Here is a 109,091-nt window from a genome sequence, read left to right on the forward strand (position 1 = left end):
GACGACCGCCGAATAATGGACGGCCGCAGCGGCGACGACGAAGCCGTGCCAGATGGCATTCTGGAAGCGCAGCCGCTCCCAGACGTGGAAGACCACGCCCGCGGAATAGAGCACGCCGCCGACGACGATGAGCAGCACGGTGACGAAGGGCAGTGTCTGGGAGATCGGCTCGAAGGCGAGCGCGCCGCTCCAGCCCATGGCGAGATAGAGAAGGATCGCCAGCCGGTCGTAGCGCCCCGGAAAGAGGCATTTGAGCGTGATTCCGCCGGCCGCAAAGAGCCAGATGGCGGCGAGCAGCGCCAGCATCCGTCCGTCTTCCGCGCCTTGCACCAGGAACGGCGTGTAGGTGGCGGCGATCAGCACGAAGATCGCCGAATGATCGAAACGACGGAGAATCCACTTGGTGCGCGAATGCGGCCACATGTTGTAGGTGAAGGAGACGGCGAGCGCGCCGACGAGACCGAGACCGTAGACCCAGGCGGCGGCGAGCTCGGCATAGCTCGACCAGACGCTGGCATAGAAGATCAGCGCCGTCGCACCGACGAGCGCGAAGACAACGCCGATGCCGTGGACGATGCCGTCGGCCACCAGTTCGTGGAAATCGTATGGCCGCCCGAAGCGGAACGGTTCAGTCATCGGATAGGTCTGTCCCCTGAGGTCTTTGTCCGGCGGTCTTCATTCGTCCGGATAGACGTCATCATGGGCGAATTTGCGGCGTCCGGCAAGCGGTCGGCGGCGCTTGCGCGGCACGGCGCTTCGGCTTACAAAACCGCAGGCGCCGCGATCGCCTGCGTCGGCGCGGAAACCGGCGCGCTTTCCAAGGAGAGAAGCCATGCGGTTCACGGTTCTCGCCACCTTCACCGCGCTCGTCGCCTATGCCTGGTTCATGATCAAGGTCGCCCGCGCCCGCCGGGAGTTCGGCGTCGAGGCCCCCGCGTCACCGGCAGCGAGGCCTTCGAGCGCGTCTTCCGCGTCCAGCAAAACACGGTGGAACAACTCGTGCTCTTCGTGCCGGCGCTCTGGCTCTTCGGCGCCTACGTCTCCGATCCGGTCGCCGGCATTCTCGGCCTCTGCTGGACGGGCGCACGGGTGCTTTACGCCACCGAATATTACGCCGACGCCAAGCGCCGCGGGCCGGGTGCGGCGCTCACCATCCTGATCGCGCTGGTGCTGCTCGTCGGCGGCACGGTCGGCGCATTGCTCCGCTGAGGCCGGACACCCTTATCGCAAGAAAAAGCCGGCGGGATCGCGGGGACATGATCGTCGTCCCCGGATCCCGCCGGCCGGCCCGTCCGGGAGAGGTATTGGCAACGGCGTCAGCCGGGCACGCATTCCTTGCAGAAGGGCGTGTGCGGCACGGCGTCGAGCCGTTCCTCGGAAATCGGCTGGCCGCAGGTGACGCAGATGCCGAAGGTGCCCTGTTCGATGCGTTTCAGCGCCGCGTCGATCGCCTTCAGTTCGGTCTCGCCGACCTGGCCGAACTCCTCGAGCACCTCGTCATTCTCGGCCTGCGTCGCCTGATCCTCGAAATCCGGGCTCTTCTGCTCGCTCAAGTCGGCGTCGATCCTGTTGAGCCGCGCGAGGATTTCGAGATGGCGCTGGCGCAGGACGTTTTCGTACTTCTTCGTATCCATTCCGGGCGTTTCCTTGCCTTTTGTTTCCCTTCAGCGGTCGACGAGCACCGCGCACTTAGAATGGCGCACCACCCGGTCTGCCGTCGCGCCGATCAGGTAATTGGAAAAGTCCGGGACATGCGAGGCGACGATGATGAGGTCGGCCTTGTGCTCACTCGCCGCAGCGAGGATTTCGCGGGCGGCGGCACCGCTGCGGATCTCGACGCGGGCCGCGATCCCGGTCTTCTCCTTGAGCTCGACGAGCTTGGCCTTGCCGTCCTTGATGGCGTTTTCGATGACGTCCACCGGAAGATCGATCGCGAGATAACCCGGCATGTCCTCGACCACCGTCAGCAGCACGATTTCACCGCCGGTGTCGAGCAGGGAAGCCGCCTTGCGCAGGATCTTCTCACCCTTTTCGAGCGCGGCGCAGTCTACCGGTACGATGATCTTCTTGTACATCAGTTCTCTCCTTGTCGCGGCAGGACGACCCCTGCCTTTCCAGCCCTTTTGACGCTACAATCCTGCGGCCGGCCACTTCCCGCATTGATCAAGATCAAGTTTTGAAGCGACCGGCACCGATGGTTCATGATCGAACATGCTCCTTCGGCGTGCACGATAGGGCGAGCACACACCGGCGGCAAGGGACCCGGAGGTTGCGGGGCCTCCCGCCGGTTGCCACCACACCCGCGTTTAGTATAGTTCCTCGCAGAGGGAAGTCCCGGCGCGCCATGCGGTCCGGGTCTCGGCAGAACAGGACATTCTACGATGGCTGAACCGCAGGTCATGAGATCGGGCGCGCACTGGTCCGGGGCAGCACCGGCGAGCGACGACGAGGACATCATCCCGCGCGACATTCGCTTCGGCATCCTCGAAAACCCGACTCGCCAATGGCTGGACGGCGATTTTCACAAGACCGCCCTCATCGACGGGCTCTCGATCTTCCTGCCGGAAGGAGAGCGCTATTTCATCCGCGCGCTGAAATACTATGCGCCGAAGCTCGCCGATCGCCAGCTTGCCGCAGAGATCAACGGCTATGCGGTACAGGAGGCTTTCCACACCCGCGAGCACGAGGAATACAATCGGGCCCTCGGCAAGCTCGGCTACGACGTCGAGGCGATGGAAGAGCCGGTGCGCAAGACGTTGCGAAGCGACAAGATCCCGATCTTCCGGCTGGCGGTCACCTGCGCCATCGAGCACCTGACGGCGACGCTTTCCACCGTGACGCTGCGCCACCCGCAATTCCTCGAAAATGCCGCACCGGCCTATCGCCGGCTGTGGATGTGGCATGCGCTGGAGGAACTGGAGCACAAGGCCGTGGCGCTCGACGTCTTCAAGGCCGCGACGCCGAAATATTCCGGCTTCAAGCGCTACATGCTGCGCACCATGGCCTTCAATGCCGTCGCCTGGACCTTCCTTGTGATCACGCTGCGCAACCTCAGGCTCTTCGCCAAGGTCGACGGCGTCAAGACCGGCCCGCGTTTCTGGGCGCGCCTTTTCTGGGTTCTGTTCCTCGCGCCCGGTTACTGGCGCAAGTGCGCGCCCTTGGTGCTGAAATATTACCTGCCGGGCTTCAGCCCGCTGAACAAGGACGATCACGAGCTGATCCGCAAGGGCCGCGACTGGCTCTACCGCGAGTTCACAACACTCGAAGCCGCGTCCGCGCCGGCCGTCCCGGCCGCGGAGTGAAAGTGTAGCGATGAGCAGCCGTCTCTTTTCCAGCGTCCTCGACATCGCCACGCCCGGCCGTTTCCCGCGCACCCAGAAATGGATCTGGCGTCGCGTCTACAATCTGCTTTCGCTATTCTGGAAGGACGGCGACTGGCGTTTCATGAACTACGGCTACGTCGGCGACGGCGCGGTTTTCCCGCTGCGGCCCGAGGACGAGAAGGAGCGCGCCTTCATCGGGCTCTACCAGCAGGCCGTGGACGGCCTGCTGGTAGAGGGCGCGCGCGTGCTCGAGGTCGGCTCCGGAAGGGGCGGCGGCGCGCGCTACATCGCCCGCTATTTCGCCCCGGCCGCCGTCACCGGGCTCGACTATTCGCCGGAAACCGTTCGCCGCGCCCGCACGCTCAACGCCGATACCCCGACGCTCACCTTCGAGCAGGGTGACGCCGAGAAGATGCCCTTTGCCGACGCTTCGTTCGACATCGTCGTCAACATCGAATCCTCCCATTGCTACGGCGACGTGGAAGCCTTTGCCCGCGAGGTCGCCCGCGTGCTGAAGCCCGGCGGCTGGTTCACCTTCGCCGACATGCGCCCGAAGAGCCAGCTTTCCACCCTCGACTCACAGCTCGCAGCACCCGGCCTGGAATGCATTGCAAGCAGCAACATCTCGGCGAACGTCGTCGCGGCCCTCGACTCGGCTGAGGCCCGCAAGCGCGAACGTATCGGCCGGGCCTGGTTCCTGAAGCAGTTCATGGCCGAATTCTCCGGCGCGAAGGGCTCGATGCTCTACAAGGGTTTGAAGGGCGGCAGCGTGGTCTACGTGGCACGGCGGTATCGCAAGACGTCCTGAGGACGGAAACCGACGGGAGAGACCGATGCCGATCATCAGACAGGAAGACGCGCCGGTCGAGGAAGCCACCGGCAGCGGCATCAATGCCGAACTCGGCTCCTACCGGGCGCTGTTGCTTTCGGATGCCGGAGGGCTCACCCAGTTCGGTGCCTTCCTCGAGACGCTGCCGCCCGGTTCCTTCTCCTCCCACAAGCACTGGCACGAGAAAGAGGACGAGTTCATCTTCGTGATTGCCGGCACGGTGACGCTGAACGAGGGCGACAGCCTGACCGAGATGCATCCGGGCGATGCGGCGACCTTCAAGGCGGGCGTGGCGGTCGGCCACCGGCTGGAGAACCGCTCCGACGCGCCGGCAAGCTACCTCGTCGTCGGCACCCGCTCGCCGGACGACGTGGTGCACTATGCGGACAAGGACCTGCACCTCACCAAGGTGAACTTCGAAAAGCGCCTGACGACGAAGGCCGGAGAACCGGTTGTGCGGTAAGCCAGTGCCCCATGTTTATGTTGGGCTTTTCGAATATGGCATTTGTATTAAGTGCGTGTGGCGACCGGAGGGTCAAATGTCAAATTCATTCCACTAGAGGCGGTCGCCGTGCCGTTCGGCGATGAACTTCAGGCACTGTTCGAAGGCCGTGAGATCGGAATAGAGCGCCTCGGGCGCGGCGGCATGGACGGCGACGAGCCCGCTGCGGCGCACGACGCCACCATGTAGCATCAGGTTGTCGATCATCTCGACATCCTCGATGGAGATGCCGTCCGGCCCGCGCCAGCGGCCGTTTTCGTCCTTCGACACGGAACCCTCGTAATGGCGCATGGCGCGGTCGAAATGACTGTCGGCGACATTTGTATAGGCACAGGCGATCTTGCCCTGGGCGCACATGTAACCGAGTTCGAAGGCGGTGCCGACATCGGCGGCGATGCCGCGGAAGGGTGTCAGGTTGGCAATGATACCGTCTGCCGAATTCATCATGTGCTCGTCGACCGAGCTGATGCGCAGGCCGAATTCACGCGGCGTCGGCGCCGGCTCGATGAAGATGTCGCCGGGCTTCACCGGCTCGAAACCGTAGGCTCGCGTCAGTTGGGCCTTGGCATCGAGGACCGAACGGGCATCCTTGAGGAAGACTTCCGGACCGGCGAGATAGAGCTTGAGGGGCATTGGCAACGCTGCTTCGTAGAGGAGGGAAACCTGTTCTAGCAAGCAGGCGCGCGGACTGCCATAGCCGGAGCCGACCGGGAGACAAGAGCGTCATTGACAATCGATTGAAATCGGCGCATTTCTCGCGACATGATCAACGCACGCGCACTCATCACCTGCACGTATTTTTGGGCCTACCGGTAAAGGGCGGCCCGACAGATCATCATGTCAACAGGCCGCCGTCAGGCGGCCTTGTTGTTTTCGAAGACAGCTTCCCCTGACGGCACCGAGCGAAAGAGGGAAGCGACAATGACCGAAGACACAGACATCACCCTGCCCCGGCCGCCGGTCGTGGTGATCCGCCACGCACGGGCGACCGACCTGCCGGAACTCAACGAGATGATCGCCGCACTCGCGGCCCATCACGGAGACGCTTCGGCGATGACGCCCGACAAGCTCGAACGCGACCTCTTCGGCCCCGTGCCGTGGATCACCGCGCTCGTCGCCGACGGCGGCGAGAGCCTGATCGGTTACGCCATCCTCGTGCCGCTCTACAGGGCTGACGAGGGACAGCGCGGCATGGACCTCCACCATCTCTACGTGCGCGACGGCCAGCGCGGCAACGGCATCGGCCATCATCTGGTGAAGCGCGCCCGCGAGGTTGCCCGCAGCGCCGGTTGTGACTACCTTTCGGTGAGTGCCGCCACCGGCAACTTCGCCGCCCATCGCTTCTACGAGCATCTCGACTTCGTGCCGCGTCCCGTGACCGGCATGCGCTACCTGCAGGCCCTCGCCTGAAACGGAAACCAGACCTGAACGAAAACCAGGACGGAGACGGTTCATGACCCGCATTGCGATCGCCCTTGCCGAAGATTTCGCCGACTGGGAAGGCGCCCTGCTGATGGCGACGGCCCGCGCCTATCTGGGCGTCGAGGTGCTGACCGCCTCGCCCGACGGCCGGCCAGTCCGTTCCATGGGCGGGCTGAAGGTGACGCCCGACCTCTCTTTCGCCGATCTCGATCCGGCGCGCTTCGACGCGCTGGTGCTGCCGGGCGGCCTTTCCTGGGAAGAGGGCGTGGCGCCGGACTTCTCGCCCCTCGTCCGCGCCTTCCATGACGCCGGCAAGGTCGTCGGCGGCATCTGCGCGGCGGCAAGCGCCGTCGCCGCATCCGGCATCCTCGACGGCGTGGCTCACACCGGCAATTCGCTTGCCTCGCATCAGAAGTATCCCGGCTATCACGGCGCCGAACGCTATGTGGACCGGCCGCAAGCGGTCTCGGACGGCAAGGTGGTGACGGCACCCGGCAACTCGCCGATCAGCTTTACCGCCGAGGTCTTGAAGGCACTCGATCTTTGGAGCCCCGAGGCGGAGGCGGAAATCGGGATGTTTGCGGCCGAGCACCACTGACCGCGCCCGTCAACGCGTCCGCAGCATCCGCAACGCCCGGCGAATCTCGCGGCTGTTCAGGTTGAAGGCATTGCCGGGAACCGGACCGCATCCGGCCTTCTCGTCCGCCGCCGCCTCGAAGGCCGCGCGATGGGTGGCAAACCATCTCATGCAATCCTGCGCCGTCGGCGAGGCGTTCCGCGTCAGGGCGCGAAAGGCGAGCCGGTGGACGAAGCAGCGGCTGCCGGAGGCGGGATGGAAAAAGACCAGCGCATCGAGATCGATGCGCCAGTCGTAGCTGGAAGCACCGGCCATGGCGGCCTCAGGCTTCCATGCGCTGGCGGAAATAGCCCGAAAGGCTGCCGAGCAGGGCCCAGAAGACGAGGCTCGTCAGGGTGGCGATGACCACGAAGCGACGCGACAGCGCCTCCGGGGCGAGTGCCGCCTCGCCTTCCGGCGCGAGCGGAGCGCCGACGACGTGCGGGAGAGCGATCAGCACCAGTGCCACGGCCGCCGCCCAGGGCGTGCGCTTGAAGTAGAGGAGCGCGATACCGCCCGCGGTCGCCACCGACGTTCCGATCCACCAGACCTGCCGCTCGGCGAGCGGCGCCGCCGGCGTTCCCGGCAGCTCCGGATGGAGCCCGAGCGTCGGCGCGAGCATGACGGCCGCAAAACCGCAGAGCCCCCAGGCGAGCCCGGTCCGCCAGCCCGTCGGCTGGCGCGTCGCCTGCATCAGCCCGTTCAGCACCAGCGCGAAGCCGGTGGCGGTAAGCACGTTGGCGACGAGCGTCGCGAGGTGACGTTCGAAGCCGTCGGCCGGCGCCCAGGCGTCCGCCGCATGTTCGTGCTCGCCGGATGCCGGGGAAGCCGCGGTTTCCATGCCGGCCGCCGTGCCATGGTCATGGCCGGCAGGCGCCGGTGCGGCGGTCTCGTAGACCTCCGCGGCGAAGATCAGCGGCTCGGTGCCGACATATTGCACGATGCTGATGACCGCGCCGACAATCAGCCCGACCAGTGCCGAGACGAAGACCAGCGATCTGAAGAGATGCATTCCGGCCGCCCGTCAGTGGCAGGGGAAGGCGTTGGCGTGGCGCGTGTCGTGGGCGGCGTTGTGGACAACGTCGAGCTGCGAGAAGCCGACGAAACCGATCATGAAGAGGCCGAAAAGGACACTCATCATCGAGGGCAGCAGCGCGCCGGCCTTGAAGCCGGAAGTGGAAAGGGTGGAAGCGGCAGTATTTGCAGTCATGGTTGTCCCTCCGAGGAGCAATGAAAACTCGTCGCCCTGGACGGAGGCGAAGGACAGGACCAGTCTGACAACAATTCCCCAAGGAGGAAGCGCATCGACGGCTGCCCGGAACAACCCCGTCCGGCAGGCGGTTCAGTGCGATGGCAGGTCTCCTGGCTCGCGGGTCATCACGTCCGGACGGCCTTCCCGGATATCTCCAGTGGCCTTGGCGCCGGACGTTCTCCGCTCACAGTTGCGGGGCAGCCACGAATCGGGTCCCTCTGGGGTCTCCCCTATCGTATTCCCTATTATTCCCCGAGGCAGCGCGGCCTCGAAGGAACCATCATGACGAATATCAACTGTCCGGCCGCCGCCGTCAATGGCGCACCGGCGGTTTTTCCGACCAGTTCTGCAGCGTCGTCTTGATGAGGATGAGGGCGGCCCGCTGGGCCTGGTCGCGCTCGGCGGGATCGATGATCGTCTTCAGCCGCGCCTGGAGAGCGCCGACGGTTTCCATCACCCAGCGATGCAGCATGGGATCGGGATAGCGGTCGAGCAATCGGCCAAGCGCCTGCTCCATTCGTCGCCTCTGCAGGCTCATGTGCCGCTCCCCCTTCGCGTGTTCCGAGTCTCGGGAGAGTAACGGCAACCGGCTTGTGCGGCGCTGGAGCCTCGACACCGCCATGTTGCGCATCGGCAACAGAATTGTGGCAAAATCTGCAATTCGCGATTGCAGACTTGAAGAACGCCGAATCTCGTGTAGCTTACGCTCATCCGCAACTCGCAGCACAGGAGGCGTGACATGATACTCACCACCACATCCGCACGCCTCTTCGGCGGAACGGCTTTCGCAACGTTTGGCATCTATATGCCTGCGCGACGCCGAACCTCTGTATTCGGCTTCTAAAGCCCGGATTTCCGCCGCTCAGGCATTCCATAACCGACTTTAACATGACCGACTGATCCGGCTGTGCCTTGCGCGCATTCGTGTCCGTGCCGGTCCATCCATCGCAACTTCGAAAGGACCTGGCCGCATGCGCGCGCCGGGACGGAAGATCATGCACAAAGAACACGTAATGGTTGTTGAAACCCTGCCCGTGGTCGCGGACGAGCTCTGCCGGAAATTCGGTTTCTGGAAGAGCACGCTGGCGCTGGTCGCGGCAGCCCGCCGCCGCCGGCGGACCGAGGGGCAGGTCTCGCACTTCTCGAACCGCCTGCGCCGTGACGTCGGCCTGCCGGAAGTATACGACCCACGCGGCAAGGCGACGTTCACGCTCTGGGACATCCGGCTGTGACAGCGGCACCGGACGGTGCCGCACGGCCTTCATGCGGGCTGCGGAATGATCCGGCCACCGGTCATTCCGCGGCTGCACGCCTGGCCGGTGGTCAGCTCTTGCCGCCGACGGCCTCAGAGAAAACGTCCTCCGCCCACTGGTTCAGGCTCTTGCCGGAAAGCTCGGCGGCCCTTGCGGCGCGCGCATGCAGTTCGGGCGCGACGCGGAACATCATCTTGCCGGAATACGCCTTCATCGGCGCCCGTCCGAGCTTGCGGCAAGTTTCCAGATAGTCATCGACACTCTCGTGGAAGGCGGCCTTCAGCCCCTCCACCGTATCGGCGTGAAAGCCGACCACATCATCGATTCCGGCCAAGCGACCGACGAAAATATCGTCCTCGCCATCGAATTCGACGCGGGCCGAAAAACCGTTGTAAGTCATGGTGTTCATGGCACAATTCCCAGCATTTCCAGAAAGCGTCGCGCATCGCGGACCTGATAACGCTTGGCTTCCTTCTCCGGGTGCGGCCGATGGAAGATGGCCAGCAGCCCGTCCTTTTCGAAACGTACGCGCGAGCCGTTTCCTTCCACCACGGTGCAACCGATCGCGATCAGCAGACTTTCGACATCAGACCATACGATGGAGCCGGACACCGGCTCTCCAAAAATCGCCAGCAATGTCTTTCGATGCCGACCGTTCATGCCCTAATATGGGGTATGCTAGCATAATTTGCAAGCACTACCTGCTACCTCTCCTATTCCACCGCGGGGACGGCCTTCAGGTAGGCGGCGATCGCCGCGCGGTCTTCGGCCGGCAGTTCGGCCATGTTCTTCTGCACCTCGACCATCGCACCGCCGACCGTGTCGAAATCTGGGGTGAAGCCGGTTTCGAGATAGGTGGCGATATCGTCTTCGGTCCAGGAGCCCATGGTCTTCGAGCCGGGGGTGATGTTCGGGATGGTGCCCTTGCCTTCCGGGTTCGGCCCGCCGGCAAGCCACAGCCCGGACTTGAAGCCACCGAAGCCGTTGCGTGGCGTGTGGCATTCGCCACAATGACCCGGCCCCTCGACGAGGTACTGGCCGCGCTTCACCACATCGGAAGCACCGGCGAGTTCGACCCGTGGGCCGGTCGAGAAATAGAGGAACTTCCAGCCGCCGAGCAGCAGGCGCTGGTCGAAGGGGAAGGAGAGCGCGTGTTCCGGCGCCGTCTTGTCGCTCGCCGGCAAGGTCTTCAGGAAGCCGAAGAGGTCGTTGACGTCCTTCGGCGCCATCCGCACATAGGAGCCGTAGGGAAAGGCCGGATAGAGATGTTCGCCCTCGCGGCCGACGCCGCGGGTCATCGCATTGCCGAATTCGGCGAGCGTCCAGCCGCCGATACCGGCCCTGGCATCGCTCGAAATGTTCGGCGCGTAGAAGGTCCCGAAGGGACTTTGAAGCGGCGCCCCGCCGGCAAGAACGAGGCGATCGTCGCCGGTCGCGCCCTTTGCCGCATGACAGCTCGTGCAGCCGCCGGCAAAGAAGATGCGCCGGCCGTTTTCGAGGTCGGGCGCGCCGAGATCCGCCCAGACGGACGGGTCTTGCGGGGCCGGCGCGGTGACGTAGAGAAAGCCGGCGCCGCCGGCAACCGCGAGGACGACCAGGGCGCCGAGCGCCTTCAGGGTTTTCCGTGCCATGACACCTCCGAAAGCACGCAGGGAATGCGATATGCCGAAAGAGGCCCCGGCCGCCTTCGGCCGGAACCCGTTTCGTCGCGTTTCGCCCGGGCGATTACTTCTTCAGCCGGTACGTCTCGTGACAGGAGCTGCAGGCCTCGCCGAGCGCTTTCATGGTGGCGCCGGTGCTCGCCTGATCGGTCGGAAGGGCGGCGAGCTGCGCATCGGCGACCTTGATGAGATTGGCGGCCTTGGCCTTGAAGTCATCCGTGTTTTCCCAGATCTTCGGGCTTGCTTCGGACTTGAAGCCCGTCTCGGAGCCGGCGGGAAAATGTTCCGGGAAGGTTGAGGCGACTTCCTTCATGGTGGTCAGCGAGGACTTCACCACCGCCGCATCGAAGGGCTTCTTGCCCTTGACGATGGCGCCGATGGCGCCCATCGCGTCACCGACCTTTTCCATCATTTCCTGACGCACGACCTGAGGTTCTCCGGCGGCGAAAGCCGTGCCCATTCCCAGAGCGGCGGTAACGGCCGCAGCCACGACAAATCTCAGCTTCATAGAAAATTCTCCCGTTCAATGACCGGCCGCGCCGGCGTTGATACCAACGCCCGATGATTGCCGGATGTTCGCGGCGGAATGAAGTCACAATCCGGTGATGCCCGGTGCGGGCGGCAAATCCTTGATCGCAAAGGGAGTTAAGGTCACCGGCTCCTCTGGTGTCCGTTCACGATACAGTTGCCGAAGCTCCCGCCATCGGACGGGAAAACCCTCTTCTCCCCAGCGGGGAGAAGTGCCGAGCGCATGCGAGGCGATGAGGGGGAGCCGCTTGTCCCCGACGTTCACCCCCTCATCCGGCGCTACGCGCCACCTTCTCCCCGATGGGGAGAAGAGGAACGGACATCGCTCGCTCCAACAACCCCGGCCGGTCATCTCCGCCTCACCGGAGGCTCTCCCAGAGCGTGACGGCGGCGGCGGTGATGAGGAGCGCGCCGGCGCCGCGGCCGATCCAGACGGTGATTGCCGGGCTGTTCGTCAGCAAGCTGCGGGCGCGGTCACCGGCAAGCGCCACGGCGCCGTAGACGAGACCCTGGATCAGGAGGGTCATCACGCCGAAGACCAGACCCTGCAGCCAGATCGGCCCGTAGACGGGTTTCAGGAATTGCGGATAGACGGCGAGCACGAAGACGTAGGCCTTCGGGTTCAGGAGGCAGGTCGTTACCGCCTGGCGGAAGGTCGTCCAGCCGTTCCGTCGCCCGGCTCCCTCGACCGAGGAGACGGTGATCGAGCTGCGGACGAGCGAGAACCCGACCCAGATCATATAGGCCGCTCCGAGCACGAGCAGCGGCAGGAAGAAGCGCGGCGCGAAGGCGACGAGGAAACCCGTGCCGAGCGTGCCGTAGAGCGTGTGCACCGCACCGCCCGTCATCATGCCGCCGGTCGCCGTCAGCCCCTGCCGGCGGCCACCCGAGAGCGAACTGGCGAGCACATAGATCATGTCCATGCCCGGCACGATGATGATTCCGAGGATCAGGAGGAAGAAAAGCCAGAGATTTTCCGTGTAAGTCATGTCAGTATCCTTGCGAGAGGCGATCGGCTGCATCGTTGTTTCGGACGGAAAATCAGCCTGTTGACCGGCAATCTAGCGAGGAGCAACTGACAACGTTCTGTCAGGAGACCCTCAGGACAAGGATCAAAAAAATGCGCAAGGCCTCGCGGCTCTTCGAGATCATCCAGATCCTGCGCGCGGCGCGGAAGGCGGTGACGGCGCGCACCATCGCCGAGGCGCTCGAAGTGACGGAGCGATCGATCTACCGCGACATCGCCGCGCTTCAGGCGATGCGGGTGCCGATCGAGGGCGAACGCGGGCTCGGCTATATCCTCAGACCCGGCTTCGACCTCCCGCCGCTGATGTTCACCATCGAGGAGACCGAGGCAATCGTGCTGGCGCTCGCGCTGCTCGAACGCACCGGCGACGAGGGGCTGAAACAGGCGGCGAAACGGGTGAACCAGAAGATTGCCGGCGCGGTGCCGCCGCCGCTCCGCCGCACGCTGGAGACGAAAGCACTCTACGCCTGGGGGCGCCCGCCCCTCGCCTGCCGGCGTCGACCTGGCGGTCTTGCGCCGGGCGATCCGCGACGAGCGCAAGCTCGAGATCGACTATCGCGACGAGCTCGGACGGGCGAGCGAGCGCACCATCCGGCCGATCGCGCTCATCTACTATTCGCAGACGGCGACCATCGTCGCGTGGTGCGAGCTGCGGCAGGCGCTGCGCAATTTCCGCGCCGACCGGATCGAGCATTGTGCCGAGGCCGACGGCTTCTTCAAGGGCGAAGGGGACCGGCTGCGGGCGCTCTGGGTCAATGGCTGGCGGGCCGAGGATGCGGCCGTCAACGGTTAGGGCCAGCCGGGCCGGGCGGCGACGGGAAGCTTCAGGCTCCGGCTCGGCTCTCGGCCGAAACCGGTGATGTCGATGCGGTCGTCGAAGACCTCGACGAGGGCGAAGGCATTCTCCCGCTCGGTATCGACCATGCCACGGAAATTGACGAAATGGGTGCCGCCGAGTTCGCCGTAATTGCCGGCGTGATTGTGGCCGCAGAAATAGGCGGCGACGGCCGGCGAGCGGACGAGCAGGCCCGCCACCGCCTCGGCGTTCCAGAGATTGTGCTCGTTGTGCGGGAAGAGCGGATAGTGCCCCATGGCGATCACCGTCTCGCCGGCTTCTTCCGCGAGCGCCAGCCGCCCGGAAAGCCAGGCGAGCTGGGCTTCGCCGACGCCACCGTTCCAGGTCTGGGCATTTGCGGCTCCCGCACGGCGAAGCACTGCAAGCATCTCTTCGGCGGTGGCGCGGCGGGGATCGCCGGGCGGCGGCGCGAAGAGCGAGATGTCGCTCCCCTCGATGACGACGATACGGCAGCCGTTGCGCACGAGGTCGTAATAGGGCGCGGCCATGCCGAGCCTTCCATGTACCTCGCCGAGCCGCGCCGCCTCGACCTTGAAATCATGGTTGCCGGGCAGGAACAGGCATTGGTGGCGCAGCCCCGCATAGACGGAAAGCACGGCGTCGAAGTTCTCGAAGCCGCGGTCGATCACGTCACCGAGCGTCAGCACGAAGTCGAGCTCCTCGGCGTTGAACCGGCGGACCGCCTCGGCGAGCTTGTCCAGGCTTTTGGTGAAATAGCGGTCGAGCCGGAGGTCGGGCTCGGCGGCGGCATATTGCGGGTCGGCGATGATGCCGAAGCGAAGACGGGGAGCGGAAGAGGTCACGAGGCGCCTGTGATCGGGTTTGGCGGACGGGCGCTCTTAGGATGCGGATGTGACGGCGCGATGACAAGAGGCAGGGGCAAGGGGCGGGCACACGAAGACGGGCGGGCGAAAGATCGCCCTGCCCTCTGGTCTCCCCGGCGGTCTCTTCAGTACCAGCGATAGTGCGAGCGCTGGTGCGCTTCAGACGAGGTGGCGACGAAATAGCCCACCAGCCCGCCGATGAGGCCGGCCATCAGCAGTGCCGTCGAAGTGGCCGCCGGATGCTCGCGCACCACGCCGGCGACGCTCGCCGCTTCGTTGCGGGCATATTGCGCCGCATCGCCAGCGGTTCGGCTCGCCCCTTCGAGGGCCGCCGTCGCGCGGCCGCGCAGCTGTCCTGCGGCGCGCTCGCCCTGGATCCCGAGCGTCTCGCGCAGATCGCGGACCTGCGCCTGAAGTTCACGCATCTGTTCCTGGATAGGATTGTCGGCCATGGTCGCTCCTCTTTGTCTTCAAGGGATTGCGAAACGTCCAGTCGATGGTGATTGTTCCACCAACCGGCTCCGCCGGCAAGGAGCGACGTCGCGGCGGAAGGTCGCGCGTCAGCGGCGAAAGCGTCCGGAGAAGAAGAAACCCGGCGCCTTGCGGCACCGGTTCAGATTGCGGACAAAGCTTACTGTGACCAGTGTGGCTCCCCATCCTCCGTCACCCCGGCCTTGAGCCGGGGTCCAGGAACGACGCGTCTGCGCTGTGAAATGGTCCTTTTGCGATCAAGGACTTGATCGCGCTGGATGCCGGCTCGGAGGCCGGCATGACGGGTAGCCCTGCACGTCCACCGCGGCTCCCCGAAAACCTTGGCGACAGGTTCCTCGACGAAGAAACCCGGCGCCTTGCTGCACCGGGTTCCAGAAATTCCAGCGAAGGGCCGGAGCTTACTTCGTCGCCGCTTCGTAGCGTTCCAGGACGTAGTCCCAGTTGATCAGGTTGTCGACGAAGGCTTCGAGGTACTTCGGACGCAGGTTGCGGTAGTCGATGTAGTAGGAGTGTTCCCACACGTCGACGCCGAGGATCGGGGTCGCGCCGTGGACCAGCGGGTTTTCGCCGTTCGGGGTCTTGGAGATTTCGAGCTTGCCGTCCTTGACCGAGACCCAGGCCCAGCCGGAGCCGAACTGGGTGGTGCCGGCGGCGATGAAGTCGGCCTTGAACTTGTCGTAGCCGCCGAGGTCCGAGGCGATCGCGCTCTCGAGCTTGCCCGGCAGCTTGTTGCCGCCGCCGCCCTTCTTCATCCACTTCCAGAAGTGGACGTGGTTGTAGTGCTGGGCGGCGTTGTTGAAGAGGCCCTGATTGGTGCCGAAGGACTTCTTGACGACGTCCTCGACCGAGAGATCACCCATGCCGGCGTCGGCGGCGAGCTTGTTGCCGTTGTCGACATAGGCCTTGTGGTGCTTGTCGTGGTGATATTCGAGCGTTTCCGACGACATGTAGGGGGCGAGCGAATCGTAGGCGTAGGGAAGTTCGGGCAATTCGAAAGCCATGGTGATATCTCCTCTTGGCAACAGAGTGGGGAAAATCGATTGATCGGGAACATAGGAGCGGAAGTTCCCCGAGGCAACCTGCCATATGTCAAACTGTTGCGAGGAAAGAAAAGTTTTGTACCTTGCGTGAACGCAGTCCCGTCAAAATGCTCCGGCAGGTTGCAGGCGTTCGAAACGTAATCGGCCTGCCCCGGAAAACGAAGGCCGAAGGAGACGCCATGGATCGCCTGTCCGTCACGCTTGCCGCTGCAGGCTTCTGCCTCGCCGGTCCGGCGCTTGCCTCCTCCGATGAAGCCTGGGCCGAATTCGCGGCAAAGGTCGAGGCCAAATGCCTCGCCGCCGCCACCGACATGCTGGAAGAGCCCGCCATCGCCGTCGATCCGTTCGGCACGGAAAGCTATGGTGTGGCGATCCTGACCGGCAAGCCGAAAGGCGCCGAAGGCCAGGTGAGCTATCTGTGCGTGATGGACAAGAAGACGGAAACGGCCGAACTCGGCAGCGAACTCGGCGCCGACACGGTAATGGTGACGATCCCGGCAAAGTGAGTTTCAGTTGCCGTCCATGGCTTCGAAATTCGGCAGGCCGGCGAGGTCGAAGCCCTTCTCCGCGCGCGCCATGCGGCACTCGGCATCGCCCGGCATGCAGTCGCGGCAGACGATCGGGCGGACGGCGTAGACGGAGCAGCCGACATGCTTGCCAAGCTCGCCGGTGAGTGCGGCGCAGCGGCCTTCCTCAAAGCGCATGCCGGAAAGGTCGGCAGCGACCAGCTTCTCCGGGATCAGCGCGAGCGCCTCGTCGCTCTCCAGCGAGAAGCGCGGCCAGTCGGCCGAGTGGGCGCAGCACGCCCCGCAGGTCTGGCAATCGAAGATATCGGGCGGCGAGGTTTCGAGCATGGCCTTCCCTAAGCAGATGCGGCGCGGAAATCCAGCGCTTTCGGCGGAGAAGGTGTTGCGGCGTCGGGCGCCGGCTGGTCGATCTCCCCCCTTGAGGGGAGATGCCCGCAGGGCAGAGGGGGGGTTGTCACTGCAAGCGCCGAGAGTGGGGGGCACCCCCTCTGTCACTTCGTGACATCTCCCCCTCAAGGGGGAGATCGGGCGGCCCATACATCGCCTCCGTCATGCCCGTCCTCGGGTTAAACCCGAGGATGATCCGGCATCCAGCCGGCGAGCGTCGGCGAGCCGAAAGAACGCATTTCGACGAGGGCGAAAAAGTCTCTCCGCGCGATCGACATCGCGCGGCTGGATGCCGGGTCGAGCCCGGCATGACGGAAGTTGAGGGGGTGCGTGCCTCACCTTTGCCACTCACCACGCTGCGAGAGGGGATGAGCCGCGGGCCACGGGTCGATCTCCCCCCTTGAGGGGGAGATGCCCGCAGGGCAGAGGGGGGTGTCACTGCGAACGCCGAGAGTGGGGTTCACCCCCCTCTGTCACTTCGTGACATCTCCCCCTCAAGGGGGGAGATCGGGCAGCTACCGTCGAACGTCGCCCTCTCCTACCGGTAGGCCTTCAGATAATGCCGCTCGAAGGCGCGTTTCAGCCAGTGGAAGACCTTGAGCCGTGGGGTGACGAAGCCGCGGGTCTTGCTGCGATAGACGAGGATGCCGCTGTCGAGCGTGTCGACGATGCAGATGAGCTCCGGCTTGAAGTCGGTCTGCGGCGAACGCCCCTTCAGGACCGCGGCGATGTTGGCGGCGGCGGCCTTCGCCTGCAGGTCGGCCTGGTGTGCCTGCTTCGGCATCCAGTCCGGCCCCTTGAAGCTGCCGCTGTCGCCGACCACCCAGACGCCCGGCCGACCCGGCACGCGGCATTTCTCGTCGGCCTCGATCATGCCGCCCGGCGAGAGCGGCAGGTCGGTCTCGGAAAGCCAGGCGGGACCGGTGAGCCCCGGCATGAAGAGGATGAGGTCGGCGGCAAACTCGCCGCCCTCGGTCACCACCTTGTCGGCCTCGAGGCGCACCATCTTGTGACCGAGCCGGGTCTCGATGCCGCGGCGGGCCATCTCGGCGAGCAGCCCGTCGACCGCCTTGTCGCCGAGGCGTTGTCCAGGCCGCGCCGCCGGGCTGAAGAAGACGAGCTTGAAGCGGTCGCGCCGGCCCTGACGGCGCAGCAGCGTATCGATGATGAAGAGGAACTCGAACATCGGCCCGCCGCGCACCGCGGACTGTTCGTTGGGATTGGCGGCGAAACCGACGGCGACCGTGCCGCCGGCCATCCCTTCCAGCCGGCGAGCGATCTCCTCACCGACGGCGATGCCTTCGCAGGGGACGAGCGCGTGCTCGATGCCGGGAAGCTTACGGATGAAGCGGCCGCCGGTCGCGATCACCAGTTGGTCGTTGGAAAACTCGCCGGCATCGGTCAGCACCGTGCGGCCGCCCCCGGCAAGGCCGGTGACCGACGCCTTCACGTGGCGCACCCGGTGGCGGACGAAGAAGTTGCCGAGCGGGATCCTGAGCGCGCTGCCCTTGCGCAGACCGGCCGGTAGCCAGATCGAGCTCGGCAGGTAGTGCAGCTCGTCCCGCGGCGAGATCACCGTGATCTCGTCTTCGACGCCCTGGCGGCGCAGTTCGCGGATGGTGGTGAGCGCCCCGAAACCGGAGCCGAGAACGGTGATATTGGCCACAGCAATCTCCAGAGAAAAACGTTTCTTCATATATATGAAGATTTACTATTCCTGGAAAGAGGCGCTTCGCCACAGGGGGCCGGCGCGGTGGTGGCGGCTGGCATGATGCGCCCCTCACGATTGCCCCTCACCCTGACCCTCTCCCCGTCAAAACGGGGAGAGGGGACGGCCGAAGCGGTGCCGCTTGTCCCTTCTCCCCGCAAGCGGGGAGAAGTGCCGGCAGGCGGCTGAGAGGCCCTGGAAGTCAGGATGGTCGCTTCTCCCTCTGTGTCGGCTGCGCCGACATCTCCCCCTCAAGGGGGAGAGCGAGCGCACCATACATCGCCGCCCGTCATGCCCATCCTCGGGTTAAACCTGAGGATGATCCGGCATCCAGTCGGCGAGCCGAGAGAACGCATTTCGACGTATCTCCGCGCGATGGACATCGCGCGGCTGGATGCCGGGTCGAGCCCGGCATGACGGACGATGTCACGAGCGCCGAAATCGGAGGACACCCCCCTCTGCCCTGCCGGGCATCTCCCCCTCAAGGGGGGAGATCGGACCGTGGCTGGTGAAAATCGACTATTCAGCCGACGCGGGTGGTGCGCGCCCAGTCCATGTAGAGTTCGAGCGCCTTGCGGGCGACCGGCCCTTCCTGCAGTTCGCGGTCGTCGAGGCGATTGACCGGGGCGACCTTGGAATAGTTGCCGGTGGTGAAGATCTCGTCGGCGCCCATGAAATCCTCGACCGAGAGGGTCGCCTCGCGCACGTCATGGCCCGCCTCGCGCAGGAGGCCGATGACCCGCGCGCGGGTGATGCCGGCGAGGAAGGTGCGGTTGGCGGCCGGGGTGAAGACGATGCCGTCCTTCACCATGAAGACGTTCGAGGAGGCGGTCTCGGCGACATTGCCGTTCATGTCGCGCACCAGCGCGTTGTCGAAGCCGCGGGCGCGCGCCTCGACGATCATGCGGCCGGAATTCGGGTAGAGGCTGCCGGTCTTGGCGCCGGTCATCGCGCATTCCGGCGTCGGCCGGCGATAGGGCGAGAGCGTCAGCGAATGCGGCTTGGCGGTGTGCATCGGCGCCTCGAAGAGGCAGAGCGCAAAGCGCGTCGAAGCAGCATCGGGGGCGACGACCGAGCCCGCCTGGCCGTGCTCGGCCCAGTACATCGGCTTGATGTAGATCGCCGTCTTGCCGTCGAACTTCTTCACCCCTTCGAGCGCCAGCCGCTCGATCTCTTCCGCCGCAACCGTCGCGGCCATGCCCATGGCGACCGCCGAGCGGTTGACGCGCCGGCAGTGGAGATCGAGGTCCGGAGCGATGCCGTCGAACCAGCGCGCGCCGTCGAACACCGTCGAACCGAGCCACATCGCGTGCGACACCGGCCCGATCAGCGGCGGGTTGCCGGCGATCCATTCACCGTCGACGAAGGTCCATGTGGGCGTGCGGGCGGAAGTATCGACAGCCATCGGCTTCTCCTCGTTTCATCTCTGTGGCTCGTTCCGCTTTAGCCGGAAAAAGCAGAATTGGGGTGAATGGGTACATCAATAATACTCATGCCACCACCCGCCCCTCTTGCGATAGGTTGCGCGCCAAAGTTCGCAGGAGACGACCAATGAGAGCCATGTATTACGAAGCCTTCGAGAAGACGCCGGAGATCCGGGTGCTTCCCGACCCGACCCCGACGGAGAACGGCGTCGTCATCAAGGTGGAGGCGTCCGGGCTCTGCCGCAGCGACTGGCACGGCTGGATGGGCCACGATCCCGACATCCGCCTGCCGCACGTGCCGGGCCACGAGCTCGCCGGCGTGATCGCCGCGACCGGGCGGGCCGTGATGCGCTACAAGGTCGGCGACCGGGTGACGGTGCCCTTCGTCTCCGGCTGCGGCCGCTGCGGCGAGTGCCGCTCCGGCAACCAGCAGGTCTGCGAGGCGCAGTTCCAGCCGGGCTTCACCCACTGGGGCTCGTTCGCCGAATACGTGGCGATCGACTACGCCGACCAGAACCTCGTCCACCTGCCGGAAGAGATGGATTTCGCCACCGCCGCCAGCCTCGGCTGCCGCTTTGCCACCTCCTTCCGCGCGGTCGCCGACCAGGCGCGGGTAAAGGGCGGCGAATGGGTGGCGGTGCACGGCTGCGGCGGCGTCGGGCTCTCGGCGATCATGATCGCCGCAGCGCTGGGCGCCAATCCGATCGCGATCGACATCTCGGAAGAGAAGCTCGCCTTCGCCCGCAAGCTCGGGGCGGTCGCCGCGATCAACGCGCGCGAGACCGACGATGTCGCCGGCGCGGTGCGCGAGATCACGCAAGGCGGCGCGCATGCCTCGATCGATGCGCTCGGCTCGCCCGTCACCTGCTTCAACTCGATCAAGAACCTGCGCCGCCGCGGCCGCCACGTGCAGGTCGGGCTAATGCTCGGCGATCATGCGACGCCCGAGATCCCGATGGCGCAGGTGATCGGCCACGAACTCGAAATCTACGGCAGCCACGGCATGCAGGCCTGGCGCTACGACGCGATGCTTTCGATGATGGCCGCCGGCAAGCTCGATCCCAGGCAGTTGATCGGCCGCGAGATTTCGCTGGAAGAGGCCGTACCCGCACTCGTCGCGATGGACCGGACGACCGACCTCGGCATCAGCGTGATCACGCGGTTCTGAGGGGGGCAGAGGGAATACGCCGTAAGCGCCGGGTCCGGAGGCTCACCCCCCTCTGTCACTTCGTGACATCTCCCCCTCAAGGGGGGAGATCGGTGCCTCACGACCGGCACCCCTTCTCGAACCTCATGCAGGAGTTCAGACGATGAGCCGAAAACCGAGATCCTCGACCGAAGCTCCCCCGAAATGGACGTCGCCCGGCCGGTCCAACCGCGACGTGACTCGAGGGCGGGCATAGCGGCTGAAAGGGACGCACCGATCTCCCCCCTTGAGGGGGAGATGTCGGCGGAGCCGACAGAGGGGGGTGTCGCCACACTGAAAGCAATCTATGATTGAGTATTGCCTCAACGCTCAGATGGAGTGCTCAAGGTGCCGCATTTCGACGTCCCCTCCTCCAACCGGCGAAATGCCCGGCGGATGCGGCGGCAGATGACCGACACGGAACTGCGTTTCTGGAACGCCGTCAGGGCACATCGGCTGGACGGGCTCGGCTTCCGGCGGCAGCTGCCGATCGCCGGCTATATCGCCGATTTCGCCTGTCCAGCCCTCCGCCTCGTCGTCGAGATCGACGGAGCCGGGCACACCGAGGACCGGATGATCCGCAAGGATGCCGAACGCGATCGTCGGCTGCGCGAACTCGACTGGAGCGTGCTGCGGCTCTCCAACGAGGATGTCGAACGTCGTCTCGACGAGGTTTGCACCCATATCCTGCGGATCGCCGCAGGCCGCCGAAACACGTCACTTCACGACACACCCCCCTCTGTCACTTCGTGACATCTCCCCCTCAAGGGGGGAGATCGATCCCTCGCGGCTGGCCTCCCTCTGTAAGCAGAATATAGTCCGTTGTGATAGAACCATCGCAGCGGCTCCTTTGCAGCGGCGGCTGTGTCGATCTCCCCCTTGAGGGGGAGATGTCGCGAAGCGACAGAGGGAAGTGCGAGATGGAGACCGCGCCTCCTCCACAAGACGCCCACCAAAAAACGAAGACACCGGCCTTCCCGAGACGGGAAGACCGGTGCTGCGGCTTCTCCCCCGAAGGGGAGTGCGGCGAAGCGGGGCGCCCCTCGGCCCCGCCCCGAAGGGCGTCAGGTCGTCTGCATGGCGCCCGGACCGGGTATTGCGGCCGGCGGGCACTTGCCGAGGATGATCATGCCGAGCACCTCGTCCTTGGTGACGTCGGCGGTGCGGGCTTCCCCAACCACCCTGCCGTTCTTCATGACGAAGACGCGGTCGGCGAGATCGAAGACGTCGTGGATGTCGTGGCTGATCAAGAAGATGCCGAGGCCCTCCCGCTTCAGCTGCTGGATGAGCTCGCCGACCTGGGCGGTCTCCTGCGGTCCGAGGGCGGCCGTCGGCTCGTCCATGATCAGGATGCGGGCGTCGAAAAGGATCGCGCGCGCGATCGCCACCGACTGCCGCTGGCCACCCGAAAGCGCCTTCACCGGTTCCTTGAAGCGGCGGAAGTTGGGGTTGAGCCTCCCCATCACCTCGCGGGCCTTCGCCTCCATCGCCACGTCGTCGAGCGTGCCCCAGGCGGTGCGAAGTTCGCGGCCGAGATAGAGGTTGGCGGCGGCGTCGACATTGTCGGCGACGGCGAGCGTCTGGTAGATCGTCTCGATGCCGTATTTCTTGGCATCGCGCGGGTTGTTGATGTCGGCCGGTTCGCCGTCGATCAGGATCTCGCCGTCATCGCGCCGGTAGGCGCCGGAGAGGATCTTGATGAGCGTCGACTTGCCGGCGCCGTTATGGCCGAGCAGTGCCACGACCTCGCCGGGATAGAGATCGACCGAGGCGTTCTCGACCGCGTGAATGCCGCCGAACGAGATGGAAACATTCTTCATTTCCACCAGCGGAGTGCGTTGTTCCGACATGAGCGTACTCCTTCTTACTTGGCGCGGGCGCGATAGACGGTGTCGAGCCAGACGGCGACGACGAGGACCACACCGACGACGATGCGCTGGAACGGACTGTCGATGCCGAGGAGCACCATGCCGGATTGCAGCGACTGCATGACCAGGGCGCCGATCATGGCGCCGGCGATCGTGCCGACGCCGCCGGCGAGCGAGGTGCCGCCGATGACGGCCGCGGCGATGGTATAGAGCTCGTCGAGCTCCCCTTGCGCATTGGTCGCGGCATTGAGGCGGGCCGTCGAGATCGCCGCGGCGATGGCGCAGAGGATGCCCATCAGCGTGAAGATCCTGACGGTCACCCAGCGGGTCTTGATGCCGGCGAGTTCGGCGGCCTCCGGGTTGCCGCCGATGGCGAAGACGTAGCGGCCGAAGCGCAGGCGCGTCGAGATGAAGGTCATGACGATGCCGACGATGACAGCGATCAGCACCGGAATGGCGATGCCGTGCGAGATGAGAAGCCCGCCCTCCGGCCAGGCGATGCCGTTGGCATCGGCATATTTGCGGGCGATATTGACCGGCCAGTAATAGTGGTTGGCGATCGCGACGGCGCCGAGCACCAGCACGCAGCCGAGCACCGAGAGGAAGTACTCGGCCCAGACCGGACGCAGCGGAAAGCCGAAGCGCTTGCGCTGCTTGCGGGAATTCAGGATGGCGGCGACGATCGCGATGCACGCGAGGAGACCGACGATCCAGCTCGCCGTGGCACCGATCGAGCCCTCGGTGCCGCCGCCCATCAGGCGGAAGGTGGCATCCATCGGCGCGACCGTCTGGCCGGAAGTGACGAACCAGGTGGCGCCGCGCCAGACGAGCAGGCCGCCGAGCGTGACGATGAAGGCGGGCACGTTCAAAAAGGCGATGATCGCGCCGTGCAGCGCGCCGATCGCGGCACCGACGACCATGCCGGAGGCGAGCGTCAGGATCCAGATCGCCGGATGCTCGAGGCCGAGATATTGCGGCAGGATCTTCGCCTGCATGACCCCCATGACCATGCCGCAGAAGCCGAGCACGGAGCCGACCGAAAGGTCGATGTTGCGGGTGACGATGATCAGCACCATGCCACTCGCCATGACGGCGACCGAGGAGGTCTGCACGGTCAGGTTCCACAGGTTGCGCGGTTTCAGGAACAGGCCGTCGACGAGGCCGCCGGTCATGAGCTGGAAACCGAGCCAGATGAGCACGAGCGCGCCGACCATTCCGAGAAGACGGGTATCGATCTCGGTTGCCCGGAAGAAGCGCTTCACCGCGCTCTCATTGGCGTTTCGCGCGGGATTACTCTGGGTAGCATGTGTGATGTCGGCCATGTACGTGCCTTCTCCCCACTTGTCCTTAAAGAGCCGCCGCCCCATGCGGCCGGGGGCCGAAGCGTGACGCGGCTGGTCTGATGATACGGTCCGGATCGCGTCTGCCCTACTCCCCCGAGCGGACGACGGAGCGACCACGGACGCCATTGTCCGCCTCGCACCGACCTTGTGCAAGCGCCGCAACGGGGTGCGTCGCGGCGCTTGCGAAGGTTCGGATCACACCGCGTGCGGGTGCTTACTTGCAGGCGGCGACGTCGCCCTTGACGCCCTGGCAGGCTTCATCCTTGGAAATCCAGCCGGCGTCGATGACGACGTTCAGGTTGTCCTTGGTGATCGGAAGCGGAGCGAGGAAGACCGACTGCATGGCGACGCCCTTCGGGCCGCCGTCGAAGGAGGTCACGCCTTCGACCTCGTTCATCTTCTTGCCGCCGGCGAGTTCGACGGCGATTTCAGCCGCGCGCTTGCCGAGTTCGCGGCTGTCCTTCCAGACGGAAACGGTCTGGGTGCCGAGCGCGATGCGGTTGAGCGCCGCCTTGTCGGCGTCCTGGCCGGAAACCGGAACGGAACCGGCGAGGCCCTGGGCATCGAGGGCAGCGACCGCGCCGCCGGCGGTGCCGTCGTTCGAGGCGACGACCGCGTCGACCTTGTTGTCGTTGGCGGTCAGGAACTGCTCCATGTTCTTCTGGGCAATTTCCGGCTTCCAGCCGTCGGTATAGGCTTCACCGACGTTCTTGATCTTGCCGGCGTCCATCGCTTCCTTCAGCACTTCCATCTGGCCGGCGAACAGGAAGTCCGCGTTCGGATCGGAGGACGAGCCCTTGATGAAGACGTAGTTGCCTTCCGGCTTCACCTTGAACACTTCGCGGGCCTGCATGCGGCCGACTTCCTTGTTGTCGAAGGTGATGTAGAAGGCATCCGGGTTCTCGATCAGGCGGTCGTAGCCGACGACCGGAATGCCTTCCGCGACGGCCTTTTCGATGGCCGGGCCGATGGCGTCGGAATCCTGGGCGAGAACGATCAGCGCGTTGGCGCCCTGCGAGATCAGGCTTTCGATGTCGGTCAGCTGCTTGGCGGCGGACGACTGGGCGTCAGCGGAAATGTACTTGTCGCCGGACGCTTCGAGCGCGGCCTTGATCGCGGCCTCGTCGGTCTTCCAGCGCTCTTCCTGGAAGTTCGACCAGGAAACGCCGACGACCAGGTCCTTGGCGGCAGCGGCGGAATGCATGGATACGATGACGGCAGCGCATGCCATCAGCTTCGAAATAGACTTCATTTAAGCCTCCCTGTTGGATGCAGGCCGGCGGTGGAACTCCCTCCCCCCTCTCAGCCCTGCGGAAATCACTGTCTCGCTTTCCGGTCTCACCGGTTTTTCTCGACAGTCGAGAAAATAACTGGCAGAAGATTCTCCAGCTGTCAACAGCCCCCGTCCCGCAAGGGCGAGGGCTTGCCAAGAAGCCGGCCGGATGCTTTGGGAGGAGCATGTGCTGCAGACGACCGACATGAGCGGAAAGCCCCTATGCTGACGAAGTCGAGCACCGAGATGGTGCGTCAGCAGAACAGCGTGCTCGTCCTGTCGTCGCTCCGGCGCCACGGCCCGCTCGCCCACACCGACATCGCCGCCGCGACCGGGCTCGCCTCGGCAACCGTCTCGGCGATCACCGCCGACCTCGAGCGGACCGGCGCGCTGGAACGGCACGAACACTCCGTCTCCGGCGGACGCGGCCGGCCGCGGGTGCTCTTTGCCCGTCGGCGCGACCACCGCTACCTGATCACGGTGCGGATTTCTTCCGACACGCTGCAATATTCGCTCGCCGACTATACCGGCACGCTGATCGACCGATTCGACGAGCCGCGCGACGAGGCGGGTCCCTCGACCGCCCAGTTCGTCGAAGCCTTCCGCGAGGCGGTGCTCAGGCTGATGCGCCGCTCCGGCCTCGAGGCCGAGCGCATCGCCGCGATCTCGATCAGCAGCAAGGGCCTCGTCGATCCCGCCGGATCGCGGCTCCTCTGGTCGCCGGTCTTCGGCTACGAGGAGATCGATTTTTCCGCAGCACTCACCCTTCCGCCATCGATGCGGGTACGGCTCAACAACGAGACGCCGCTGGTGGCGCAGGCGCTCGCGCGGCGGGCCGACCGCGACGGCGGCACACCCTTCCGCTCACTGGCCGCCCTCTCGCTCGGCCACTCCATCGGCCTCGGCATCGCCCGGCGGGGCGCGGCGGGCGATATCGAGGTGAGCGCGCCGAATTTCGGGCACATGCTGAACGCCGCCGACGGCAAGCTCTGCCGCTGCGGCACGCGCGGCTGCATCGAGGCATCGGCCGGTTTCTACGGCATCCTCAGGACCGCCTTCGAAGTGCCACCCGACACCATCCCGGCGAAATTCGTGCCGCTCGCCGAGATGGACAAGATCGCGCTGCGGGCCCGCCAGGGCCACCGCATGTCGGAATATGCCTTCCGCCAGGCGGGGCTCGCGATCGGCCAGGGGCTTTCGCGCATGCTGAGCCTCTTCGGCGACATGCCGGTGGCGATCGCCGGCCACGGCACGCGCTACATGGACCTCCTGTCGCGCGGGCTGGAAGAAGGGCTGCAGCAATCACTGCACGTGCGCATCTACGGCACGCCGAAGATCACCGTCGTCGCCGACGAGGCGACGCTGGTCTTCGAAGGCCATGTCGAGCGGGCGCTCGCCGAAATCGACCACGACGTGGCAGCGGCACGCGCAGAAGACGTGACGGCGTGAACCTGCCGGCCGAAACAACCGACGCTGCCACCTTTCGCCGCCTTGCCGACGCCGGTGTCGGGACGTAAGACTTCCCATACGCAAGGTTGTCGTTCGCCCCTTGATTCCCGCCGCGGCATGCCGCCGGCGAAACCGGTGCGGGCGGCAACGTCACGGGAGGAGGACCGATGTCCACGGCAGCCTATGTCTTCGACGCCTACGGCACCCTGTTCGACGTGCATGCCGCGGTGCGCCGCCATGCCGAGCGTGCCGGGCCGGACTACCAGATCTTCTCCGAAATGTGGCGGGCGAAGCAGCTCGAATATTCCTGGGTGCGCACGCTGATGGGCGCCTACCGCGATTTCTGGAGCCTGACGGAAGAGGCACTCGACTACACCTTCGAGCGCTTTCCCGGCGTCGACCGGAAGCTCCGGGCCGACCTGCTCGCCGCCTACTGGACGCTCGACTGCTATCCGGAAGTGCCGGCGGTGCTGAAGGACATCAAGGCGCACGGCGCAAAGGTGGCGATCCTTTCCAACGGCTCGCCGCTGATGCTCGCCGCGGCGGTGAAGAACGCAGCCCTCGAAACGGTGATCGACGACGTCTTTTCCGTCGATGCGCTCGGGCTCTACAAGACCGCGCCCGCCGTCTACGAGATCGTCACCACCACCTACCGGCTCTATCCCGATGCGGTCTCCTTCCAGTCGTCGAACCGCTGGGATGCCGCCGGCGCCAAGAAGTTCGGCTTCCGCACCGTCTGGGTGAACCGCAGCCGGATGCCCGACGAGTACCGGGATTTTCCGCCCGACCTCATCCTGCCCTCGCTCGAAAGTCTCTGACATGGCGTGGTCGGCGGAACTGTACCTGAAGTTCGAGGACGAGCGGACGCGGCCGGCACGCGACCTGCTTTCGCATGTGCCGCTTGCCGAGGCGAAGCGCGCCTACGACCTCGGCTGCGGACCGGGAAACTCGACCGCGCTCATCGTCGAGCGCTTCGGCGGCGACGCGGTCACCGGCCTCGACAGCGATGCCGACATGCTCACAAAGGCCCGCGCACGGCTGCCGGAGACATCCTTCGTCGCGGCCGATCTTTCCACCTGGGAGCCGCCGCACGACGTCGATCTCTTCTATGCCAATGCCGTGCTGCAATGGCTGCCGGGCCATCTGGCCCTGATGGAGCGGCTGATGGCGCATCTGGCGCCGGGCGGCGTGCTCGCCGTGCAGATGCCGGACAATCTCGACGAGCCCTCCCACCGCGCGATGGAGGCGACGGGCGCCGCCGGTCCCTGGCGCGCGCTCTTCGCCGGTGGGCGCATCCGCCGCACGGCGTTACCCCCGCCCGCCGCCTATTACGACCGGCTATCGTCCCATGCGCGCCGCGTCGACCTGTGGCACACGGACTATTATCATCCGATGGAAAGTGCCGAAGCGATCGTCGAATGGGTGAAGGGCACCGGGCTTCGCCCCTATCTCGACGCGGCCGGCGCGGAGCATCACGACGCCTTTCTTGCGGACTACACCGCCCGTATCGAGCGGGCCTATCCGCCGATGGCCGACGGCCGGCGGCTCCTGCGCTTTCCCCGGCTCTTCATTGTTGCCGTGAAGGCGTGAGGGGGAGAATCCGGGCCGGGCGCCTCTTCTCCCCTCGGGGAGAAGTGCCGAGCGCATGCGAGGCGATGAGGGGGCTGCCCGGCACAACTTTTGCGCTTCGCGCCCCCCTCATCCGGCCCTGCGGGCCACCTTCTCCCCGCTGGGGAGAAGAGGGAGGCCGTTTCGTGCGCCGCTCAAAATCCATATGCAATTTCCCTGCCGTGAAGGCTGAGGGGGATTCAGAACGCCGACAGGCCTGCAGTCGAGCTTTTCGACAATTGCGGCAGACACCCCCATCCGTCATGCCGGCCACCGAGCCGGCATCCAGTGCGATCAAGTCCTTGATCGCGAAAGGACTCTTTCACGGCGCAGACGCGCCGTTGCTGGCCCCCGGATCAGGTCCGGGGTGACGGAGGATGTGGAGCCGCATCAAAAAGACGAGCCTTTCAGCAACCGTGGAAGCCCTCACGCCCGCTTGCGGTCGGGGACGCGGGCGGCGGCGAGGCGGATGTCTTCGCCCGGCTGCGGCTTGCCGAAATAGTAGCCCTGCCCTTCCTCGCAGCCCATGGCGGCGAGCATCTGCCATTCCGTCTCGCCCTCGATGCCTTCGCAGACCACGCGCGCGCCGAAGCCGGCGGCGAGCGACTTGACGGCGCCGACGATCGTCAGGCTCGCCGGGTCGGTCGCAAGCCGGCGGACGAAGGACTGGTCGATCTTGATGAAATCGAGCGGGAAGCGGGCGAGATAGCCGAGCGAGGAATAGCCGGTGCCGAAGTCGTCGAGCGCGATCTTCACGCCAAGCGCGCGCAATGCGGCGAGCTGGGCGAGGATCTCGTCGGAAACGTCGAGGAAGGCCGATTCGGTAATTTCGAGGTGCAGGCGTTCGGGCGAAAGGCCGCTTTCGGAAAGCGCCTTCCGGACGACCGCCACCATATCCATGCGGGTGAACTGCAGCGGCGAGACGTTGACCGAGACGCTGAGCGCCTCCGGCCAGGTGATCGCCTGCCGGCAGGCTTCCTCGACCACGAAGGCGCCGAGTTCGCAGATGAAGCCGCTCGCCTCGGCGATCTCGATGAATTCGAAGGGCGGGACGACGCCGAATTCCGGATGGCGCCAGCGCACCAGCGCCTCGGCCCCGGTGAGGCTGCCGCGGGCGAGCTCCACCTGCGGCTGGTAGAGGAGGAAGAACTGGCCGGCGGCGAGCGCGCCCTTCATCTCCGCCTCCAGCGCGCGGGCGCGAATCTGGCGGCGCGCCTCGTCGGAATCATGGAGGCTGTAGCCGGAGCCGACGCTCTTGCGGGCGTGGTCGAGTGCTGCTTCCGCCCCGGCGACGAGGCCGGCGGGATCGCGGCCTTCGCCCGAGACGCAGATGCCGATGCGGGCACCGATCTCGGCGACCGAAGGACCGAGCACGAAGGCGCGCGACAGAAGGCCGATCAGGTGCTCGGCGAATTCGGCCGGCGGCATGGCGAGCGCCGCAGACGGCACGGCGACGGAGAAGCCGTCGCCTTCGCTGCGGGCGACCAGCGCGCCGCGCGGCGCGTTCTCCTTAAGCCGCATCACCACCGCCTTCAGGAGATCGTCACCGGTCGAGCGGCCGAGGACCATGTTGATCGCCGCGAAACGGTGGAGGTTGATCGCAAAGACCGACCAGTCGTCGCAAGCAACCGCATCCATGCGGCGGACGAGCTCGTCGCGGCGAAGCGCGCCGGTCAGTTCGTCATACTGGGAGAGCGCCTTCAGCTTTTCCGCGTAGGCGCGCTTGGCGGTGACGTCGCGCACGGTCACGCAGGCGACGTAGGGAACATCGGCAGGGTCGGCGGCCTCCTCCGCGGTTTCGAGGAGCGAGATGGCGACATGACCCTCGAGATGGCGATGGCCTGCGGCTTCCCGCAATTCCAGTTCGAAGTCGACGGGGAGCGCCCCCGCCTCGCCCTTCTGCCGGCGCGCCCTTTCGAGTGCCGCCTGCATGGGAAGCGGCGCATTGGCCGAGAAATCGGAAACGAGCGCGCGATGAAGGCCGGGGCCGAAGATCGTCTCGGCGGACCGGCTGACTTCGACGAGGCGGCCTTGGTGGTCGAGGATGACGACACCGTCGACGCTGTCGTCGATGACACGACGGAGAAGCGTCTGCGAATTGCGGCTCTCGACCTGCGCCAGCGCGGCGAGCCAGTTGCCGATGTCGACATGCTCGATCAGGTAGAGCAGCAGGCCGGTCGCGAGCACGAGCTCAATGCCCGCGGACGGCAGGACGAGCGAATAGCGCTGCTGCAGGTAGAAGGCCGCGCCTTCGACCGCGGCCGCCGTCAGGCCGAGAAGTGGCAGCAAGAGCCAGCCGGAGAGCGGCCGGCCGGAACGGATCGACAGAACGAGGAGGCCGGCGATGGCGACCGCATAGGGCGTCGGATCGAGGGGGACCGGAACGCGATCCTGCAACAGCGTCTCGGCGCCGAGGATATGCAGCATCGGGCCGCCGAGCAGGCCGTAGACGGGCACGGCGAAGACGTCCTTCAGCTCGGCCGCATAGGCGCCGACGACGACCGAGCGACCGGCGAGCGCATCCGCCGGCACCCGGCCGGAAAGCAGATCGGAAACGGAAAAGACCGGAACGCTCGCCGGCGAGATCGAGAAATCGATGCCGAAGCTTGCCGCACTCGGTTCCGGTTCGCCGGCAAGCAGGGCTGCGACCGACTGCACCACCTGACCGTCGAGCGTCACGCCGAGAGGCAGATCGCGCACGACGCCGTCGGCATCGGCGGCAACATTGGCGGCGGCGAGCCAGGCATTCGCCTCGAAATCGGAAAGCGGACGGGAGACCACGGTCTCCGGCGTCTCGTCGGCGGCTGCGCGGTATTGCACGAAGGCGGGCAGCGCGACGCCGCCGCCGGCATCGGCGAGCGCCTTTGTGAGCCGGGCGTCGGCCGCAGCGGTGGAGCGGGTGCTGAAATCGATGTCGAGGAAGATATCGGCGGCGCCGGCCGCGACCAGCCGGTCGATGACTTGCGCATGAACATCGCGCGGCCAGGGCCAGACGCCGATTTGATCGAGGCTCGCCTTGTCGATGGCGACGAAGACGAACTTGCCGCCCGCCGCGCGCGGCGCCGCGGCGGCACGCCATTCATTCAGGAAGAGATCGACGCCCTTCAGGACGCCGAGCGGGGGCAGCGCCAACGGCATGACGAGGAGAAGGAGCGCGGTGAGCACGCTGTAGGTGCCCGCCCGTCCCAGTCTCCGTGTCAGCCTGCGCAGTGCCCCCATGACCATCAGCCGCGTTTCGGGGGCTTCTTGCCGTGGCCGCCGTGACCATGGTCATCGTCGCCACCCTTGTTGCCGTGGTCATCGTGGCCGCCGCCGTGACCGCCACCATTGCCACCGCCCTTGCCACCGCCGTTTCCGCCATTGCCGTTGCCACCGGCATTCCCGTTGCCGTTACCGTTGCCGCCGGAACCGCCCTTGCCGGAACTGCCCTTGCCGGAATTGCCGCCCGAGCCGTTGCCCGAATTGCCGTTGCCGGTCGTCGTCGCAGTCTCGCCGCTGGCGGTACTGCCGGTATTGCCGGTGTTTTCGGCCTTGTTCGTCTTCTCGGCGGCCGCCGCGATGGCGGCCGGGCTCTTCGGCCCGAGGACGGCGACCCTGGCCGCCTTCGGCGCCGCGGAAACGACGGCGTATTTCGGTCCAACGCCCTGCACCCGCATAGCCCGGCGGCTCTTCGGATCGACGGTGACGCTCTGGCCCGGGCTCACATGGGTCTGCTCGCCGCGGGCGAAGCCGGTGACCTCGACGAGGCCGCGCTCGACGCCGACCGAGGCCTTGGTGCGATCGACCTTGACCTCGAACTTCGTGCCCTTGACGACGGCCGCGAGGAACGGCGTCTGCACCGAGGTATGCGGCTTGTTGCGCGTCTCGATGTCGAAGAGCATCGACCCGTATTGCTGGGCGACCTCGGTCTTGCGGACGAAGAAGCCCGATGTGGTGATCGAGGCCAGACTGTTCGGCTGGAAGGTGATGCTCTCCTTGTTGCGGGTGAGGACCAGCCGCCCGCGCGCGCCGGTGACGACCAGCGCCTTGTTCGGGATCGTCGTGCCCACCGTGACGGCGGTCCAGCTCTTGTTGTCGAGCGTATACTGCACCGGCTGGCTCACCTTGGCGGCGACCCACTCGGCGGCACTGACGGCACCCGCGGACACGAGAAGAAGAAGCAAAACGGAAAGAAATCTGGCCGAAAGAGACATATACATCACTCCAATCTCACAGGCATTGGAGGTAAAGCCCCTTAATCTTAAGTGAAGACAAGCGCTCTTCGGCCGTCCTGCTTAAAACGGCGTAAACGGAACCTTTCGCATTGTCGCGAAGTCTCAACCCTGACGGGCGGCGGCCTTGATCCGGCGGTTGAAAACCGCGACGATCGCCCCTTGCCGCTCGATGCCGCAATACAACGGAGAAGCCCATGCAGATCGTTTCCGCCAACGGCGCCGCCATTCCCGCCCTCGGCTTCGGCACCTTCCGGATGCCCGGACCCGACGTGATCCGCATCCTGCCGCTCGCGCTCAAGACCGGCTTCCGCCATGTCGACACCGCGCAGATCTACGGCAACGAGGCGGAAGTGGGCGACGTGATCGCCACCTCCGGCATTCCCCGCGAGGAGATATTCCTCACCACCAAGGTCTGGGTGGACCGCTTCGCGCGCAAGGATTTCCTGCCCTCCGTCGACGAGAGTCTCAAGAAGCTCCGGACCGACTATGTCGACCTCCTGCTCCTGCACTGGCCGAAGAGCCCGGTGCCGCTCGCCGAGCAGATCGGCTGCCTGAACGAGGTGGTGAAGGCCGGCAAGGTGCGCCATATCGGGGTCAGCAACTACAATTGCGCGCTGATGGGCGAGGCGGTGGCGCTCTCCGAGGCACCGATCGTCACCAACCAGGTGGAATACCACCCCTATCTCGACCAGACCGAGGTCATCGCCGCCGCCCGCTCCTACGGCATGGCGATCACCGCCTATTACGCGATGGCCGACGGGCGCGTGCCGAAGGAGCCGCTCCTGCAGGACATCGGCGCCCGCCACGGCAAGACGGCGGCGCAGGTGGCGCTGCGCTGGCTGGTGCAGCAGCAGGGCGTGGTGGCACTCACCAAGACGGCGACGGAAAGCCGGATCGCCGAAAACTTCGCCGTCTTCGACTTCCACCTCGACGCGCAGGAGATGGACGCGATCTCCGCGCTCGCCCGTCCCGACGGGAGGATCGTCAATCCGGCGCATCTGGCGCCCGAGTGGGATTGATGGGGGCTTGATCGGATGGGGTGTGTGCAAGTTCGATTAGGTGCCATTGCCATTAGTAGGGGACGCTCTAAACGCACCACTACTCGAATGTAGTCTTTCAAAAGCGCGGATGCTACACAGATCAAGGGCAGTCCTCCCCAACAGGTTGCGGTCTTGAACAAGAATTGGCTGGGTTGAACGTGAGGGTACAACGAGAGACAGAGAGGGTTTCGCAAGTCACACCGACATCGCAGGGCGATATCGTGAGATTCGAGTGGCCAGATGGTGAGACTGGCCCAGATCTGGGTGTGATCATTAACGCCGATTGCGATTTGATGCACGGAAAGACCGATGGCGTTATCGCACTCCTTCCCATCTATTCGTTCTACGACTATCTTCGCTTCTTCTGGGCGCCTAGCTACATGCACGAAGTCATTGCGGCTAGCACGCAGGCCATTCTCAAGCTCGCAAATGACGACGACGCCACGGCATTGCACGATTGGCTGACCACAGCCGGGGTTGAGAAGGTGAGTTCGTCAATCGCGATGCATAATGGGCTTAAGAAAGGCCAAGTGGAGCAGCTAGGTCGAGAACTGAAGCGGCTGGCGGTTTGCCTGGATGCTGGGCAGGATGCCATCATGCGCTTTCAGCAGTTGTGCCACGCAGCCGCTGACCCGGCTGGCTATGCGCGTACTCAGATTAGCAGCGCCAAAAAGGCGATGGGAGAAGGGCACTTCTTCATCAGCGATCTTATTGACGAGCAGTCGGTTGGCTTCGTCATTCGTATGCGTCGCATATATACAGTGCCGGAGCACAACTATTTCACAGCTACCAGCGAACAGATGTCTAAAAGCCAAGGGACTAGGGTGACTGCCGTGCGCGTTGCCAAGCTGACAGAATTGTATCGCGTCAAAGTCCTTCAACTATTCTCGCAACAATATTCTCGAATTGGCCTTCCTGACGATGTGACCGCGCTAAGTTCATTAGCCATAGATGATATTGTTGCGAAATTTTCGGGAGAACATAAGTGAAGGCAATCGTCTTAACTCCGAAGACTTTGTTTAGATTAAACCAATTTTCAATATCAGACGAATGGTTCAATCATTTTGGACTTCCGGAACATGAGAACAACATAAAACGCGTTGTCGTCGGCAATATTGTTTATTTTCTTGAGCGCGAACTTGAGAGTGACGATTGCCCTGTAATAGTCATAAACCTTGGCGCTGAGGGCGTATTCTCTGACGCTCCATCACGCGCGGCGACACTTGAACGGATTATTACTACAGCCAGATCAATATATACTGACAGCGTCAGCATCCCGACTAGCTGGAGAAAACATCACGAAGGTAGCTTTCTCTCTATACAAGCAACCCCGCGCAATTATGGCTGGCGAGCTAGACTCCACTTCAACATAAGGCCGAGGGGCTCCAAGGATCTGTTCGCCTTCTCCCGACTAGACGACACTGTCGCCTTTTCAAATCTTGATTTGCACCTCGATATTTACGACGCGGCGAAGGCGGATCTGGCGCAGGCCGTCCTCACGGCGCATGAGCCTACTCCGATGGAATCGCGAGCGGGAATAACGCTGAGTCAGCGCCTCCCTCAGGGCTTTATACAGGGAGCGACTCTTGATCAATGGTACACGTCTAAGTTGACAGTTGAGCAACGACAATTCGTGGACAAACCTCATGATGGGCCTGTTCGTCTGAGGGGTTCCGCCGGCACCGGTAAGACCCTGTCTTTGGTCATCAAGTTCTTGCGCGACGCGATCGCGGCCGAATCAGATCATCGCCCGATGAAGTTTGGCTTTCTGACCCATAGCTTCGCCTCAGTAGATCTAGTCAACTCTATCGGTGAGAGCCTAGATACGACCGGGTTGTTCTATGCATCAGGCAAGAACGTGAAGCTGGAAGTGCGCACACTCTATGATCTCGCGCACAAGCATCTAAACTTTGAATTGGACCAACTTATTCCTCTCTCCTTGGATGGGCGCGAGGGCAGACGGCTGCAATCCGAGCTTATTGAAACGGTTCTAAGGGAGCTCGCCAATTCGAATATTGCGGGGGCCCAGTTCCAGGACGTATCGCCGGACATCAAACAGCGATGGAGCGCAGCGGCCTCGGGAGGCGACAAGCGGCTGATTGCCGAGGTGATGAACGAGTTCGCAAGTGTGCTTGATGCTGAAGGTGTTCGTTCCGGAGAGGAAAAAGGGGAACGATACGCCAAAGGCACCGCTCCTCGCCCGGCGTGGCTTATGCAGCTTCATACGGAAGCGGACCGCCGTTTCGTTCTCGAAATCCATCGACGCTACCGCAAGCACCTCGGCGAGATGAATACGCTAAGTGTTGATCAGATGATCGGCGACTTCAACTCCTTTCTGGACTCTAATCGGTGGGACCGCATCCGGAGCCGTGATGGTTACGACGTCCTGTTCGTTGATGAACTCCATCTGTTCACTTCAGTGGAAAGGCAGATCCTACACAAACTCATCAAGCGAAATGTCGAAGAGGATGGACGCCCGAAGCGCCCGGCAATCTTTATGGCCTACGATCTCAAACAGAGTCCGAGGGACACCTTCGCGACCTATGGCGACGGAGATCAGAATTTGTTTAGCGCCTCCACAGGACTGCAGGGCTCCGAGCTTGTGAAATTGGAGCGCATTTTTAGGTACACACCGCAGATCGCCGAGTTTCTCGCTGATCTCGATGCAACCTTCCCAGCGATAGACATTCCCGGCGAGTGGGACGCCTATTCCGGTAAAGCGGAGCTAGAGAGTGGAAGCGTCCCTGATTTGACCGTTTTTCCAGACGAGGTCAGTCTGTTCAGCACAGTCTTCAATGATGCGCATAAGGTTGCTCGTTCAATCCATGGGGGAGGCCGACGGGTCGCTGTACTATGTGCCGGCGACGATCAATTCGATACGTATCTCATCGCAGCGAGTGGACAGTTTCCAGGCAAATACTTGCCTATTACCAGCCGCGAGCCGTCTTCAGAGCTTCGCCACGCCGGCAAACGCTTTATCTTCAGCATGCCGGAATACGTCGCTGGATTACAGTTCGATACCGTTTTTCTGATACATGTCGACGCCAGTGAGGCTACGCTCGATGCCGGAGATGGGATACGACGCCGCTTCATCTCGAATATCTATCTAGGCTCTAGTAGGGCTGAGAAGACTTTGCGAATCAGCGCATGCATGTCCCGAGGCGGCAAGTCGGATATTCTCGATATGGCGCTCGACAGGAAGAGCCTAATTGAGACAGCGCCTCCACCCGGAAAAAAGCGCCGACTATAACAATATGGGCGGAAATTCCTCTCAAGGAGTTCTGGGCATCTGTTATCCACCCCCACCAACAAAAAAACCGCCGGATCGCGCCGGCGGCTTCGTTCATTCCGGGAGGTTTCCGCCCGTCTCAGACGAACTGGCTCAAGCCCGGGACGGAGGCGACGACTTCGTCGACGACGTCGGAGCCGGCGTATTCGCGGGCGGCGGCGATGGTTTCGCGCGAGAGCGAGGTGATCTCGCCCATGCCGAGGCCGAGCGACATCAGCTGCTGGCCGAGGCCCATGATGCCGCCGCCGCCGATTGCGCTCATCAGCCCGCCGAGCAGGCCCTTGCCCTCGCCTTCGCCGTTGTGCTTGGCGACGAGGTCGACGGCGCCGGGGATGGCCTCGATCATCTTGGCGACCGGGCCGTCGGCGGCCTCGCGCTGGAGGAAGCCCAGCATCATGCCGACCGCCTTTTCGGCGACATCCGCGTCGATGCCGACATTGTTGGCGATGCGGTTTACGAGTTCATTCATGGTCTGCCTCCGTTTGAAATTCTGACGTGAACGTCAACGTAATTAATTCCGCTTGCGAACTCAAGCGCCGGGGCCGCTCCCCACAGGCTTTTTCGTCGCGCCGCCGCAGCCGCGCCGGAGACGTGCCGGGCAGTTGTCATGTTCCATACTATCCTTATAGTTACAACCAGTTGTTTGGATGAATGCGGGAATGCCGGGCGCTGCCCTCCCCGCGAAAGACGAGGCCCCATGCTTGTTGACGGAAAGCTTTTCATCGGCACCAGCCGTAACCCCGACGACAGCCTCAACAAGCCGGAATATCTGGAGCTCAAGTTCGGCAATCGCCACGGGCTGGTGACCGGGGCGACCGGCACCGGCAAGACGGTGACGCTGCAGATCCTCGCGGAAAGCTTCTCCGAAGCCGGCGTGCCGGTCTTCTGCGCCGATATCAAGGGCGACCTTTCCGGCATCGCCATGAAGGGCGAGGCGAAGGATTTCCTTTTGAAGCGCGCCGAGACGATCGGGCTCTCCCCTTACGAATTCCGCGCCTCGCCGGTGATCTTCTGGGATCTCTACGGCGAACAGGGCCACCGGGTGCGCACCACCATCGCCGAGATGGGGCCGCTCCTGCTCTCGCGGCTGATGGATGCCTCGGAGGCGCAGGAGGGCGTGCTGAACATCGCCTTCAAGATCGCCGACCAGGGCGGGCTGCCGCTCCTCGATCTCAAAGACCTGCAGGCGCTCCTGAACTACATGGGCGAGCACGCGAGCGAGCTTTCGAGCCAGTTCGGGTTGATCTCCAAGGCCTCCGTCGGCTCGCTGCAGCGGGGGCTCCTGATCCTCGAGCAGCAGGGAGCGGAGAACTTCTTCGGCGAGCCGGCGCTCGCGATCTCCGACATCATGCGCACGACGAGCGACGGCCGCGGCATGATCTCGGTGCTCGCCGCCGACAAGCTGATGATGAACCCGAGGCTCTACGCCACCTTCCTGCTCTGGCTGCTCTCGGAACTCTTCGAGGAACTGCCGGAGGTCGGCGATCCGGAAAAGCCGCGACTCGTCTTCTTCTTCGACGAGGCGCACCTGCTCTTCGACGACGCGCCGAAGGTGCTCACCGACCGCATCGAGCAGGTGGTTCGGCTCATCCGCTCCAAGGGCGTCGGCGTCTATTTCGTCACCCAGAACCCGCTCGACGTACCGGAAACGGTGCTCGCCCAGCTCGGCAACCGCGTGCAGCACGCGCTCAGGGCCTATACGCCGCGCGAGCAGAAGGCGGTAAAGACGGCGGCGGAGACCTTCCGCCCCAACCCCGCCTTCGACTGCCAGAGCGCCATCACCGCGCTCGGCACCGGCGAGGCGCTGGTCTCGACGCTGGAGGGCAAGGGCATTCCCTCGATGGTCGAGCGCACGCTCGTCCGCCCGCCGGCCTCGCGGCTCGGGCCGATCACGCCGGCCGAGCGCCAGCAGCTGATGGCGGTAAGCCCGGTTTCCGGCCTCTACGACAAGGATGTCGACCGGGAATCGGCCTACGAGATCCTCACCGAACGGGCGCGCAAGGCGGCAGAGGCGGAAACCGCCCGCCGTGCCGAGGAAGAGAAGAAGGACAATGCCGGCGGCCGCTGGACGCTGCCGGGCTTCGGCGGCGAGACCGAAGAGCAAACCAAAACGGCGAAGAACGGCACCCGCCGCAGCTCCGGCTACCAGCGGGAATCGGTGATCGAGGCGGCGATGAAGAGCGCGGCGCGCTCGGTCGCGACCTCCGTCGGCCGGGCGCTGGTGCGCGGCATCCTCGGTAGCCTGAAACGGTAGAGAGCGCCGCTCCCCGGCCTCAGTCGAGATTGCCGTAGATGACCTCGTCGCCGCCGATGTGGTGGCTTCCGCCGACATTGCCATAGACTTTCGCGTCGCCCTCGACGACGGCATGGCCGAAGAGGCGGCCGTGGATCGCCGCATGGCCGCGGGCGACGGCGGAGCCGGAGACGGTGCCGTAAACCTGCGCGTCCTCCTCGACGCGCGCTTCGCCATAGGCGAGCGAATCCCCGTGCAGCCAGCAGGTGCCGGCCTGCGACAGGTTGTTTTCCGACTGGACGAAGCCGCCGCTTCCGCCGTCCGTGCGGACGATGCGGTGGAGGATCTCGCCGCTTTCGAGCCGGCGGGTCTCATCGGTGATCCGGTATTTCATGGCACCCTCGACAATCGGTTGTAGAGACGGGTGGTGATACTTTCCTCGCCCCAGGGGGCGAGGTCGTAGCCGTGGTAGCCGGGCATGGGGTTCACCTCGATAACGAAGGGCCCCTCCCCGGTCAGGATGAGGTCGATGCCGGAAAAGCGCAGCCCTTCCGCCTCGGTCAGGTCGCAGAGGTCGGCGGCAAGTGCCGCGTCGATCGCCGCCGGCCGCATTTCGGCGCCGCCCTCCTTGCGGTAGTCGAGCGCCGTCGTCACCACCTCGACCGCAAAGCAGACGCCGTCGAGCACGTGGACGCGGAGCTCCCGACCGCGGAGCCGCGCCTGCGATAGCACCGGCTCGGAGACGTCGGAGAGCGTGTCGCCGTCGAGGACGAAGCTCGGGGCGGAACTGCAGTTCTTGATCACCCGGCCGGCGAGCGCATGGCGGGTCGTCATCAGCGTCGGCGGCAATTGCACCACCCGGCGCGGCACCGCCGCGAGCGCGGCGACGTGGAGCGGCTTGCACCAGTTGGTGCTACGTTCCTCGGCGCGGATGACGTTCGGGTGGGCATCGCAAAGGGCGGCGACGACGGCGCGCAGGGCGTGGCCGCCGGCATCGGTGGCCCAGCCGTCGCGCATGTAGACGCCCGGCGCCGCGGCGATCCATTCGGCCAGCACCACAAGGGGTAACCGGCCCTCCGCCACCGCCTCGATCGTCACCCAGCGCAGCGGCAGGCCCTCATCGGTGACCCGCTTGTGGAAGGCCGCGGCCGTCGGATCGCCGCTGACGCTGATGACGAAGGGCGCACCGTTCGCCTGCGCCCCGAAATCCTCCGGCGGCGCGTCTCCGGACTGCCGCGCCCGGCGCATGCGATCCGTCCAGCCGTCGCGAAAGAGCACCGTCATCGGCTCACCATGTCGGCCAGGGCGTCGACGAGGTTTTCGCCCGCCGGGCCTTCCAGAATGTCCGGGGAAAGCTGCGGGACGACCGACCAGAAGACCGGTCGGCCGAGATAGCTGAAGACCAGCTCGCCGTAATCGATGCCGAAAACGTGTCGCACCGCGGCAACCAGTGCCGCAACGTCCTCGCGCGGCCGGTCCGGCAGATGCATATGCACAAGACGATCGCCTTCGGGACGGAAAAGCTCGAGCACATCGCCGGCGAAGGCGCAGCACGCCGCCGCACCGCGGGGTACTTGGACCGCCAGCCGAACCTCGTCCTCCGTGTCGGGGACGTCGTCGATCCGCCTGAGCGAGCGGTCGTAGATGCCGGAGAGGCGGAGCCAGCCGTCGGGAAGCGCGCCGCCGACATGGACCCGCCATTCGGGGCAGGCAAGCCCCGCCCGTGCGCAGCGGGCCCATTGTTCCGGCAGCGAGACCATGTAGGCAGAGGCGCTGCCGGAGGAGCCTCGGTTAAGCGGCGTGCCGCAGGCCATGCGCAACATGTGCAGGACGGCGGCGCGCTCGCAGGCGGAAAAAAGGTCTCTGGATATACCGGGCTCCATCCCGGCAAGCGTGCCGACGACCTTGCTCAGGAAAAGCGGCTGCGTCGCACCCCGCGGGCGAATCCAGCCCTCGCCCGCCGCCGGATCGCCGATCGGAACATGGATGTCGCCGAGGACGATCGCGTCGGTATCGAGGGAGAGGCTTGCGAGGCCCCGCCGTGCGAGGCCTTCGCGCAGGAAGCCCTCGAACGGCCCGCCGAGATTCAGCAGCAGGACAATCCGCTCGTCGCCGGGACCGTCGCGCATCGCGGGTCTCAGATTTTCGCGTGCCCGCCGAGCGAGAAGGCGCCCGCCTCGACACCCGGATCGCCGGCAACGAGGTCCTTGATCTCACCCTCCTCCTTCAGCGACAGGACGAGATGCACCGACCCGTCGGGAAGCCGCGTCACCGAGTCCAGGAGGCCGTAATCGGAGGCCGCCTGCCAGTATTCGTCGCTCTTGCGCAGGAGTTCGGCGGATGCATCCGGATTCTGCTTCAGGTCGACGCGGAAAAAGTGCCGCTTGAAATCCGGCTTTCCCCTGCCGAACCGTTCCATGGGGAGGCTGATCGCCTCGATCCCGGCCAGCCGGGCGGCATCGTCCTTGCCTTCCTTGCCGTCGCTGCCGCCTTCCTTGCCTTCACTGCTGAATACCGACATGGTCGCGCCCTCCGTTTGACTGGCAAAGGCATAGCAAACAAGTGGCGTCGCGTAAACTTTTTAGTTGTATTTGTTTTTCATTCATCAATCTTAGCGAGTCTTTTTCGACGACATCTCACGACGGTTGGCGGTCGAGCGCCGGGGCGAGCGGCTGCAGGAGGCGGTAAAGCCGTGCCCTCAGAGCCGGCATGGCGGAGCGCTCCACCAGCACGTGATAGACGAAGGCGAAGGCGAGGATGCCGGCGGCCGCGACGAGGATCGCCGCACCAGGATGAAGGAAGGCGGCGAGCGGCGGGATCGCGACATAGCCAACATGCTGGTGGACGAGATAGAGCGGATAGGTGGCGCCGCCGGCGAGCTTCAGCGGTCCCCAGAACCGGCGCGGCAGATCCACGCGGGCGATGAGCGCAAACAGCGCCGCCCCGCCGAGAACGGCGGCCGCAACCACCGGCCGCGACAGCGCACTGCCGTATTCCGCCTCGAACCAGGCGGCGGCGCGAAGCGAGGTGAAGACGCCGTAGGAGAGCGAGAGGCCGAGGAGCAGAAGCCGCGCCGACGTGACGCCCTTGCCGAGACGCTGGAACGCAATGCCGGCGACGAAGAAGCCGCTATACTCGGTGATCAGCGCATCCTGCAGCAGGCGGACCTGGAAGAAGGCCTCGTTGGCGAAGGAGAGCGCCAGCCAGCCGAACGCGATCGTCTCGATATCGTCCAGTCGCCGGATGACGAGCAGCAGGAAGATCCAGCCGTAGAAGACGAGTTCGAGCACGATCGACCAATAGGCGCCGTCGACGAAGGGTTCGCCGAGGAGCAGCGAGAAGACCATGAGATTGGCCCCGTACTGCCCGAGGCTGACCTCGAAGCGCGGATTGGCGGCGGCGACGACGACGAGCGCGGTGACCGTCATCATCACGATGAAGGTCGGATAGATGCGGACGAAACGCGAGACGAAGAATTCGAGCGGCGTTCGGCCTTCGGCGGAATAGAGGATGACGAAGCCGCTGATGATGAAAAAGATGCTGACGCCGAGATAGCCGTAGGCGGCGGCGCTCTTCAGCATCTCCGGCAGCGGCATCTGCGGCAGGTCGCCAGCCGCCCCGCCGCGGAAGAGGAAATGGAAACCGACCACGGCGATCGCCGCGAGAAACCTGAGCCCGTCGAGCCCGAAGAGGTGCTTTTCCATGGTCCTGATGCCCCCGGTCGCATTCCGCGCCGCGCACGGGCGCATTCCCCGCCCCTTCTTTAGCGGGGGAATGTTAACAATCGACTTCTGGTGGAAAAACCGCAACGAAAAGACCCGGCCGCAACCTCTGCGACAGGAGGCCGCTCGGGGCCGACGTGCCGGGCCGATGCCGTTGGTCTATGATCGCTTGAAAAGCACAAGGGCGGGAGAGCCGGGGCGATGACGAACGACATGCTGATGGGACTGTTTCCCGTCGTCTTCATGCTGCACGAGTTCGAGGAAATCATCATGCTGAAGCCGTGGCTGGCGAAGAACGGCCCGGCGATGAAGCGCCGCTTTCCGGCCGTCGCGGCAAAGGTCCTGCCGCTCTACGGCAGCCTCTCGACCTCGGCCTTCACCGTCGCGGTCGTGGAGGAATTCCTCATCCTAACGGCGCTCACCTATGCGGCGATCGCCTTCGGGCTGCACGACCTCTGGGCGGGGCTGCTCGCCGCCTTCCTGTTCCACCTCCTCGTCCATATCGGCCAGACGATCCTGTGGCGCGGCTATTGCCCCTTCATCATCACCAGCCTGCTTGCTCTCCCCTATTGCCTTTATGCGCTCTTCGCCCTCGCCCGGTCGGGCGCGATTTCGCCCGGCCCGACGGCCACCTGGTCGATTGCCGCGACGGTCCTCGTCTATCTCAACCTTTGGCTGGCGCTCGGCCTTGCCCGGCGCTTCGAGGCGTGGGCCGGACGCGCCTTCGCGCCCGTGGCCGACGACGGCTCTCCTCCCACCTGATCAGGATCAATGTTCTTCGACGAAGGCTAATGTTATAAAGCGCTGATGTAACAGACTTTCCCGCAGCCGCCGGCGCCGGGCTTCGTCCCGCCGGCAATTCGAGGACGTCCGGCATGGCGCATAAACAGGTTCTCTTTCGTGACGAAGCCCGCGCGAAAATCCTGCGCGGGGCAAGCCTACTCGCTGATGCGGTGCGGATCACGCTCGGCCCGCGTTCGAAATCGGTGCTGATCGAGAAGAAGTGGGGCGTGCCGATCGTCTGCAACGACGGCGTGACGATCGCCAAGGAATTCGACCTCGAGGACGCCGAGGAGAACCTCGGCGCGCGGATGCTCCGGGAAGCGGCGGAAAAGACCGGGGCGATGGTCGGCGACGGCACCAGCACGGCGACCATCCTCGCGCATGCGATCTTTTCCGAAGGCCTGCGCAACGTGGTTGCGGGCGCGAGCGCCATCGACATCAAGCGCGGTCTCGACCGGGCGACGAAATGCACGGTCGATGCACTGAAGACGCTGTCGCGGCCGGTCGCCACGACGCGCGAAAAGCAGCAGGTGGCGGCGATCTCCGCCCATAACGACGAGGCGATCGGGGCGCTCATCGCCGAGGCGATCGAGAAGGTCGGCGACGACGGCGTGATCACCGTCGAGGAGGCGAAGACGACGGAAACCCATCTCAACGTCGTCGAGGGCATGCAGTTCGACCGCGGCTACATCTCGCCCTATTTCGTCACCAGCGCGGAGGACATGGAAGCGGTGCTCGAAGACGCCCGCATCCTCCTCTTCGACCGCAAGATCTCGGCGCTGATGGACCTCGTGCCGCTGCTCGAACAGATCGCCAAGTCGGGCCGGCCGCTCCTGGTGATCGCCGAGGACATCGAGGGCGAGGCGCTCGCGACCCTCATCGTCAACCAGATCCGCGGCACCTTCCACAATTGCGCGGTCAAGGCGCCGGGCTTCGGCGACCGGCGCAAAGCGATGCTGGAAGATATCGCGGTGCTGACCGGCGCGCAGGTCATCTCGGAAGAGACGGGCGCCAAGCTCGAAAACGTGACGCTCGCAGAGCTCGGCTCGGCCGCCCGCGTCGTCATCGACAAGGAGACCACGACCATCGTCGGCGGCGCCGGCGATCCGGCGCGGATCAAGGGCCGCATCGAGGAAATCCGCCGACAGATCGACAAGACCACCAGCGACTACGACAGGGAGAAGCTCGAGGAACGGCTCGCCAAGCTCTCCGGCGGCGTCGCCGTCATCCGCGTCGGGGCGCCGGCGGAGGCGGAGATGAAGGCGAAGAAGGACGCGATCGAGGACGCGATCAACGCCACCAAGGCGGCGGTCGCGGAAGGCATCGTACCGGGCGGCGGGCTGGCGCTGCTCCGCTGCATCGGTGCGGTGGCGGCGGAAGAAGAAAAATGCGCGGGCGACGAGCGCACGGGCGTGCAGATCCTCAAGCGGGCGCTGGAGGCCCCTGCCCGGCAGATCGCCCTCAACTCGGCGGTGGATGACGGCGTCGTCGTCGACCGGATGCTGCAGGGCTCCGGCGCTTATGGCTTCGACGCCGGCCGGCGGGAATATGTCGACCTGATGGAGGCGGGCATCATCGATCCGACCAAGGTGGTGCGGGTGGCGCTCGAAAACGCCGTCTCCGTCGCCGGCATCCTGTTGCTAACCGAAGCGACGATGACCGAGGTGCGCGAGCCGGCGAAGCCGCCGGAGCCGGAGATGGGCGGCGTGTGAGGCCGTCAGGCCTTGCGGCGACGCCACGCCCCGAAGAGGGCAATGCCGACGCCGATCACGAAGCCCGGCAGCGCCATGGCGACGGCGGCGGTGGCCGCCCCCATTTCGCAGCCGCCGGAATCGCCCGGCGTGCCGCAGCGCGGATCGAAGAGATAGCCGAGCGAGAGGGCCAGGATGCCCGTCAGGATCGGCAGGCCGATGAGCCCGACGAGCCCGAAGGCCAGCGATTGTGCGATCGTCTTCAGCATGCCGTCGTCCTCCCCCTTGCCCTTGCCCGCAGACATAGCGCAAATCCGTGTCCCGGTGAACGGCAGGCGGCGGCACGGACTTGACCTCCCCGCCATTCGCCGCCATCTGCAGGTTCGGGCTCAGGCAAGCGAAGACGAGGAGACGAATGGCCTTTCGCATCAACAACGGTTCGCTCTACCCCTATGCCGCCGGCGCCGTCGTCGCCGGCCTGCTTTCAGCCTTCGGCATGATCGCCGACGAGGTGAGCGAAGGCGAGACGCTCGGCCTCGACGAGGGCGTGCTGATGGCACTGCGCACGCCGGGGAACCCTTCCGATCCGATCGGCCCGCCCTGGCTCGAGGAGGCCGCCCGCGACGTGACGTCGCTCGGCAGCTTCTCGGTACTGACCATCCTCGTGCTGGTCGTCGTCATCCACCTCTTCCTCATCGGACGACAGCGGACCGGCTGGTTCGTCACCTTCTCGGTGATCGGCGGGACGATCCTGAGCACGACGCTCAAATCCTTCTACGACCGCCCCCGTCCCGAACTCACCGGCGTGGCGCGCGTCTTCACCGCAAGCTTTCCGAGCGGGCACGCGACCGTCTCGGCCGTCGTCTACCTGACGCTCGGGGCGCTGCTTGCCGAAATGGCGGAGCGGAGGAGCCAGAAGGTGCTCTATCTCGGCTCGGCGATCTTCCTCACCGTCCTCATCGGCGCAAGCCGCGTCTATCTCGGCGTGCACTATCCGACGGACGTGCTGGCCGGCTGGTCGATCGGCGCGGGCTGGGCACTCGCCTGGACGCTCGCCGCCCATCTGGTGCGCCAGCGGATGAAGACCAAGGGGTGAGAAAGGGTGGCGGAGGGCGCTTTTCTCCCCCTTGGCGGGGGAGAATGGAATTTCAACATCTTAGCTGAAAGCTAAGTGTTAGAAATTCCAAGTGAGGGGGTCGGATACCTAGATGCCCCCTCACCTGCGATTTCTGGCACTTAGCTTCACTAAGATGCCGAAATCGCTTCCTCTCCTGCCAGGGGAGAGGAAGCGGCCGTCACGGCGCCTCCGGAGGTCAGCGCTTGCCCGCGACGAGTGCGAAGAAGGCGCCCTGCGGATCGCGGCACTGGATGACCCAGGCGCCGCCGGGAACCTCCATCGGGCCGGACAACACCGTTCCGCCGGCGTCGGTCACCCGTTTCATCGCCGCGTCTATCTCCGGGACGACGAAGTAGAAGCTCCAGAAGGGATGCGGCATGTCCGGCGTTTTCGTCATCATGCCGCCGATATCCATGCCGTCATGGGCGAAGAGCTGGTAGACGCCCATTGCGCCCATGTCGTAGGGCTCGCCCTTCGTCCAGCCGAACATGCGGGCATAGAAGTCGAAGGCCTCGTTGCCGTCGCCGGCCATCAGCTCGTGCCAGCCGACGGTTCCGGGCGACATCGGCGGAGGCTCCTCCGGCAACGGCCCTTCCGGCATGTTCGGCTTGAAGACGTCGAGGACCGCGCCGTGCGGATCGGCGACGACGGCGAAGCGGCCGATGCCGGGAATATCGGTCCCCGGCATCAGGACGCGGCCGCCGTTCTCGACAAATTCGCGCGCCTTGGCATCGACGTCGTCGACGGCGACGTAGCCGTACCATTGCGGCATCGCGCCGTTCTGTGCCATCTCGGGCGTGATCGCCATGAGCCCGGCCGAGCCCATCTCGCGGCCCGGTATGTTGAAGACGGTATAGGCGCTTCCTTGCGCTGTGGCGCCGTCGAACGCCTTTGCTTCCCAGCCGATCACGTCCCGATAGAACGCGGCGGCGGCCGGAACGTCATTGGTCATCAGTTCGTACCAGACGAATTTGCCTTGCATTGTCTTTTCCTTCTTCGGGAGTGCTCAGGATTGTCTCTGCATTTCGCTCGTCATGAAGGTCTGGAAAGTGCCGTCAGGCTGGCGGACGCTGGCGGTGAAGCGGCGCGTGTCGTCGTCGACGAAGGTGATGGCGTCATGATAGATCGCCGTCTTCGCCGGGTCGGTGAAGTCCGGCCCCTCCGCCTCGAGCGTCAGGGTCTTGCCATCGGGCTCGATCCAGCCCTTGTAGACCCAGAGCTTGGTCATCATCGAGCCGACCCAGGTGCCGACATAGTGGCCGGCCTGCGGATCGTAGCCGAGCGTCATCAGGGCCGAGCCCGGGCGCCCGTCCGGCATCTTGCCGTGGCCCTCGGCGACATACCAGAGGCCGTCGAAGGTGCGGACCGTCTCGGTCCATCGGTCATCCGGGCTTTCGGGCCCGCAATCCTCGTTGCCGGTGGCCGAGGTGACGACCCAGTCGCCGAGAAGCTTTTCGAGAAAGTAGTGTTCCTGCTGCGGTACTGCGAGTTCCATCATGGCCTCATCCTCCTCGATGGGGTTTCACAAAAGATGCCTGCAGATGTGGACGGCTCAGGACGCGGCGGCGCGCGGCTTTCCGTCGTATTCGTCGTGGCGACGGACGAAGTCCATCGTCGTTCTCTCGTTGCGCCCCTTCGGCGCCCGGTCGAGGATCATCAGCGTGCCGATCAGTTCTTCCGGTCCCCGCGCATAGCTCGAATAGGTATGGAAGACGGTGCCGTCGGCATCGCGGTAGAAGGCGCTGAGGCCCGGAAGCTCGGTACCGGCATCCTCCGCCGGCATTGCGGTGAAATTATAGAAGACCTTGCCGGAGGCGAGCTCCTCCGGATCGAAGGACACGTGATAGTCGCGGTTGAAGTCGGTGCCGAAGGACGACACCCACGGGAAATGCCAGCCCATGCGGCGCTTGTAGGCCTCGATCTTTTCGAGCGGCGCACGCGAGACGGCGACCAGCGTCACGTCGTGATGGTTCAGATGCGGCAGCGTGCCGTCCAGATGATCGGCGATGAACGAGCAGCCGGTGCAGCCCGCCTGCCAGTCCGGGCCGAGCATGAAATGGTAGATCATCAGCTGGCTGCGGCCGTCGAAGAGCGCGGCGAGCGTTTTCGGCCCCGACGGCGTGTCGAAGACGTAGTCCTTGTCGACCTTGACCCAGGGCAAGGCCATGCGCTCGGCATTCAGCCGGTCGCGCAGATGCGTCGCTTCCTTTTCCTTCAGCAGAAGGGCGCGGCGCGCCTCCAGCCATTCTTCGCGGGATACGACAGGATGTTCCATGATCTTCTCCTCCTCCGGATGGGCGTGGTTTTGCTTGACATTTACGTTGATATCAACATATTTATCCCATGTCAAATCAGCCTGTGATTCCCTTTTCCACCACGCTTCATGTCCGCGACACATGCCTCTGCCTCCACGCCCAGCGCGCCGCGCGCGCCCTGGCGCGCCGCTTCGATGCCGCCTTCAAGCCGCTCGGGCTGACGAACGGTCAGTTTTCCCTGATGATGGCGCTGAACCGCCCGGAGCCGCCGCCGATGGGGCCGGTCGCGGCCCTGCTCGCGATGGACCGCACGACGCTGACGGCGGCGCTGAAGCCGCTTACCCAGCGCGGATGGATCACGATCGTGGCGGACGAGAAGGATCGCCGCGGCAAGCGGCTGAAACTGACGGAAGCCGGCATGGCCGTGCTCGTCGAGGCGATGCCGATCTGGCGGCGCGAGCACGATGAACTGGAGGCCGGGCTCAGCACCGACCCGCAGGTCCTGCGGCAGGGATTGATCGAGGTGGCGCGGTGACTGGGATGCGTCCTTCTCCCCGCCGGCTGGCGGGAAAGGGCGACGATCGGGATTCGGTCAGTTCGCGGCCTTGATGGAGGCGAGGATCTTGCCGACTTCCGGCATGTTCCTGTCTTCCCGGTCCTTCGCACCCCAATAGGTGATGACGAGCAGCTTGTCGGCCTTCACGCCGAGAATGCCGACGCCGATGCTGACGGGGCCTTCCTCGTCGGTGCCGCTCCAGTCGATCGCCTCGAAGGGCATGCCGTTCAGCGTGTCCTTGGTGTCCTTCTGGGTAGCTGGGTCGGCCTTCACGCCGTTTTCCTCCAGATACTTGAAGGCGTCCGTGATGATCGTCTCCATGTTGTCGTCGCCGGCGACGTCCACGGAGAAATAGACGCCCTCGTCATCCGAGACGGCGTCGACACCGGTCTCCGTCTCCTCCGGCTTCCAGCTGTCGGGGATGGTGATCAAGGCGACCGGCGCATCGGACGGGAAGATGAGCGTCGCCGAAAAGGCAAGATCGGCGGAGAAAAGCAGGGCCGCGGCGGCGGCGAGGAATCGGCGCATGGAGAAGGTCCGTTGAAGGTTCAGGGGACGGCGCACTTCGCGCCATCCGGAGAGCGTTATAGCAAGGCCAGACCGGCGCGCACCTGAACGGAACATCCAAAAACGGGCGAAGACCAAAAGAAGTCAGGGGAGCGCCACCAACCGCAACCCTGCCGGCGGTGCACGCCCCGCCTACGCGCTCCGGAAGCGGGAGAGCCGGGGATCGGACGCGAAATCGGCGACGGAAAAGCCGAGCCGCCGCTGCGGGAACTCGCAGAGCGCCTGCACGCCCGCGCGACCGAGGCGGATGTGCCAGGTCTGGCGTTCGACGGGTTCACGGGCGGCGAAGGCGCGAGCGCTCAAAAGCGCGATGTTCATGCCTTGCCCGGGATCACGCACCGAGCGGTAGAGGATCGCCTGCCCGTCCGCCGCACGCGCGGCATCGGCGAGCGCCTGACAGGCCTCGTAGGAGACCGGGTCCTCCCAGGCGGCGGCGTCACGCGCAAGCGGCGGCGCGGTGAGGTCGAGCGCCCGCGTGGTCGTGACGAGGGCGGAAAAGGCGGTGTATTCCGCGGCGTTGGCCGGCAGCGGCGTTTCGGGCGATTCGGCGAAGAAGAGCAGCCGGTAGAAGGCCATTTCGGCAAGCGCCGTCGTCACGCTTTCGGCGGCGTAGAAGACACCGAGGGTGCGACCGGCACGGCGGAAGCGCGAGCCGTTGGGGTAAACGGCGCCGTAGCGGAAGGGTGTGGCGAGGAGATAATCGAGGCCGGCGCATTCCGGCGGCAGCGCCGGCTTGGTTTCCTCGAGCAGGCCTTCGAGCAGCGATTGCTCCTCGACCGTATCGACGAGCTTCATCGTCGAGACCTGGTGCTGCGCCTCGACGAGCCGCCACCATGCGCCCGAGACGGCGCGAAACTCAGACGAGAGCGCGGCGGGCGTCCAGATAGGCGAGGACATCGACGAGCCCGGAAACGGTGAGGATCTTCTGTGCCGGCACGGCGCCGAGCGCGGTGTTCTCGTTGCGCAGCCAGTTGCGCGCCACGGCCTCGTCGCCGCCGGCGATCGCATCGAGCGAACGAAAGACGCGGATGAAGAGGAGCGCCAGCTCGAAGGGCTTGCTGCCGCGCTCCAGCCTGAAGTCGAGCCGCTTCATGCGCGAGACGCTCGCCTCCGAGAGGCCGAGCACGGCGGCCAGTGTGCGCGCGCTGAGGCCGAGCCGGTCGGCGGCATTGACCACGGCCTTGGTGACGACCGTGGCTTCGGAGGCGGGCGCGGAGGGTTTTTCCAGAGCTTCCAGCATGGTCCCATTCCTTTCTCTGGAAGAAATATAATGCATTTCTTTCCAGAGACAAGGTTTTCCTGTGACCGGGACGTCGGGACGGCCCGCGCCGGGCCGCCCTGCCCTCGTCCGCCTTATTCGACGCTGACCGGAACCTCGGTCGAGGTCCGCATGGCGTGGCTGTAGGGGCAGACGATGTGCGCGGCGGCCACGAGGCGCTCGGCGAGCGCGCGTTCGACGCCCGGAATGTTGACCGACAGCGCGACCTCGATGTGGAAGCCGGTGCCGTCGTCGCGCGGGCCGATGCCGACGCGGGCCGTGACCTTGGTGTCTTCCGGGATCTTCACCTTCTCCTTGCCGGCGACGGCCTTCAGCGCGCCGAGGAAGCAGGCGGAGTAGCCGGCGGCGAACATCTGTTCCGGATTGGTGCCGGTGGCGCCGTCGCCGCCGAGTTCCTTCGGCACGGTCAGCACCACGTCGAGAACGCCGTTGTCGGAAACGGCGCGGCCTGCGCGGCCGCCGGTGGCGGAAGCCTGCGCGGTATAGAGAATGCTCATGTTCTTGCTCCTTGTCTTCGGGTTTGCCAGCATTTATATATCGAACAATTGAATTGCGTGCAATTGATTTTTGCACATTGCAGCCCCGGCGCAAAATTGAGAGAATGAGCCGGGGACAACGGGCCGATCGTTCGGACCGAACGAATAAGGGGGCCGATCTGCGGGTCGGTAAAATCATGCAGGACAAGAAGGCCATAAAAGGACCGCGTCTCGACAGCCAGCTCTGCTTCGCCATCTACGGCGCGGCACACGCCTTCAACCGGGCCTACAAGCCGCTGCTCGAGCCGCTCGGCCTCACCTACCCGCAATATCTGGTGATGATGGTGCTCTGGGAGAACGACGCCCAGCCGGTGAAGGCGATCGGCGAACGCCTCGGCCTCGATTCCGGCACGCTCTCACCGCTGCTGAAACGCCTGCAGCAGGCAGGCTACGTCGCCCGCGAACGCTCCTCCGGCGACGAGCGGCAGGTGATCATCTCACTCACGGAAACCGGCGCCGCCCTGCAGCAGAAGGCGGCAAACGTCATGCAATCCATCGGCATCGCCACCGGCTGCAGTATCGAGGAGATCGACAGCATGCGCGAGCGGCTGCATGCTCTGCGCCGGCAGCTTGCGCCGGAGGAGTAGAGGGCGGGGGTGGTGGCGACGGCTTTGGGGCCGGAGGACTCTCATTTGCAACGAGGGCTATTTCGCATTGGCGTCCAATGAAGAAACGAAGCGATCGAATACGTCGATATCGTAGCGGAATTCATTGTTTAAAATAGCATCGGCCGGCAGCCCTTCGTCTGGCAAAGTCCACCGCACCCGGCGTCCGACTGCCTGATCCAGTCGTGCATACCACTGAATAAGGAATGGTTGTAACCGAACGTGCAAGTCGAAACGGTCGCGCACTCGGGAGGTGTCGCCCTCGCGTTGCTGCTTAGCGATCAGGGGGTCGATGACTTTGACGAAATAGGCATCTGCGAATCCAAGCCGCTTTTCCAGGAATGCTCTTCTGGTCGTCTGGAGTTGGAGTTCCCACTGACGTTCCGGGAGTTCGCCGAGCTGGCAAAGGCACCACGAATAGTGAAGCTTCAAGGGGTCTGTGTCGCATATGGCACAACCCTTCTCGCGTTCCATCTGGAGCGCATCGCCCCATCGCTTGGCATTCCAGTCCGTCCAGTATTCAGCGGTTGCTACGCCGGTCAGGGGTTGAGCTTTTCGATCAGCCGGGTACGTCTCGGGAATGAGATACGACGGGCCGTGCGATCTGCACCAAGTCGTCTTGCCAGCCGCGCTGATGCCTTCGATGACAACAATCATCATGGACCTCTTGGTTGTCTGACCATACGAAGACGATACCGTCATCTGCAATACGGCGTGCATCCGCTCCCGGCGCAAAGCGGTCCACGCTGCGCCGGCAGCTCGCGTCGGCGGAATAGAGACGGCAGCAGAAGCGGATATCTGCAGGGTTATAGGGCGGATGCCGAGCAGGGCGGCTTGGGGGTCGAGAGGGGAACGTCCGCTGCTGGGGCACTCCACAAGGAGCCGGACGTGCAGGGCCTCCGGGTGAAGTCAACTATCTGCCCGAAGTGGTCAATTACGTCTTGATCAGCGCAAGTCATAGAGCCAATTTGTGTGCATCATCCGTAACATGGATCTGTTCGCAATGAACTCGGACCGCTCGAATATCTCCAAGATCATTCCGTATATCCAGACAGGCGAAGTAATCCCGCATGAGGAGATGCTGGAAGCGCTGAATGAGGCCACCGCGACACTGGCTGACGAGCGAAGGCGTGAAGTTGCGTCCAGCATCTCGCCGGAAGTGGGCCGCTATCTGGCGAGCACAGACCTCATGCCGTTCATAAAGGCGGATATTTCTGATGTCGAAGCTAGGCAGCTGATAGCTGAGCGTCGTGTGCACCTCAATCGACTATCCAACCTGTTGCCATCAGTGCTCAAGCTTTTGGCGATACGAAATGAAGCCCAGATTCACTCCGCTCTCATACAGCTAGACGATTGTTCCCGTGACTACCATCCGATCAAGAGTTCGGAGTACTCATCGACGCAGCGCAAGAAGATAGTGAACGATCTTAACGCCGTAGCCAGTTTATCAGGGGAGCTTGAGCTCACGTTGAAACGGCTAGGCTACCATATCAGCACGGATTTCGAACAACACGATGAAGCTTGCAGACGCGTTATAAAAGGCAGCCATACTGAAGTCAGACTTTTCGACCTGCTGCGGTTACTCGGGGAGCTTCGCTTCTCGTCCGAGCTAATTCTCTATAAGGACAGCATTGGTGAGCGTGCATTCTACGTTGGCGACAACCGGGCACGAACTCACATTGTCGAGTACGCATACCGGATGGCAGTGCAGTTCGACGCGCCAAAATTCACGACCACCCCAGGTTCCGATTTCTCGACACTGTGCAGCCTGATGTACGAGCTGGCCACTGGCGAGGCAGATGAGAGCCTGGCGGGCGCAATTAACAAGTTCGGACGCAGCGGCGAAAGGCGGCAGATTGACGAAGAGGAGATCGTCCACCGTCATGAGAACAGCGATGAGGGCATGGCCGCACATGAAGCCGACAACTTTGCAGCGGTGAAGGAAGCCATCCAGTCTTACGAAACCGAGGTAGGCTGCTGGCGATCTATGTTCGCTTCACGGAAGTGGGAAGACTTCGAGCAAAGTCAGATAGGAATTCGACTGATGGACGCCGTTGAACGCCGCGACGATCAAATGAACAAGCACGGCCCATTCCTTGTCTGGGCCAGCCAAATGGCCTCGGGGGACAAAAGGACTTTATGGGATCGCTTGGAGGAAAACGAACTGCTTAATCTGGAGTTCGCCGCGAAGGTGGGACGAAGAGCCCGCGGTGAGAGAAATTGACCCACATTCTGTAAAATCGCGCAAAGCTGGTCAACAACCGAGACCACGACTTTGATAGAACAAACCTGCGGTCCGGACGGTGCGGTGTAGCTTAACGGATAGAGCCCTTACTTTCTACGTGCCTGCTCGTCAGGACGGGTAAGGTGATGCGGGTTCGACTCCCGCCACCGCGGGCCTGTGCTTTTAGGCAATTGGCATCTGTCACATACAATCTCATAAGCAGAAAGACGAGAACGACCTGGTCTCCGACATTGCAGGTGGCCCTGTCTCAGTGACCGCTTTTAGGGATTGCGCGACGAGTAGGCAACAACGCCCGCAATGAAGGTGCCAACGCCGCGCCGGTATCACTCGGCGGCATTTGTTGCCTGACTTCGGATACTTCCTTCAGCCGCGACAGGAACTTCCGGGGCCCCTCCCCGGCCCCGCAGCCCCGAGCCGCCTCTACTGCCAGACGACGATGCGGGCCTTGTTCGGGACGCGGTCGTAGAGGTCGATGACGTCCTGGTTCATCAGGCGCACGCAGCCGGAGGAGACCGCCTTGCCGATCGACTGCCATTCCGGCGAGCCGTGCAGGCGGTAGAGCGTGTCTTCGCCGTTCTGGAAGATGTAGAGCGCGCGAGCGCCGAGCGGGTTCTTGAGGCCGGGCGGCATGCCGCCGTTGTCGGCCGAATATTTCGCAAGCTCCGGCTGGCGGGCGATCATCTCTCCCGGCGGCGTCCATTTCGGCCATTTCTGGCGCCACTGGATGACGCCGGTGCCCTGCCAGGCGAAGCCCTCGCGGCCGATGCCGACGCCGTAGCGCATCGCGGTTCCACCTGATTCGACCAAATAGAGGAAGCGCGAGGGCGTATCGACGACGATGGTGCCCGGCGGCTGGCCGGTCGGATCGATGACCCGCTGGCGATAGTAGCGCGGGTCGATCCGCTCGTAGGGCACCGCGGGGATGACGAAACCGCCGTCGACGATCTCGCTGTACATCGCCGCGACCTCGGCCGAACCGCGGGCGGGTGGACGGGCGATGCTCATCGGGCCGCCATAGGCCGGCGCCGGAGCGTAAGGACGATTGTAGGTACCGGAGGAGGCGCAGCCCGCAAGCAGGCTTGCGGCGCCGACACCGGAGAGGGAAAGAAAGGCGCGCCGAGAGAGGGAACCGGGAAGTGTCATGGGGGAATCGGGCTTCCTGTGCAGTTTCGGGGTCGGGGAAGGATTAAAGCGGTGAAACCCTAAACGTTCCCCTTACGCCATGTTGTGACATGACGGGTCGCTAAAAGACATACACGGTGATGCCGCAGGAAGTATTCACATTTGCGCGATGGCGCGGAGAGCGGCCGCCGCCGTCAGAGGACGACGATCGGGGCCTTGCCGCCGACGCGATCGTAGAGATCGATGATGTCCTGGTTGAACATCCGCACGCAGCCGGACGAGGTGGCCTTGCCGACCGACTGCCAGTCCGGCGTGCCGTGGACGCGGTAGAGCGTGTCCTTGCCGTCCTGATAGATGTAGAGCGCGCGGGCACCGAGCGGATTGTTGAGGCCGGCCTCCAGCCCGCCTTCGGAGGCCGAGAACGGGCGCAGGTCCGGCTGGCGCGAGACCATCTCGCTGCTCGGGGTCCAGCGCGGCCATTTCTGCTTGAGCGCAATGACGCCGCGTCCCGACCAGGAAAAGCCGGCGCGGCCGAGGCCGACGCCGTAGCGGATCGCCTTGCCGCCCGGCTCGACGAAATAGAGGAAATGCGCCTTGGTATCGACGACGATGGTGCCCGGCTTTTCCGAGGTCGGATAATCCACCTCCTCGCGCAGGTAGCGCCGGTCGACGCGGTCGAGCGGGATCGGCGGCAGCGTATGGCCCTCGTCGCGCATGATCCCGTACATCGTGCGATGGATCGGGTTGGTGACGGGAAGCCCGTAGGTCTGGTGGAACTGGGTGGAGTAGAGGCGCTGCTGCGGCACCGGCTGGCTCTCGGACGGAAGCACGCGGGCGGGCTCGTTCCAGACCGGCGCCACCTCGTCCTGGAAGACCTCGATGTTCATGCGACTGGTATCGGTCACGAAGAGGCAACCGCCCAGCGACGAAAGCATCACGGCACCGGCGACGAGACCGCCGACGCGCCGCAAGGTCCCGACCTTCGAAGAAATAGCCTTTGCCACCATGGTCCACCGCTTCATGCCGCTCAAAACTTGCGACACCCTGCCAGACGCGGCTGGCGCGAAGCTGTCGTCGGGACCGCAGGCCGCAACAATCCGCGCCCGAACCGAAGGCCTAAATATACTTGATTATACTTGTAAGAATTAATAAATAAACTCCGGCCGGCCGCCGACGATGTGTCGCGGCCGGCCGGAGCCAGCAGTGGCGCGCCAAGGGTCCGCCAACACCTGACCGCCGCTCGGTGTCGACAAGCGCGCCTTGCTTCCCCCTAAGGGATCAGGCCATCGGCGGCTTCATCGCCGTATAGATCTTCTTGCCGAGAACCGCCGCAACCGGCAATGCCAGCACGCAGCCGGCGGCGAATGCGCCGGCGATCTGCCAGCGTTCCATCATGCCGAGCGAAAGAACAGCCGTTACCGCAGCGCCGGCCAGCGCCGTCGCGACAAGAATATAGAGGACCGCAGAAAGACGAAACATTTATGACCTCCGTCAAATATCACGCATCCGAGACTATTACTGCGGGAATGAGGTGCATTGATCTAGAACAAACGATGCCGACGGCAGACACACCCGAACGGCACGAATCGGCCTTGTCGCCCTGCGGCAAGTTCGCGCATGATCGCGCCGCCGCGAGGGCGGGGAAAAGGCAAAGAACGGACGGGGCGGGCGATGGCGACGAGACGCGAGGTGATCACCGGACTTGTGGGCGGGGCGCTTGCCGCCGCGATCGGCAGCGGGCCGGCGGGCGCCGCCTCCAATGTGGCGGGCACCGAGCTGCGCGGCTCGATCGACGCCGCCAAGGCCGGCATCCTGCCTGGCGCCTCCGACAACTTGAGCCGGCGGATGCAGGCGCTTCTCGACGAGGCGGCGGCGAAGGGGCTGGAGGTCTTCCTGCCGCCCGGCAATTACAGCGTCTCCAATCTCACCCTGCCGGACGGCACCCGGCTTTCCGGCGTGCCGGGCGCCACCCGGCTTTCCTACAGCGGCGACGGCCACCTGATTGCCGCCGCCGACACCGCGCGCATCGACATTGCCGACATCGTGCTCGACGGCGCCAACAGCTGGCTCGGCGACCATACCGAGGCGCTGCTTTCCTTCCGCAACGTCGCCGATCTCAGGATCGTCAATTGCGAGATCGCCGGCAGCCGCAAGCACGCCGTCTCGCTGGAGCGCTGCGGCGGACGCTTCGAGGACAACCGCGTCACCGGCGCCGCCCTCGCCGCGCTCATCTCGCACGAAGGCAACGCGCTCTCCGTCACCGGCAACCACATTTCCGACTGCGGCAACGGCGGCATCCTCGTGCATCGCTGGACGAAGGGCGCCGACGAGAGCGTGATCTCCGGCAACCGCATCGCGCGGATCGCCGCCAACGACGGCGGCACCGGGCAGAACGGCAACGGCATCAATCTCTTCCGCGCCGACAACGTGATCGTTTCCGGCAACCACGTCTCCGACTGCGCCTTCTCGGCGATCCGCGCCAACTCCTCCTCCGACGTGCAGATCACCGGCAACCAGTGCCTGCGCTCGGGCGAGACGGCGATCTTCGTCGAGTTCGCCTTCGAGGGGGCGATCGTCTCGTCCAACCTCGTCGACGGGGCGGCGAACGGCATCGTCGCCGTCAATTTCAACGAGGGCGGGCGGCTTGCGAGCGTCGGCGCCAACGTCATCCGCAACCTGTCGCTCAAAGGCCCCTATGCCAACGACGAGGCGGGCTTCGGCATCGGCATCTCGGCCGAGGCGGATACGGCGATCTCCGGCAACGTGATCGAGAACGCCCCGCGCGCCGGCCTGATGATCGGCTGGGGTCCCTACCTGCGCAACGTGCTGGCGAGCGGCAACATCATCCGCGGTGCCCCGGTCGGCATCGCCGTCTCGGTGGTCGAAGGGGCTGGCACGGCGATGCTCTCCGGCAACCTGATCGAAGGCGCGAAGGACGGCGCGATCGTCGGCTACCGCTGGAAGGACCGGGCGACCGGCGACCTCGTCACCGGCGGTGACGCCCCCGCCCCTCTGGTGATCGAGGGCAACCGCGCACTCTGAGACGGGCGGCGGAAATCTCGGAGCACCGGCAGAACCCGCTTCAAGCGCCGCGGTTTTGCCGCTAGGCTTGCCGCCGACCCGCCCCGTTTCCGACAGGAGATTCCCCCCTATGCTCAAGATCTACGGCGTCTACAAATCGAGGGCGACGCGCCCGCTCTGGCTCGCCGGCGAACTCGGCCTCGCCTTCGAGCACGTGCCGGTTCTCCAGGCCCGCAAGCTCGACGACCCGCTTGCCGAAGACGCGCAGATCAACACCCGCACGCCCGCCTTTCTCGAGCTCTGCCCGATGGGCGTCATCCCGGCGATGGAGGACGACGGGCTGGTGCTCTTCGAGAGCATGGCGATCAACCTCTATCTCGCCAAGAAGCATGGCGGGCCGCTCGCACCCGCCGATCTCCGCGAGGACGCGCTGATGACGCAGTGGTCGTTCTTCGGCGCCACCGAGATCGAGACCAACGCGCTGAAAATATCGACGGCCGCCGCGGAAGGCCGGCTCGAAAGCAGCAAGGACGAGGTGGAGGCGGTGGCGCGTCTGCTCAAGCGGCCGTTCGCCGTGCTCGAACGGCATTTTTCCGAGAACGACTATCTGGTCGGGGGCCGCTTCACCGTCGCAGACATCAACCTCGCCGAGATCGTCCGCTACGCGCAGGCGCACGCGCCGCTCTTCGACGCGCATCCGAAGCTGAAGGCCTGGCTCGCGCGCTGCCAGTCGCGGGCCGCCTTCAAGGCGATGTGGGAAAAGCGGCTTTCCGAGCCGACGCCCTGACGGTCAGGGGCCCGTCCGGCTTGCATGGCGGCGGGAAGACGCTAGGCTTGGTCCGAGGACAGCTTACGGAGGAGGATCCATGCGCCCGTTTCATCTGGCTTTTCCCGTCACCGACCTCGAGGCGACGCGGCATTTCTACGGCACCGTGCTCGGCTGCCGGATCGGCCGCGAAAGCCCCGGCAAGTGGATCGACTTCGATCTCTTCGGGCACCAGATGTCGGCGCACCTGCGCTCCGAAATGCCGAAGGACACGGCGAGCGGCTCGGTCGACGGCGACGTGGTGCCGATCCCGCATTTCGGGGTGATCCTCGGCACCGACGACTTCGTCGCGCTGGCGCGCCGGCTCGAGGCCGATCCGGCGACCCGCTGGGGGCTGAAACCCAAGCTCCGCTTCGAGGGACAGGCCGGCGAACAGCGCACCATGTTCGTCTTCGACCCCTCGGGCAATGCGCTGGAATTCAAGGCCTTCACCGACGACCTCGCGATCTTCGCCGTGTGAGGGGGCGACGGGGGTGATGGGTCAATGTCCATTGCGCAGAAGACTTATGAGCAAGGGACGAGTCTTTTCGGCGACGCAAACACCTTACCGTCATGCCGGACTTGATCCGGCATCCAGCGGCGCGATGTCCATCGCGCGGGAGACCTTTGGGAGCGACGCGTAGAAGAAGAGTCTTTTCGGCTCGCGGACGCTCGCCGGCTGGATCCCGGCTCAGGGCCGGGATGACGGAGGGGGTGTCGCCGAGTGGTAGAGCGCCTGCGAGACCGACGGAGTGAGCTGCCTCCGGAAGGACGGAGACGAAGGTGCCCCCTGAGATCTCTTCCGCTCCGGCGCTTCAGAGACCATGGAGATAATGGCTGATATCCTGCCAGTCGGGATTGAGGGTCTCGATCAGGTCGAGCTTCCATTTGCGTGGCCATTTCTTGATCGTCTTCTCGCGTACGATTGCATCGGTCACAAGGTCATGCTCCTCGAACCAGACCAGCGTTTTGACACCGTAGCGGCTGGTAAAGCCGGGGATAAGTTCATGCTGGTGTTCGTAGAGGCGGCGCGCCAGATCGCTGGTCACGCCGGTATAGAGCGTACCGTTACGTTGCGAGGCGAGAATATAAACATAGCCCTTCATCGCCGCATTATGGGCACCCGGAACCGGCAAACTCAAGCTTGGGTTGTATTCTCCCGTGATGCAAACACTTGCCGTCATGCCGGGCTTGACCCGGCATCCAGTCGCGCGATGTCCATCGCGGGGGGGGGGACGCTTTGGGCGCGACCCGTAGGAGAAGAGTGTCTTTTCGGCTTGCGGACGCTCGCCGGCTGGATCGCGGCTCAAGGCCGGGATGACGGAGTGAGGTGCTCGACCCTCACGAAAACAGCGCGTCCGTCACCCGCACGTCGCCGACGTGCAGGCCGTTCCAGTTGCGCATGGAATGGTTCGCCATGCCCATAAGGGCAGTCTCTTCGGCGCTGTCCCTGTCGAACTGGCGGGCGAGCAAGGCGGCGACCATCGCCTCGGCGGCGCGGCTCGTGCCGTCCTCACACTTGACGGCGATCGAGACGCCGGTTTCCGGGATCAGTGCGCAGAAGACGCCTTCCGCGCCGGTCTTGGCGAAGATCCGGCCCGGCGCCACTTGCATCAGCTTCGTGCAGAAGCGCTTGGTGCCGGCGACGAAGAAGGGTTCGGCCATGCAGGCCTCGATCAGCCGGCGGGAGGCAGCGGCGCGGGCGGCGCCGAGCCCCCTGCCCGTCGCCATCTTCGAAAAACCGCGGGCGAGCGCAACGAGCGGCACGGCATAGGTCGGGATTGAGCAGCCGTCGGTGCCGCAGTTGTCGCGGCCGAGCGGCGTGCCGGTCAAGTCCGCCATGACGGCGCGGATTTCCGCCTGCAGCGGATGGTCGTAATCGACGTAGCCCTTCGGATCGAAGCCCATGTGGCACGAGGCACAGACGAAGCCCGAATGCTTTCCGGAGCAGTTGTTGTGAAGGGCGGTCGGCCTCTCGAGCGTGCGGGCCTGATGGATGAGGGTCGCCTGGTCGAAAGACCAGTGGGCGCCGCATTCGAGCGTCTCGACGCTGCGCCCGGCCTTGGCGAGCATGGCGGCGGCCGTCTCGACATGGGCGTCCTCGCCGGAATGGGAGGAGCAGGCGAGCGCCAGCTCACGATTGCCGAAGCCGTAGGCGTCGGCGGCACCGCTCTCGACCAGCGGCAGCGCCTGCATCGCCTTGCAGGCCGAACGCGGGAAGGTCGGCGCCTCAATGTCGCCCACTGCAGTCATCACGTCGCCATGGCCGTCGACCACGACGGCGATGCCGCGATGGCGGCTTTCGACGAGATTTCCACGGGTGACTTCGACGGTGACGGGGTTCGACATGGCAGATCTCGATCCTGTTTCGACTGCCGTCGTTGATAGACCATCCGGCCGCGCGATGCATCGGGAGAGACCGGCGCCACGAACAAAAAAAGGACCGCGCGAGGCGGTCCTTCCATGAGTTTGGTCCGGAGAAGGACCCGGATCGGCGTATCGCCGCTCCGATCAAAGCTCGGATCAGGCCGAGGGCTGCCCCGTCGTGACCGACGCCTTGACCAAGCCCTTCACGCAAACCGAAATCTCACTAGACATCGGATCACCTCCCTTCGTTACGTTGACGTTGGATTGAAGATAGGAGCGGAACCGCGGCGTTACAAGCACAAATACTAAAATAGGCGATCCGCCCTCACGGGCCGTGGAACGGTGCGGTGCGCGGCGGATCGGCGGGCACGTCGATATGGTCGGGGGCAAGCCCCGCCCGCGCCCGCGCCGCCATCATCTCGTAGGCGCGTTCGAGATGGCGGGTAAAACGTTCGCCGTCGAAGAGTGGGCGCAGGAAACGCCCGGCATCGAGGTGCTGGCGAAGCCCGGTCAACGCAAAGGGATCGCGGGCTAGCGTGACTGCGGTATCGACGAAGGCGCGGTCGTCTTCGGCGACGAGTTCCGGCAGACCGGCGGCGAGAAGGAGGCTCGCCGACGTGCGGGCGGCGAAGGACCGGCCGCGGACGGTGAGGAGCGGCAGCCCGGCCCAGAGCAGGTCGGCGGTCGTCGCGCCGCCGTTGAAGGGAAGCGTGTCGAGGCCGAGATCGGCAAGCGGCAGGCGGTCGATATGGGCCGCCCCGGCTTGCGCTCGGCGAAGAAGACGCGTGGGCGCGCAACGCCCTGCGCCTCCAGTGCGGCGAGCAGGTTTTGCCTCGCAAGCGGGAGAGGACAGAGGACCCAGAGAACGGAGTCCGGCACCGCCCGCAGCACCTCGGCCCAGAGGGCAAGCGTGCGCGGGGTGATCTTGTAGGGGGCGTTGAAGGCGCCGAAGACGAAGGCATCCTCCGGCAGGCCGGCATCCTCGCGCTCCATATAGGCCGGCAGCGGCCGCGCCCGCCAGTCGTTCGCCTGGTAGGTTTCCGGCAGGCGGCAGAGCTTCTCGCCGTAGAAAGGCTTGCTGGTATCCGGCGTCACCACCGGATCGGTGATCGCGTAGTCGAGGTCGACGCCGGTGACGCTGCCCGGATAGCCGAGATAGGTCGCCTTCACCGGGGCGCCGCAAAGATTGACGATGCCGAGGCGTGCACCCATCGTGTGCCCCTTCAGGTCGACGAGGATGTCGATCCGCGCAGCGTCGATGCGTTCGGCAGCCGCGGCGTCGCTGAGCTCGCCGACCGGGATCACCGCCCGCCGCAGATGCTCCGGCCACTCCTCCTGCTTCACGGCCGCGTGGGGCTCGGTATAGGAAAAGAGGCGAAGATCGAAACGCTCAGGATCGTGCGAGGCCATCGCCCGCAGGAAGAGCGTCATCATCGGATGACAGTAGAAATCGTTGGAGAGATAGCCGATGCGGATCTTTTCACCGGGTGGCGAAAAGGGCCGCCGCCGGCCGTGTCCGGCGGAGGGGCGCGTCACGGCGTAGCCCGCCGTTTCCAGCGAGGGACGCGCATTGAGCGCCTCGTCCTCGCTCCAGATGAGGCGGGTGAGCGCCCGTTCACGGGCAAGCAAGCCGGCCGAAAACGGGGCGTCCGGCTCCTTCATCAGCGCCTCGTGCCGGGCCATGGTGGCGAAATCGAGAACCTCGCGGGCGACGGCGAAACGGGAGGCGTTGAGAAACCAGTTCCACGGGCTCGCCTTCAGCCCCTCGTCGAGCTCCCGGCAGAGTTCCTCGAAACGGCCGGTCAGCCGGTGATGGTTGACGACGAGAGCAAGGTGCCGGTCGATGCAGCGGTCGAGACGGTCGAGCAACGGCTCCATCTCCTGCAGCCGTCCTCGGCTGAAGAAGGCGCTCGCCACCGCGAAGGCAAGTTCGCTGTCATCCGGATTGAGGCTGGCCGCCCGCAGGCCGACGGGAAGGATGCTGTCCGTCGCGCCTTCTGCGGCATAGAGCGTGACCGCGCGTCTCAGGCATTCCGCCGCGGCCGGGGCGTCCGACACCTCCGCCGCCCGGACGAGGGCGTCCGCCGCCTCGATGCGCTCGCCCATTTTCAGGTGGATGTCGCCGATCAGGCGAAGCAGCGCATCCTCCTCCCCGCCGTCCGGCGCGGCGAGCGCCTCACCGGCTTTCGCCAGGGCCGAGCGGAACCGCCCCGCCTCGAACTCGCGAACAGCCTGTGAGAATGCCTCCGTCATGCGTCACCGCTCCCTGTGCCATGGCTACCGGTGTCATGCCCGACACTCCCCCGCCTGCGGGAAGGCGTCAAGCGCTTGTCCGCGACGGCATCGTTGCAGTTCCCTGCGAAACCGGAGGGATGGCAGGCCTTTTGCGGGGCGTCGATACCCCCGGTTGTAGCCTGTGGGTCAGGGAAGCTTGAGGACGATCTTGCCGATGTGCCGGCTCGATTCCATCAGGCGGTGCGCCTCGGCGACATCGGCGAAAGGCAGGACGCTGTGGATCACCGGGGCGACGGTGCCGGCCTCAAGCAGCGGCCAGACTTCGGCGACGAGTTCGTCGCGAATGCCGCGCTTCTCCTCGGCCGTGCGCGGGCGCATGGTCGAGCCGGTGATCGTCAGGCGCTTCACCATGATCGGGGTGAGGTCGAGCTTCTCGACGACCGAACCGCCGAGGAAGGCGATCATCGACAGGCAGCCGTCCTTGGCGAGGCTTGAAAGGTTCTTCTCGAAATAGCGCGCCCCGATCATGTCGAGGATCGTATCCACGCCGCGCTTGCCGGTTTCGGCGCGGATGACCTCGACGAAATCCTCCTCGCGGTAGTTGATGGCGCGCTTGGCGCCGAGCCGCACGCAGGCCTCGCACTTCTCCGCCGAGCCGGCGGTCGCGAAGACCTCGGCGCCGAAGGCCTTGGCGAGCTGGATCGCCGTCGTGCCGATGCCGCTGGTGCCGCCGTGGATGAGTACGCTCTCGCCTTCGGTGAGGCCGGCCATCTGGAAGAGGTTCGCCCAGACGGTGAAGAAGGTTTCGGGGAGTGCTGTGGCCTGCACCGCGTCGAAGCCCTTCGGCCAGGGCAGCGCCTGCCCGGCCGGCACGGCGCAATATTCGGCATAGCCGCCGCCATTGGCGAGCGCGCAGACCTTGTCGCCGATCTCGAATTCCTCGACGCCGTGACCGAGTGCCACCACCTCGCCGGCGACCTCCAGCCCGAGCACGGGGCTTGCGCCCTTCGGCGGCGGATAGATGCCCTGCCGCTGGGCGACGTCCGGCCGGTTGACGCCGGCCGCCTCGACACGGATCAGGATATCGCCCGGTCCGAGGCTCGGCAGCGCCGAGGAACCCAGCACCATCACCTCCGGCGGGCCGTAGGAGGGCAGATCGACAAAACACATCGATGCGGGCAGCGTCATGGCGGCAACTCCTCTTTGCACTCACTGGAAACGGCATAGAGCAGCACGCCTGTGGTGAAAAGGAGGCTCATTGCCGCGGGAGGGGCATAGCGCACCCGACGGACGGGCCGGTCAGGCGCCGATTCCGCCGAAAACCTCGATCGCGAGGCCGCTCTCGCTTTCCTTGGCGCGCTTCTTGATGCCGGCGATCTCGGCGCTGACGCGCTGGATGTCCTCGATGACGAGGTCCGCCGGCAGTTCGAGCACGCCGATCGAGCAGCGCATCAGCGGGAAGTCGCGCTCCCTGCCCTGCCGGTCGTGGCCGCGGATCATGCCGGCCGCCCGGTCCTCCGCCGAATAGAGTTCGGCGGCATCGACATGGAAATCCGAGAGCAGCCGGTCGAGGATTTCCGTCAGTTCCTCGCGCGTCCAGTCGCGGACGCCGATGAAGAAATCGTCGCCGCCGACATGACCGAGGAAATCGCCCTCGGAGAAGAAGTAGCGGCGCAGCAGCGCGGCAAACAGCGTGATCGCATGGTCGCCGAGGTGGAAGCCGTAGTGATCGTTGAAGGGCTTGAAGTTGTCGAAGTCGCAGTAGCACAGATGACGGACATCGTCGCCGTCGCGGGCGGCATCCTGCATGAAGTCACGGATCGCGCGGTTGCCGGGAAGCCCGGTCAGCGGGTTCTGGTCCTGGGCGATTTGCAGCTGCTTCTCGTTGATGACGCGGATCAGCGAGGCGGCCGAGACGACGCCGGCATAGCGCATGTTCTCGGTGAGGATGACGCAGTCCGAGCCTTCCATGTTGGCGAAGATCGACATCAGCCGCTCGGCGTCGGCATCGAGGCCGACGATCGGCGCGCGCTCGACGAAATTGGCGACGGAACGCTCGTAGACCTTGTTCTTCAGCAGGTCGCGGCCGAAGGGGCGGTAGATGAATTCCTTTAGCGGCGCCTCGCAGATGATGCCGCGCGGCTCGTTGTTGGCGTTCAGCACCGGAAAGAAGGACTGCTGCGGATTGCGCCGGAAGAGGTCGAAGACGCTGTCGATGCCCTCGTGCTCGTAGACCGTCGGCAGAAGCTCGATCTGCCGGCGGATGAGGATCTCGTCGAGCGACTGGCTGCTGCGGCGGGCCTTGCCCACATCCTGCAAGTGGTGGAAGGAAGGCTTGAGTTCGGCAATCAGGGTGGACGGCCGGGCGATGTACCAGCCCTGCACGAGGTCGACGCCGAATTCGCGGCAAGCGAGGAACTCGCCCTCCGTCTCGATGCCTTCGGCGATCACCCGGACGCCGAGCACATGGGAAAAGCTGACGATGTTGCGGACGAGGTGGCGCTTGCGCGGGTTCTCGTCCAGCCCTGCGATGAAATGGCGGTCGATCTTCACGTAATCGATCGGGAAGTCGCAGAGGAGCTTCATCTCGCCGTGGCCGACGCCGAAATCGTCGATCGCGAGCTTGAAGCCGGAGCGGCGCATGCGCGCGACAAGATCGGCGAATTCCGGAACGCTGGTATTGTCGAAGCGTTCGGAAAGCTCGAAGCAGACGGAGGACGGCGGAATGTTGGCCTTGCGCAGGTGTTCGAGCAGCGTGTCGAGCAGCTGGTCGCCGTGCGGGATCAGCCGGACGTCGAGATTGAGGAAGAGCGTGTGGCCGGCGAAATTCGGCACCGCCGAGAACTTTGCCAGCGCCCGGCTTGCGACCATCTGCTCGAAGGCGAGGAGATCGCCCGCACTTTCCGCCTGGTCTAGCATTTCGAGCGGCGAGTTGAAGCCGAGGCGCTCGTGGCCGCGCATCAGGCTCTCATAGCCGAAGACCTCTCCGGTGCCGATCTCCACGATCGGCTGCAGCGCATTCTCGACCACCAGCTTGGCAAGCGTCAGCAATTGGTCCTTGGCGAAACGGCGCACATTCCCCGCTTCCGCGGCAGCGCTGGCGTTCATATGAGATTTCTCCGAGCAAAGCCTTGTTCTTTTGACCGGAAGGCTCGGGGAAATTCGTCAAGAAACCCTTTCCCAAAGATGACAGTTGGATGAAACTTTAGTGGCGGTCAGGCGCGGATCGCAAGCGCCAGCGCGATCATCGACCAGCCCTGCATCAGGAGGTCGATGGCGAGGAAGAGGCCGAGCACCCAGAGACTGTTCACCGGCCAGCCCATGGCGATGACGAAGCCGGCGAGGATGGTGACCGCGCCGCTGAAGGTGAGCCAGCGCCAGCCGCTCGTGCCCTTGAGCTTGAGCCCCGCCCAGAAACGGAAGATGCCCGCGGCGATCAACGCCAGTCCGATCAGCAGGGTGAGCACGGCCGACGCCAGCAGCGGGTTCTGGAAGGTCATGATGCCGGCGAGCGTATAGAGAACACCGCTCAGCGCCCAGAAGAGAACCGCCTCCCAACCCTTCACCTGGAAGGCATGGATGAGATGCATGACGCCGCCGACCAGCATCAGCGCGCCGATGTAGTAGACCGAGGCGACGGTCGCGAGAAAGAGGTTGGCGAGCGCAAGGCCCCGAGGATCAGCGTGATCACGCCGAGGGCGAGAAGCCAGCCCCACTTGTCGCGCAGAGCGGAGAAACGGACAGGCCCGAGATCGTCAATCATGGCAGCACCCTCCTGTATCTTCCGGACGATAACACCGGTCGCCGGCAAAGTCATTGAAAGAGTTGCAGGACCAGGCTGCGGACAACCGTTGGGACGGGCGCGAGGCACGGCCCTTCACGCCTCCCAACCAAGCGCTGTCCGTCCGCAAGATTTTTGTTGATTGATCAGTCAATCAAAAATAAAATCACGAAAATTCTGGAGAAAGCAATGCCCAAGGTCGGAATGGAGCCGGTGCGCCGCAAGGCGCTCGTCGACGCGGCACTCCGGGCGATCGGCCATCATGGATCGCTTGCCGTGACCATGTCGGAGATCGCCCGCGAGGCCGGCGTGTCGCCGGCGCTCGCGCACCACTATTTCGGCAGCAAGGACCAGCTGCTGATCGCGACGATCCGCAACCTGCTGCAGGCGCTCCATCGCGATGCGGCCGAGGCTCTCCGGCGTGCGCAAACGCCGCGCGAGCGGCTCTCGGCGGTGATCCGGGTCAGCTTCCACGCCGACCAGTTCGCGCCGGAAACGGTCGCCGCCTGGCTCGCCTTCTATTCGCAGGCGCAGCGTTCGGAAGAGGTGCGGCGGCTGCTTGCGCTCTATGCCCGGCGGCTGCATTCGAACCTGATGTCCGGCCTGCGGCCACTCTGCCCCACCGACGACGCAAGCCGCATCGCCGACGGCGCGGCCGCGATGATCGACGGGCTCTACATCCGGCAATCCCTGAAAGCCGCGCCGCTGTCGATCGAGGCCTCTGTCGCGCTCGTCGAGGACTATGTGACGGGGCAGCTCGCCATCCACCCTCCCCTCGAGGGGGAGGGTCGGACCGCAGGTCCGGGGTGGGGTGAGCGATGACGGCCGCGACCACGAGATTGACGATCACCCCCACCCGCCGCTTTGCGGCGACCTCCCCCCTCAAGGGGGAGGTGGAAGCCAACACCCGTCCGGAGACGAACCCATGAAAGCCCAACCGCAAGCCTCCCACTTCATCGACGGGGAATACGTCGAGGATACCGGCGGCACCGTCATCGAAAGCATCTATCCGGCGACCGGCGAGGTGATCGCGAGGCTGCACGCCGCCACCCCGGCGATCGTCGAGAAGGCGATCGCCTCGGCCAAGCGGGCGCAGAAGGAATGGGCGTCGTGGAGCCCGACGGCGCGCGGCCGCGTCTTGAAGAAGGCCGCCGAGATCATGCGGGAGCGCAACCGCGAGCTCTCCGAGCTCGAAACGCTCGACACCGGCAAGCCGATCCAGGAGACGATCGTCGCCGACCCGACCTCGGGTGCGGACAGTTTCGAATTCTTCGGCGGTATCGCCGCAACCGCGCTGAACGGCAGCCAGATTCCGCTCGGCTCCGACTGGGCCTATACCAAGCGCGTGCCGCTCGGTGTGGTCGTCGGCATCGGCGCCTGGAACTATCCGCAACAGATCGCCTGCTGGAAGGGCGCGCCCGCACTTGCCGCCGGCAATGCCATGGTGTTCAAGCCGTCGGAAGTGACCCCGCTCGGGGCGCTGAAGATCGCCGAAATCCTGATCGAGGCCGGCGCACCGAAGGGCGTCTACAACGTCATCCAGGGCGACCGCGACACCGGCCCGCTGCTGGTCTCCCACCCAGACGTCGCCAAGGTGTCACTGACCGGCTCCGTGCCGACCGGCCGCAAGGTGGCGGGGGCGGCTGCCTCGCAGCTGAAACACGTCACCATGGAACTCGGCGGAAAGTCGCCGCTGATCATCTTCGACGACGCCGACGTGGAAAGCGCGATTTCGGGCGCCATGCTGGCCAACTTCTATTCGACCGGCCAGGTCTGCTCGAACGGCACCCGCGTCTTCGTCCACACGGGCATCAAGGACAAATTTCTCGCCCGGCTGAAGGAACGGACCGAGGCGATCGCGATCGGCGATCCGCAGGACGAGGCGACCCAGATGGGGCCGCTCGTCTCCTGTGCGCAGCGCGAGAAGGTTCTCGGCTACATCGCCAAGGGCAAGGCCGAGGGCGCGACCCTCGTCACCGGCGGCGGCATTCCGAACAATGTCTCCGGCGAGGGCTATTTCGTCCAGCCGACCGTCTTTGCCGACGTGACGGACGAGATGACCATCGCACGCGAAGAGATCTTCGGGCCGGTGATGTGCGTGCTCGACTTCGATGACGAGACGGACGTGATCGCGCGGGCGAACGCCAGCGAATTCGGGCTTGCCGGCGGCGTCTTCACCGCCGACATCACCCGCGCCCACCGGGTGGTGGACGAACTCGAAGCAGGCACGCTCTGGATCAACACCTACAACCTCTGCCCGGTCGAAATCCCGTTCGGCGGCTCGAAGCAGTCCGGCTTCGGCCGCGAGAACTCGGCCGCGGCTCTGGAGCATTATTCGGAGCTCAAGACCGTCTACGTCGGCATGGGCAAGTGCGAGGCGCCGTATTGAGGGCTTGCGGCTGATCTCCCCCTTGAGGGGGAGATGTCGGCGTAGCCGACAGAGGGGGTGTCCGGCCTCCCACTCGTCGCTACCCCCCTCTGCCCTACCGGGCATCTCCCCTCAAGGGGGGAGATCGGACCACGGCCGGCGCCGCAATGAGATCTTTCTCCCCCTTGGTGGGGGAGAAAGCAAAATCAACAGTTTAGCGAAGCTAAATATTAGATTTTGCAAGTAAGGGGGTACCCCCTCACCTGCGATTTCTAGCACTTAGCTGAAGCTAAGATGCTGAAATCGCTTCCTCTCCCGCAAGGGGAGAGGCGGCCGAGGGGGCTAGGACATGCAAAACGCAGACTACATCATCATCGGTTCCGGGTCGGCGGGTTCGGCCATGGCCTATCGGCTGTCGGAAGACGGCAAGCACACCGTCATGGTGCTCGAATACGGCGGGTCGGATGCCGGGCCGTTCATCCAGATGCCGGCGGCGCTCGCCTGGCCGATGAGCATGAAGCGCTACAACTGGGGCTATCTCTCCGAGCCCGAGCCGAACCTCAACAACCGGCGCATCACCGCGCCGCGCGGCAAGGTGATCGGCGGCTCGTCCTCGATCAACGGCATGGTCTATGTGCGCGGGTCGGCGGAAGACTTCACCCGCTGGGAAGAGGCCGGCGCCAAGGGCTGGGGCTATGCCGACGTGCTGCCCTACTTCAAGCGCATGGAGAACTCCCACGGCGGCCAGGAAGGCTGGCGCGGCACCGACGGACCGCTGCACGTCCAGCGCGGCCCGGTGAAGAACCCGCTGTTCAAGGCCTTCGTCGAGGCAGGCCGGCAGGCGGGCTTCGAAGTGACCGACGACTACAACGGCGAGAAGCAGGAAGGCTTCGGCCTGATGGAGCAGACCATCTGGAAGTCGCGCCGCTGGTCTGCCGCCAACGCCTATCTCAAACCCGCGCTGAAGCGGCCGAACGTCGAATTGGTGCGCTGCTTCGCCCGGCGCGTCGTCATCGAGAACGGCCGCGCGGTCGGCGTCGAGATCGAGCGCAATGGCAGAACAGAGGTGGTGCGCGCCAACCGCGAGGTGATCGTCTCGGCATCGGCCTTCAACTCGCCGAAGCTGCTGATGCTCTCCGGCATCGGCCCGGCGGCGCATCTGAAGGAAATGGGGATCGAGGTCGTGGCCGATCGTCCGGGCGTCGGCGCCAACCTGATGGACCACATGGAGTTCTATTTCCAGCAGGTCTCTACCAAGCCTGTCTCGCTCTATTCCTGGCTGCCCTGGTTCTGGCAGGGGGTCGCGGGCGCGCAATGGCTCTTCTCCGGCACCGGGCTCGGCGCCTCGAACCAGTTCGAAAGCTGCGCCTTCGTGCGGTCGGCGCCGGGCGTGAAACAACCGGACATCCAGTTCCACTTCCTCCCCGTCGCCATTTCCTATGACGGCAAGGCGGCGGCGAAGAGCCACGGCTTCCAGGTGCATGTCGGATACAACCACTCGAAGTCGCGCGGCGCGGTGACGCTGCGCTCGCCCGAGCCGATGGACGAACCAGTGATCCGCTTCAACTACATGAGCACCGAGGAAGACTGGGTAAAGTTCCGCCACTGCGTGCGGCTGACCCGCGAGATCTTCGGGCAGAAGGCGTTCGACGACTATCGCGGCTCGGAAATCCAGCCGGGCGAGCACGTGCAGACGGACGATCAGATCGACGCCTTCCTGCGCGAGCACCTGGAAAGCGCTTACCATCCCTGCGGCACGAACAAGATGGGATCGAAGGACGATCCGATGTCGGTCGTGGACCCCGAATGCCGGGTGATCGGCGTCGAGGGCATGCGCGTCGCGGACTCGTCGATCTTCCCGGATATCACCTACGGCAACCTCAACGGTCCCTCGATCATGACCGGCGAGAAGGCGTCCGACCACATTCTCGGCAGACAGCCGTTGCCGCGGTCGAACCAGGAGCCGTGGATCAACCCGCGCTGGGAAACGAGCGACCGCTGACCGCCTGCAAGCGGCGCACCCCGGCTTTCAGAGGTCGAGTTCGACCCAGAGCGCGGCATGATCGGAGGCGGCGAGCTTCCAGCTGGTGATGCCGGGGAAGGAGTGTTCGGCGCCGCCGGTGATCTCGTCGAGGCCTGCGATGCCGCGGCGCTCGAAGCCCGCCCGCGTCACGAAGGGCTTCAGCGCGTCCGAGACGAGGATGTAGTCGATTGCGTTGCGCTCGTGCTTCTTGCCGTAATAGTAGGTCCAGCGGTCGTCCTGCGGCCAGTCGAGAACGTCGAGGACGTTAGTGAGCTCCGGGGCCGCGAGAAGCGGCTCCAGCGGGCCGCTGTCCGGCTCGTCGTTGAAGTCGCCGGCGACCAGCACGAGGTCCTTCGACAGGTCGTAGCGGGTCTTGAGGATCTGGGCGACCTCCTTCGCCTGGCGCATGCGCTTGTGGTCCGAGACGGCCGGCGTCGCGTCCTTCGCCTTGAAGTGGTTGACCAGGACGAAGAGCGACCGCCCGTCGATGTCGATCTCCACTTCGAGGCAGTCGCGGGAGAAGATGATCCCTTCGGAATCCCGCGCGAAGACGTTGGTCTTGGCCGTCCTGATCGGATAAAGGGCGCGGCTTGCGAGCGCCACGTCGATGCCGCGCGGATCGTTGCCGTCGACGACGATCTTGTCCTTGAACCACGAGTTCAGGATGTCGGTGTTGAACCGCGCCAGCGTGCCGGCGCTCTCGACCTCGACGAAGCACTGGATGTCGGGCTCGACCTCCTTGATGACCTTGCCGGTGAACCGGATCTGTTCCTCGCTGAAGCGTTCGCGTTCGAGGTCGACGAAACCGTCCCAGTCCTCCCGCCCCTTGGCGATCAGGTCGCCGTCCGCCGTCAGGATGTTGCGGCCGACGCGCGAGGAGCGGATGTTGATCTTCACATAATCCTTGAGCTCGACGTAGAGCACCCGGATCTCCTCGGCATACGGACGATAGTCGCGCATGGCGAGCAGTTCGGAGAACCGGTTGACGCGCTTCAGTATCTCAGCCGCCTGCGCGTGGTCCGCCATGTTGAGTACCTTCGGACGCGAGAACAGATTTTCGACATTGAACGTACTGACGACGACCATCGCGCACTTCCCCTACCTTGACACGAAACACCCCTGCGCGTTCTAGCAGAGCACAACTAACGCGGAAATATAACCCCAAGATTCCGGTAGTAGTTGTCGCATCCCTCCGGCAGGTCTCCGGGGCCCCGAAGCACCGCGGTCGCGCGGGAAAAGTGAACTGTCGGGGATATCTCCTTGCCTCGCAGACGCATTCCGAAGTAGGCCTGACTCATCGACTTTCGCCAACCGGCTCCTGCCCGTCCTGCAGCCGATATCCCGCTCCGTGTAACGAGTTCGATCATGCCGCCCGACTACAAGAAGCTGAAGATGCTCCGACGCTCCCGCGCAATGTGGGGCTCGTGGCGGGTCTGGAAACCGAGAATGGTCTTCTGGATAGGCGCTCTGGCGATCGGCGTCATCAGCGTCGTCTTCGCCAAGCTCGCCGATGCCGCGCAGCTGCGCTTTCATGCCCTGACCAGCGGGGGTGACTGGAACTTCCTGCTGCCGCTCCTCATGACCCCGGTCGGGTTTGTTCTCTGCGCCTATCTGGCGACCCGTGTCTTTCCCGGCGCGCAGGGATCGGGCATTCCCCAGGCGATCGCAGCCCGGCATCTGCGCCAGCCGGAGGCGCGCGACCGGCTGCTCTCGCTGAAACTCGCCTTCGGCAAGATCCTGCTCACGATCACCGGCCTCTTCTTCGGCGCCTCGATCGGCCGCGAGGGACCGACCGTGCAGGTCGGCGCCTCGATCATGCTTCAGGCCGCCCGGCTCGGCGGCATGGCCCAGGCCAAGGGGCTCATCCTTGCCGGCTCCGCAGCCGGGATCGCCGCGGCCTTCAACACGCCGCTCGCCGGCATCGTCTTCGCCATCGAGGAAATGAGCCGGACATACGAATCGAGGGCCAACGGACTGGTGCTCACGGCGGTCATCCTCTCCGGTCTCGCCGCACTCGGCCTCGTCGGAAGCTACACCTATTTCGGCTCCGCCCCGGAAGCTGCCAACGAACCGCTGGAGTGGCTGCTCGTGGTGATCTGCGGCGTTGGCGGCGGCGCATTGGGCGCGGCCTTCAGTGCGGCCTCGCTCCGGCTCTCGCGGCGCATCCGGCGCTGGACGCAGCCGGACCCCTTGCGGCGTTCGCTGGCGCTTGCCGCCGGATGCGGCGTCGCGGTCGCCGTCATCGGCGTCGCGGCGGGAGGCGCCACCTTCGGGACCGGCTACGCTCAGGCCCGCAGCGCGGTCGAAGGAGATGCACTGCCCCTCCTCTTCTTCCTCGAAAAGCTGCTTTCAACATTCCTGTCGATGATGTCGGGCATTCCCGGCGGCATCTTCGCGCCCTCGCTTTCCGTCGGGGCCGGCTTCGGCAGCACGGTCGGACACCTCCTCGGCACCAGCATCGCGCTCGCCTCCGTGCTCGGCATGGCCGGCTATTTCGCCGGCGTGGTGCAGGCGCCGATGACCGCCTTCGTCATCATTCTCGAGATGACCGACAACCATGAAGGCGTGATCGGCCTGATGGCCTGCGCGATGCTCGGCTACGTCACCTCGCGGATGATTGCCCGCGAACCGCTCTACCACGGTCTCTCGCGCGCGTTCGTCGCCGAAGGCATTCGACACAGCCGTAACGAGGTCCGGCAGGGGAAACCTGAAGCACAACAGTAGGGAAAACGCCCCGGAAAGCTGTTTTTCATAGCAATATGGTTATGATTTCGGATTATAACGTTATTTGATGGCGCGGCGGACTTCTGCAAGCATGACCATCAGGAGGATTGCCGGGAAACGGCGGTGAACCGTGCGGGCACAGCTTGCGGCACGGTGCCGGCGACAGGGAGAGTACCGGCATCCGCTTTGCGCCTCGTTCGCATGCTTTGGGAGGAGAACATGCTTCACAAGACCGTAATGACCGGGCTCGCCGGGCTCGCACTCACGCTGTCCGCCACCGCATCCTTTGCGGCGGATGTCGTGCTCAGACTGCACCAGATGCTGCCGCCGCAGGCGACCATTCCCGCCAAGGTGCTGACCCCCTGGGCGGAGAAGGTCAAGGCCGATTCGGGCGGACGCATCGAGGTCGAGCTCTATCCGGCGATGCAGCTCGGCGGCAAGCCGTCCGAACTCGTCGACCAGGTGAAGGACGGCGTCGTCGACCTGATCTGGACCGTCATCGGCTACACGCCCGGCCGCTTCCCGAAATCAGAAGCCTTCGAACTGCCCTTCATGGTGACGACGGGCGAAGCGACCTCGCTCGCCTTCTATGACTACTATGAAAAGCACCTGAAGGACGAATTGCAGGACTACCACGTTCTGGCCGTACATACCCACGGCCCCGGCCTCATCCACACGATCGGCTCCAAGCCGGTGAAATCGCTCGAGGACATGAACGGGCTGAAACTGCGCGGCACCTCCAAGGTCGTCAACCAGATGCTGGAGGCGATGGGCGCCTCGGCGATCGGCATGCCGGTGACGGCGGTTCCGGAGAGCCTGTCGAAGAGCGTCATCGACGGAACGGTCGTTCCGTGGGAAGTAACGCCGGCGATCAAGATTGCCGAACTCGCTCCGAACCATACCGGCTTCTCCGGCAAGAACGGCCTCTACACCGGCACCTTCCTGTTCGCCATGAACAAGGACAGCTACGACGCTCTGCCTGACGACCTCAAGAAGGTGATCGACGACAATTCCGGTCGTGAGCTCGCCCGCAAATTCGGCATCGCCATGGACACGGGCGACATCCGCGGGCGGGAGATCGCCGACAAGGCCGGCAACACGACGATCATGCTCGACGAGGCGGAGACCGCCCGCTGGCGGGCTGCCGGCGAGAACGTGACCAAGGCCTGGATCGCCGACATGGACGCCAAGGGCCTCGACGGGACGACGCTCTACAACGACGCCGTCGCCCTGATCGACCAGTACAGCAAGTAAGCCCCGGCGGGCCGGGATCGCCGCAGGCGCCCGGCCTCGTCCTTTCCGCATCGCGGGTTCCGTTCCGGATCAAGGAGACATCGAGGAAGACATGGCGATCGAGACAAATTCCGCATTCGGGCGCTGGGAGCGCGGGCCGGACGGCTCGCCACCACGCTCGTCGTCTTCGGCGGCGCCTGCCTCGTCCTCGCCTGCCTCCTCACCGGCGTTTCTATCGTCGGCAGCGTGACGATCCGCCCGCTCCCCGGCGAGATCGAACTCGTCGAGGCGCTTTGCGGGCTGGCGGTCTTCGCCTTCCTACCCTATTGCCAGCTGAAGCGCGGTCATGTCGGTGTCGATCTCGTGATGAGCGCCTTTGGCGGCAAGGCGATGGACTATGCGCAGCTTGCCGGCGACCTCATCGTCGCGGTGCTCTTCGCCGTACTCACCTGGCGGCACGGCGTCGGGCTTCTCGACAAGTATGGCAATGGCGAGACGACCCCGCTGCTGCTGCTTCCCGTCTGGTGGGGCTTTGCCGCCGCCTTCGTGCTGATGCTCGCCAATCTCCTCATCTGTGTCTTCGTCGTCGCCGCCGATCTTCGGGCGCTCCGCCACGGCAACTCCATCGTCGTCTCCATGGGTAGCCACTGATGAGCAGCGTCGAAATCGGTCTCTGGTCCTTTCCGGTCCTCATTCTCCTCATCTTCATGCGCGTACCGATCGCCGCGGCCATGCTCGGCACCGGGGTCGTCGGCACCTATATCGTGCTCGGCAAGTGGGCGCCGATCCTGTCGCAGATGAAGGCGATCTCCTGGACGACGAACGCCAACTATTCGCTGTCGATCATCCCGCTCTTCCTGCTGATGGGCCAGTTCGCCGCCCGCGGCGGCATGAGCCAGGCACTCTTCAACGCCGCCGCCGCCTTTCTCGGCCATCGCAAGGGGGGCGTCGCCATGGCCGCCGTCGGCGCCTGCGCCGGCTTCGGCTCGATCTGCGGCTCGTCGCTCGCGACCGCCGCCACCATGGCGCAGGTGGCGCTGCCGGAGCTGAAGCGCAACGGCTATTCCGGCGGGCTTGCCAGCGCGGCGCTTGCCGCCGGCGGCACGCTCGGCATCCTCATCCCGCCCTCGGTCGTACTCGTCATCTATGCGATCCTCGCCGAGCAGAACATCGCCAAGCTCTTCCTCGCCGCCTTCGTGCCGGGACTGCTCGCCGCGCTTTCCTACCTGGTGGTGATCGCCATCTACGTGCGGGTGAAGCCGGAGAGCGCCGGCCATGCCGCGCGCATTCCCTGGGCCAAGCGGGTGCCTGCGCTCATCGCCGTCTGGCCGGTCGCGGCGATCTTCTTCCTCGTCGTCGGCGGCATCTATCTCGGCTGGTTCACGCCAACGCAGGCGGCGGCGATCGGCGCCGGCGGCGCAGGCCTCGTCGCCTGGGCGAAGGGCGGCCTCGACCGCCGGTCGCTGCTCGCCTGCTTCAAGGACACGGCGGTCTCGACCGGCATGATTTTCTTCATCGTGCTCGGCGCCTCGGTGTTCAACTCCTTCCTCGCCTTCTCGCGGCTGCCGCAGGTGGGCGCGGAATGGGTGACGGCGCAGGGGTTTGCCCCGATGACGGTGCTCGTCATCATCCTGCTGCTCTATATCGTCTTCGGCTGCATCATGGATTCGCTGTCGATGATCGTGCTCACCGTGCCGATCTTCTTCCCGATCGTCACCGCGATGGACTTCGGCCTCAGCCCCGAGCATTTCGCGATCTGGTTCGGCATCCTGGTGCTGATGGTCGCTGAGATCGGCATGATCACGCCACCGGTCGGGCTCAACCTCTTCATCATCTCCGGAATGTCGCGGGACGTCGAAATCCGCGAGACCTATCGCGGGATCGTGCCTTTCGTCACCGCCGACCTGCTGCGCATCGTCATCCTGACAGCCTTTCCGATCATCTCGATCTTCCTGGTGTGAGGGCGCCCGCCTCCCGCTGCCCTACCGGAACAGCTTCCAGTGCTGCAGGCGGAAGCGGATCTCGCCGCCCACCGTCACCGGGGCCTCCAGCGGCACCTCGATCTCGATGTGGTGGCCGGTGCCGTTGGTGGAGATGTCGACCTCGGCGATCCGGGTGCCGGCGAGCCGCCGGCTGGCGATGACCCGTCCGCGGAGTGCGTCACCGTCCTCGGCAACTGCAACGTCCTGCGGGCGGAAGAAGATGCTGCCGGCGCCATCCGGCCCGTCATCACCGATCCCGATCCGCCTGCCCTCGAAGAGCACGGCGCCATCTTTCACCGAGACCGGCAGGCTGGAGGAATCGCCGATGAACGAGAAGACGAAGGGGCTGTTCGGGCGGTCGTAGACGTCGTCGGCGGTGCCGACCTGCTCGATCGTCCCCTGGCTCATCACCACCACGCGGTCGGCGAGTTCGAGCGCCTCCTCCTGGTCGTGGGTCACGAAGAAGGTCGTGTGGCCAGTGCGGTCGTGGAACTCCTTCAGCCAGCGGCGAAGCTCCTTGCGCACCTTTGCGTCGAGAGCGCCGAAGGGCTCGTCGAGCAACAGGACGGTGGGCTCGATCGCCATGGCGCGAGCGAGCGCCACGCGCTGGCGCTGCCCGCCGGAGAGCTGGGCCGGGTAGCGTTTTTCCAGTCCGCCCAGGTGCACCATGTCGAGGAGGTCAGAGACCCGGCGGCGGATTTCGGCCGTCGGCGGACGGGTGGCGCCCGGGCGCACCTTGAGGCCGAAGGCAATGTTTTCGGCGACCGTCATGTGGCGGAAGAGCGCGTAGTGCTGGAAGACGAAGCCGATATGGCGCTCCTGAACGCTCTTCAGCGAGGCGTCCTCTTCCCCGAAGAAGATCCGGCCCGCGGTCGGCTGTTCGAGCCCGGCGATCAGGCGCAGGAGCGTCGTCTTGCCGGACCCTGAAGGACCGAGGAGCGCCATCAGTTCACCGGAGCCGACGGAGAGCGAAACGTCGTGCAGGGCCGGGAACTGGCCGAATTCCTTGCGGATATTGGTGATCGTGACATCCATTCGCGAGCGCCTTTCAGTGTTTGCGGCTGGCTGCGATTTCCTCGCCGTAATGCAGCTCCAGAATGGTCTTGAGCGCGAGCGTGACGAGGGCGAGCAGGGCGAGAAGCGTCGAGACGGCGAAGGCCGCGACGAAATTGTATTCGTTGTAGAGGACCTCGATGTGGAGCGGCATGGTCTCCGTCAGGCCGCGAACATGACCGGAGACGACCGATACGGCACCGAACTCGCCCATCGCGCGGGCATTGCAGAGCAGCACGCCATAGAGAAGGCCCCACTTGATGTTCGGGAGCGTCACGTACCGGAAGGTCTGCCAGCCGGTGGCGCCGAGTGAGATCGCCGCCTCCTCGTCGCCGGAGCCCTGCTGCTCCATCAGCGGGATCAGCTCGCGCGCGATGAACGGGAAGGTGACGAAGACGGTGGCGAGCACGATACCCGGCACGGCGAAGATGATCTCGACGCCGTGGCTCTTCAGCCAGGGGCCCATGAGGCTCTGGGAACCGAAAAGAAGCACGTAGACGAGGCCGGAGATGACCGGCGAGATCGAGAACGGCAGGTCGATCAGCGTGGTCAGGAAGGCCTTGCCGCGGAACTCGAACTTTGCGATCGCCCAGGCGGCGGCAATGCCGAAGACGAGATTGAGCGGCACGGCGATCGCCGCGACGGTGAGCGTCAGCCGGATCGCCGAGAGCGCGTCGGGTTCGGCAAGCGCTGCGACGAACTCGGACGGGCCCTTGCGGAAGGCCTCGACGAAGACGAGGACGAGCGGCAGCAGCACGACGAGCGCCATGAACGTGACGGCGATCAGCGTCAGGGCCAGGCGCCAGCCGGCGGTTTCGTTCGCCACTTCGTGGAAGGCGGTTCGGGTTTCGGCGGCTTCAGCGGACATTGGCGTACCTCCGGCGGCTACACATCTGCAGAAGATTGATCAGCAGCAGCATGGCGAAAGAGATGATCAGCATGATGCAGGCAATCGAGGTGGCGCCGGCATAGTTGAACTCCTCCAGCCGGATGACGATCAGAAGCGGCGCGATTTCCGAAACGTAAGGGATGTTGCCGGCGATGAAAATGACCGAGCCGTATTCGCCGACGGCGCGGGCGAAGGCGAGTGCGAAACCGGTGAGGATCGCCGGCATGAGACCCGGCAGGATGACGCGGGAAATCGTCTGGAAGCGGTTCGCCCCGAGGGTGGCTGCGACCTCCTCGACCTCGCGGTCGATCTCCTGCATGACCGGCTGGACGGTGCGCACGACGAAGGGCAGTCCGACGAAGACCAGCGCCACGACGATGCCGAGCGGCGTGAAGGCGATCTTGATGCCGAGCGGTGCAAACAGAGACCCGACCCAGCCCTTCGGCGCGTAGAGCGCGGCGAGCGAGATGCCGGCGACCGCCGTCGGCAGTGCGAACGGCAGATCGATGATCGCATCGAGCAGGCGGCGGCCCGGAAAATGATAGCGCACCAGCACCCAGGCGGTGAGGACGCCGAAGACGGCGTTGATCGACGCGGCAATGAGCGAGCAGCCGAAGCTTACCTTCAGCGCCAGCAAGGTGCGCTCATCGAGCGCGATGGCGACGAACTCGTCCCAGCCGAGCGAGGCCGAACGCCAGACAAGGGCAGCGAGCGGGATCAGGATGATCACCGTCAGGTAAAAGATCGTATAGCCGAGCGTCAGGCCGAAGCCCGGCAAGATGCTCGGCTGTCGCCAGTTCTTCATGAATGTACCCGCCATCGCCCCGTCGCGTCTTCTATCATGCCTTCAAATCATCCGGCAGCAAGCCCCGGCCCTGCGGCAGGGACTTGCCGATTTCGGCAGAAGCGCCGCTTACCGGGCGGGCTTGTAGATCTGGTCGAAGATGCCGCCGTCGCCGAAGTGGGCGGGCTGCGCCTTGGCCCAGCCGCCGAAGATCGGGTCGTCGATCGTGACCAGATCGAGCTTCGGCAGCGTCAGCTGTTCGGCGGGCACGAGTTCCGGCTTCGACGGGCGGTAGAAGTGCCTGGCGGCGAGCGTCTGGCCTTCCGGTGAATAGAGGTATTCGAGATAGGCCTCGGCGACCTTGCGGGTGCCCCTGGCGTCGACATTTCCGTCGACGACGGCGACCGGCGGCTCGGCGAGGATCGAGAGCTTCGGCACGACGATCTCGAAGGCGTCGTTGCCGAATTCTCTGCCGGCGAGATAGGCCTCGTTTTCCCAGGCGATCAGCACGTCGCCGATCTCGCGCTGGGCGAAGGTCACGGTCGAACCGCGGGCGCCCGTATCGAGGACGGGCGTGCGGCGGAAGATCTCGGCGACGTATTCCTTGATCTTCGCCTCGTCGCCACCGAATTCCTTGTGAGCCCAGGCCCAGGCGGCGAGATAGTTCCAGCGGGCGCCGCCCGAGGTCTTCGGGTTCGGAGTGACGATCTGGACGTCGCCCTTCACCAGGTCGCCCCAGTCGTGGATGCCCTTCGGATTGCCCTTGCGGACGAGGAAGACGATCGTCGAGGTGTAGGGGGCGGAATTGTTCGGGAGGCGGCTCCGCCAGTCGGCCGGGATCTTGCCGGTATTCCGGGCAATCGCGTCGATGTCGCTTTCGAGCGCCAGCGTCACGACATCGGCATCGAGGCCGTCGATCACCGCGCGGGCCTGCTTGCCCGATCCGCCGTGCGACTGCTGGACAGTGACATTCTCGCCGGTCTCGTCCTTCCAGTGTTTGGCGAAGGCGGCGTTGTATTCCTTGTAGAACTCACGCGTCGGATCATAGGAGACATTCAGCAGTTTCGCGTCGGCGAAGGCCGGAGCGGCGATGCCCGCCGTCAATGACAGGCCGACCAGAAGACCGCCCAGATGTTTCAGGAATGTGCTCATCACAACTGTCCCTCTCATACGTTGCGACTTAAGACTACTTAGTAGGTAGACTTAGTCAACATGACCGAGGAAACACGCAAAACTCTTTCCCTCGCGGCATCTCCGGCGCAAAAGCCGCACTGCCGAAAGCCCGCCGCCGGCGACAAACTGTCCGCCGGAACCACTTTCGGCAGAATGGGTGAAGGATGCCGCCGGCGTACCGCTGGCACAATGACGGGGATCAAGAGGACTTCCGCAGTGGCGATCGAGCGGGGCGAGCCGCCGATGTTCAGCCGGCTTCGACCTTTTCCTCGACGCTCACGCCGTCGGCGAGTGTGGCCTCGAACAGAATGCGGCGGGTGGCGTCCGCCACGTGCGCGAAGACACGGCGGATCTCGCAATCGGCCTCGCCGTTGCAGTCCTCGCACTTGCGGTAGGCGGTGATCGACAGGCACGGAAGCGGCGCGATCGGTCCGTCGATCAGCCGCAGGATCTCGCCGTAGGTGACTTCGTTCGCAGGTTTCAAGAGCAAGTAGCCGCCCTGCTTGCCGCGGCGGCTGACGACGATGCCGCTGCGCTTCAGCTCGAGCAGGATCTGTTCGAGGAACTTCTTCGGGATCGCCTGCTGCTCGGCGATGTCGGAAATCTGCACGGGCTCGCCGGCTGGCGCGCGCGCCAGCACAGACAGCGCCCTCAGCGCGTATTTCGCCCTTTGCGAGATCATCGCGTGCCGCTTCCCGTCCTCTGCACCCGGCCGCGGCGTCGTTCCGGAATTTCCGGCGTCGCAGTCCTCGCGGTCACTAAACCACAAAGCCGTTAAATACAATTTCGCCATCAAGATTTGTCAGACCGGGCGAACGGGAGCGTGTCCACGCGCGGGCGGCGGCTTTTCTGCGGATCGCGCCGTGCAGAGAGATATTTGCTCCCGCCTGCGCGTCATTCGAAACGCATGTTTCTGTCAGCGCCGCTGATTTGTTGAGATACTGCCGCAAATAAAACAGCAGGATTGCGAGATGACGACCCGCCACCAGGAAGACCAGGCCCGCAGCCTCGACCAGGAACTCGCCGCCCTCGACCTCGCCGGACGGCTTGCGCTCGTCGGGCAGCTCGGCGGCCGCGCCGTCTTTACCACGAGCCTCGGCATCGAGGACCAGGTGATCACCGCCGTGATCGGCACCGAACGTCTGCCGATCGAGGTTTCGACGCTCGAGACCGGCCGGCTCTTTCCCGAAACGGTGGCGCTGATTGCCGAGACGGAAGAACGCTTCGGCATCGAGATCAGGCGTTTCCGTCCCGAACAGGCGGATATCGACGCCTATGCGGAGAAATACGGCCTGAACGGCTTCTACGAGAGCGTCGAGGCCCGCCACGCCTGCTGTCATGTGCGCAAGCTGAAGCCGCTCGCCCGTGCGCTCGAAGGAGCGGCCGTCTGGGTGACCGGGCTTCGCCGCGGCCAGTCCGGCAATCGTGCGATGACGCCGTTCGCCGAATACGACGCCGAGCGCAACCTCATCAAGGTCAACCCCCTCGCCGACTGGTCGATCGAGGAGATCAAGGCCTTCGTCGAGGCCGAGGCGGTGCCGGTCAATCCGCTGCACGCCCGCGGCTATCCCTCGATCGGCTGCGAGCCGTGCACACGGGCGATCAAGCCCGGCGAACCTGAACGCGCCGGCCGCTGGTGGTGGGAGAACGACGAGAAGCGCGAATGCGGGCTGCATGTGGCGGAAGCGGCGGAGGCGAGCCCCATTCCCGTTCGGGCCTAAAGAGGAAATTGCCCCTCACCCTGACCCTCTCCCCGCGAGCGGGGCGAGGGGACGGAGACGGCGCGGCAAGGCCCTTCTCCCCGCAAGCGGGGAGAAGGTGGCGGCAGCCGGATGAGGGGCTCAAGAGAAAAGATGGGCCGGGTAGCGTCCCGGAGGAAAGCAAGAAGCAATGCACGTACACACATCCGAGTTCGATCCGCATTCGAAGGATCCCGTGACCAAGCCGCCGCTCGATCCGCACCTGAAGGCGCTGGAGAACGAGGCGATCCATATCTTCCGCGAGGTCGCGGCGGAGTTCGACAAGCCGGTCATGCTCTATTCGATCGGCAAGGATTCCTCCGTCCTGCTGCACCTCGCCCGCAAGGCCTTCTATCCCGGCCGCGTGCCCTTCCCGCTGTTGCACGTCAACACCGGCTGGAAGTTCGCGGAAATGATCGCCTTCCGCGACGAGATGGTGGAGCGCTACGACCTCGACTTGATCGAGCACATCAATCCGCGCGGTGCGGCCGAAGGGATTACGCCCTTCAGCCACGGCTCGGCGCTCTATACCGACATCATGAAGACGGAAGGCCTGCGCCAGGCGCTCGACGCCGGCAAGTTCGACGCGGCCTTCGGCGGTGCACGGCGCGACGAGGAAGCCTCCCGCGCCAAGGAGCGCATCTATTCCTTCCGCACGCCGGACCATCGCTGGGATCCGCGCAACCAGCGGCCGGAGCTCTGGAACATCTACAACGGCCAGATCCGCCGCGGCGAGAGCGTGCGCGCCTTTCCGCTCTCCAACTGGACCGAGGTCGACATCTGGCGCTACATCCAGGCGGAGAACATTCCACTCGTGCCGCTCTACTTCGCCAAGAAGCGCCCCTTCGTGGAGCGCGACGGCATGATGATCCTCGCCGAGGACCCGCGCCTCGAACTGCTGCCCGGCGAAGTCCGCCAGGAGGGCATGATCCGTTTCCGCACGCTCGGCTGCTTCCCGCTGACGGGCGCCATCCGCAGCCACGCGACCACGCTCGAAGACGTGATCGCCGAGCTCGAAATCGCAACCGTGTCCGAGCGCCAGGGCCGGGCCATCGACCGCGACCAGTCGGGGTCGATGGAAAAGAAGAAACGCGAAGGATATTTCTGAGATGACCGTAAGCGCCCTCGCAACCGCCACCGCCTCCGCCCTTCCCGAGATTCACCCGGAGGCCGTCCGGCGTGACTCGCGCCCGCTGCGCCTCATCACCTGCGGCTCGGTGGACGACGGCAAGTCGACGCTGATCGGCCGGCTTCTCTGGGATACCAAGGCGGTCAAGGAAGACCAGGCGGCGACGCTCCACCGCGACAGTGGCAAGCAGAACGACCTCGGCCTGCCCGACTTCGCGCTGCTTCTCGACGGCCTGCAGGCCGAGCGCGAACAGGGGATCACCATCGACGTCGCCTACCGCTACTTCTCGTCCGAGAAGCGCTCCTTCATCGTCGCCGACACCCCGGCCACGAACAGTATACCCGCAACATGGCGACCGGCGCCTCGACCGCCGATCTCGCGGTGCTGCTCGTCGACGCGCGGACCGGCCTTCTCGAACAGACCCGCCGGCACGCCACCATCGCCTCGCTGATGGGCATCAAGCAGTTCGTGCTGGCAGTCAACAAGATCGACCTCACCAACTACGCCAAAGCCGGTTTCGAGCAGATCGCCCATGACTTCAAGGCGCTGGCGCTGTCGCTTGGCGTGCGCCAGGTGACGGCGATCCCGATGTCGGCGCTCAAAGGCGAGAACGTCGTCTATTCCGGCCAGGCGGTAATGCCCTGGTATGACGGCCCGACGCTCATCGAGACGCTCGAGCTTGCGACGCAGCGCTCCAACCAGACGACCGGCTTCCGCCTTCCGGTGCAGCGCGTCTGCCGCCCCGGCGAAAGCTTCCGCGGCTATCAGGGCACGGTTGCCGGCGGTTCGGTGAAGCCCGGCGACAGCGTCGCGATCCTGCCCTCCGGCCAGGTCGCCAACGTCAAGCAGATCGTTACCTTCGACCTCGTGCGCAATGCCGCGGTCGCGGGCGATGCGATCACGCTGGTGCTCGACCGGCAGGTCGACGTCTCGCGCGGCGACCTGATCGTCTCGGTCGACGCGCAGCCGCAAACCGGGCTCGCCTTCGACGCCCAACTCGTCGCGCTGCAGCCGGAAGGCATCCAGCCCGGCAAGCGCTACTGGCTGAAGGCCGGTGCCCGCCGCCAGCGCGTGCAGGTACAGCCGGTGAGCCAGCTCGACCTCCACAGCGGAAAGTGGAAGCCGGCCGAAAGCCTGTCGATGAACGCAATCGGCAAGGTACACCTCGCCTTCGACGAACTGGCGATGTTCGACCCCTACGAGCAGAACCGCGCGACCGGGGCCTTCATCCTGATCGATCCCGACACCAACAACACGGTGGCCGGCGGCATGATCACGGCGAAGCGCGCCGATCTTTCCGGCCTCAATGCCGGCGAGGCGCGGGTGATCCTGTCGCTGCCGGCGGACCTCGCCGACCAGCTGATGGCGACCGAGCTTCTCGCAAGCCGCCGCGACGAGGTCGAAAGCCGCCGGCTGACGACCGCCGCAGCCCGCGATTTCATCGACGGCATCGACGGCTGATCTCTCCCAATATCTCCGCTTACCTCCCACCCGCCCCTTCCGGGGCGGGCTTTTTTTCGTCCGGCAGGCGACCCCGACGCTAAGCCGCCCGGGGCATGCGGTAATGCAGCCGGACGCAACCGCGGTCCATCGCCTTCGCACTGACGAGCTCCAGGCTCGCCCGGAAACCAGTCGGCGGAAAAAGCGGCTGGCCGCCGCCGATCAGTTCGGGCATCACGTAGATCTCGATTTCGTCCAGGGCGCCGCGCTCGATGAACGCCATCTGGAGCTGCCCGCCGCCGAGCATCCAGACGTCGCCGTCGTCCAGCGCGCGGAGCTCCGCGATGAGGGCGTCGATGTCGCTGCGGACGGTGAGCGGACCCTTCGGATCGTCGATCGGCCGCGAGGTGACGACGATCACCCGTTGTTCGGCGTAGGGCCAGGGCGAAGGTTCGTTGGCGAGGAAGTCGTAGGTCTTCCGCCCCATGACGACGGTGCGGATGCGCTTCAGAAACAGCGTGTAATCGTGCTCTCCGAGGTCCATGCCGTCATACTTGTAGAGCCAGTCGAGGCTGTCGTCCCCCGAGACGATCATGCCATCCAGACTGGTCGCGATATATCCGAGGATTCTGGCCATAGCTGCCCTCTTGATTTATAAACGAACATACATTTATAAATAATCATGGCCAGACACAAGACCATATCTGACGAGCAGGTGCTCGACCGTCTGTTCGACGTCATCGTCGAGACGGGGCCCGACGGGCTGACCTTCGCGAAGAGTGCAGCGGCATGCGGGCTCTCCCCCGCCTCTCTCGTGCAGCGCTACGGCAACCGGGAACGGCTGGTCGAAGCGATCCTGCTGCGCGCGTGGGACAGGCTCGACGCCGAAACGGCCGCCGCCGACGCCGCGGAGGCGGTGACGCCGGACGGCGCGGTGAATTTCCTCATGCGCCTGATGCCCGCGGAATCTGCCGAGCGCGACGCGACCGACGGGCTCCTGCTGCTCAGGGAGGATATCCGCAATCCGAAGCTCCGTGCCCGCGGCGCTGCCTGGGGTCATGCGGTTGCCGAAGCGCTGGGCCGTCGCCTCTCCGAAGACCGGGAGAAGGGCCGGCGACTGGGCTGGCAGATGGCCGCCGTGTGGCAGGGCGCCCATACCTGGTGGGCATTCACGCGAGCGGAGCCCGCGGAACACGCCATCCGGCGGATGCTGACCGAGTGGCTCGAGCGGCTCTGACGCCGCGCGGCGACACCTGCGGTTACGCGCTCGTCGATCCGGCGGGATTCCAAGAGATTTTTTGTCCGGCGACGTCACAATCGGCAGGGCTCACTCGTCATCGGGGCATACCTCCTGAAACATAGGGAAAGCCCTCATGACCCAGTTTGCCTCGCTCCTTCTCTTCAAGACTGTGCTTCTCTCCGGGCTCGCCCTCTGGCTCTCGGTCGTCGTGGTCAACAACCTGACCGCCTTCCGCGGTGGCGTCTTTTCCGTCGGCTCGATGATGGCCATGCATCTCTTCGACCAAGCACCGGCGATCACCACGCCGCTCCTCTCCCGCCGCGTCACGTCCGAAGGCTGGCACCGGCTGGTCTACGGCTTCGTCGTCACCGTGGAGATCGTCGTCGCGCTCTTGCTCGTCTACGCCGCACTCGTCTCGCTCGGAGCCTTCCTCGGCTATGCGGATGCGGCGGCCGCCGTCGGATACGCCAACCTCGCGCTTTCGGGCTTCGTTGCGATGGGCCTCATCATGCTGGTCGGCGGCGCATGGTTTGCCTATTACATCCGGCAGGAGGGCGCGCAGATCACCCATTTCGCGCTGATCGGCCTCGGCCTCGCCGCCGGCCTCGTCATCAACATCCCGACGCTGTGACGGCGGCCGGTACCAACGCCGGCCTCAGGCGGGGCGGGAATGCAGGATCCGACCGGAGATTGCGCCCGCCTGATCGCTCGCGCCGCCTCTCCCGGCGGCGGCAGCCTTGGCCCCCGGCAGTTGCAAGGCGCGGACGCAATTGCGACCCTCGGCCTTGGCCAGATAGAGCATGGTGTCGGCCGATGCGAGAAGAAGGTCGAGGGTCACAGTCCCCTCGCCTATCACCGCGACGCCTATGCTGACGGTGATGGAGAGCGTCCGGCCTTCGAAGGGGATCAGGTGCCGCTCTACGGCCCTCCGGAATGCATCGGCTATCGCACGCCCCTCGTCCAGCCCGGCTCCCGGCAGGAGGCAGGCGAATTCCTCACCGCCGAACCGCGCGACGACGGCGTTTTCCGGCATTTGCCGCCGGAGCAGTTCGGAGAATGCGACCAGCACGCGGTCGCCGGCGAGATGACCGTCGGTGTCGTTGACCGACTTGAAGTGGTCGAGGTCGAAGAGCAGCATTGCCGTCGCCTCGTCCGGCCGGGCGAGCATCGCCTCCGTCCGCGCGATGAAGGAGCGGCGGTTGTCGAGCCCCGTCAGCGCATCGGTCTCCGCCGCGATCCGGTAGCGACGCTCGGAACGATCCTTGGCGAGCATCGCAAGCGAGAACATGCCGAACATGTTGGAGAGCGCCGAGAGCAGCGACAGGCCGACGAACCAGACCGCGTAGTGCTCCTGCGCATCGACCGGAGGCGCGACGAAGAGCGCGAAGGGAATGCGCGCGAGCCAGAGCAGCGCGTGGCCGAGATTGATGGCGCAGGCGAGCGGGCGGAACGGCAGCGGTTCGCGGAGCCCGCCGCGGTAGACCTCCCACGCGGCAAGCCCGTTATAGACACCAAAGACCGCAGCGGCGAAGACGGCGCGGAAGACGGTCGAGTCCTGGAACAGCGACAGCGGATAAATGGCAAGGCTCAGGAGCGCACCGGCAAAGGCTGCGAGGTAGCTCGGCCGACGATTGTCGAAGACGGCAAAGGCACTCCAGAAGAGGCCGATGCCGGCAAAGGCGAGCGGAAAACCGAGGCCGGTGGAGAGCCAGAATGGCACGACGAGACGCAGGCCATGCAGCACCGCGCCGACGATCCCGGCGACAGAGGCGAGACCCAGCACGGCGAAGGCCCTGTTGCTGCGATCGCGCCACCAGATGCCCAGCGAGATGACGGCGACGACAAGCGTTCCGAGGGCATAGACGACCATGATGGTCGGCAGATGTAGAAATTGCTCCAATACTGCGATCCGGACAAAGTCAAACAAACCGGCATTCTGTCCGAGATGCGTGGAAAATCCGTTAAGCCTCGCATTTTCGTGAGTTCCGGCAAGATAATACTTTAGGGAACCTGCCCTTCTCTCGGAGGCACGTTATCTGCCCGATACAAAAGAAAGAAAGTCCGCAGGGTAGCGGACACGTCCTGTCGACAAACTCTCATTCCAAGGGTTCTGCGGTCTGCGGCGCGGACGCGCCGTGGCTGGCCGGGCTCAAGGCCGGGGTGACGGCGGATGCGAAGCCGCTCCGGTCGCTGCGGCGGTCCCCGGCAGTCGCGCGCCGAAACGGAAAAAGCCCGCGGGGTTCGCGGGCTTTCTCCTCCTCTGCGCGGCCCCGGGGGCGTTGGGGCGCGCTGCTCGCCTCAGAGCTGAGCCAGTTCCTTCTCGATCTTTTCCTGGGCCTTCTTCGGGGCCTTGACGCTCTTGATCTCATCGACATTGGCGGGGGCGTCACCGACGACGACCACGGCAACCATGCCCATGCTGAAGTGCGGGTTGCACTTGATCACGTAGGCGCCCGGCACGGTGAAGGTGGCCTTGACCGTCTCGTTGATCTTGCCCTTGAACGCTTCGGCACCTTCCGGGATCATGCCCTTGACGGTTTCGGCGTTATGACCCTTGTCGGTGGGAATGAAGGTGATCGTGTCTCCGGGCGCGACCTTGGTCAGCGCGGGTTCGAACACCATGACGCCGTCCTTGCCCTTGTTGAGCATGTGGACCTCGAAATCGGCCGCGAGAGCAGGCGTGCCGAAAGCGGTCAGCAGGGCGGCGCCGATGAGATACTTGGTAACGGAATGCATATCATTCTCCTTGGTGTCAGGGCATCCCGGGGTGGATGCCGTTGCCCTCTCCTTAGGCCGGAGGCGTACCTCCATCTTTGACATAACGCAAATTAGATTCATTCGGCATGAATCTTTTAGTGCAAAGGGAAAAAGAGGCTGCGCTATTTGTCGCGCCCCTCGGCGAGCTGCGCGAGTTTCTGCGCGTCGAGCACCACGAGGCGCTGGCGACCGCCCTCGACGAGGCCGCGGGACTCCCATGCACTCAGGATGCGGGACACGGTGTGGAGCGTCGTGCCGGTCATTTCCGCGATGTCCTGGCGGGAGATCTGGAAGTCGATGCGGATGCCGCCGCCCTCCGGCTTTCCGGCCCGCTTGGCGAGCCGCAACACCGTGTGGGCGACGCGGCGCTCGACTTCCTCCGTCGACATCTCGCGCAGGCGGGTATGTGCCTCTTCGAGCCTTTCACCAATCGTCTGCATGGCACTAACCGCCAGCCCGGGGTTCTGTTCCACGAAGACCGGCCAGAGTTCGGTGGCCCAGGCGAGCACGATCGACTCCGCCGCGGCGATGGCCGTGCCGGGATAGTCGCTCCTTCTCAGCGCCTTGGCAAAACCGAAGAGGTCGCCGGGGTGAACCACCCTGACGATGATCTGCTGGCCGTCCGGAGTGACCTGCATCACCTTCAGCCGTCCATGCAGCAGCAGATAGAAATGGGTCGCCGCGTCGCCCTGCTCGAACACCGACTCCCCTTGCGGGACACGGCGGGAGTTGGCGAAGGCGAGAAGCTTGTCCAGGTCCGCATCACCCATCTTCTCGAAGAGCGAAAGCGACCTGACGAGTGTCCGGTCTATGGCAGCCACGGTATCCTCGAACGGTGGATGACTTTCGACCGTTATACCCATATCGGAAAGGGGGGCAAAGCCGCGGCGGCGATTTTCGGAGTCTTTCTCTCCGGTTTTCAACGCCTTTGCGACACGGGGCCGTGGACGCTTTGACGCAGGGCGTGAACGGGGGGACCGCACGTGCGGATCAGCTTTCGAAAACCGTCCCGCGGGTCAGCGCCCTGAGAAGCGGCGCATACCAGCGGCCGTCCCGGACGAGGCGGAAGCCGAGATTGTCGGGCGGCGTGCCGACCGAGCAGCCGCCGCTCTTCGGGTCGCGGATGAAGGAACTCATCGGCGCGCGGTGCTTGCCTTCGGTGAGATAGATCCCGCAGGCGCTGACCTCGCTGAGCACCTTGCCGTCTCCGTCGACATTGATGCGCGTGTCGCAGGTCGTCGTCCACTCCCAGACATTGCCGGCGAGGTCGGCGACACCGTACTCGTTGTCACCGAAACTGCCGAGCGGCTGGGCGACCGGATTACGGGCCGCCTTGCGGGCGGCTTCCCGCTCGTAGTCGGCGATCCAGCGCAGCGCCGGATTGCGGCTGTCGGCATCGATGCCGAGTGCGTCGTCGGAGCCGCGCGAGCCGGCGGCGAAGGCCCATTGCTCGGCGGTCGGCAGGCGCCAGACGCTGCCGGTCCGTTCCGAAAGCCAGCGGGCATAGGCGACCGCATCGTCATAGCTGATACCCGTCGCCGGTACGTCTCCAGTCGGCGCGTCGGCCTTCGGGTCGGTCGCCGCGCAGGCGCCGTCCATGACGCAGCGCGCGTAGTCGGCGGCAGTGACCTGGTATTTCATGATTTCCAGCGGAGCATCGGCGGTGGCGGTCACCATCGGCGCGTCGACCGCAAAGCCGTTGCGCAGATAATCGGCCGGGCTGCGGTAACTGAAGGTTCTAGGCGCGACGACCACCGTCTCGGGCGCAACGATGCCGACGGCCGCCGGATCGTTGCCGATGATGCCGGAGCGCACGCCGATCGCCGAGACGAGCGCGGCGAGGATGAGCGCAGGGGCAAGGAGGGAGGCGGCGGAGACGGAGGGTTTGTGAAGTGTCGTTGCCATGATCCTGTCCTTTCGACCCGCCGCGGAGGACGTCCGCGGCAGGCTGTCGTCACGGGGCGAATGCCCCCGGCTCGGCCGTCAGGTCAGGCGGCCGGCTTGATCGACGTCATCAGGTCGTCGTCCCACTCTCCGGTGACCTTGAAGTGCGCGGCAGCGCCGAGCTCGAAGGCCTCGATGAGGTTGTGGTTGACGTAGGCGTAGATGCCCGGCTGCCGGAAGGTGTAGAGTGCGGCTGCGGCCGCACCGCCCGGGATGAACCAGGTTTCCTGGTCGACGTCCGGCGGGTTGTTGAACTTGCCGCCCGCCCAGACATAGTCGCCATGGCCGCCGATCAGGTGCGGACGGGTGTCGCGGTTCGCCTGCGAATGGACGATCAGCACCCGTTCGCCGACGGCTGCGGTCATGGCCTTGTCGCCGGTCAGCGCGCCGACCGCACCGTTGAAGACCACGTGGCTCGGGGTCAACTTGCGCATGACTTCCAGCGTGTCGACATAGGCGTCGCCGGGGCTTTCATACTTCTTGAAGTTGCCGTTCTCGTCACGCGGGACGTAGAAGTCCTGTTCGCCGACGTAGTAGACCTTGTCATAGGTGACGTCGTTGCCCTTGGCGTCCTTCAGGCCCTCGCGCGGCAGCACCATGATGGCGCCGTTCATGCCCGAGGTGACGTGCCACGGAACCATTCCGGGAGGTGCGCAGTGGTAGACGAAGACGCCGGCGCGGGTCGCCTTGAAGCGCAGGATCGTGCTTTCGCCCGGGTTGACCTCGGTCAGCGCACCGCCGCCGAGTGCGCCGGTGGCAGCGTGGAAGTCGATATTGTGCTGCAGGGTATTGGTTTCCGGGTTGATCAGGGTGAGCTCGACATAGTCTCCCTGGTGGACGACCATCAGCGGGCCGGGAACCGAGCCGTTGAAGGTCATCGCCTGAACCTCGGTGCCCTCGTCGTCGATGATGAGCTTCTTTTCATGAATGGTCATCGTGAACTCGACGATCTTCGGACCGCCTTCGGCCTTCTGGGTGTGGGCGTGAACGAAGGGCGGAGCGACGAGCTCGGCCTTGACCCTCGGCAGCGCGGCGATTTCGGTTGCCGAAAGCTTTGCCGCCGGCTGGTTGGCGTGCGCGACCGTTCCATTCGCGATCAGCGTGCCGACAGCGCCCGTCAAAGCCGCACCAGCCAAAACGGCGCGGCGCGAAAGTTGAAACTGGTCGGTCATCTTCGTTCTCCTTGAAAACTGCCGCGACGCATTCCGTCCGGCCATGACCTTTCTTAAAACGCATCCCCGGCGCCTTCTTTGCTGCAAAGCAAACATATTTGAATAGTCGCAATCATTGCTTGATGCCGCCGCAATAAAGACTTCGTTACGTACCATTTCGACTTAATTTTTATTTCAGGTGCGACAATATTTCCCATCCATCGCCGCAATGCGATTGATCTAGATCAATGACGGCCTCATAATTGCGTTTTCGCAAAGAAGCAGGCTGCCAAGTGCCCTAGGGCTGAGCGGGTTCACGCAATCCGGAGCTAGACCCATGAACGACATTCCCCACGAGTCCCGCACCGGCCGCGCCGTGCCGCGCGGATTGGCGCAGACCGGCCCCGTCCTCTTTTCCTACGGCTTCCGACCGTTCTTTCTCGGCGCCGGCATCTGGGCCATCGCGGCGATGGCGCTATGGATCGCTGCACTGGTCTTCGGCTGGCCGATCGGCGGCGACTACGGCGCGCCGCACTGGCACGCCCACGAGATGCTCTTCGGCTTTGCGCCCGCGGTGCTTGCCGGCTTCCTGATGACCGCCGTGCCGAACTGGACCGGACGCCTGCCGGTTTCGGGGCCACCGCTGATGGTACTCTTCTCGATCTGGGTCGCCGGGCGCATCGCGATGCTCTCGCCCGACCTCCTCGGCGTGCCGCTCGCCGCGGCAATCGATGCCCTCTTCCTGCCCGCCCTGCTCTTCATCAACGCCCGCGAGATCATCGCCGGCCGCAAGTGGCGCGACCTCAAGGTGCTCGGCGGGCTCGCCGCACTTGCGCTTGCCAACATCTTCTTCCACCGCATGGTGATCATCGGCGTCCACAACGGCTTCGCCGATCGCCTCGCCGTCTCCGCCTATGTGATGCTGATCATGATCATCGGCGGGCGCATCGTGCCAAGCTTCACCCGCAACTGGCTGAACAAAGCCGGGCGGACCGTCTTTCCGGTGCCGTTCAACCGCTTCGACAGTGTTGCGATCACTTTCGGTGGCGTGGCGCTGGCGGCGTGGATTTTCGAGCCGATCCATCCGTTGACCGCGGTTGCGGCAGCACTCGCCGCGGGACTGCACGTCGCCCGCCTCTCCCGCTGGCGTGGCTGGGAGACCTGGGCGGAGAAGCTGCTGGTCATCCTGCATATCGGCTATGCCTTCGTGCCGCTCGGCTTCCTCGGCATCGCGCTCGGTGCCACCGGCCTCATCGGCGACTTCTCGGTGCTGCACATCCTCACCGTCGGCGCAATCGGCGTGATGATGCTCGCGGTCATTACCCGCGTGACCCGCGGGCACACCGGCCGCCAGCTCAGCGCCTCGACGACGACGGCGCTCTCCTATCTCTCGCTGATCCTCGCTGCGATCCTGCGGCCGCTCGCCGACCTCCTGCCGGATTTCTACGAACCGATGCTCGCGGCGGCGGGGATCGCCTGGATCGCCGCCTTCGGCCTCTTCATCCTCGAGCACGGGCCGATGCTGCTCACCGTCAGGCGCACGCCGCTTGCCTCCCGCTGAGGCGGCATTTCCCCTCCGGCGTCCAAGGGGTGATCGCCGGAGGCCCCGGACTAGGTCGCAGGCTCATAATCCCCCGTGAAGGATCACGACGAGGATATAGCGCGCGTCTCCTCTGCAAGTAGCTGAAACAAAACGTTTATCCGTGCTCCACTTCGGCAGGAGCGGCCGCGCTGCGGCAGGTCGGCGCGACATATTGCATCATAGATATTCATAAATGCCGATATGCATCACCATATATAATGACAGAAGACAAACAGACTGCCGATGCCATGCAACTGACGACCTTTTCCGACTATTCGATGCGCATGATGATGATGGCCGCGGCCCACCCCGACCGGCTGGTGACGATCGAGGAAACGGCCCAGGCCTACGGCATTTCCCGCGCACATCTGATGAAGGTCGCGAACCTGCTGACGCGGAACGGCTTCCTGGAGGCGGTGCGCGGGCGAACCGGCGGGTTGCGGCTCGCCCGACCGCCGGAGGAGATCCGGCTCGGCGCGCTGGTGCGGGTAACGGAAAGCGACTTCGGCATCGTCGAGTGCTTCGCCAGTGACAACAAATGCAGGATCACCGATCGCTGCCGGCTGAAGGGCGTGCTCGGCGAAGCGCTGGACGCCTTCCTCGCCGTCCTCGACCGTCATACGCTTGCGGATCTCGTCCTGCGGCCGGAAGACTTCGGCATCATTCGGGCAGCCTGACGGCCGTTCACCTCAGAAGCGCATCGCCGCGGCACTCGCCATCAGGTCCGGCGACCATGGCGGGTCGTAGGTAAGCTCGACCTCGACACCAGAGACACCTTCGACGCCGCGCACGCAGGCCTCGACCGCTTCCGTGAGGAAGCTCGTCGCGGGGCATCCCTTCATCGTCGTCGTCATCGTCACGCGCACCGCACCCGCGGGCGAAACGACGATGCCGTAGATGAGACCGAGATCGACGATGTTCTCGCCGAGCTCCGGATCGATCACGGTGCGCAGTCGCTCGTCGATGGCGAAGGCGAGACGATCGCTGTCTATCGCGGCGTTCCCCATCGCCATTACTCCGGCCGCGGTCCGATGCGCACTAGCAGGCGGTAGGCCGCACCGTCTTCACTCAGATTGCCGGCCCACTGGTGCCCGCGCTTCTTGAGTTCGGGAAACAGGAAGACCGGCTCGCGCGAGAGCAGCGCGAAGAGCACCTCGCCCGGCTCCATCTTCTCCGAGGCGGCAAGCACGCGTACCATCGGCTCCGGTGGATCGAGATCGGCGAGATCGAGATAGCGTTCGGGCTCCGGCCAGGCCGCCGGCTCGTCGGCGTCTGCCGAGACGTCGGCCTCGGATGCAGCAGACTTCGGCATGAAGAGCACCTCCCAGTCGCCGCCATCGATTTCGCGATCGATATGGTCGAAGCCGCGGCCGGCCATCACCTGGAACAGGGGCACCGGCCGGAAGGTCGCAAGAAGCCGAAACGGCTGGCCGGGCTGAAGCGCCTGGACGGCCTGCATGATGGCCTGGAAGGGTTCGCCGCCGTTCTTAAGGATCGGGCGGACATCGAGTTCATAGGGCGGCAGGGCCATGGTGACCTCCTCGGGGCATGTGGGGAAGGAAGAGATTGGGGCGGACGGCGCCCTGCGGGTGGCGCAGGGCATCCGAGACATGGGCGAGCCGACGGGCGAAGGCGAACTCGCCGGCAAGACCGATCGTCGCGATCAGAAGGCCGAGGCTTGCGAATCGGAAGAGACCGGTATGGGAGAAAAGGATTGCAAGCGTTGCCGTTGCGACGCTGCCGGCGAACAGTGCGAACCAGACGACCGCGTTGCGCTCGTCGACGAGGTCCTGCACGCGCGGGGTGGGCGCCCGCCCGAGAACCGGACCGTAGCATTCGAGCCAGGTCATGAAGGGAATGATCTTGTAGAGTTGGGCCAGACCGAGAAAGGTGAGCCAGCCGAAGGCGGCAAGGAAGACCAGCGCGCCGATGAGCGCGTCGGAGAGGCCGAAGAGGAACGCTCCCACGCAGAGCGGGACTGTGGCGAGAAGCCCGACCAGCGCGATGATCGTCATGCGGCTGTTGAGTTCCATGGTCTTGCGCTTGCGCCTGCGATAGATTTCGACGGCATCGCTACCGTAGACCCCAATCGCGGCGAGGCCAAGGAGCAGAGCGGCGACCAGGAGGCCGGTCACACCCGCCTCCCAGACGATCGCCGCGGGTGCCGCGGCCGCTACCAGAAACAGCGCCATGCCGCCGGCGCCGAGCACGAAGCGGTTCGTGCCCTTTTCCTTTTCGGGCGACAGCATGAACATCGGCAGCAGCCGATAGCTGACGCCGATGGCGGTGAAGCTCAGCCAGCCGCCGAGACCGAGGATCGCATGAAGCGGGACGCCGCTCACCACGAGCCCGGCCATCGCGCCGTCGGAGGTGACCCCGGCGAGCGTCAGGGCGAAGCAGCCGCCGAGCACCGTGGTTGCCGCGAGCGCGGCAAGCCCACCGGCGACGAAGCGGGCGGGAAGCGGCAGCGGCCGCGCCCGCCAGAGCGTCGCGGCGACGATGCCGACGAGAGCGGAAAAGCCGGCGGCGAGCAGGAGGGCGCCCGACGGGAGCGCGACACCCACCAAACGCCCGCCGCCGGAGAGATCGGCGAAGGCCAAGAGAAGTGCGAGAAGGCCCGCGACGATCAGCAGAAGTGCAGGCAAGGCAAAGCGTTCGCCGCAGAGTGGGCGCGCGACGAGAACGGGGACGAATTGCAGAAGGGCGCCCGCCATCAGCAGCGAGAGCCAGCCGATGGCGATGACGTGCACGAGGAACAGCGTTTCCGGGGCGGCGATCTCGGCGGACGGAAAACCATAGCCGAGTACCATCATGACCTCCCCGCCGATGAGGAAGGAGAGCGCCGTGGCGAAGAAGGACATGGTCCAGCGGGACAGTGTTGTACCGGGCATTTCGACCTCACCCCGAAAACGGCAATGCGACGGCTCCTTTAGTGGCCGCCGCAGGTGCAGACGTGTTCTTCCGCGTCAGGCGAGACACGACCGATTTCGACGCGCCAGACGTCCGGACCTTCCTCGATGTATTCCCAGGAGAACTGGCCGGGATAGCGCGTTTCGAGATGGTAATGCAGCGGACGCGGCGCGTGATCGGCGACGACGATGAAGGAATCGCCGAGCGCGAGCGAACCGACCATCTCGAAAATCGCGGGATGGCGCAGATGCGGCGGGATGACACGAACATCGATTTGCGGTTTGGAGATTGCGTCTGACATGGACATTCCTTGTGTACTTCGGCCGCCGGAGATCCGTCCCGGCAGGCGGCGGCCGACGCGCTTCCGGGAATGTCCAACCCTAGGCCAAGGCGGCCGCCGCCAAGTTGTCGAAACGCAAATAATTCGTCGAAACGCGCGTTGCGTCAGTGGGACGGCAAGCCGCGAAGCGTCTGCAGGCACTGGACGACCGCACCGGCGAACGCCTGGGCACGCACACGCTCCTCCTCCGCCTTGCTGCGTTCGGCAAGGTCGAGATAGGCATCCAGAATGAGCTCGCAGAGCGGCACCAGCCGGTCGCGGACGGTATCCGGCACCCGTTCGAGGATCGGCGTCTCGGCAGGCGGTGTGCGTGCAAGATGTGCCGCGCGTGCGTGCGCGTCGCGGGCGAAGACGCGCAACCGCTCGCCACGCTCGCCGCCGGCAAGCGCGGCCCGGCTCTCCAGGTGGTCGGCGAGCCGCATTTCGAGTGTCGCCAGATCGCCCGGGCTGCAATCGGCCTCGATCCGGCGAAGCTCATGGAAGGCCCGCCGCCGCTCGCGTCTGAGCGTCGCGACATGGCCGAGTTCCTCCATCGCCATCCTCTCCGCCGCCTCGCGGATCTCGTCGCTCGGCGCATGGGCGGCGACATAGGTCCAGAAGACGAAGGCGCGTTCTTCGTTGCGCACCGCCATCGAGAAGGCTCGGTAGGAGTTCAAGAGTTCCGGCGCAACGAGTGCCGCCCCCTCGTCATCGAACATCGGCTCCGGCGGCGGAGCGACCGGCCGCACCGTTTCGTGTCTCGCCTCGACCCAGCGATCGACATTGCCGAGATGGCCGCGCTCCTCGGCGGTGAGCCGGTCGAAGACCTCGGCGAGATCCGGTCGTCCCTCGGCGCGCATCCGCCCGGCAAGCGCCAGATAGCCGTCGATCGCCTCCTTTTCCATCGCGCGGGCAAGCGCCAGCAATTCGCCCATGGAGGATACGGTCCACGGCTCTTCGGTATTGCTCCAGCTGTTCATGTCAACGGTTCTCCTGGTGGCGACGGAGGGCGGAAGCGCCCCCGCGGATCGACTTTCGCAACTATGATTAAAAGATACATCTGTTATAGTTGATTTGAATCAAAGAGTTTCACGATCGGCATTTATAAACCGTCGCTTGACGGCGCGGCAGACGAAGAAAGAGGCCGAAAAGCATGCTCTCACATTCAAGACTCCCCCTATTTTCCCGTTTCGCCGTTTTCTGGTTCATTCTCATGTCGGCCTTCCTGGCGCCGGCTTTCTCCCCGCAAGCCGGAGAGCTCGCCACCTATCTCGACAAGGTGCAGCCGTCCGAGCTCTTCGAAGGTGCGGACCGATTCGGCGCGCCGGTCGGCGAGCCGCCGGTCGCCCCGGTCTTGCGCGGCGAAGACGTGCTCGGCTACGCCTACCTCAATTCCGACATCACCAGCTCGGTCGGATATTCCGGCAAACCCATCAAGATCGTCGTCGGCATCGACCGGCAGGGTGTCCTGCGCGGCCTGAAGCTCGTCGCCCACAAGGAGCCGATCGTGCTGATCGGCATTCCCGAAGCCAAGGTGGTCGCCTCGCTCAACGCCTTCATCGGCCGCGACATGGGCAAGGTTGCCGCAGGCGCCGAACGCCCGCCGCAGGCCGATATCGTCAGTGGCGCGACGGTGACCGTGCTCGTCATGGGCGACAGCGTCGTGCGCTCGGCCGTGCAGCTGATCCGCAGCGGCAGGCTCGCAGGCGAAGGCACGGTCGCCCCCGCCGCCGCAACCGCCGAGATCCGCAAGCTCGACACATCGAAGACCGGGACTGCCGACTGGCAGACGCTCGTCGGCGACGGCTCCGTGCGCAGCCTGCGGCTTACCGTCGGCGAGGTCAGCGACGCGTTCCGTCAGGCGGGACAACCGGCAGCCGCCGATCATCCCGAGACGCACAAGCCCGAGGACCGCTTCATCGACCTTTACCTCGCCCCGGTCAGCGTGCCGCTCATCGGGCGCTCGCTTCTCGGCGACAGCGGATACGAACGCCTGGCCTCGCGGCTGAAGCCCGGCCAGTCGGCGGTCATCGTCGCCGGCGACGGCGCCTATTCCTTCAAGGGCTCCGGCTATGTTCGCGGCGGCATCTTCGACCGCATCGAACTCCTGCAGAACGGCCAGAGCCTGCGCTTCCGCGACCGCGATCACACGCGCCTGCCGACGCTCGCCGCTGCCGGTGCGCCGCGGCTGCGCGAGATCGCGCTCTTCGCGATCCCCGAACAATTCGCCTTCGACGTCACATCGCCCTTCGAGCTGCAGCTTCTGGTGCAACGCAGCGCCGGCGGTCGCGACAAGGCGGTCATGCCCTACAATCTCGGCTACACCCTGCCGGATTCCTACGTCACCATCGAAAAAGCGCCGCCGGCGCAGGACGCCCCCCCTGCCCCGACGCCGCAAGCCGCGCCGGCGGGCGAAGCACCCCCTTTGAGCCCGATTGCCAGCGAACAGCCCCTCTGGGTGAAGATGTGGCAGATGAACACGGTGCCGATCGCCATAACGGTCGTCGCACTGCTCGTCCTGACGGCAATCTTCTTCTTCCAGGACTGGCTGGTCAAACGTCCGGTCCTGTTCGCCTGGGTCCGGCGCGGCTACCTGTTGTTCACGCTCGTCTGGCTCGGCTGGTACGCCAACGCCCAGCTTTCGGTCGTGAACGTCTTCACCTTCTTCAACGCGCTGATTACCGGCTTCAGCTGGGAGTTCTTCCTCTCCGCGCCGCTGATCTTCATCCTGTGGGGGGCGGTCGCCGTCTCGCTGCTCTTCTGGGGCCGCGGACCATTCTGCGGCTGGCTCTGCCCCTTCGGCGCGCTGCAGGAGCTAACGAATACGGTCGCCAAGTGGCTGAAGGTGCCGCAGATCACTCTTCCCTGGGGGCTGCATGAGCGTCTCTGGCCGGTGAAGTACGTGATCTTCCTCGGTCTCTTCGGTCTGTCGCTCTATTCGGTGGCGCTTGCCGAGGTCTATGCCGAAGTCGAGCCCTTCAAGACCGCGATCATCCTGAAGTTCATCCGCGACTGGCCCTTCGTCATCTTCGCGGTGGCGCTGCTGATCGCCGGCCTCTTCATCGAGCGCTTCTACTGCCGCTACCTCTGTCCGCTCGGCGCGGCGCTCGCGATCCCCGGCCGCATCCGCATGTTCGAATGGCTGAAGCGGTGGCCGGAATGCGGCTCGCCCTGCCAGCGCTGCGCCAAGGAATGCCCCGTTCAGTCGATCCATCCGGAAGGGCAGATCAATGTCAACGAGTGCATCTACTGCATGCACTGCCAGGAACTCTACCACGACGACCACCGCTGCCCGCACATGATCCAGGTGCGGCTGAAGCGGGAGAAGTTCATGGCGCTCTCCACCCCTTCCTCGCGCGGCGAGGCATCGGCGAAGACGCGCGTGACCCACAACGGCGAACCGATCGCTCCCGCGGGCGGCGCCGGTGCAAATCCGAACTGACCAACCACCCAAGGAGAGGTAGTATGTCAAACGAAGAGAAAATGCGCCTGAACAGACGTCAGATGCTCGGAACCACGGCGATCGCCGCGGCCGCCGGCGCGGCCACCGTCAGCGGAGCACTGACGCTGACCGGCGGTACGGCGACCCCGGCAAAGGCGCAGGAGACGGCGGGCCGCAACAATTACGAAGTGAAGCCCGGCGAACTCGATGAGTACTACGCCTTCTTCTCGAGCGGCCAGACCGGCGAAATCCGCCTGGTCGGCGTGCCGTCCATGCGCGAAATGATGCGCATTCCGGTCTTCAACCGCTGCAGCGCGACCGGCTGGGGTCTCACCAACGAGAGCCGCAAGGTGATGACCGAGGGACTGCTGCCGGAAACCAAGGAATTCCTGGCGGACAAGGGCGGCATCTACATGAACGGCGACCTGCACCACCCGCATCCGTCGCAGACCGAAGGGACCTATGACGGCCGCTACCTCTTCGCCAACGACAAGGCCAACACCCGCGTCTGCCGCATCCGTCTCGACGTGATGAAGTGCGACAAGATCATCGAGCTGCCGAACCAGCACACCGTGCATGGCCTGCGCGTCCAGAAGTACCCGCGCACCGGCTATGTCTTCGCCAACGGTGAAGACCGCGTGCCGATCCCGAACGACGGCAAGATCCTCGACGACCACAAGCAGTATCACGCGATCTTCTCGGGGATCGACGGCGATACGATGAAGGTCGCCTGGCAGATCAAGGTCGACGGCAACCTCGACAACGTCGACGCCGACTATCAGGGCAAGTATGCCTTCGCCACCTGCTACAACTCCGAAGAGGGCGTGAACCTCGCCGAGATGATGGCGAGCGAGCAGGACTGGGTGGTCGTGTTCAACCTGAAGCGCATCGAGGAAGGCGTGGCCAAGGGCGACTTCGAGGAGCTGGGCGGCGTGCCCGTTCTCGACGGCCGTCACGGTTCGCCCTACACCCGCTACATCCCGGTATCGAACAGCCCGCACGGCATCAACACCGCGCCGGACGGTATCCACGTCGTGGCGAACGGCAAGCTTTCGCCGACCGTCACGGTCTTCGACGTTCGCAAGTTCGATGACCTGTTCGAAGACAAGATCCAGCCGCGCGACACGGTCGTCGCCGAGCCGGAACTCGGTCTCGGGCCGCTGCACACCGCCTATGACGGCCGTGGCAACGCCTATACGACGCTGTTCATCGACAGCCAGATCTGCAAGTGGAACATCGAGGACGCCAAGAAGGCCTATGCCGGCGAGAAGGTCGATCCGATCCGCCAGAAGCTCGACGTCCACTATCAGCCGGGCCACAACCACAGCTCCATGGGCCAGACCAAGGAAGCCGACGGCAAGTGGCTGGTGTCGCTCAACAAGTTCTCCAAGGACCGTTACCTCAACGTCGGTCCGCTGAAGCCCGAGAACGACCAACTGATCGACATTTCCGGCGACGAGATGGTGATCGTCCACGACAACCCGACCTTCGCCGAGCCGCATGACGCGACGCTGGTCCACGCCTCGAAGATCAACCCGATCAGCATCTGGAAGCGCGACGACCCGTTCTTCGCCGATGCGGTGGCCCAGGCGAAGGTCGACGGCGTCGACCTGATGGCGGACAGCACGGTGATCCGCGACGGCAACAAGGTGCGCGTCTACATGACCTCCTCGGCACCGGCCTACGGGCTCGAGGACTTCACGGTCAAGCAGGGCGACGAAGTGACCGTCTACATCACCAACATCGACGAGGTCGAGGACCTGACGCACGGCTTCGCCATCGTCAACTACGGCATCAACATGGAAGTGGCCCCGCAGGCGACAGCATCGGTGACGTTCAAAGCCACCAAGGCCGGCGTCTACTGGTACTACTGCTCGTGGTTCTGCCATGCACTGCACATGGAGATGAAGGGCCGCATGTTCGTCGAGCCGAAGGCGGCATGATGATCCGCCTTTCTGCGGCAACACTGATCGGGATGGCGGCCTTTACGGCCGCCCTCCCACCTTTTGCCTTCGCGGCGGAACTCGAGGTTTCGCCGTCGCAGGATACTGCCTTGCAGGCGGTGATCGACCGGGCGGCGCCCGGTGACACCATCATGCTGCAGGCAGGGACCTATCGCGGGCCGGTCACCATCGACAAACCGCTGACGCTTGCCGGTGAGAAGGGTGCGATCATCGCCGGCCCCGGCCGCGGCAGCGTCATCACCGTAAACGCCGAGAACGCCACCGTTCGCGGCCTCTCGGTCAACGGATCGGGCCGCAACATCGCCGAGCTCGATTCCGGCATCTTCGTAGCGGAAACGGCGACCGGCGCGGTCGTCGAGAACAATGCGCTCGACGGCAACCTCTTCGGCATCTACCTGCACGGCGCCCGCGATTCCGTGGCGCGCGGCAACCATATCGTCGGCATCGAGGAAGGACGGGTAAACGAGGCCGGAAACGGCGTCACCGTGTGGAACGCGCCCGGCGCGAAGGTACTCGACAACGACATCCGTTTCGGCCGCGACGGCATCGCCACGAACGCCAGCAAGAACAACGTCTTCCGTGGCAACCGCTTCCGCGACCTGCGCTTTGCCGTGCACTACATGTACACCAACGACAGCGAAGTGAGCGACAACGTCTCGATCGGCAACTCGATCGGCTACGCGATCATGTTCTCGAAGCGGCTGAAGGTTACCGGCAACATCTCCGACGGCGACCGCGACCACGGCCTGCTGCTCAACTACGCCAATGATTCCGTCATCACCGGCAACGCGGTGATCGGCCGCATGCAGCCCATCGACCGCTGGCGCAGCGCCGGCACACGTTCGGAGCACGGCGTACCGCAATCGAGTGACGACGAGACCGTCAGCCTCGGCGACACCCGGCTCGGGCCGGAGAAATGCGTCTTCATCTACAACGCCAACCAGAACCGTTTCGCCGACAACCTGTTCGAGGGTTGTGCGATCGGCATCCATTTCACCGCCGGCTCGGAGGGCAACCGCATGAGCGGCAATGCATTCATCGACAACCGCAACCAGGTCAAATACGTCGGCACCCGCTATCTCGACTGGTCGGAGGGCGGGCGCGGCAATTACTGGAGCGACAATCCCGCCTTCGATCTCGACGGCGACGGCATCGGCGATACGCCGTACCGGCCGAACGATCTGATCGACCGCGTCCTCTGGACCGCACCGCAGGCGAAGCTGCTGACCAGCAGCCCGGCGGTGCAGGTGATCCGCTGGGCGCAGGCGCAGTTTCCCGCATTGCTGCCGGGCGGCGTGGTCGACAGCCGGCCACTGATGACACCGCCCGCCGACATGGCGACGGCCGGCAAGGGGATCGTCCGATGACGAAGACAGTCAGCATCTCCGCCGTCGGCAAGCGCTACGGCAAGGTCGAGGCCGTGCGCGACGTTTCCTTCACGCTCGGCGCCGGCGAGACAATCGCGCTCGTCGGCCACAACGGTGCCGGAAAGACCACGCTCATCAAGCTCATGCTCGGCCTCATCCGGCCGACGACCGGTTCCGTCGAGGTGCTCGGCGAGGACCCGTCGAGCGGCGACTTCGCGGTGCGCCGCCGGCTCGGCTATCTTCCCGAAAGCGTCTCCTTCCACATGGCGCTCACCGGCCGGGAAACACTCTCCTTCTATGCGCGGCTGAAGCGCGTCGACGAGGCAGAAATCCCCGGTCTCTTCGAGCGGGTCGGGCTCGCACCGCTCGCCGCCGACCGGCCGGTCCGGACCTATTCCAAGGGCATGCGGCAGCGCCTCGGGCTCGCGCAGGCGCTGCTCGGCGAGCCGCGCATCCTGCTTCTCGACGAACCGACGAGCGGCCTCGACCCGGCGCTCCGCCGCAGCTTCTACGACCTCATCGCCGAGCTGCGGGACAAGGGCACGACGGTGCTTCTCTCCTCCCACGCACTCACCGAACTCGAGGGCCGCGCCGACCGTGTTGTCATCGTCAACGACGGCGTCAAGATCGCCGACGGTACGCTCGACGACCTGCGCCGCATCGCGCGCCTGCCGACGCGGATCAGCCTCAAGGTCGCCGAGGGCACCGAGAAGCCGCAGGGCATCAACGGCACCACGCCGTGGCGGGACCTCGGCGACGGCGCCTTCGAGACGGACGTGGCGCCCGAGGAGAAGATCGCGCTGCTCAGGAAGGTGACCTCGACGCCGGCGACGCTCAGCGCCCTCAGCGTCTCCGAGCCGACGCTCGACGATCTTTATGCGCATTTCCTGAGAGGGCAGCAGAGACCATGACCAACCTATTGATCATCGCCCGCAAGGAAATCCAGGAAGGGCTCAGGAACCGCTGGGTGCTCGCGACCACGCTGCTGCTTGCCGCACTCGCGCTTACGCTCACCTTCCTCGGCAGCGCCCCGACCGGCAATGTCGGCGCCGGGCGGCTCGACGTCGTCATCGTCTCGCTCGCGAGCCTGACGATCTTTCTCGTGCCGCTGATCGCGCTGCTTCTCTCCCACGATGCGATCGTCGGCGAGATGGAGCGCGGCACGATGCTCTTGCTGCTCAGCTACCCGCTCGGCCGGCGCGAGGTCATCTTCGGCAAGTTTCTCGGTCACCTGGCGATCCTCGCCTTCGCAACCGTTTTCGGCTACGGCGCCGCCGCCGCCGCACTTGCGGCCACCGGCACGGCGATCGACGCCGAAAGCCTGCGGGCCTTCCTCGCCATGATCGCCTCCTCCGTGCTGCTCGGCGCCGTCTTCACCGCGATCGGCTACGTGGCGAGCGCGCTTTCCGGCGAGCGCAGCACGGCAGGCGGGATTGCCGTCGGCATCTGGCTGTTCTTCGTCCTGATCTACGACATGGCGCTCCTCGGCGCACTCGTCGCCGCGCAGGGAAAGACGGTGCCGTCCTGGCTCCTCGACCTGCTGCTTCTCGCAAATCCCACCGACGCCTACCGGCTCCTCAATCTCGGCTCGGGCGAAGCGGGTGCACTTTCCGGCCTCGGCGGGGTCGCCGCCCATACCGGCCTCTCGCCTGTTCTGCTTCTCGCCGCCCTTGCGGTCTGGACGCTGGCGCCGCTTGCCGCTGCGACCCTGCTTTTCTCGCGGAGAGAACTATGAAACCGCTTGTTCTCGCTTCAAGCCTCCTCGCCTTCCTGCTGCTGACCGGATGCAGCGAGGAGAAGAAGGCCGAGGTGCCGGCCCCTTACGCGCTGACCGAAGAGGCGATGGGCCGATACTGCGGCATGAACGTGCTGGAGCATGCAGGCCCGAAGGGACAGATCATCCTCGAACAGATCCCGGAGCCGATCTGGTTCTCGACGGCGCGCGATGCACTCGCCTTCACCATGCTGCCGGAAGAGCCGAAGGACATCGCGGCGATCTACGTTTCCGACATGGCGAAGGCGCCGAACTGGGACGCGCCGGGGGCGGAAAACTGGGTCGACGCGCGCAAAGCCTTCTTCGTCATAGGCAGCTCGGCGCGTGGCGGCATGGGCAGCGAGGAAACGGTGCCGTTCTCGACCGAGGCGGCGGCCAAGGAGTTTGCACAGAAGAACGGCGGCCGCATCGTCCGCTTCGACGAGGTCCCGCAGGATTACGTGCTCGGCAACGGCACGGACGAGAAAGGACAGAACAATGGCTGAGGCTTTCAACCGCCGCCGGGCGCTGACCATCATGGCCGCCGTCGCGGGGCTCCCCCTCATTCCCTTCGCCGGCCGTGCACGGGCAGCAGTCGCGCCCGTGACCTGGCAAGGGCAGGCGCTCGGCGCGCCGGCGACCCTGATCCTCAATCAACCCGACAAGGCGGAAGCCGAGACGCTCGTCGCCCGGGTGGTCGCCGAGGTTCGTCGGCTGGAGGAAATATTCAGCCTCTATCGACCGGATTCCGTGCTTTCCGAGCTCAACCGGACGGGTGCGCTTGCCACGCCGCCCGCCGATCTCGTGGACCTGCTCGGCCATTGCCGGACCGCCTGGGAAACGACGGGCGGCGCCTTCGACCCGACCGTGCAGCCGCTTTGGATGCTCTATGCCCGCCACTTCCAGGGCCTTGGAGCAGACCCGTCCGGACCGGACGGCAGGGCGCTGACGCAAGCGCTTTCGATGGTCGGCTTCGGCGGCGTGCACGTCAATCGCGACCGCATCGCCTTCGCAAAGGCCGGCATGGCGCTCACGCTGAACGGCATTGCCCAGGGTTACATCACCGACCGGGTGGTGGCGCTGTTGCGCGACGCCGGCGTGACCAGCAGCCTCGTCGAGATGGGTGAAAGCCGCGCGATCGGCGCGAAGGCCGACGGCAGCCCGTGGCGGATCGGGCTCGCGGAAAGCGAAATGGGCGAGGAACCGGAAATCGTGCTGCCGGTCATCGACAAGGCGGTCGCGACCTCCAGCGCCTCCGGCTTCCACTTCGACACCTCCGGCCGTTTCGGGCACATCCTCGATCCGCGACAGGGCGCGGTGCCGCCGCTCTACCACCGCATGAGCGTGGTGGCGCCGTCGGCGACGATGGCCGACGCCTTCTCGACGGCGTTCAGCCTGATGAAGCAGGAGGATATCCGGGCGGTGGCGACGGCCGCTCCAGAGATGACCGTCGATCTCTCGACTGCGGACGGAAGGCACTTCCGCTTCGGCCGCACGCTCTGACGCCGCGGCTGGCGTGTTACTCGTGCCCGCCGGCCTCCGGACGGCGCAGGAGCTCGCCGCGGACGAAGGAAACGCCCTCCCGGATCACGCGGTCCTCGCCGTCGAGGATCGCCCGCCAGACGCGGTTTCCGAGGCGAAGGCTGAGACGGCAGGTGCCGGCATCCTCGCCCTCGCCGGTCTCGACCGTACTCTTGATGAGCCCGTGGCGCATGCGCGTTCGGAAATCCTCTTCCGAAAGGCCGAACCGGCCAGCGATTTCGGCGGAATCGACGAGGAAATCGCCCTTCGCGTCGCGTTCGATCTTCATGGCATGGCTCCCGTCCTATTGCGCCGCGACCAGTACAGGCGGCGCACCGACGAGGCTCGCATGCCCGGGCATGCCGGGCAAGGTCCGGGCGATTGCGGCGAGCAGATCGGTCTGCGAAATCAGCCCCAGAATGTGCCTGTCGCCATCGACGATGACGACGGCGTGGGCGCGGCCGTCGGTCAGGAGCGGCAGCAGGCCGAGCGCCGGATCATCGACGGCGGCGGTCGCCGCGGCGGAGATGACGCCGGCGATCTCCTTGTCGGCATGGGCGAGTTCCCTGAGACCGACTGTGCCGAGCAGACGGTCGTCCTCCCCGGTCACCGGCAGCGTGCGGATATTGTGATGCAGGAGAAGCTGACGGGCCTCGCCCGGCGAGGCCCGTTCGCCGACGGTTACCACATCGCGGGACATGATGTCGCCGCACGAAAGCGGGCCGTGTGCCCGGATCGTCGCC

At 65.0% G+C, this 109,091-nt stretch carries 112 protein-coding genes, 1 tRNA gene, 4 pseudogenes and 1 riboswitch (2 of these 118 only partly in view); of the genes and pseudogenes, 49 read left to right on the top strand and 68 right to left on the bottom strand.

The annotated features are described in order from the left end of the window. Window positions 1-636: the 5' portion of a PAQR family membrane homeostasis protein TrhA gene (trhA, locus tag H4I97_RS11730; RefSeq protein WP_182304832.1), read on the bottom strand. Its footprint begins 18 nt before the window's first position; only the first 636 of its 654 coding nucleotides appear in the window; the start codon lies at window positions 634-636; its stop codon lies beyond the left edge, outside the window. A gap of 63 nt (window positions 637-699) precedes the next feature. Here trhA and H4I97_RS11740 point away from each other — a divergent pair, with 63 nt between their 5' ends. Continuing rightward, entirely contained in the window at window positions 700-1,209 is a 510-nt protein-coding gene (locus H4I97_RS11740) for an MAPEG family protein (protein ID WP_244658631.1), read from the top strand. A 107-nt stretch (window positions 1,210-1,316) separates the two neighbouring features. Here H4I97_RS11740 and H4I97_RS11745 read toward each other — a convergent pair whose 3' ends face one another. Beyond that, complete coding sequence (locus H4I97_RS11745) at window positions 1,317-1,634, bottom strand: TraR/DksA family transcriptional regulator (protein WP_182304834.1); 318 nt, start codon at window positions 1,632-1,634, stop codon at window positions 1,317-1,319. Window positions 1,635-1,664: 30 nt separating this feature from the next. Further along, window positions 1,665-2,075: a universal stress protein gene (locus tag H4I97_RS11750; protein WP_182304835.1), complete on the bottom strand. Its 411-nt coding sequence runs from the start codon at window positions 2,073-2,075 to the stop codon at window positions 1,665-1,667. Between the two features lie 306 nt (window positions 2,076-2,381). Here H4I97_RS11750 and H4I97_RS11755 point away from each other — a divergent pair, with 306 nt between their 5' ends. The 3 genes from H4I97_RS11755 to H4I97_RS11765 are packed head-to-tail and all read left to right on the top strand — an operon-like array spanning window position 2,382 to window position 4,615. After that, the gene (locus H4I97_RS11755; protein ID WP_182304836.1) at window positions 2,382-3,302 is read left to right on the top strand and encodes a metal-dependent hydrolase; all 921 of its coding nucleotides are present in this window, start codon (window positions 2,382-2,384) and stop codon (window positions 3,300-3,302) included. Window positions 3,303-3,312: 10 nt separating this feature from the next. Continuing rightward, window positions 3,313-4,131 carry a class I SAM-dependent methyltransferase gene (locus H4I97_RS11760; RefSeq protein WP_182304837.1) on the top strand — a complete coding sequence of 273 codons (819 nt, stop codon included), beginning with the start codon at window positions 3,313-3,315 and terminating at the stop codon, window positions 4,129-4,131. A gap of 25 nt (window positions 4,132-4,156) precedes the next feature. Next, entirely contained in the window at window positions 4,157-4,615 is a 459-nt protein-coding gene (locus H4I97_RS11765) for a cupin domain-containing protein (protein WP_182304838.1), read from the top strand. A gap of 93 nt (window positions 4,616-4,708) precedes the next feature. Here the strand turns inward: H4I97_RS11765 and H4I97_RS11770 are convergent, their stop codons facing one another. Then, window positions 4,709-5,287 carry a nucleoside 2-deoxyribosyltransferase gene (locus H4I97_RS11770; protein ID WP_182304839.1) on the bottom strand — a complete coding sequence of 193 codons (579 nt, stop codon included), beginning with the start codon at window positions 5,285-5,287 and terminating at the stop codon, window positions 4,709-4,711. 204 nt (window positions 5,288-5,491) lie between these two features. Between H4I97_RS11770 and H4I97_RS11775 the strand changes: the two genes are divergently transcribed. Together H4I97_RS11775 and H4I97_RS11780 are read left to right on the top strand one after the other, a co-directional pair. Beyond that, the gene (locus H4I97_RS11775; RefSeq protein WP_182304840.1) at window positions 5,492-6,064 is read left to right on the top strand and encodes a GNAT family N-acetyltransferase; all 573 of its coding nucleotides are present in this window, start codon (window positions 5,492-5,494) and stop codon (window positions 6,062-6,064) included. A gap of 43 nt (window positions 6,065-6,107) precedes the next feature. After that, window positions 6,108-6,674 (top strand): type 1 glutamine amidotransferase family protein, encoded by a 567-nt coding sequence (locus H4I97_RS11780; RefSeq protein WP_182304841.1) that lies wholly within the window; start codon window positions 6,108-6,110, stop codon window positions 6,672-6,674. A 9-nt stretch (window positions 6,675-6,683) separates the two neighbouring features. Here H4I97_RS11780 and H4I97_RS11785 read toward each other — a convergent pair whose 3' ends face one another. From H4I97_RS11785 to H4I97_RS11800, 4 genes are all read right to left on the bottom strand, one after another. Beyond that, a complete protein-coding gene (locus H4I97_RS11785) occupies window positions 6,684-6,968 on the bottom strand; it encodes a hypothetical protein (protein ID WP_182304842.1) in 285 nt (94 codons plus the stop codon). Window positions 6,969-6,975: 7 nt separating this feature from the next. Next, complete coding sequence (locus tag H4I97_RS11790) at window positions 6,976-7,704, bottom strand: CbtA family protein (RefSeq protein WP_182304843.1); 729 nt, start codon at window positions 7,702-7,704, stop codon at window positions 6,976-6,978. Between the two features lie 12 nt (window positions 7,705-7,716). Next, window positions 7,717-7,902, bottom strand: a complete 186-nt coding sequence (locus tag H4I97_RS11795; protein ID WP_182304844.1) for a CbtB domain-containing protein — start codon at window positions 7,900-7,902, stop codon at window positions 7,717-7,719. Between the two features lie 125 nt (window positions 7,903-8,027). After that, window positions 8,028-8,241, bottom strand: a riboswitch (cobalamin riboswitch). A 16-nt stretch (window positions 8,242-8,257) separates the two neighbouring features. Then, on the bottom strand, window positions 8,258-8,482 hold the full coding sequence (locus H4I97_RS11800; RefSeq protein WP_182304845.1) for a hypothetical protein: 225 nt from the start codon (window positions 8,480-8,482) through the stop codon (window positions 8,258-8,260). Window positions 8,483-8,957: 475 nt separating this feature from the next. Between H4I97_RS11800 and H4I97_RS11805 the strand changes: the two genes are divergently transcribed. After that, a complete protein-coding gene (locus H4I97_RS11805; protein ID WP_244658632.1) occupies window positions 8,958-9,176 on the top strand; it encodes a DUF1127 domain-containing protein in 219 nt (72 codons plus the stop codon). A gap of 91 nt (window positions 9,177-9,267) precedes the next feature. Here H4I97_RS11805 and H4I97_RS11810 read toward each other — a convergent pair whose 3' ends face one another. From H4I97_RS11810 to H4I97_RS11830, 5 genes are all read right to left on the bottom strand, one after another. Further along, a complete protein-coding gene (locus H4I97_RS11810) occupies window positions 9,268-9,606 on the bottom strand; it encodes a type II toxin-antitoxin system HicB family antitoxin (protein WP_182304847.1) in 339 nt (112 codons plus the stop codon). Further along, entirely contained in the window at window positions 9,603-9,809 is a 207-nt protein-coding gene (locus tag H4I97_RS11815; RefSeq protein WP_244658633.1) for a type II toxin-antitoxin system HicA family toxin, read from the bottom strand. Before H4I97_RS11815 ends, H4I97_RS11810 begins: the two co-directional genes overlap by 4 nt. 101 nt (window positions 9,810-9,910) lie before the next feature. Further along, a complete protein-coding gene (locus H4I97_RS11820; protein WP_182304849.1) occupies window positions 9,911-10,828 on the bottom strand; it encodes a c-type cytochrome in 918 nt (305 codons plus the stop codon). 94 nt (window positions 10,829-10,922) lie between these two features. Then, window positions 10,923-11,366: a c-type cytochrome gene (locus H4I97_RS11825; protein WP_182304850.1), complete on the bottom strand. Its 444-nt coding sequence runs from the start codon at window positions 11,364-11,366 to the stop codon at window positions 10,923-10,925. A 379-nt stretch (window positions 11,367-11,745) separates the two neighbouring features. Then, the gene (locus H4I97_RS11830; protein ID WP_182304851.1) at window positions 11,746-12,375 is read right to left on the bottom strand and encodes a LysE family translocator; all 630 of its coding nucleotides are present in this window, start codon (window positions 12,373-12,375) and stop codon (window positions 11,746-11,748) included. 131 nt (window positions 12,376-12,506) lie between these two features. Here H4I97_RS11830 and H4I97_RS11835 point away from each other — a divergent pair. After that, window positions 12,507-13,206, top strand: a pseudogene (locus H4I97_RS11835) (helix-turn-helix transcriptional regulator). On the opposite strand, the gene H4I97_RS11840 reads toward H4I97_RS11835, so the two are convergent. From H4I97_RS11840 to H4I97_RS11850, 3 genes are all read right to left on the bottom strand, one after another. After that, the gene (locus H4I97_RS11840) at window positions 13,203-14,072 is read right to left on the bottom strand and encodes a metallophosphoesterase (RefSeq protein WP_182304852.1); all 870 of its coding nucleotides are present in this window, start codon (window positions 14,070-14,072) and stop codon (window positions 13,203-13,205) included. The pseudogene H4I97_RS11835 and the gene H4I97_RS11840 sit on opposite strands and share 4 nt — an antisense overlap. A 146-nt stretch (window positions 14,073-14,218) precedes the next feature. Continuing rightward, window positions 14,219-14,545, bottom strand: coding sequence for a hypothetical protein (locus H4I97_RS11845; protein WP_182304853.1), 327 nt, complete (start codon window positions 14,543-14,545; stop codon window positions 14,219-14,221). Window positions 14,546-14,983: 438 nt separating this feature from the next. Then, window positions 14,984-15,586 carry a superoxide dismutase gene (locus H4I97_RS11850; RefSeq protein ID WP_182304854.1) on the bottom strand — a complete coding sequence of 201 codons (603 nt, stop codon included), beginning with the start codon at window positions 15,584-15,586 and terminating at the stop codon, window positions 14,984-14,986. 218 nt (window positions 15,587-15,804) lie between these two features. Here H4I97_RS11850 and H4I97_RS11855 point away from each other — a divergent pair, with 218 nt between their 5' ends. Beyond that, the gene (locus H4I97_RS11855) at window positions 15,805-16,131 is read left to right on the top strand and encodes a hypothetical protein (RefSeq protein ID WP_182304855.1); all 327 of its coding nucleotides are present in this window, start codon (window positions 15,805-15,807) and stop codon (window positions 16,129-16,131) included. 3 nt (window positions 16,132-16,134) lie between these two features. On the opposite strand, the gene H4I97_RS11860 is transcribed toward H4I97_RS11855, so the two are convergent. The 3 genes from H4I97_RS11860 to H4I97_RS11870 form a co-directional block, all read right to left on the bottom strand. Then, window positions 16,135-16,479, bottom strand: coding sequence for a YkgJ family cysteine cluster protein (locus H4I97_RS11860; RefSeq protein ID WP_182304856.1), 345 nt, complete (start codon window positions 16,477-16,479; stop codon window positions 16,135-16,137). Between the two features lie 598 nt (window positions 16,480-17,077). Further along, complete coding sequence (locus H4I97_RS11865) at window positions 17,078-18,205, bottom strand: NAD(P)/FAD-dependent oxidoreductase (RefSeq protein WP_182304857.1); 1,128 nt, start codon at window positions 18,203-18,205, stop codon at window positions 17,078-17,080. A 565-nt stretch (window positions 18,206-18,770) separates the two neighbouring features. After that, on the bottom strand, window positions 18,771-19,652 hold the full coding sequence (locus H4I97_RS11870; protein WP_182304858.1) for a branched-chain amino acid aminotransferase: 882 nt from the start codon (window positions 19,650-19,652) through the stop codon (window positions 18,771-18,773). A gap of 146 nt (window positions 19,653-19,798) precedes the next feature. Here H4I97_RS11870 and H4I97_RS11875 point away from each other — a divergent pair, with 146 nt between their 5' ends. After that, a complete protein-coding gene (locus H4I97_RS11875; protein ID WP_182304859.1) occupies window positions 19,799-20,839 on the top strand; it encodes a zinc-dependent alcohol dehydrogenase family protein in 1,041 nt (346 codons plus the stop codon). A 426-nt stretch (window positions 20,840-21,265) separates the two neighbouring features. Next, complete coding sequence (locus tag H4I97_RS11880; protein ID WP_244658634.1) at window positions 21,266-21,610, top strand: endonuclease domain-containing protein; 345 nt, start codon at window positions 21,266-21,268, stop codon at window positions 21,608-21,610. Window positions 21,611-21,921: 311 nt separating this feature from the next. Here the strand turns inward: H4I97_RS11880 and H4I97_RS11885 are convergent, their stop codons facing one another. The 3 genes from H4I97_RS11885 to xylF form a co-directional block, all read right to left on the bottom strand. Then, window positions 21,922-22,707, bottom strand: coding sequence for an ATP-binding cassette domain-containing protein (locus H4I97_RS11885; RefSeq protein ID WP_182304861.1), 786 nt, complete (start codon window positions 22,705-22,707; stop codon window positions 21,922-21,924). 14 nt (window positions 22,708-22,721) lie between these two features. Further along, window positions 22,722-24,047: a sugar ABC transporter permease gene (locus tag H4I97_RS11890; protein ID WP_182304862.1), complete on the bottom strand. Its 1,326-nt coding sequence runs from the start codon at window positions 24,045-24,047 to the stop codon at window positions 22,722-22,724. 235 nt (window positions 24,048-24,282) lie between these two features. Beyond that, complete coding sequence (gene xylF, locus H4I97_RS11895; protein WP_182304863.1) at window positions 24,283-25,320, bottom strand: D-xylose ABC transporter substrate-binding protein; 1,038 nt, start codon at window positions 25,318-25,320, stop codon at window positions 24,283-24,285. A gap of 243 nt (window positions 25,321-25,563) precedes the next feature. On the opposite strand from xylF, the gene H4I97_RS11900 reads away from it, so the two are divergent. The 3 genes from H4I97_RS11900 (at window position 25,564) to tam (ending at window position 28,380) form a co-directional block, all read left to right on the top strand. Next, window positions 25,564-26,790: an ROK family transcriptional regulator gene (locus H4I97_RS11900; protein ID WP_182304864.1), complete on the top strand. Its 1,227-nt coding sequence runs from the start codon at window positions 25,564-25,566 to the stop codon at window positions 26,788-26,790. 167 nt (window positions 26,791-26,957) lie between these two features. Then, complete coding sequence (locus H4I97_RS11905; RefSeq protein WP_182304865.1) at window positions 26,958-27,608, top strand: haloacid dehalogenase type II; 651 nt, start codon at window positions 26,958-26,960, stop codon at window positions 27,606-27,608. Between the two features lies 1 nt (window position 27,609). Then, entirely contained in the window at window positions 27,610-28,380 is a 771-nt protein-coding gene (gene tam / locus H4I97_RS11910) for a trans-aconitate 2-methyltransferase (RefSeq protein WP_182304866.1), read from the top strand. Between the two features lie 444 nt (window positions 28,381-28,824). Here the strand turns inward: tam and H4I97_RS11915 are convergent, their stop codons facing one another. Together H4I97_RS11915 and H4I97_RS11920 are read right to left on the bottom strand one after the other, a co-directional pair. Further along, the gene (locus H4I97_RS11915; RefSeq protein ID WP_182304867.1) at window positions 28,825-31,623 is read right to left on the bottom strand and encodes an EAL domain-containing protein; all 2,799 of its coding nucleotides are present in this window, start codon (window positions 31,621-31,623) and stop codon (window positions 28,825-28,827) included. Continuing rightward, window positions 31,623-32,597 carry a FecR domain-containing protein gene (locus H4I97_RS11920; protein WP_244658775.1) on the bottom strand — a complete coding sequence of 325 codons (975 nt, stop codon included), beginning with the start codon at window positions 32,595-32,597 and terminating at the stop codon, window positions 31,623-31,625. Before H4I97_RS11920 ends, H4I97_RS11915 begins: the two co-directional genes overlap by 1 nt. Before the next feature lie 209 nt (window positions 32,598-32,806). On the opposite strand from H4I97_RS11920, the gene H4I97_RS11925 reads away from it, so the two are divergent. The 3 genes from H4I97_RS11925 to H4I97_RS11935 all read left to right on the top strand — a co-directional run bounded on the left by H4I97_RS11925 (window position 32,807) and on the right by H4I97_RS11935 (window position 36,902). Continuing rightward, the gene (locus tag H4I97_RS11925) at window positions 32,807-33,631 is read left to right on the top strand and encodes an aldo/keto reductase (protein ID WP_182304868.1); all 825 of its coding nucleotides are present in this window, start codon (window positions 32,807-32,809) and stop codon (window positions 33,629-33,631) included. Between the two features lie 242 nt (window positions 33,632-33,873). After that, window positions 33,874-34,641 (top strand): hypothetical protein, encoded by a 768-nt coding sequence (locus H4I97_RS11930; RefSeq protein ID WP_182304869.1) that lies wholly within the window; start codon window positions 33,874-33,876, stop codon window positions 34,639-34,641. After that, window positions 34,638-36,902, top strand: coding sequence for a UvrD-helicase domain-containing protein (locus H4I97_RS11935; protein WP_182304870.1), 2,265 nt, complete (start codon window positions 34,638-34,640; stop codon window positions 36,900-36,902). The genes H4I97_RS11930 and H4I97_RS11935 overlap by 4 nt, the downstream gene beginning before the upstream one ends. A 118-nt stretch (window positions 36,903-37,020) precedes the next feature. Here the strand turns inward: H4I97_RS11935 and H4I97_RS11940 are convergent, their stop codons facing one another. Next, window positions 37,021-37,410 carry a hypothetical protein gene (locus tag H4I97_RS11940; protein ID WP_182304871.1) on the bottom strand — a complete coding sequence of 130 codons (390 nt, stop codon included), beginning with the start codon at window positions 37,408-37,410 and terminating at the stop codon, window positions 37,021-37,023. Between the two features lie 228 nt (window positions 37,411-37,638). Between H4I97_RS11940 and H4I97_RS11945 the strand changes: the two genes are divergently transcribed. Continuing rightward, complete coding sequence (locus H4I97_RS11945; RefSeq protein WP_182304872.1) at window positions 37,639-39,195, top strand: helicase HerA-like C-terminal domain-containing protein; 1,557 nt, start codon at window positions 37,639-37,641, stop codon at window positions 39,193-39,195. A gap of 19 nt (window positions 39,196-39,214) precedes the next feature. On the opposite strand, the gene H4I97_RS11950 is transcribed toward H4I97_RS11945, so the two are convergent. From H4I97_RS11950 to H4I97_RS11970, 5 genes are all read right to left on the bottom strand, one after another. Next, window positions 39,215-39,568, bottom strand: a complete 354-nt coding sequence (locus H4I97_RS11950; RefSeq protein ID WP_182304873.1) for a hypothetical protein — start codon at window positions 39,566-39,568, stop codon at window positions 39,215-39,217. Further along, entirely contained in the window at window positions 39,565-40,458 is an 894-nt protein-coding gene (locus H4I97_RS11955) for an ATP-grasp domain-containing protein (protein ID WP_182304874.1), read from the bottom strand. Before H4I97_RS11955 ends, H4I97_RS11950 begins: the two co-directional genes overlap by 4 nt. Further along, the gene (locus tag H4I97_RS11960) at window positions 40,455-41,303 is read right to left on the bottom strand and encodes a hypothetical protein (protein ID WP_182304875.1); all 849 of its coding nucleotides are present in this window, start codon (window positions 41,301-41,303) and stop codon (window positions 40,455-40,457) included. The genes H4I97_RS11955 and H4I97_RS11960 overlap by 4 nt, the downstream gene beginning before the upstream one ends. An 8-nt stretch (window positions 41,304-41,311) precedes the next feature. Continuing rightward, window positions 41,312-41,695: a hypothetical protein gene (locus H4I97_RS11965; protein WP_182304876.1), complete on the bottom strand. Its 384-nt coding sequence runs from the start codon at window positions 41,693-41,695 to the stop codon at window positions 41,312-41,314. A 115-nt stretch (window positions 41,696-41,810) separates the two neighbouring features. After that, window positions 41,811-42,878 (bottom strand): acyltransferase family protein, encoded by a 1,068-nt coding sequence (locus tag H4I97_RS11970; RefSeq protein WP_182304877.1) that lies wholly within the window; start codon window positions 42,876-42,878, stop codon window positions 41,811-41,813. Window positions 42,879-43,097: 219 nt separating this feature from the next. Here H4I97_RS11970 and H4I97_RS11975 point away from each other — a divergent pair, with 219 nt between their 5' ends. Together H4I97_RS11975 and groL are read left to right on the top strand one after the other, a co-directional pair. Next, complete coding sequence (locus H4I97_RS11975; protein WP_182304878.1) at window positions 43,098-43,658, top strand: HXXEE domain-containing protein; 561 nt, start codon at window positions 43,098-43,100, stop codon at window positions 43,656-43,658. A 113-nt stretch (window positions 43,659-43,771) separates the two neighbouring features. Further along, complete coding sequence (groL, locus tag H4I97_RS11980) at window positions 43,772-45,391, top strand: chaperonin GroEL (RefSeq protein ID WP_182304879.1); 1,620 nt, start codon at window positions 43,772-43,774, stop codon at window positions 45,389-45,391. Between the two features lie 5 nt (window positions 45,392-45,396). Here the strand turns inward: groL and H4I97_RS11985 are convergent, their stop codons facing one another. Continuing rightward, window positions 45,397-45,675: a hypothetical protein gene (locus H4I97_RS11985; protein ID WP_182304880.1), complete on the bottom strand. Its 279-nt coding sequence runs from the start codon at window positions 45,673-45,675 to the stop codon at window positions 45,397-45,399. 110 nt (window positions 45,676-45,785) lie between these two features. Between H4I97_RS11985 and H4I97_RS11990 the strand changes: the two genes are divergently transcribed. Next, window positions 45,786-46,466, top strand: a complete 681-nt coding sequence (locus H4I97_RS11990; protein ID WP_182304881.1) for a phosphatase PAP2 family protein — start codon at window positions 45,786-45,788, stop codon at window positions 46,464-46,466. Between the two features lie 217 nt (window positions 46,467-46,683). On the opposite strand, the gene H4I97_RS11995 is transcribed toward H4I97_RS11990, so the two are convergent. From H4I97_RS11995 to H4I97_RS12005, 3 genes are read right to left on the bottom strand one after another with little or no spacing between them, the layout of a single operon-like run. Beyond that, window positions 46,684-47,469, bottom strand: coding sequence for a VOC family protein (locus H4I97_RS11995; protein WP_182304882.1), 786 nt, complete (start codon window positions 47,467-47,469; stop codon window positions 46,684-46,686). 24 nt (window positions 47,470-47,493) lie between these two features. Then, entirely contained in the window at window positions 47,494-47,982 is a 489-nt protein-coding gene (locus H4I97_RS12000; RefSeq protein WP_182307624.1) for a DUF1579 domain-containing protein, read from the bottom strand. Window positions 47,983-48,039: 57 nt separating this feature from the next. Continuing rightward, entirely contained in the window at window positions 48,040-48,762 is a 723-nt protein-coding gene (locus H4I97_RS12005) for a DUF899 domain-containing protein (RefSeq protein ID WP_182304883.1), read from the bottom strand. Between the two features lie 68 nt (window positions 48,763-48,830). Here H4I97_RS12005 and H4I97_RS12010 point away from each other — a divergent pair, with 68 nt between their 5' ends. After that, on the top strand, window positions 48,831-49,277 hold the full coding sequence (locus H4I97_RS12010) for a MarR family winged helix-turn-helix transcriptional regulator (protein ID WP_182304884.1): 447 nt from the start codon (window positions 48,831-48,833) through the stop codon (window positions 49,275-49,277). Window positions 49,278-49,334: 57 nt separating this feature from the next. On the opposite strand, the gene H4I97_RS12015 is transcribed toward H4I97_RS12010, so the two are convergent. The 4 genes from H4I97_RS12015 to H4I97_RS12030 all read right to left on the bottom strand — a co-directional run bounded on the left by H4I97_RS12015 (window position 49,335) and on the right by H4I97_RS12030 (window position 51,641). Then, a complete protein-coding gene (locus H4I97_RS12015) occupies window positions 49,335-49,826 on the bottom strand; it encodes a beta-propeller domain-containing protein (RefSeq protein ID WP_182304885.1) in 492 nt (163 codons plus the stop codon). A gap of 171 nt (window positions 49,827-49,997) precedes the next feature. Continuing rightward, window positions 49,998-50,762 (bottom strand): RES family NAD+ phosphorylase, encoded by a 765-nt coding sequence (locus H4I97_RS12020; protein WP_182304886.1) that lies wholly within the window; start codon window positions 50,760-50,762, stop codon window positions 49,998-50,000. Further along, window positions 50,722-51,105, bottom strand: coding sequence for an MbcA/ParS/Xre antitoxin family protein (locus H4I97_RS12025; protein WP_182304887.1), 384 nt, complete (start codon window positions 51,103-51,105; stop codon window positions 50,722-50,724). The genes H4I97_RS12020 and H4I97_RS12025 overlap by 41 nt, the downstream gene beginning before the upstream one ends. 113 nt (window positions 51,106-51,218) lie before the next feature. Next, a complete protein-coding gene (locus H4I97_RS12030; protein ID WP_182304888.1) occupies window positions 51,219-51,641 on the bottom strand; it encodes an organic hydroperoxide resistance protein in 423 nt (140 codons plus the stop codon). Between the two features lie 176 nt (window positions 51,642-51,817). Between H4I97_RS12030 and H4I97_RS12035 the strand changes: the two genes are divergently transcribed. Then, window positions 51,818-52,267, top strand: a complete 450-nt coding sequence (locus H4I97_RS12035; RefSeq protein ID WP_182304889.1) for a MarR family winged helix-turn-helix transcriptional regulator — start codon at window positions 51,818-51,820, stop codon at window positions 52,265-52,267. Window positions 52,268-52,324: 57 nt separating this feature from the next. Here H4I97_RS12035 and H4I97_RS12040 read toward each other — a convergent pair whose 3' ends face one another. Next, complete coding sequence (locus H4I97_RS12040) at window positions 52,325-52,945, bottom strand: hypothetical protein (protein WP_182304890.1); 621 nt, start codon at window positions 52,943-52,945, stop codon at window positions 52,325-52,327. A 343-nt stretch (window positions 52,946-53,288) separates the two neighbouring features. Between H4I97_RS12040 and H4I97_RS12045 the strand changes: the two genes are divergently transcribed. After that, on the top strand, window positions 53,289-54,509 hold the full coding sequence (locus H4I97_RS12045; RefSeq protein WP_182304891.1) for a hypothetical protein: 1,221 nt from the start codon (window positions 53,289-53,291) through the stop codon (window positions 54,507-54,509). Window positions 54,510-54,589: 80 nt separating this feature from the next. After that, window positions 54,590-54,682: transfer RNA gene (locus H4I97_RS12050), tRNA-Arg, on the top strand. 268 nt (window positions 54,683-54,950) lie between these two features. On the opposite strand, the gene H4I97_RS12055 is transcribed toward H4I97_RS12050, so the two are convergent. From H4I97_RS12055 to H4I97_RS12065, 3 genes are all read right to left on the bottom strand, one after another. Next, window positions 54,951-55,673: a L,D-transpeptidase gene (locus H4I97_RS12055; protein WP_182304892.1), complete on the bottom strand. Its 723-nt coding sequence runs from the start codon at window positions 55,671-55,673 to the stop codon at window positions 54,951-54,953. A 173-nt stretch (window positions 55,674-55,846) separates the two neighbouring features. Further along, window positions 55,847-56,587, bottom strand: a complete 741-nt coding sequence (locus H4I97_RS12060) for a L,D-transpeptidase (protein ID WP_378143504.1) — start codon at window positions 56,585-56,587, stop codon at window positions 55,847-55,849. A 343-nt stretch (window positions 56,588-56,930) separates the two neighbouring features. Beyond that, window positions 56,931-57,131 carry a hypothetical protein gene (locus H4I97_RS12065; protein WP_182304893.1) on the bottom strand — a complete coding sequence of 67 codons (201 nt, stop codon included), beginning with the start codon at window positions 57,129-57,131 and terminating at the stop codon, window positions 56,931-56,933. Between the two features lie 192 nt (window positions 57,132-57,323). Here H4I97_RS12065 and H4I97_RS12070 point away from each other — a divergent pair, with 192 nt between their 5' ends. The 3 genes from H4I97_RS12070 (at window position 57,324) to H4I97_RS12080 (ending at window position 59,959) form a co-directional block, all read left to right on the top strand. Next, window positions 57,324-58,694 carry a TIGR03808 family TAT-translocated repetitive protein gene (locus tag H4I97_RS12070; RefSeq protein WP_182304894.1) on the top strand — a complete coding sequence of 457 codons (1,371 nt, stop codon included), beginning with the start codon at window positions 57,324-57,326 and terminating at the stop codon, window positions 58,692-58,694. 109 nt (window positions 58,695-58,803) lie between these two features. Beyond that, window positions 58,804-59,460 (top strand): glutathione S-transferase family protein, encoded by a 657-nt coding sequence (locus H4I97_RS12075; RefSeq protein WP_182304895.1) that lies wholly within the window; start codon window positions 58,804-58,806, stop codon window positions 59,458-59,460. 79 nt (window positions 59,461-59,539) lie between these two features. Continuing rightward, the gene (locus H4I97_RS12080) at window positions 59,540-59,959 is read left to right on the top strand and encodes a VOC family protein (protein WP_182304896.1); all 420 of its coding nucleotides are present in this window, start codon (window positions 59,540-59,542) and stop codon (window positions 59,957-59,959) included. 334 nt (window positions 59,960-60,293) lie between these two features. Here the strand turns inward: H4I97_RS12080 and H4I97_RS12085 are convergent, their stop codons facing one another. From H4I97_RS12085 to H4I97_RS12115, 7 genes and pseudogenes are all read right to left on the bottom strand, one after another. Continuing rightward, on the bottom strand, window positions 60,294-60,584 hold the full coding sequence (locus H4I97_RS12085; protein WP_148175671.1) for a GIY-YIG nuclease family protein: 291 nt from the start codon (window positions 60,582-60,584) through the stop codon (window positions 60,294-60,296). 235 nt (window positions 60,585-60,819) lie between these two features. Next, window positions 60,820-61,827, bottom strand: a complete 1,008-nt coding sequence (locus H4I97_RS12090) for an asparaginase (protein ID WP_182304897.1) — start codon at window positions 61,825-61,827, stop codon at window positions 60,820-60,822. A 343-nt stretch (window positions 61,828-62,170) separates the two neighbouring features. Further along, window positions 62,171-62,746, bottom strand: a complete 576-nt coding sequence (locus H4I97_RS24795) for an O-linked N-acetylglucosamine transferase family protein (RefSeq protein WP_280527691.1) — start codon at window positions 62,744-62,746, stop codon at window positions 62,171-62,173. Continuing rightward, window positions 62,674-64,098 (bottom strand): annotated as a pseudogene (locus H4I97_RS24860) (O-linked N-acetylglucosamine transferase family protein); the annotation flags it as partial. The gene H4I97_RS24795 and the pseudogene H4I97_RS24860, both read right to left, overlap by 73 nt. A 168-nt stretch (window positions 64,099-64,266) precedes the next feature. Further along, entirely contained in the window at window positions 64,267-65,268 is a 1,002-nt protein-coding gene (locus H4I97_RS12105) for an NAD(P)H-quinone oxidoreductase (protein ID WP_182304899.1), read from the bottom strand. A gap of 111 nt (window positions 65,269-65,379) precedes the next feature. After that, entirely contained in the window at window positions 65,380-67,188 is a 1,809-nt protein-coding gene (locus H4I97_RS12110; protein ID WP_182304900.1) for a bifunctional diguanylate cyclase/phosphodiesterase, read from the bottom strand. A 107-nt stretch (window positions 67,189-67,295) separates the two neighbouring features. Then, a pseudogene (locus tag H4I97_RS12115) lies at window positions 67,296-67,843 on the bottom strand (HdeD family acid-resistance protein). 207 nt (window positions 67,844-68,050) lie between these two features. On the opposite strand from H4I97_RS12115, the gene betI reads away from it, so the two are divergent. From betI to betA, 3 genes are all read left to right on the top strand, one after another. Beyond that, a complete protein-coding gene (betI, locus tag H4I97_RS12120) occupies window positions 68,051-68,683 on the top strand; it encodes a transcriptional regulator BetI (protein WP_182304901.1) in 633 nt (210 codons plus the stop codon). 103 nt (window positions 68,684-68,786) lie between these two features. After that, entirely contained in the window at window positions 68,787-70,250 is a 1,464-nt protein-coding gene (betB, locus tag H4I97_RS12125; protein WP_182304902.1) for a betaine-aldehyde dehydrogenase, read from the top strand. Between the two features lie 328 nt (window positions 70,251-70,578). Further along, window positions 70,579-72,231, top strand: a complete 1,653-nt coding sequence (gene betA, locus H4I97_RS12130; protein ID WP_182304903.1) for a choline dehydrogenase — start codon at window positions 70,579-70,581, stop codon at window positions 72,229-72,231. A gap of 27 nt (window positions 72,232-72,258) precedes the next feature. On the opposite strand, the gene H4I97_RS12135 is transcribed toward betA, so the two are convergent. After that, the gene (locus tag H4I97_RS12135; RefSeq protein WP_182304904.1) at window positions 72,259-73,338 is read right to left on the bottom strand and encodes an endonuclease/exonuclease/phosphatase family protein; all 1,080 of its coding nucleotides are present in this window, start codon (window positions 73,336-73,338) and stop codon (window positions 72,259-72,261) included. Between the two features lie 279 nt (window positions 73,339-73,617). On the opposite strand from H4I97_RS12135, the gene H4I97_RS12140 reads away from it, so the two are divergent. The 4 genes from H4I97_RS12140 to H4I97_RS12155 all read left to right on the top strand — a co-directional run bounded on the left by H4I97_RS12140 (window position 73,618) and on the right by H4I97_RS12155 (window position 78,170). Beyond that, window positions 73,618-74,976 carry a chloride channel protein gene (locus H4I97_RS12140; protein ID WP_182304905.1) on the top strand — a complete coding sequence of 453 codons (1,359 nt, stop codon included), beginning with the start codon at window positions 73,618-73,620 and terminating at the stop codon, window positions 74,974-74,976. Between the two features lie 219 nt (window positions 74,977-75,195). Continuing rightward, window positions 75,196-76,230, top strand: a complete 1,035-nt coding sequence (locus tag H4I97_RS12145) for a TRAP transporter substrate-binding protein (RefSeq protein ID WP_182304906.1) — start codon at window positions 75,196-75,198, stop codon at window positions 76,228-76,230. 225 nt (window positions 76,231-76,455) lie between these two features. Then, complete coding sequence (locus tag H4I97_RS12150) at window positions 76,456-76,860, top strand: TRAP transporter small permease (RefSeq protein ID WP_244658636.1); 405 nt, start codon at window positions 76,456-76,458, stop codon at window positions 76,858-76,860. Continuing rightward, on the top strand, window positions 76,860-78,170 hold the full coding sequence (locus H4I97_RS12155; RefSeq protein WP_182304907.1) for a TRAP transporter large permease: 1,311 nt from the start codon (window positions 76,860-76,862) through the stop codon (window positions 78,168-78,170). The genes H4I97_RS12150 and H4I97_RS12155 overlap by 1 nt, the downstream gene beginning before the upstream one ends. Before the next feature lie 21 nt (window positions 78,171-78,191). On the opposite strand, the gene H4I97_RS12160 is transcribed toward H4I97_RS12155, so the two are convergent. The 5 genes from H4I97_RS12160 to H4I97_RS12180 form a co-directional block, all read right to left on the bottom strand. Further along, entirely contained in the window at window positions 78,192-79,226 is a 1,035-nt protein-coding gene (locus tag H4I97_RS12160) for a sulfate/molybdate ABC transporter ATP-binding protein (RefSeq protein WP_182304908.1), read from the bottom strand. Between the two features lie 13 nt (window positions 79,227-79,239). Next, on the bottom strand, window positions 79,240-80,112 hold the full coding sequence (gene cysW, locus H4I97_RS12165) for a sulfate ABC transporter permease subunit CysW (protein ID WP_182304909.1): 873 nt from the start codon (window positions 80,110-80,112) through the stop codon (window positions 79,240-79,242). Beyond that, the gene (gene cysT, locus H4I97_RS12170) at window positions 80,102-80,938 is read right to left on the bottom strand and encodes a sulfate ABC transporter permease subunit CysT (protein ID WP_244658637.1); all 837 of its coding nucleotides are present in this window, start codon (window positions 80,936-80,938) and stop codon (window positions 80,102-80,104) included. Before cysT ends, cysW begins: the two co-directional genes overlap by 11 nt. Before the next feature lie 108 nt (window positions 80,939-81,046). Continuing rightward, the gene (locus H4I97_RS12175; protein ID WP_182304911.1) at window positions 81,047-82,069 is read right to left on the bottom strand and encodes a sulfate ABC transporter substrate-binding protein; all 1,023 of its coding nucleotides are present in this window, start codon (window positions 82,067-82,069) and stop codon (window positions 81,047-81,049) included. A gap of 268 nt (window positions 82,070-82,337) precedes the next feature. Then, window positions 82,338-82,772 (bottom strand): RrF2 family transcriptional regulator, encoded by a 435-nt coding sequence (locus H4I97_RS12180; RefSeq protein ID WP_182304912.1) that lies wholly within the window; start codon window positions 82,770-82,772, stop codon window positions 82,338-82,340. A 289-nt stretch (window positions 82,773-83,061) separates the two neighbouring features. Here H4I97_RS12180 and H4I97_RS12185 point away from each other — a divergent pair, with 289 nt between their 5' ends. The 3 genes and pseudogenes from H4I97_RS12185 (at window position 83,062) to cysN (ending at window position 86,419) form a co-directional block, all read left to right on the top strand. Further along, window positions 83,062-83,811: a phosphoadenylyl-sulfate reductase gene (locus H4I97_RS12185; protein ID WP_182304913.1), complete on the top strand. Its 750-nt coding sequence runs from the start codon at window positions 83,062-83,064 to the stop codon at window positions 83,809-83,811. A 169-nt stretch (window positions 83,812-83,980) separates the two neighbouring features. Further along, entirely contained in the window at window positions 83,981-84,937 is a 957-nt protein-coding gene (cysD, locus tag H4I97_RS12190; RefSeq protein WP_182304914.1) for a sulfate adenylyltransferase subunit CysD, read from the top strand. A gap of 1 nt (window position 84,938) precedes the next feature. Further along, a pseudogene (cysN, locus tag H4I97_RS12195) lies at window positions 84,939-86,419 on the top strand (sulfate adenylyltransferase subunit CysN). Window positions 86,420-86,498: 79 nt separating this feature from the next. Here the strand turns inward: cysN and H4I97_RS12200 are convergent. After that, on the bottom strand, window positions 86,499-87,035 hold the full coding sequence (locus H4I97_RS12200; RefSeq protein WP_182304915.1) for a dihydrofolate reductase family protein: 537 nt from the start codon (window positions 87,033-87,035) through the stop codon (window positions 86,499-86,501). 45 nt (window positions 87,036-87,080) lie between these two features. Here H4I97_RS12200 and H4I97_RS12205 point away from each other — a divergent pair, with 45 nt between their 5' ends. Both H4I97_RS12205 and H4I97_RS12210 read left to right on the top strand, forming a co-directional pair. Beyond that, window positions 87,081-87,635 carry a TetR/AcrR family transcriptional regulator gene (locus H4I97_RS12205; protein WP_182304916.1) on the top strand — a complete coding sequence of 185 codons (555 nt, stop codon included), beginning with the start codon at window positions 87,081-87,083 and terminating at the stop codon, window positions 87,633-87,635. A gap of 136 nt (window positions 87,636-87,771) precedes the next feature. Then, on the top strand, window positions 87,772-88,269 hold the full coding sequence (locus tag H4I97_RS12210; protein ID WP_182304917.1) for a DUF2165 family protein: 498 nt from the start codon (window positions 87,772-87,774) through the stop codon (window positions 88,267-88,269). Window positions 88,270-88,293: 24 nt separating this feature from the next. On the opposite strand, the gene H4I97_RS12215 is transcribed toward H4I97_RS12210, so the two are convergent. The 5 genes from H4I97_RS12215 to nirK form a co-directional block, all read right to left on the bottom strand. Then, window positions 88,294-89,538: a GGDEF domain-containing protein gene (locus tag H4I97_RS12215; RefSeq protein WP_182304918.1), complete on the bottom strand. Its 1,245-nt coding sequence runs from the start codon at window positions 89,536-89,538 to the stop codon at window positions 88,294-88,296. 398 nt (window positions 89,539-89,936) lie between these two features. Beyond that, on the bottom strand, window positions 89,937-90,374 hold the full coding sequence (locus H4I97_RS12220) for a pseudoazurin (RefSeq protein WP_182304919.1): 438 nt from the start codon (window positions 90,372-90,374) through the stop codon (window positions 89,937-89,939). A 143-nt stretch (window positions 90,375-90,517) separates the two neighbouring features. Further along, on the bottom strand, window positions 90,518-91,216 hold the full coding sequence (locus H4I97_RS12225; protein WP_244658638.1) for a Crp/Fnr family transcriptional regulator: 699 nt from the start codon (window positions 91,214-91,216) through the stop codon (window positions 90,518-90,520). 169 nt (window positions 91,217-91,385) lie between these two features. Continuing rightward, window positions 91,386-92,300, bottom strand: a complete 915-nt coding sequence (locus H4I97_RS12230; protein WP_182304921.1) for an SUMF1/EgtB/PvdO family nonheme iron enzyme — start codon at window positions 92,298-92,300, stop codon at window positions 91,386-91,388. A gap of 83 nt (window positions 92,301-92,383) precedes the next feature. Beyond that, on the bottom strand, window positions 92,384-93,511 hold the full coding sequence (gene nirK / locus H4I97_RS12235) for a copper-containing nitrite reductase (RefSeq protein WP_182304922.1): 1,128 nt from the start codon (window positions 93,509-93,511) through the stop codon (window positions 92,384-92,386). A 316-nt stretch (window positions 93,512-93,827) separates the two neighbouring features. Between nirK and H4I97_RS12240 the strand changes: the two genes are divergently transcribed. Both H4I97_RS12240 and H4I97_RS12245 read left to right on the top strand, forming a co-directional pair. Continuing rightward, on the top strand, window positions 93,828-95,051 hold the full coding sequence (locus H4I97_RS12240; protein WP_182304923.1) for an NnrS family protein: 1,224 nt from the start codon (window positions 93,828-93,830) through the stop codon (window positions 95,049-95,051). 269 nt (window positions 95,052-95,320) lie between these two features. Beyond that, window positions 95,321-95,749 carry an Rrf2 family transcriptional regulator gene (locus H4I97_RS12245; protein ID WP_182307627.1) on the top strand — a complete coding sequence of 143 codons (429 nt, stop codon included), beginning with the start codon at window positions 95,321-95,323 and terminating at the stop codon, window positions 95,747-95,749. A gap of 12 nt (window positions 95,750-95,761) precedes the next feature. Here the strand turns inward: H4I97_RS12245 and H4I97_RS12250 are convergent, their stop codons facing one another. From H4I97_RS12250 to H4I97_RS12270, 5 genes are all read right to left on the bottom strand, one after another. Next, window positions 95,762-96,079, bottom strand: coding sequence for a metal-sulfur cluster assembly factor (locus H4I97_RS12250; protein ID WP_182304924.1), 318 nt, complete (start codon window positions 96,077-96,079; stop codon window positions 95,762-95,764). A gap of 5 nt (window positions 96,080-96,084) precedes the next feature. After that, entirely contained in the window at window positions 96,085-96,603 is a 519-nt protein-coding gene (locus H4I97_RS12255) for a DUF2249 domain-containing protein (protein ID WP_182304925.1), read from the bottom strand. Then, entirely contained in the window at window positions 96,584-97,963 is a 1,380-nt protein-coding gene (locus H4I97_RS12260) for a hypothetical protein (protein ID WP_182304926.1), read from the bottom strand. The genes H4I97_RS12255 and H4I97_RS12260 overlap by 20 nt, the downstream gene beginning before the upstream one ends. A 38-nt stretch (window positions 97,964-98,001) precedes the next feature. After that, window positions 98,002-98,283, bottom strand: a complete 282-nt coding sequence (locus tag H4I97_RS12265) for a DUF2249 domain-containing protein (RefSeq protein ID WP_182304927.1) — start codon at window positions 98,281-98,283, stop codon at window positions 98,002-98,004. 143 nt (window positions 98,284-98,426) lie between these two features. After that, the gene (locus H4I97_RS12270) at window positions 98,427-99,281 is read right to left on the bottom strand and encodes a ferritin-like domain-containing protein (RefSeq protein WP_182304928.1); all 855 of its coding nucleotides are present in this window, start codon (window positions 99,279-99,281) and stop codon (window positions 98,427-98,429) included. 233 nt (window positions 99,282-99,514) lie between these two features. Here H4I97_RS12270 and H4I97_RS12275 point away from each other — a divergent pair, with 233 nt between their 5' ends. The 7 genes from H4I97_RS12275 to H4I97_RS12305 are packed head-to-tail and all read left to right on the top strand — an operon-like array spanning window position 99,515 to window position 108,330. Beyond that, entirely contained in the window at window positions 99,515-101,743 is a 2,229-nt protein-coding gene (locus H4I97_RS12275; RefSeq protein ID WP_244658639.1) for a NosR/NirI family protein, read from the top strand. Window positions 101,744-101,766: 23 nt separating this feature from the next. After that, a complete protein-coding gene (gene nosZ, locus H4I97_RS12280; RefSeq protein ID WP_182304930.1) occupies window positions 101,767-103,686 on the top strand; it encodes a TAT-dependent nitrous-oxide reductase in 1,920 nt (639 codons plus the stop codon). Beyond that, window positions 103,683-105,074, top strand: coding sequence for a nitrous oxide reductase family maturation protein NosD (locus H4I97_RS12285; RefSeq protein ID WP_378143478.1), 1,392 nt, complete (start codon window positions 103,683-103,685; stop codon window positions 105,072-105,074). Before nosZ ends, H4I97_RS12285 begins: the two co-directional genes overlap by 4 nt. After that, on the top strand, window positions 105,071-105,985 hold the full coding sequence (locus H4I97_RS12290) for an ABC transporter ATP-binding protein (protein ID WP_182304931.1): 915 nt from the start codon (window positions 105,071-105,073) through the stop codon (window positions 105,983-105,985). Before H4I97_RS12285 ends, H4I97_RS12290 begins: the two co-directional genes overlap by 4 nt. Continuing rightward, on the top strand, window positions 105,982-106,809 hold the full coding sequence (locus H4I97_RS12295) for an ABC transporter permease subunit (RefSeq protein ID WP_182304932.1): 828 nt from the start codon (window positions 105,982-105,984) through the stop codon (window positions 106,807-106,809). The genes H4I97_RS12290 and H4I97_RS12295 overlap by 4 nt, the downstream gene beginning before the upstream one ends. Next, a complete protein-coding gene (locus tag H4I97_RS12300; RefSeq protein WP_182304933.1) occupies window positions 106,806-107,333 on the top strand; it encodes a nitrous oxide reductase accessory protein NosL in 528 nt (175 codons plus the stop codon). The genes H4I97_RS12295 and H4I97_RS12300 overlap by 4 nt, the downstream gene beginning before the upstream one ends. Continuing rightward, entirely contained in the window at window positions 107,326-108,330 is a 1,005-nt protein-coding gene (locus H4I97_RS12305; protein ID WP_182304934.1) for an FAD:protein FMN transferase, read from the top strand. Before H4I97_RS12300 ends, H4I97_RS12305 begins: the two co-directional genes overlap by 8 nt. Before the next feature lie 16 nt (window positions 108,331-108,346). On the opposite strand, the gene H4I97_RS12310 is transcribed toward H4I97_RS12305, so the two are convergent. Further along, window positions 108,347-108,637, bottom strand: coding sequence for a DUF6522 family protein (locus H4I97_RS12310; RefSeq protein ID WP_182304935.1), 291 nt, complete (start codon window positions 108,635-108,637; stop codon window positions 108,347-108,349). 15 nt (window positions 108,638-108,652) lie between these two features. Continuing rightward, a protein-coding gene (locus H4I97_RS12315) for an HPP family protein (RefSeq protein ID WP_182304936.1) crosses the window boundary here: on the bottom strand, window positions 108,653-109,091 show its 3' end. 719 nt of this gene lie beyond the right edge of the window; only the last 439 of its 1,158 coding nucleotides appear in the window; its start codon lies off the right edge, out of view — the gene reads right to left on this strand; the stop codon is at window positions 108,653-108,655.

Source organism: Ciceribacter thiooxidans, assembly GCF_014126615.1.
GTDB lineage: Bacteria > Pseudomonadota > Alphaproteobacteria > Rhizobiales > Rhizobiaceae > Allorhizobium > Allorhizobium thiooxidans.

Coding starts and splice junctions, on each gene's coding strand:
- H4I97_RS11740 (WP_244658631.1), top strand. CDS start 700: ATGGGCGAATTTGCGGCGTCCGGCAAGCGGTCGGCGGCGCTTGCGCGG.
- H4I97_RS11745 (WP_182304834.1), bottom strand. CDS start 1,634: ATGGATACGAAGAAGTACGAAAACGTCCTGCGCCAGCGCCATCTCGAA.
- H4I97_RS11750 (WP_182304835.1), bottom strand. CDS start 2,075: ATGTACAAGAAGATCATCGTACCGGTAGACTGCGCCGCGCTCGAAAAG.
- H4I97_RS11755 (WP_182304836.1), top strand. CDS start 2,382: ATGGCTGAACCGCAGGTCATGAGATCGGGCGCGCACTGGTCCGGGGCA.
- H4I97_RS11760 (WP_182304837.1), top strand. CDS start 3,313: ATGAGCAGCCGTCTCTTTTCCAGCGTCCTCGACATCGCCACGCCCGGC.
- H4I97_RS11765 (WP_182304838.1), top strand. CDS start 4,157: ATGCCGATCATCAGACAGGAAGACGCGCCGGTCGAGGAAGCCACCGGC.
- H4I97_RS11770 (WP_182304839.1), bottom strand. CDS start 5,287: ATGCCCCTCAAGCTCTATCTCGCCGGTCCGGAAGTCTTCCTCAAGGAT.
- H4I97_RS11775 (WP_182304840.1), top strand. CDS start 5,492: ATGTCAACAGGCCGCCGTCAGGCGGCCTTGTTGTTTTCGAAGACAGCT.
- H4I97_RS11780 (WP_182304841.1), top strand. CDS start 6,108: ATGACCCGCATTGCGATCGCCCTTGCCGAAGATTTCGCCGACTGGGAA.
- H4I97_RS11785 (WP_182304842.1), bottom strand. CDS start 6,968: ATGGCCGGTGCTTCCAGCTACGACTGGCGCATCGATCTCGATGCGCTG.
- H4I97_RS11790 (WP_182304843.1), bottom strand. CDS start 7,704: ATGCATCTCTTCAGATCGCTGGTCTTCGTCTCGGCACTGGTCGGGCTG.
- H4I97_RS11795 (WP_182304844.1), bottom strand. CDS start 7,902: ATGACTGCAAATACTGCCGCTTCCACCCTTTCCACTTCCGGCTTCAAG.
- H4I97_RS11800 (WP_182304845.1), bottom strand. CDS start 8,482: ATGAGCCTGCAGAGGCGACGAATGGAGCAGGCGCTTGGCCGATTGCTC.
- H4I97_RS11805 (WP_244658632.1), top strand. CDS start 8,958: ATGGTTGTTGAAACCCTGCCCGTGGTCGCGGACGAGCTCTGCCGGAAA.
- H4I97_RS11810 (WP_182304847.1), bottom strand. CDS start 9,606: ATGAACACCATGACTTACAACGGTTTTTCGGCCCGCGTCGAATTCGAT.
- H4I97_RS11820 (WP_182304849.1), bottom strand. CDS start 10,828: ATGGCACGGAAAACCCTGAAGGCGCTCGGCGCCCTGGTCGTCCTCGCG.
- H4I97_RS11825 (WP_182304850.1), bottom strand. CDS start 11,366: ATGAAGCTGAGATTTGTCGTGGCTGCGGCCGTTACCGCCGCTCTGGGA.
- H4I97_RS11830 (WP_182304851.1), bottom strand. CDS start 12,375: ATGACTTACACGGAAAATCTCTGGCTTTTCTTCCTCCTGATCCTCGGA.
- H4I97_RS11845 (WP_182304853.1), bottom strand. CDS start 14,545: ATGGCCGACAATCCTATCCAGGAACAGATGCGTGAACTTCAGGCGCAG.
- H4I97_RS11850 (WP_182304854.1), bottom strand. CDS start 15,586: ATGGCTTTCGAATTGCCCGAACTTCCCTACGCCTACGATTCGCTCGCC.
- H4I97_RS11855 (WP_182304855.1), top strand. CDS start 15,805: ATGGATCGCCTGTCCGTCACGCTTGCCGCTGCAGGCTTCTGCCTCGCC.
- H4I97_RS11860 (WP_182304856.1), bottom strand. CDS start 16,479: ATGCTCGAAACCTCGCCGCCCGATATCTTCGATTGCCAGACCTGCGGG.
- H4I97_RS11870 (WP_182304858.1), bottom strand. CDS start 19,652: ATGGCTGTCGATACTTCCGCCCGCACGCCCACATGGACCTTCGTCGAC.
- H4I97_RS11875 (WP_182304859.1), top strand. CDS start 19,799: ATGAGAGCCATGTATTACGAAGCCTTCGAGAAGACGCCGGAGATCCGG.
- H4I97_RS11880 (WP_244658634.1), top strand. CDS start 21,266: ATGACCGACACGGAACTGCGTTTCTGGAACGCCGTCAGGGCACATCGG.
- H4I97_RS11885 (WP_182304861.1), bottom strand. CDS start 22,707: ATGTCGGAACAACGCACTCCGCTGGTGGAAATGAAGAATGTTTCCATC.
- H4I97_RS11890 (WP_182304862.1), bottom strand. CDS start 24,047: ATGGCCGACATCACACATGCTACCCAGAGTAATCCCGCGCGAAACGCC.
- xylF (WP_182304863.1), bottom strand. CDS start 25,320: ATGAAGTCTATTTCGAAGCTGATGGCATGCGCTGCCGTCATCGTATCC.
- H4I97_RS11900 (WP_182304864.1), top strand. CDS start 25,564: ATGCTGACGAAGTCGAGCACCGAGATGGTGCGTCAGCAGAACAGCGTG.
- H4I97_RS11905 (WP_182304865.1), top strand. CDS start 26,958: ATGTCCACGGCAGCCTATGTCTTCGACGCCTACGGCACCCTGTTCGAC.
- tam (WP_182304866.1), top strand. CDS start 27,610: ATGGCGTGGTCGGCGGAACTGTACCTGAAGTTCGAGGACGAGCGGACG.
- H4I97_RS11915 (WP_182304867.1), bottom strand. CDS start 31,623: ATGGTCATGGGGGCACTGCGCAGGCTGACACGGAGACTGGGACGGGCG.
- H4I97_RS11920 (WP_244658775.1), bottom strand. CDS start 32,597: ATGTATATGTCTCTTTCGGCCAGATTTCTTTCCGTTTTGCTTCTTCTT.
- H4I97_RS11925 (WP_182304868.1), top strand. CDS start 32,807: ATGCAGATCGTTTCCGCCAACGGCGCCGCCATTCCCGCCCTCGGCTTC.
- H4I97_RS11940 (WP_182304871.1), bottom strand. CDS start 37,410: ATGAATGAACTCGTAAACCGCATCGCCAACAATGTCGGCATCGACGCG.
- H4I97_RS11945 (WP_182304872.1), top strand. CDS start 37,639: ATGCTTGTTGACGGAAAGCTTTTCATCGGCACCAGCCGTAACCCCGAC.
- H4I97_RS11950 (WP_182304873.1), bottom strand. CDS start 39,568: ATGAAATACCGGATCACCGATGAGACCCGCCGGCTCGAAAGCGGCGAG.
- H4I97_RS11955 (WP_182304874.1), bottom strand. CDS start 40,458: ATGACGGTGCTCTTTCGCGACGGCTGGACGGATCGCATGCGCCGGGCG.
- H4I97_RS11960 (WP_182304875.1), bottom strand. CDS start 41,303: ATGCGCGACGGTCCCGGCGACGAGCGGATTGTCCTGCTGCTGAATCTC.
- H4I97_RS11965 (WP_182304876.1), bottom strand. CDS start 41,695: ATGTCGGTATTCAGCAGTGAAGGCAAGGAAGGCGGCAGCGACGGCAAG.
- H4I97_RS11970 (WP_182304877.1), bottom strand. CDS start 42,878: ATGGAAAAGCACCTCTTCGGGCTCGACGGGCTCAGGTTTCTCGCGGCG.
- H4I97_RS11975 (WP_182304878.1), top strand. CDS start 43,098: ATGACGAACGACATGCTGATGGGACTGTTTCCCGTCGTCTTCATGCTG.
- groL (WP_182304879.1), top strand. CDS start 43,772: ATGGCGCATAAACAGGTTCTCTTTCGTGACGAAGCCCGCGCGAAAATC.
- H4I97_RS11985 (WP_182304880.1), bottom strand. CDS start 45,675: ATGTCTGCGGGCAAGGGCAAGGGGGAGGACGACGGCATGCTGAAGACG.
- H4I97_RS11990 (WP_182304881.1), top strand. CDS start 45,786: ATGGCCTTTCGCATCAACAACGGTTCGCTCTACCCCTATGCCGCCGGC.
- H4I97_RS11995 (WP_182304882.1), bottom strand. CDS start 47,469: ATGCAAGGCAAATTCGTCTGGTACGAACTGATGACCAATGACGTTCCG.
- H4I97_RS12000 (WP_182307624.1), bottom strand. CDS start 47,982: ATGGAACTCGCAGTACCGCAGCAGGAACACTACTTTCTCGAAAAGCTT.
- H4I97_RS12005 (WP_182304883.1), bottom strand. CDS start 48,762: ATGGAACATCCTGTCGTATCCCGCGAAGAATGGCTGGAGGCGCGCCGC.
- H4I97_RS12010 (WP_182304884.1), top strand. CDS start 48,831: ATGTCAAATCAGCCTGTGATTCCCTTTTCCACCACGCTTCATGTCCGC.
- H4I97_RS12015 (WP_182304885.1), bottom strand. CDS start 49,826: ATGCGCCGATTCCTCGCCGCCGCCGCGGCCCTGCTTTTCTCCGCCGAT.
- H4I97_RS12020 (WP_182304886.1), bottom strand. CDS start 50,762: ATGTCCTCGCCTATCTGGACGCCCGCCGCGCTCTCGTCTGAGTTTCGC.
- H4I97_RS12025 (WP_182304887.1), bottom strand. CDS start 51,105: ATGCTGGAAGCTCTGGAAAAACCCTCCGCGCCCGCCTCCGAAGCCACG.
- H4I97_RS12030 (WP_182304888.1), bottom strand. CDS start 51,641: ATGAGCATTCTCTATACCGCGCAGGCTTCCGCCACCGGCGGCCGCGCA.
- H4I97_RS12035 (WP_182304889.1), top strand. CDS start 51,818: ATGCAGGACAAGAAGGCCATAAAAGGACCGCGTCTCGACAGCCAGCTC.
- H4I97_RS12040 (WP_182304890.1), bottom strand. CDS start 52,945: ATGATGATTGTTGTCATCGAAGGCATCAGCGCGGCTGGCAAGACGACT.
- H4I97_RS12045 (WP_182304891.1), top strand. CDS start 53,289: ATGAACTCGGACCGCTCGAATATCTCCAAGATCATTCCGTATATCCAG.
- H4I97_RS12055 (WP_182304892.1), bottom strand. CDS start 55,673: ATGACACTTCCCGGTTCCCTCTCTCGGCGCGCCTTTCTTTCCCTCTCC.
- H4I97_RS12060 (WP_378143504.1), bottom strand. CDS start 56,587: ATGCTTTCGTCGCTGGGCGGTTGCCTCTTCGTGACCGATACCAGTCGC.
- H4I97_RS12065 (WP_182304893.1), bottom strand. CDS start 57,131: ATGTTTCGTCTTTCTGCGGTCCTCTATATTCTTGTCGCGACGGCGCTG.
- H4I97_RS12070 (WP_182304894.1), top strand. CDS start 57,324: ATGGCGACGAGACGCGAGGTGATCACCGGACTTGTGGGCGGGGCGCTT.
- H4I97_RS12075 (WP_182304895.1), top strand. CDS start 58,804: ATGCTCAAGATCTACGGCGTCTACAAATCGAGGGCGACGCGCCCGCTC.
- H4I97_RS12080 (WP_182304896.1), top strand. CDS start 59,540: ATGCGCCCGTTTCATCTGGCTTTTCCCGTCACCGACCTCGAGGCGACG.
- H4I97_RS12085 (WP_148175671.1), bottom strand. CDS start 60,584: ATGAAGGGCTATGTTTATATTCTCGCCTCGCAACGTAACGGTACGCTC.
- H4I97_RS12090 (WP_182304897.1), bottom strand. CDS start 61,827: ATGTCGAACCCCGTCACCGTCGAAGTCACCCGTGGAAATCTCGTCGAA.
- H4I97_RS12105 (WP_182304899.1), bottom strand. CDS start 65,268: ATGACGCTGCCCGCATCGATGTGTTTTGTCGATCTGCCCTCCTACGGC.
- H4I97_RS12110 (WP_182304900.1), bottom strand. CDS start 67,188: ATGAACGCCAGCGCTGCCGCGGAAGCGGGGAATGTGCGCCGTTTCGCC.
- betI (WP_182304901.1), top strand. CDS start 68,051: ATGCCCAAGGTCGGAATGGAGCCGGTGCGCCGCAAGGCGCTCGTCGAC.
- betB (WP_182304902.1), top strand. CDS start 68,787: ATGAAAGCCCAACCGCAAGCCTCCCACTTCATCGACGGGGAATACGTC.
- betA (WP_182304903.1), top strand. CDS start 70,579: ATGCAAAACGCAGACTACATCATCATCGGTTCCGGGTCGGCGGGTTCG.
- H4I97_RS12135 (WP_182304904.1), bottom strand. CDS start 73,338: ATGGTCGTCGTCAGTACGTTCAATGTCGAAAATCTGTTCTCGCGTCCG.
- H4I97_RS12140 (WP_182304905.1), top strand. CDS start 73,618: ATGCCGCCCGACTACAAGAAGCTGAAGATGCTCCGACGCTCCCGCGCA.
- H4I97_RS12145 (WP_182304906.1), top strand. CDS start 75,196: ATGCTTCACAAGACCGTAATGACCGGGCTCGCCGGGCTCGCACTCACG.
- H4I97_RS12155 (WP_182304907.1), top strand. CDS start 76,860: ATGAGCAGCGTCGAAATCGGTCTCTGGTCCTTTCCGGTCCTCATTCTC.
- H4I97_RS12160 (WP_182304908.1), bottom strand. CDS start 79,226: ATGGATGTCACGATCACCAATATCCGCAAGGAATTCGGCCAGTTCCCG.
- cysW (WP_182304909.1), bottom strand. CDS start 80,112: ATGTCCGCTGAAGCCGCCGAAACCCGAACCGCCTTCCACGAAGTGGCG.
- cysT (WP_244658637.1), bottom strand. CDS start 80,938: ATGAAGAACTGGCGACAGCCGAGCATCTTGCCGGGCTTCGGCCTGACG.
- H4I97_RS12175 (WP_182304911.1), bottom strand. CDS start 82,069: ATGAGCACATTCCTGAAACATCTGGGCGGTCTTCTGGTCGGCCTGTCA.
- H4I97_RS12180 (WP_182304912.1), bottom strand. CDS start 82,772: ATGATCTCGCAAAGGGCGAAATACGCGCTGAGGGCGCTGTCTGTGCTG.
- H4I97_RS12185 (WP_182304913.1), top strand. CDS start 83,062: ATGACGACCCGCCACCAGGAAGACCAGGCCCGCAGCCTCGACCAGGAA.
- cysD (WP_182304914.1), top strand. CDS start 83,981: ATGCACGTACACACATCCGAGTTCGATCCGCATTCGAAGGATCCCGTG.
- H4I97_RS12200 (WP_182304915.1), bottom strand. CDS start 87,035: ATGGCCAGAATCCTCGGATATATCGCGACCAGTCTGGATGGCATGATC.
- H4I97_RS12205 (WP_182304916.1), top strand. CDS start 87,081: ATGGCCAGACACAAGACCATATCTGACGAGCAGGTGCTCGACCGTCTG.
- H4I97_RS12210 (WP_182304917.1), top strand. CDS start 87,772: ATGACCCAGTTTGCCTCGCTCCTTCTCTTCAAGACTGTGCTTCTCTCC.
- H4I97_RS12220 (WP_182304919.1), bottom strand. CDS start 90,374: ATGCATTCCGTTACCAAGTATCTCATCGGCGCCGCCCTGCTGACCGCT.
- H4I97_RS12230 (WP_182304921.1), bottom strand. CDS start 92,300: ATGGCAACGACACTTCACAAACCCTCCGTCTCCGCCGCCTCCCTCCTT.
- nirK (WP_182304922.1), bottom strand. CDS start 93,511: ATGACCGACCAGTTTCAACTTTCGCGCCGCGCCGTTTTGGCTGGTGCG.
- H4I97_RS12240 (WP_182304923.1), top strand. CDS start 93,828: ATGAACGACATTCCCCACGAGTCCCGCACCGGCCGCGCCGTGCCGCGC.
- H4I97_RS12245 (WP_182307627.1), top strand. CDS start 95,321: ATGCAACTGACGACCTTTTCCGACTATTCGATGCGCATGATGATGATG.
- H4I97_RS12250 (WP_182304924.1), bottom strand. CDS start 96,079: ATGGGGAACGCCGCGATAGACAGCGATCGTCTCGCCTTCGCCATCGAC.
- H4I97_RS12255 (WP_182304925.1), bottom strand. CDS start 96,603: ATGGCCCTGCCGCCCTATGAACTCGATGTCCGCCCGATCCTTAAGAAC.
- H4I97_RS12260 (WP_182304926.1), bottom strand. CDS start 97,963: ATGCCCGGTACAACACTGTCCCGCTGGACCATGTCCTTCTTCGCCACG.
- H4I97_RS12265 (WP_182304927.1), bottom strand. CDS start 98,283: ATGTCAGACGCAATCTCCAAACCGCAAATCGATGTTCGTGTCATCCCG.
- H4I97_RS12270 (WP_182304928.1), bottom strand. CDS start 99,281: ATGAACAGCTGGAGCAATACCGAAGAGCCGTGGACCGTATCCTCCATG.
- H4I97_RS12275 (WP_244658639.1), top strand. CDS start 99,515: ATGTCGGCCTTCCTGGCGCCGGCTTTCTCCCCGCAAGCCGGAGAGCTC.
- nosZ (WP_182304930.1), top strand. CDS start 101,767: ATGTCAAACGAAGAGAAAATGCGCCTGAACAGACGTCAGATGCTCGGA.
- H4I97_RS12285 (WP_378143478.1), top strand. CDS start 103,683: ATGATGATCCGCCTTTCTGCGGCAACACTGATCGGGATGGCGGCCTTT.
- H4I97_RS12290 (WP_182304931.1), top strand. CDS start 105,071: ATGACGAAGACAGTCAGCATCTCCGCCGTCGGCAAGCGCTACGGCAAG.
- H4I97_RS12295 (WP_182304932.1), top strand. CDS start 105,982: ATGACCAACCTATTGATCATCGCCCGCAAGGAAATCCAGGAAGGGCTC.
- H4I97_RS12300 (WP_182304933.1), top strand. CDS start 106,806: ATGAAACCGCTTGTTCTCGCTTCAAGCCTCCTCGCCTTCCTGCTGCTG.
- H4I97_RS12305 (WP_182304934.1), top strand. CDS start 107,326: ATGGCTGAGGCTTTCAACCGCCGCCGGGCGCTGACCATCATGGCCGCC.
- H4I97_RS12310 (WP_182304935.1), bottom strand. CDS start 108,637: ATGAAGATCGAACGCGACGCGAAGGGCGATTTCCTCGTCGATTCCGCC.